We start from the raw sequence: 111,702 nt of genomic DNA, 5'->3' as shown, positions 1-111,702 counted from the left end.
TTCCCCTTGGGCCGATGACGGCGAATGCGTAGCCAGAGAATTAACCGGATTTGGTAGCCAACCGGTTACCAGACGCGCGTCAGGCGCTGATAAATTTCACCGCGTGGATTTTAGCGGCTAAAATTCCAGGGCCCTGAAAGTTCAGCGCAGATAATCGAACAGCGACAGCGCCGACAGTTTCGAGAAGCTGGCCTGCGTCGCCGACAATACCGTCATCGTCTTCTGCAACTCGACCACCGCGCTGGTGATGTCGGTATCCTCGAGCCCCGACCGGGTCGCCTCGCGGTCCGTGCCGACATCCTTCAGCCGAAACGTCTCGAGATCGACTCGCGCCGCACGCGCGCCGAGCGACGCCTGCACGGTCGACAGCTGGTCGGACGCGGCAGTGATGTCGGTCAGCGACGTATCGAGCGCGCTCGGCGTGAAATCGTCCGACTGCAGCGCGGTCGCGATCGCCGCGAGCATCGCCAAGGTATTGGTGCCGCCATCGATGCTGCCATCGGACTTGGTCGTGCCGCCGACGGTGAAGATGCGCGCGGCGGTCTCGTTGGCCTGGATGCTCTGCCCGTCGCCGATCGGGATGCCCGACACCGGCTTCGACGCAAGCGCATAGCTGCCGTCGGTGGCGACCGCAGTCGCTCCGTCGCCGCCGCCGAACAAAGGCTGGCCGCGCGCGTCCTTCGCGTTGGCGAGGTTGGTCATCGTCGCGACGATCCCGGCGATCTGTTCGCCGATCGCCTTGCGGTTCGCCGCGTTCAACGTGCCGTTCTTGGCCTGCGTCACGAGCCCGACCGCGGTCTGCAGCTGGTCGGCGATCGCGGTCAGGCTGGTGTCGGCCTGAGTCAGCACCGAGTCGGCGGTGCCGAGATTGGCGGCATAGATCTTGTCGTTGGCGGTATCGCGCGCGAGCCCGGCGAGCCGCTGGTACGCGACGCTGTCCTGCGACGGCGCCGAAAAGCGCTTGGTGGTGGCGATCTGCGTCTGGAGCGAATCCGCCTTCGCCGACAGCGACGTCAGCGTGCTCGCCGAGCGATCGTAGAACAGGCTGGTCGCGATCTGCATGGGTGTTACCGGATCTCGAGGATGGACTGGAAGGTGTCGCGCGCGGCCTGGATCACCCGGCTCGACGCCTGATAGGCCTGCTGGAACCGCAGCAGATCGACCGCCTCGCTGTCGAGATCGACCCCGGACGCGGATGCAAGCGCGCTGACCGCACCGTCGCGGATCGCCCCTTGCGCCTCGGCGACGGTCTTGCGCTGTTCGAGCGCTGCGGCGTTGCCTGCGATCAGGCCGGTGGTGCGCGTCTCGAACCCGCCACTGGTACGGACCGCCTGCAAGGCGGCGAGGTTGGATGCGTCGCGCGCCCCGCCGGTCGCACCCGCCGCAGCGATCCCGCGCGGGTCGGTCATCGCGACGGAGATATCGGTCGGCGTGGCGCCGGTTGCGAACAACGCCGCCCCCGGATTGCCGTTCAGATCGCGACCTTGCGCCTGGACGGCGTTGACCTGGCTGGTGAAGTCCGCGGCGATACCGTTCAGCGACTGGCGCGCGACCGCAAGCCGTTGCGCGCCTTCCGCCATGCCAGCAAGCGCGCCGCTCAATGCCGGCAGCTCCGACGTGACGCCTGCGCGCGTGACCGAGAACTGCATCGCACCTTCGTCGTTGCGGGCGAACGAGGCTTGCCCGGTCTCGTTGCCGACCACGAATACCGGACCGCTCGTCCCGCCGAGCCGCACCGTGGCGCGCCCGAGCTGGTCGAACGACGCGTTCACGTCGGTCAGCGTGCTCATCTGGTCGAGCAGCTGGTCGCGCTGATCGGCGAGCTGCGCCGCGCTCGACGATCCCGGCGGTGTCCGCGCGAGCCCGTCATTGACCTTGGCCAGCGCGGTGCCGAGCGAATTGAGCGAATCGACCGCCTGCGAGGCGGACAGATCGAGTTCGGCGGTCGCGGTATCGAGCGCCTTGCCGGTCGCGGCAAACGACGCGGCAGCGGTGCTGGCCGCCTCGAGCATCACCGCCCGCGTCGGCTCGGATGTCGGATCGGCGGACAGCGCCTGTGCCGCGGTGAAGAAACTGGTGAGGCGATCGCTAAGCTTGTTGTCGGTCAGCGACGATTCGATCCGGCTCATCCAGGCGATGCCGGTCTCGGTCTTGCCGAGATCGGTGCTGGCCGAGCGGACCGCCTGCGAGCGATACGCGTCGGCGCTGCGACCGATGCCGACGATCGTCACACCGCTGCCCGACGAGGAGGTCCGCGCGTTGATCCCGCCGCTGATCGACGACACCTCGGCCAGCGTCGTCGTCCGCCGCGTATAGCCCGCCGTGCCGGTGTTCGCGATGTTCTCCGACACCGTGGACAAAGCGGTCTGGTACGCGCGGACGCCCGAGGCGCCGATCGAGAGGAGATCGCTCATGGCGGTGAGTCTGCCGCGGGATCGTTAAGATCGGATTGAGACCTTGCCAGGAAATCGGTCATCGCCTTGCCGATGCCGAGCGGCGTGTGCTCGGCCATCGACTTCGCGACCAGCCCGTCCTGCATGTCGGTGAAGGTGTCGATCGCCTTCGAATCGAACAGCGGGTTGGCGAGTTTCGCCTGCCGCATGCTCTTCAGCATCATGCCGGTAAAGACCGCCTCGAACTGCTGGCCTGCCTTGTCGAGATTGTCCTTCGACTTGAGGCGGCTCGTATCCGTCGAGATGCCGGTCGTGGGCGCGGCCGGCGTGATGGGTGTGGTGATCGCGCTCACAGGACGATCAACTCGGCCTTGAGCGCGCCGGCTTCCTTCAGCGCCTCGAGGATCGCGACCAGATCGGCCGGCGATGCGCCGATCGCGTTGACCGCCTTGACGATGTCGGCGAGCTTGGGGCCGGGGTTGAGCAGGAACATCGGGCGACGCTCCTCCTCGACCGCGACCGCGCTGTTCGGGGTGACGACGGTCTGGCCGCCGCTGAACGGGGCCGGCTGGCTGACCTGCGGCTTCTCGTCGATCCGCACCGTCATCTTGCCGTGCGTGATCGCCGCCGGGCCGACGCGGACCGCCGAGTTGATGACGACGGTGCCGGTGCGTGCGTTGACGATCACCTTGGCGGAGGGTTCGGCGGAGACGACGTCGAGATTCTCGATCGTCGACATGAGCGTGGCGCGGACGTCGGCACCGAACGGTGCGCGGACCGCGACCGAGACCGCGTCGATCGCCTGCGCGCTGCCGAAGCCCAGTTTCGAATTGATCGCGCCGGCGACGTTCTGCGCGGTGGTGAAATCGGCGCGCGCGAGGTTGAAGGTGAGCGTCGGTGCGCTGTCGAACCCGGTCGCGACCGCACGTTCGACGGTGGCGCCTTCGGGGATACGACCGGTCGAGGGCACGTTGACGACGATCTTCGATCCGTCCGCGCCTTCCGCGCCGAGGCCGCCGACGGCGAGGTTGCCCTGTGCCATCGCGTAGATCTGGTTATCGGCGCCTAGCAGCGGGGTCATGATCAGGCTGCCACCGCGGAGCGACTTGGCCTTGCCCATCGAGGCGACGGTGATGTCGAGGCGCTGCCCGGGCTTGGCGAACGGCGGCAGTTCGGCGGTGATCATGACGACCGCCGCGTTCTTCATGCCGGGGTTCGCGGTCGGCGGCAGCTGGAGGCCGAAGCGCGACGCGACCGCCTTCAGCGACTGCACGGTGTATTCGAGATTGTCGTCGCCGGTGCCTGGCAGGCCGACAACGATGCCGTAGCCGGTCAGCTGGTTCGAACGGATCCCCTGGAACCCGCCCAGGTCCTTGATCCGGTCGGCCGAGGCCGGCGCGGCGATGAGGAGCGATGCCATGAGAGTGGCGAGGAGACCTGCGAACAAACGAAACACGGTCTTTAGTCCTTTACCGTTCGTGCTGAGTAGCGACCGAGTAGTCGCGCAGCGGCGTATCGAGGGTGCGTATCGAAGCATGGGTTCCGCGCCCCAACCTGTCCTTCGATACGAGCCCTCGATACGCGCCTTCGGCACTACTCGGTCTCTACTCAGGACGAACGGCTGGGTGTTGCGCATCAAAACGGGCTGACGACGGAGAAGAAGCGGCCGAGCCACCCCTGGCGGCCGGCGCGGGCGACGTCGCCCTTGCCGGTGTACGAGATCTGCGCATCGGCCACGCGGGTCGACAGCACGCGGTTGTTCGCGTCGACGTCGGCGGTGCGCACCAGGCCCTTGATCTTGAGGAACTCGTCGCCGCGGTTGAGCGTGACGCGCTTCTGGCCCTGCACGAGCATCGTGCCGTTGGGATAGACCTCGGCGACCGTCACGCTGACTTCGCCCGATAGCGAGTTGGCCTGGTCGGCGGCCCCTGCCCCGTTGAAATTGCGTCCGCCGCTGATCGACGCATCGGTCTTGTTGAACAGGTTGAGCGCACCGGTGGTTGGCGGCGTGATGCTCGCCCCGCCATTGCTGTCGAGCTTGGAGCCCGACGACTTCGATGCGGCGGTGCGCTCGACCAGCACGATCGTCAGCGGATCGCCGACCTTCCGCGCACGCCAGCCTTCGTACAGCGCCGCGTAACCGTCCTGCGCCTGGAAGATCGAGCCGGTCGCGACGACCGGCACCGGCTGGACCGGCAAGGGCCGTACGACCGAGAAATCCTCAGGCGGCGCCTTCTTGCCGAAGAGGCCGGCGTCCGCCGCCTGCGGGCTCAGGCCCGCGACGACAAGCGCACCGGCGATCGCGGCGAGCGTGATCTCGATCCAGTGCGCGCTAAAGCGGAAGGGAGTGGGTGCCTTGGATGCCATGGTCCGGATCAGATGTTCTGGTTGACGTATTTGAGCATGTCGTCGGTCGCCGAGATCATCTTCGAATTGACCTCGTACGCGCGCTGCGTCTCGATCATGTCGACGAGTTCCTCGACGACGTTGACGTTCGACGCCTCGAGCATGCCCTGCTTGATGTTGCCGCGACCGTCCTGCCCGGCGATGCCGACATTGGCGGCGCCGCTGGCGGCGGTCTCGACGAGGTAGTTGTCGCCGGTCGCCTGCAGGCCTGCACCGTTCGGGAAGCTGGCGACCTGGATCTGGCCGATCTGGCTCGCCTCGGTCTGGCCGGGCACGGTCGCCGACACGGTACCGTCCGAGCCGATCGTGATCGCGGTCGTGCCCTCGGGCACGGTGATGCCGGGCTGCAGCTGATAGCCTTCGCTGGTGACCAGCAGGCCTTCCGCCGAGCGCGAGAAATTGCCGGCGCGGGTATAGCCGAGCGTGCCGCCGGGCATCTGCACCTGGAAATAACCGTCGCCGTCGAGCGCGAGATCGAGGCTGTTGCCGGTCGTCTGCATCGCGCCCTGCGTGTCGATCCGCGCCGTGCCCTGGAGCCGGACGCCGGTGCCGAGGTTGAGCCCGGTCGCGTATTTCGTCTCGGCGGTGCTCTGCGTACCGGGGGTCGTGACGACCTGGTAGGCGAGCGCCTCGAACGCCGCACGGTCCTTCTTGAAGCCCGTGGTGTTCACGTTGGCGAGGTTGTTCGAGATGATACGCATGCGGGTATCCTGGGCGTCGAGCCCGGTACGCGCGATATGCATGGCTGCGGATGACATTCGTCGGTTCCTTCTAGCTCGGCAGGCGCATCAAAGATGCACCGCTTTCATCCATGTCCTTGGCGGACTTCAACATGTTGGCCTGGACTTCGTAGCTGCGCTGGTTCTCGATCATGTCGACCAACGCCTGCGTCATGTTGACGTTCGATCCCTCGATCGCACCGCCCTGCACCTTCGCATCGAGATCCTCGGGCAGCGTGCCGCCGCCCTTGACGCGCAACAGGTTGTCGAGGCCCTTGACGGTGTCCGACCCCTTGGTGTCGGCAAGCTTGAGCTTGTCGATCACCTGCGGGTTCTGCGCGTCGCCGCCCTGCGGGATGATCGAGATCGTCCCGTCGGCAGCGATCGACAGCGACTGGTAGGGCGGCAGGGTGATCGGCCCCCCCGAGCCGATCACCGGATGCCCATCTCCGGTCTGCAAGACGCCGGAGGGAGCAACTTCGAGGTCACCACGACGCGTGTACGCCTCCGAGCCGTCCGATGCCTGCACCGCCAGCCACGCGGTGGTGCCGGTGATCGCGACGTCGAGCGGACGCCCGGTCTGCTGGATCGCGCCGGGTGCGCGGTCTGCATCCGTGACTTCTTCCGAGGTCGGCGCGCGCGCCTCCAGCGTGGCGCCGTCGCCCTTCAGGTTGAGCCGGTCGAACACCACGCGATCGGCGCGGAACCCGGTGGTCGACGCGTTCGCCATGTTGTTGGCGATCGCCGCCTGCGCCGCCATGTGCGCGCGCAGGCCCGTCGCCGCGGTGTAGACCAGCTTGTCCATTCAGGGTCCCCTGCGCGCTACCGGTTAGGCGCGGATGTTGAAGATGGTCTGCGAGATCTGGCTGGCGGTATCCAGGGCCTTCGAATTCGCCTGGAAGTTACGCTGTGCCGCGATCAAATTGACCAGCTCCTCGGTGATGTCGACGTTCGAGCGCTCGATCGTCCCGGACATCAGGTTGCCGAGGCCCTTCTGCCCGGCCGACCCTGCGATCGGGGTGCCCGAGACACCGGTCGACGCCCAGCCGCTGTCGCCGATCTGACGCAGGCCCGACGGGTTCGAGAAGTTGACCAGGGCGACCTGGCCCAGCGCCTTGATGTCGCCGTTCGAGAAGCTTGCCTTGACGATGCCGGCGTCGTCGACGGTCACGCCCTGCAGCTGGCCGACCGCGAGGCCGTCCTGCGTCTGCGCAGCGAGCTTGAACGGCGCCGAGGTCTGCGTGCTTGCGGCAAGGTCGAGGCTGATCGCCTGCGCGGCTCCGCTGGCGGGCGTGAACGCGTCGAACTTGGTTGCGGGCGTCGCCGGAGCCAACTGCCCGGTATTGCCGAAGGTCAGCTGTACGCTGTCGCTGCCGCCGGTGGTGCCGCTGCCGCCGCCCACGGTCATCTTCTGATCGCCAACGAAGCTGTAGACGGACCATGTCGACGACAGATCGTCGGCCACGCCGGCGGTGGAGGCCATCGGTGCGGTGTCGCGGACGTAATAGCTCGTCATCGTCATCGGGTTGCCCTGCGCGTCGTAGACCGACGTCGTGGTCGCCTGGCTATAGGAGGACACGTCGAACCGGTTGAACGGCGTGGTCGCCGGCACTGCGGTCTTGGCGTTCAGGTTGACGCCGAGCGAGACCGTCTCGGTCGCCTTGACGGTGCCGCTGGTCGCCGGCAGCACCAGGTTCTGCAGCGTGTCCATGCTCGACTGGATGAGGTTGCCCGACCCGTCGACCGGATAGACCTGGAGGAAGTTGCCGTTCGCGTCGGTCACGTTGTTGTTGGCGTCGACCAGGAACGAGCCGTTGCGGGTGTAGTTGACCGTCGCCGACGCGGCGTCGGGCTTGACCGCGAAGAAGCCGTCGCCCGACACGGCGAGATCGAGCGCGTTCGCCGACTGGATCAGGTTGCCCTGGCCGAACTGCTGGCGGTTGCCCTTGACCATGACACCCGAACCGACCTGCTGCGCGGGCGCGAGCGAGACGCTCGAGGCGATCACGTCGGCGAAATCGGTGCGGCTCTTCTTGAAGCCGTTGGTCGAGACGTTGGCGAGGTTGTGCGAGATCGTGGCCATCTCAGACTGCGAGGCCTGGAGACCGGAAAGCGAAGTGTAGAAGGACATGCGTTTGACTCCTTTGAATTAGAAACGGGGTGCGATCAGCCGATCTGGCGGACGCTGCTGACCGGCACTTCGCCGATCCCGGGAAGGGTGAGGATGGCGGTTCCGGTGGTGGTCGAAACCGATTGGACGGGCGCCCAGACCAGGCTGGTCGCAGCGACCGCGGTGCCGGCGTTCTGCGCCGCGATGCTGACCTTGAACGGGCCGTTGCCGGCGTCGGCGCCGGTCGAATCCTTGCCGTCCCAGTCGTAGCCGACGGTGCCCTTGGCCTGCGCCCCTAGCTGCATCGTCGTGAGCGCCACGCCGTTCGCGTCGCTGATCGTGACGTTGACGTCGCTCGCCGCGCCGGCCAGCTCGACCGAGCCGGCGATGCCGCCCGACGACCGCCCATACGCGGTGGTCCCTTCGGTCAGGACGGTCTTGCCGACGTACGACAGCGCGTCGCTCGCACTGGTAGTGTTGAGCTTGTCGGCGATCGACTTCATCGTCGTGCTCATCTCGGTGATCCCGGCGAGGCTCGAGAACTGCGCCATCTGCGCGACCATCTGGGTGTTGTCGACCGGGTTGAACGGGTCCTGGTTCTGCATCTGCGCGGTCATCAGCTTCAGGAAATCGTTCTGGTTGAGCGTTCCCGCCTCGGCCGCGGTGGTCGTCTTGGGCGCGGTGGTCGCCGACGTGCGCGTGATGCCGAGGGTGGCCAGCGTGGTATCGAAGGAAGTTGCCATGATCAGCGGCCTAGCTTGAGGGTATCGATGATGAGCGACTTGGCCGTGTTCATCACTTCGATGTTGTTCTGGTAGCTGCGGGCGGTCTCCATCATGTCGACCATCTCGCGGGTTTCATCGACCGCCGCCTCGAAGATGTTGCCATCCTTGTCGGCCATCGGATTGTCGGGGTCGTAGCGCTTGGTCGGCGCTTCGCCGGCGGTGACGACACGCTCGACGTCGACCGTCGACATGCCGCTGGCCGCGTCGAAGCTGGTGCGGAACACCGGCTTCATCGTCTTGTAGGCGGCCTCCGCGGACCCGGCGGTGCCGCCGGCATTGGCGAGGTTCGACGCGGTGGTGTTCATCCGGACGAGCTGCGCGGACATCGCGCGGCCGGCGACCTGGAAGATCGTCATGGGCTGGCTGGACATCTTATTCCCCCTTCAGCGCGCGGGTGATCTGGCCGATCCGCCCGTTCAGGAACGACAGGGTCGTCTGATACTGGACGGCGTTCTCGGCGAACGCGGTCTGCTCCTGGCTCAGCTCGACGGTGTTGCCGTCCATCGAGGTCTGCGTCGGAATGCGGTATTTGGTGGCCGCATCGGTGCCGCCGTCGTGCTCGACCGACGCGAGCGCCGACTGGAAATCGATGTCGCGCGCCTTGAAGCCGGGCGTCGACGCGTTGGCGATGTTCGACGCCAGCACACCCATGCGCTGCGAGCGCACCTCGAGTGCCGCCCCGTGAACTCCGAAAAGCGTGTCGCCTGACACAAGCCCGTCTCCTGGCGCAACCATTGCGCAATCGGACATAAGCAATGGCCGTGCCAGTTTTGGCGATCAGGGTGGCGGGGGTGCGTTTGCCGGGTGGCGGCAGGCGGGCGGCAAGGCGAACGGCAAGCGGTTGCCGGTGTTGCAGGGGTGGGCGGCAAGTGCGTTGCCGCCTCGTCGCCCCGCTCGGATACCGACCCCCGACCGCATAATGTTTCCCCGCGAAGGCGGGGATCCAGACTGGGCTCCCGCCTTCGCGGGAGAACAAGAAGGGGAGTGCTGTCGCTCACCCATTTCCACCACCCCGGCGAAGGCCGGGGCCCAATTGGAGAGGTCGCAGTAATGCAGCGCAGCCTTAGTTAGCGACGTCCCCCAATTGGGCCCCGGCCTTCGCCGGGGTGGTGCTTGTGGGGGATGGCTCATGCGCCAAACGATTGCCCGCCCGCTCCGCAGCCCCGAAACTAGCCCGGCATGACGAAGGAGCCCCACAACCCAATCCGGCACACCCCTTGCATATCCCCACACACATGATCACGCTCGCTCAACTCCTCGACCCAGCAGCGCTCGCCATCGTCGTTGGCGGTACGGTGCTGGCGGTCGTCCTCCGCACCCCGTTCCGCGATCTCGGCCGGGCGCTCGCCGCGGTCACGACGCTGGGCCGCAGTCGGTTCGATGCCGACCCACTGCTCCAGCAGATCACCGCGCTCGCGCGGATCGCCAAGCGTCACGGCGTGATGGCGCTCGATCGTTCGGTCATCACCGACGCCGACGTCGCCGCAGGGATCGCCGCGATCGTCGATGGCGGCTCGGCAGGCGACGTCGCGACGCTCGTCCAGCACCGCCGTCGCGCCCGTATAGAACGCCATGTCGCCGCCGCCGACGTCTGGGCGGGCGCCGCCGAAGTCGCGCCGGCGATGGGCATGGTCGGCACCCTGATCGGCCTCGCGCAGATGTTCGCGACGATGAGCGATCCCGGCGCGATCGGCGGCGCGATGGCGGTCGCCTTGCTCGCGACGCTGTACGGCGCGCTGTTCGCCAACCTCGTCTTCATGCCGATCGCCAACCGCCTGCGCGCGCAAGGCCGCAACGAGGCGTTCGAACGCGCCCGGATCGAGGCGCCGCTGGTAGCGCTCGCCGAACGCGAGACGCCGCGCGGGTATGTCGCGCCCCATCCTGCCCCAAGCCTGGCCACCGTCGCGTGAACGCCAGCGACTATCCCGACGTCCCGACCGGCAAACCGCTCTGGCTGATCACGCTCGCCGACCTCGCGCTTCTGCTGGTCGGCTTCCTCGTGCTCCTCCAGGCGACGCAGCACATCGGCGGAAAGGACTTCGCACGGGGTATCCGCGAAGGCTTTGGCGCCAACGATGCCGAGCCCGCGCCGATGCCCGTCGCCGCCGCCGGAATCCTCGATTTCGCTCCCGGTTCGGCGATCCTGCCGACCACGCCCGGCGCGCTCGTCGCCTGGGCGCGCGAGGCGGCGCGTGACCCCCGCGTGATGCTCACCGTCACCGGATCGACCGACGGCACGCCCGCCGACATCGACCGGGTCACCGGCAGCGCCGCGATCCTCGCCGCCGACCGTGCGCGCACCGTCGCCGCTGCGCTCGCCGCGGTCGCGCCGTCCCGGGTCGCGATCGTGACCGCCACCAAGCCCGGCCGTCGTGCCGCCATCGTCTCCGTCGCCTTTGTCGGCGAACCGCTTAGGACAACCCCATGATCCTCCCGCTCCTGCTCGCCGCCGCAAGCTTCCAGGATACCGCCGCGCTCGATCGCTCGGTCGCGGCCTTTACCGGTCGCCCGACGGGTGCCGAGGGCGGCGCGCGTACGCCGGTCGACGCGCGGCTGCGGCTGGCGACCTGTCCGACGGTGTCGCTGTCGTGGCGCACCGAGCAGCATGACGCGGTCGTGGTGTCCTGCGCGGGGCCGGCGTGGCGGATCTTCGTGCCCGTGATCCGGCCGGCCAGCGCCCCCGCCGCGATCGCCGCGTCGTTCGTGCCCGCGGCCAAGGTGGCGCCGGTCATCAAGCGCGGCGATCCGATCGTGATCGAGGCCGGCACCGAGGGCTTCTCGATCAGCCGCGAGGGCGTCGCGATGGGCGATGCCGCGCCCGGCGGCCGCTTCATGGTCAAGGTGGACGCGACGCGGACGCCGGTCCAGGCGATCGCCGTCGAGGCGGGGCGCGCGACGCTGCCCGGTTGGTCGAACTAAGCCGGGTCGAGCTGGCAAACCTGACCGAATAGTAAATTTCCGACATTTTAATTTTGCTAAAGCTTTTCGCGATGCGGCCGTTTCTCCTGATGTCAGCGCAAACCAAAGGATGCGTACATGGTGGACTCGATCGGTGCGAAGCCGTCAGTAGCAGGAGATCGCTCCGTCGCGCGCGTCGCCGCCGCGACGCCGGCGACGGTCGTACAGACCCCGGTGCAGACGTCCCCGCAAGCTGCGGCTCCGCTGCAGAACGCGGTGGTGTCGGACTCGATCGCGCTCGCCAAGACGATGGCCTCGTCGCCGCCGATCAACGCGACGCGCGTCGCCGAGATCAAGAAGGCGATCGCCGCGGGCAATTTTCCCATCCTTCCCGCGACCATCGCCGATCGGCTGATGGCGCTGAGCCTGGCCTGGAATTCCAATGACAAGGCGTGATGCCCTGATCCGCGTGATCGACGCGCTGCACGCCGAGATCGACGCGCTGAAGTCGAACGACGTCGCCAGCTTGGAGCGCGCGACCGCCGACAAGCTCGCCGGGATCGAACAGGTCGCGCTGCTGGGCACGGGGCCCGCGGGCACCGAGATCCGCGAGCTGGCCGACGAGGCGAACCGGCTCAACGAGACGTGCCGGATCTACACGAATTTGATGGCGGCAAATGTCCGCCGCCGCCTGCAAACCCTGACCGGCGACGGCGCCGTTGCCGGGTATCGGCCGGGACTTAGGGCGGCGTACGCGTAATAGTCCGGCCTGTATTCCTCCCCTGCAAGGGGAGGTGGCAGCGCCTGCGCTGACGGAGGGGTGACCCGCTTTCGATAGGGCGACACCCCTCCGTCGCTACGCGACACCTCCCCTGCCAGGGGAGGATAAGACGAACCATTACAAAACTGGCACGCCCCTTGCTGAGTACCCCCTGAATCAGGGGCACCGCACACGGGCATGACCGTCAATCCTATCACTACCAGCCGGATCCAGTCCGCGATCGCGCTTGCGAGCAGCAAGACGGGCGTGGATTTCGACTATCTACTGGGCCAGGCGAAGCTCGAAAGCGGGCTCAACGCCAACGCCAAGGCCGGCACGTCGAGCGCATCCGGCCTCTATCAGTTCATCGAACAGAGCTGGCTCTCCGTCGTCAAGAAGCACGGCGCCGAGCACGGCATGGCGTGGGCCGCGAACAGCATCGGCACATCGTCGAGCGGGCGCCTCTCGGTCGGCGATGCCGGCACCAAGGCGGCGATCCTCGCGCTGCGCAACGATCCCAACGCCGCCTCGCTGATGGCCGCCGAATATGCCTCGGACAACAAGGCCTCGCTAGAAAACACGCTGAACCGCCCGGCGTCGGGCACCGACCTCTATATGGCGCATTTCATGGGTCTCGGCGGCGCGACCAAGTTCCTGAAAACGATGCAGACCAACCCGCAGGCGAGCGGCGCCGCGCTGTTCCCCGCCGCCGCGCGCGCCAACCACAACGTCTTCTACGATTCGAACAACCAGCCGCGCACCCTGTCGGCGATCTACGACCGCTTCGCCGACAAGCTCGGTGGCGCCGCAGCCGGTGCGAGCGCGACCGCGACGCCCACCAACTTCGCGTCGCAGGCGCTCGACATGGACGGCAGCACGGTCATCACCGGCAGCAACGAAAGCGCCGACGACGCGCTCGCCTGGGCAACGACCGCGATGAACAAGTTCACCGGTCGGACGACGCAGGCCGCCGCCAATATCCTGCGCCCAACGCCCGATACCGCGCGGCTCGCGTACATGATGCTCGCACGGTTGGGCGCCTAAGCCATGAACCGCATTCTCTCCAACGCCAGGGCGTCGGTCCTGCCGCTCGCGATCCTGCTGCTCGTGCTCGTCATGGTCGTGCCGATCCCGGCGTTCATGCTCGACATCTTCTTCGTGGCGAACATCGCGATCAGCCTCGCGGTGCTGATGGTCGCCTTGAACGCGCAGAAGCCGCTCGACTTCTCCGCCTTCCCGACCGTGCTGCTGTTCGCCACCCTTTTCCGTCTCGGCCTCAACGTCGCCTCCACCCGCATCGTGCTGGTCCACGGCCACGAGGGCGAAAGCGCGGCGGGCCACGTCATCGAGGCGTTCGGGACGTTCCTGATCGGCGGCGATTACGTCGTCGGCATCTTCGTTTTCGCGATCCTGATGATCATCAACATGATCGTCGTCACCAAGGGCGCCGGCCGCGTGTCGGAAGTCAGCGCGCGCTTCACGCTCGACGCGCTGCCCGGCAAGCAGATGGCGATCGACGCCGATCTGAACGCGGGCCTCATCACCCCCGACGAAGCCAAGGCACGCCGCGTCGAAGTCTCGACCGAAGCCGATTTCTACGGCTCGATGGACGGCTCGTCGAAGTTCGTGAAGGGCGATGCGGTCGCCGCCATGCTGATCCTCGCGGCCAACATCATCGGTGGCCTGATCCTCGGTCCCGTCAGCCACGGCATGACGATCGCCGATGCGGCGCACAATTACATCCTGCTCGCGATCGGCGATGCGCTGGTCGCGCAGCTGCCGAGCCTGATGCTGTCGATCGCCGCCGCGTCGATCGTCACGCGCGTCACCTCCGACAAGGACCTTGCCGGCCAGATCGGCGGCCAGTTCGGTAGCCCACGCACCTGGACGCCGGTCGCGGTGATCCTCGCGCTGCTCGGCATCCTGCCCGGCATGCCGCACATGGTGATCCTGCCCGCCGCGGCGATCGCCGGGTTCGCCGCGTGGAAGCTGCGCCAGATCGAGCGCCGTCCTGCCCCCGTCGTGGTCGTCCCCGTCGAGACGATCGACCAGTCGAAGATCGGCTGGGAGGAAGTCACCGACGGCATGCAGGTCAATCTCGACATCGGCTACGGACTGGTCCCCCTTGCCGACGAGCGTCGCGGGTCGCCGCTGATGGGGCGGATCACCGGCGTCCGCCGCCAATTGTCGAAGGAACTGGGCTTCGTCGTGCCGCAGGTCCGCGTCCGCGACGACATCAACCTCGCGCCGTACGTGTACCGGATCCTCGTCAACGGCGTCGTCGTCGGCGAGGACACGGTCTCGCCCGACGAGATGCTCGCGCTCGACACGGGGCAGGCGTTCGGCGACCTGTTCGGCAAGAAGGTCAAGGACCCGACGTTTGGGCTCGACGCGACCTGGGTCGACGCCAGCGATGCCGATGCCGCGACCGGCGCGGGCTATCTGGTGGTCGATCCCGGCACCGTGATGGCGACGCACCTCAACCACCTCCTCGGCCAGAACGCGTCCGAGCTGCTCGGCCAGGACGAAGTGCAGGCGCTGCTCGACGGTCTCAAGGAGCGCGCCGCGCAACTGGTCGCCGCACTCGCGCCGCTGCCGATCACGACGTTGACGCAGGTCCTGAAAGGCCTGCTCGCGGAGAACGTGCCGCTCAAGGAATTCCGTCGCATCGCCGGCGCGATCGCGGTCGCCGCGCAGCGCACGCAGGACGCCGAGGAGATCATCGAGACGATCCGCCCCGAGCTCGGCGCGCTCATCATCCAGAAACTGTGCGGCGTGCGCGAACCGCTGCGCGTCATGACGTTGGAGGGTCAATTGGAAGGTCTGCTCGGCCAGGCGATGCGCGCCGATCAATCGCGCCGCCACGTCATCGAACCCGATCTCGGCCGCCGCATCGTCGAGGCGCTGCAACGCGCCGCCGAACCGCTGATCGCCGAAGCGAAACCGTTCGCGCTGGTCGTCCAGCCGACCATCCGCATCGCGATCCGCAAGCTGGTGCGGACGTGCCTACCCGACACGCCGGTCATGTCGTTCTTCGAAGTGCCCGAGGAGAAGGCGGTCGAAGTCGTCGCTGTCATCGGTGCCTCGCAACAGGCGCTGGCGGCATGAGCGCGCTCCCGATGCGCGGCGCGTTCGCCGATGCCCAGCCCTTCACGGGCCAGCCTCTCACCTACCGCCCGCACCAGCGCCCCGGCGGCGACGCGGACCAGTTGGTGAAACAGCATCTGCCGCTGGTCCGCCGGATCGCCTGGCACGTCCACGGCAGCATGAGCAGCAGCGTCGAGGTCGAGGATTTGATCCAGGTCGGCTTGGTCGCACTGGTCGAAGCCGCGGCGAATTTCGACGAGCGCGGCATGCCGTTCAAGACCTACCTCATCACCCGCCTGCGTGGCAGCATGATCGACGAACTCCGCCGCCAGGCCACGAGCACGCGCGGCGCGATGCGTCGCCGCCGCCAGTACGCCGAGGCGATCTCGACGCTCACCGCCCGCACCGGCAAGGCTCCCGGAGAAGACATGATCGCAGAGCATATCGGCGTGACGATCGAGAAACTCCGCACCGACTACGTCACCGCCGACGCGATTCGCTTCGACTCGATCGACGACATGTATTCGGACGACTTGCCGTGGTTCGCCGACGACACGCCCGATGCGTTCGAGCAGCTCGCCGACAGCGACATGCGCGAGGCCCTAATCAAGGCAATCACTGCGCTCCCCGAACGCGAGGCGCAGGTGATCCAGCTTTATTACGTCGAAGAACTCAACCTCGAGGAGATCGGCGAAGTCTTCGGCGTCGGCTCGGCGCGCGTGTGCCAGATCAAGGCGTCCGCGCACGCAAAGTTGAAGAAAGCGCTTGCGCGGCAGGTCTGACGGCCAGGACCGATAATCTTACGAAAGTGTTGCCTCCGATACGGAGCCACCTTCTATAGACCGCGACCGCACCGAACCGCATCTTGTTCACCGAGCTATTCGGGGGAGCGAGCATGCTACGCATATCGACGATATTGATCTCCGTGCTCGCAATGGCTGCGGCCATTCCCGAACGGGCAATCGCGCAGAAGCGAACATCCGATCAGATCGCCGCCGAATGGCGCGAAGCGAAATATCAGGAGCTGATCGCTCAGCGTGATGCCATCGAGGCGCAGATCTCGTCCTTGGATGACGACGAGGTGACGCCCGATACGCGTCAACCGCCCCCCGCGGTAGCGGGCGCGGCGGCAGCAGGCGCCCATACGAAAGATGGCCGCAGTTCCACTGCCGCCGCATCAAAGCTCCGTGAAGCACCGCCGACCGCAGCCGACATCGCAAAAGCGATCAAGGCGCTGGACAAGAAACCGGGTGGGACGTTCGGGGGAATTGATTTCGGCGGCGGCATCTCGTTCACGCTTGATGTCGGCACCAGTGACCGGATCAGCGATGCAGCGCTGGTCAACGGCATCGTGCGCGTGAACGACGAAAATAACGGTCGCGCTCGGATCATGCTGGAGTCGCACTATTTCTTCACCCCGCGCGCGAACATCGACTTCCTCGATCTCAGAAATACGCGAGACGAAAAACAATGGGGCTGGGGCCCGTTCATCGCGCTCCAGCCCGGCACCGACGACGTCATCGAGGCGGTCGGCATGGGCGTGATGTTCGGTGCGCGGCGCGGCGCAGGAGACGACAGCTTCAACCTCGGCTTTGGCGTCGTCGTCGATCCGAACACCCGTATCCTCGGCGAGGGGCTTAGGGCCAACAAGCCTCTTCCTGCTGGGGAGAGCGCGATCCGCTACAAGGAGGAGATGCAGACGGGTATCCTGATCCTGTCGTCCTTCTCGTTCTAGGACGGGTCTACCTTTACCGGTTCGGCACGAGCTGGTTCGTTATTTGCGGCCTCATAAGAGGGCCGCGGTCGTACCCGAACGACAGTCTGCTCGCTCTTGTCCTCCCGCGAAGGCGGGAGCCCAGACTGGGTCCCCGCCTTCGCGGGGAAACACACTCCACCTGCCCCGATGCTACGGTACTGGCCTGGGCCGGAAGGTCGATGCGGCGAGCCGCGTGCCGTCGGCTGCGGGCCACATAGGCGAAAACCCCGGGGGCTTGCGCCACCGAGGTTTTCTCCGCCCCTGCTTCTGTGAAGCAAGGCGGGTCCGAGCGGCACCGACACCCTTTGGGGGGCGGTGCCGGTGCCGTTCCGGATTACTGGAGCAGCTTCAGGACGCTCTGCTGGCTCTGATTGGCCTGGCTGAGCATCGCGGTCGATGCCTGGCTCAGGATCTGGGCCTTGGCGAGCGCGGTCGTTTCTGCCGAGAAATCGGTGTCTTCGATGCGGCTCTTGGCGTCCGACAGGTTGGTCGCGTTGGAGGTCAGGTTGTTGACCGCCGACTGGAGGCGATTCTGATCTGCACCCAGGCCGGCGCGCGTCGTCGCGATCGACGCGATCGCATCGTCATACTGCTCGAGCGTGCCAGTCGTCTTGAGCACAGTCGCGTCAGTTGCCGTTACATCGACAATGTTCGAGAGCGCAAATCCCGCGCCATCCGGTGTGGGATCCGTACCATCCGTAACATCGGTCAGATTGCCTACCGACAGCGTGATCTGGTCGAGGTCGGTGGCACCCGCCTGGATGACGACCGCGGACGAGTCGCCGTTGAACAGCTTGGTACCGTTGAACTCGGTGTTGTTGACGACCGATGCGATCTGCTTGGCGAGCGCGACGCGCTCCTTGTCGATGTTCGCCCGGTCATCGACCGAATAGGTGTCGTTCTGGCTCTGCACGGTCAGTTCGCGCATACGCTGCAGGTTGTTGCTGACCTCGTCGAGCGCGCCCTCTGCGGTCTGCGCCAGCGAGATGCCGTCGTTGGCGTTGCGGATGCCCTGGTTCATGCCGCGGATCTGCGAGGTCATCGACGACGCGATCGCGAGGCCGGCGGCATCGTCCTTGGCCGAATTGATGCGCTTGCCGGTCGACAGGCGCTCCATCGAGGTCGAGAGCATGCTCGAAGCCTGGGTCGAAGCGTTGGTGGCGCGCATCGCCGAGGTGTTGGTACCGATGACAGTCATTGCGAAATCTCCGTGAATGTTCCGACGATCCGCGCCGCCCCCATGGCGAAAACCCCGTGCCGTCGAAGTGAGTAACGGCCGCCCGCGAACGAGCTTTAGGAAATAAATTCGGCCCTCGCGGTGGGCCGGTGGGCGCTCGCATGCAGGCCCGGACACGCCCCCCGTGCAGGGTCGCGCGCGCGAACGTGTCCGCATGTGCGCGCTCGTCTGCGCGTGTGACCGCGCGGACACGCCCGGATAAAACTTGCCGGCCGGCGGCAGCGTTTAACCACGTGTTTACCAACCTTGGCGCATTCCCGAATCGTCCAGGGGGAACACCATGCGTTCGATCTTTCCATCAGCCGCGGTCACTTCGCGAAAATACGCGCTCGTCTCGTCACTGCGCGCGCAGGGGTTTGGCATAGGCTCGTTCGAAACGAGCCAGCCGGGCCCGAACGACCTGTTCCTGGTCGCGGACGGCGAAGGCATCACCGCCCCAGCCCGCACCGTGGTGATTGGCTGCGACGGTCGCCAGGTGACGCCGTCGCGCGATGGTTCGCCGGCCCGGATCAGCTTCCCGCCCGAAGACACCGCCGTCGGCAACGGCTTTGCGCGCGCGCTGATCGGCGGGCCCGAGATGCCGACCGCCGCCGACCCCGAATCCCTCGCGCTGCTGGCGCTGGCTGAGCGCGTTGCCGCCGCCGACATCACCGTGCTGATCAACGGGCCGACCGGGACCGGCAAGGAAGTGCTCGCCCGCGCGATCCACAATGGCTCGGCGCGCAAGGACAAGCCGTTCATCGCGATCAACTGCGCCGCGCTCCCCGAATCGATGCTCGAGGCGCTGCTGTTCGGTCACCAGAAGGGTGCGTTCACCGGCGCATCCAGCGGCGGCGACGGGTTTTTCCGCGCAGCCAATGGCGGCACGATCCTGCTGGACGAAATCGCCGAGATGCCGCTGCAATTGCAGGCGAAACTGCTCCGCGTGCTGCAGGAGCGCGAGGTCGTGCCGCTTGGCGCCTCGGTGCCGCAGCCGATCGACGTGCGCGTGATCGCGTGTGCCAACCGCGATCTCCACGCCGAAGTCGCCGCCGGCCGGTTCCGCGCCGATCTCTATTACCGCCTCGCCGTGTTCCCGCTCGCGACCAAGTCGCTGGCCGAGCGCCCGCAGGACATCCCCGCGCTCGCCGCGACGCTGATCCTGCGTCATGCCGGCGCCCGCAACGTCATTCCCTGGCCAAGCCACGCCGCGATCGAGCAGCTGATGGCGCACGACTGGCCGGGCAACGTTCGCGAGTTGGAGAACGTGATCCAGCGCGCGCTGCTGTTCTGCGGCGGCGACACGATCGAGGCGAGCCACATCCTGTTCGACCGCCCGGTTTCGATGACGTTTCAACGGACCGCGACCGTGACGCCGATCACGCCGATGGCAGCGCCGGCAGAACCCGAAACCCTGGGCAACATTGTGCAGATGAGCGAGTTCGCGGCGATTCGCGAGACGCTGAAGGCGTGCAACGGCAGCCGGATCGAGACTGCGAAACGCCTGGGCATCTCGGAACGCACGCTGCGCTATCGCCTCGCCAAGGCACGCGAGCAGGGTGACGATATCGGCAGCGTCCATAACTGGGCGGCCTCGGCATGAGCGGCGTCAGTGGAGTCGGCGGCGGCGCGATGAGCGTCGACCGCGTCATGGCGCTGCGCTCGCAGATTCTCGAACGCAACCAGGCGCTGTCGCGTGCTGGGGCGGCGGGGAGCGTGGCGCCGACGGAGACGGTCAAGCCGACCAGCTTTGCCGATACGATGGAAACCGCGCTGAAGAGCGTCAACGACGGCCAGACCCAGGCCGCCAAGCTCAGCGAAAGCTATGAGCGCGGCGAGACGGTCGACATCGCGAAGGTGATGCTCGCCCGCCAGCAGGCGTCGGTCGGGTTCGAGGCGACGTTGCAGGTCCGCAACAAGCTGCTGTCCGCCTACAAGGATATCATGAGCATGCCGGTCTGACATGAGCACCGCACTCATCCCCACATCCGGTGCGACCGAACGGTTCGCGAACCCCCTCCAGCAGATCAAGGGCGTCATGGCGCAGCCGGCCGTGCGCCGGTCGCTGCCGATGGCGCTGATGGTCGGCCTGATCGCCGCCGCCGCGCTTGCGTGGATGAGCCTGTCGACGCCGACGCAGAAGACGCTGTTCAGCGGGCTGCCCGATTCGGACAAGGCTGCGGTCACGTCCGCGCTGACCACGGCGAACATCAAGAGCCATATCGACGAGGGCACCGGCGCACTGACCGTTGGCGAGGACGATTACAGTCGCGCCAAGATGCTGCTGGCGGGCCAGGGCCTGCCGAAAGCAGCGCCCGGCGGGTATGCGATCCTTGACCAGTTGCCGATGGGCGTTTCGCGCGCCGTGGAAGGCGAGCGCCTCCGCCAGGCACGCGAATCCGAGATGGCGAAGTCGATCGAGGAGATCGACGCGGTCGCCGAGGCTCGCGTGCACCTCGCGATGCCCGAAGCTTCCGTGTTCGTCCGCGACAACGCTGCGCCATCGGCTTCGGTCATCCTGAAGTTGCAGGGTGGCCGTTCGCTGAGCGACGCGCAGGTCAGCTCGATCATCAACCTCGTCGCCTCGTCGGTGCCGGGGATGAAGCCCGAGGCCGTGACGATCGTCGACCAGATGGGCGCTTTGCTCACCAAGGCCGGCGGCAATGACGGTGCGGGTGCGGCAAGCGACGCGCGGATCGATATCCAGCGTCGGATCGAGGACAAGTATCGCACCCAGCTGATCGCGCTGCTGACGCCCCTCGTGGGCGCAGGTAATTTCACCGCCGAGGTGCAGGCCGACGTCAATCTCGACGAGAGCCAGGCGACGCGGGAAAGCTATGAAAAGCAGGGCGTGCTGCGCGCCGAGACGGGTAACTGGACCGGCAACCAGAAGGACGGTGCCGCCGGTGCTCCGGGCGGAATCCCGGGTGCGCTGAGCAACACGCCGCCTGCCGCCAGCACCTTGTCGACGCCGCAGCCCGCGACGGGCAATCCGGGTGCGGCCGCGCAGCCGGTCGCCGGTGGCGCTGCGCCGGACGCGATGAAGCAGTCCGACCAGTATCAGCGCGCCTATGACCTCGGCCGCGAAGTGTCGGTTACGCGGGCGACGCCGGGTGGCGTGAAGCGTTTGTCGGTCGCCGTCCTCCTGCGCGATCCGGACAAGACTCGCCGGACCGCGATGGAGATCAACCAGATCACCGATCTGGTGAAGAGCGCGGTCGGCTTCGACCAGGCACGCAACGACAACGTCACCGTCATCAGCCGCAAGTTCGCCGGCGCCGATGCGACCGCGACGAGCGGCCCGGCCTGGTACGACAATGCGTGGCTGCCGGTGCTCGCACGCAACGGCACGGCGATCCTGATCGCATTGCTGGTGCTGCTGCTCGGGGTGCGCCCGATCGCCAAGGCATTGATGAAGAAGCGCGAGGATGCGACCACGCGTCCCGCGTTCGGCCAGCCGATCGGCGAGGCGGGTGGCGAAGGCGCACCAGCCGGGATCGGCGTCGCCGCGCCTGTCAGCCTCGACCAGCTCGAGAACACGCGCGGCTATGACGACCGGATCGGCGCGGTCCGCGGCTTCACGCGCGACAATCCCACGCGCGCAGCTCTGGCGGTGCGCGACATGATCAAGGCGGACGCGAAGTGAGCGACGTCGCTATTCGCACTTACACCGGCGTCGAGCGCGCCGCGGTGCTGATGATGCTCGTCGGCGAGGAGGAGGCCGCGGCCATCCTCCAGAAGCTGGAGCCCGAAGAGGTGCGACAGCTTGGCGCGGCGATGTTCAAGGTCGCCGATGTCTCGGAGCAGGAAGTCGAGGACGTGCTCGACGATTTCGTCGACCGCGCGCGCGAGCGGACCGCGATCGGGTTCGATCCGCGGCCCAAGATCGAGGCGGTGATGAACCGCGCGCTTGGCCGTGAAAAGGCCGAGAGCGTGCTTGCGCGGATCACGCCGGCCGAGGCCGCGTGCGAACTCGAATTGCTCGACTGGCTCGACGCGCCGGAGATCGCTGCGATGATCGAGAAGGAGCATCCGCAGATCGCCGCGGTGCTGATCGCCAATCTCGACGCATCGGTCGGCGGCCAGGTGCTCGAACTGCTGCCCGACGCGGTCCAGCCCGACATCCTCCACCGCATCGCGCGGCTTGGGCCGATCACGCCCGAGGCGGTCGATACGCTGCGCACCTTGCTCGCCAACCGGACCAGCACGTCGTCGGCCGGTGCCGGCGTCACGCTGGGCGGCACGCGCGAGGCGGCCAAGATCCTGTCCGGCGCGCGCAAAGCGACCGAGCAGCGGGTGATGCCGAAGCTGTTCAAGATCGATCGCGACGTGGCCAAGGCGATCGAGGAGGCGATGTTCGTCTTCGACAATCTGCTGGAACTCGACGACAAGAATCTGGGCACGCTGATCCGCAACGTCGACAGCGAAATCCTGACCAAGTCGCTCAAGGGCGTCGACGAGACGATCCGCAACCGCTTCCTCGGCTGCATGTCGGCGCGCGCCGCCGACGCCATCCGCGACGAGATGGAGGCCCGCGGGCCGATGAAGCTTGCCGAAGTGCTCGAAGCGCAGAAGGCGATGATCGCGATCGCGCGCGGGCTGGCGAAGGACGGCACGATCCAGATGGGCGGGGGCGAAGACGATTATGTCTAATGGGTTCACCGCGGGTTTCGCGTCGCGTCACACGACCACCGCGCATATTCTGGCGAGCGCGTTCGCACCGCCATCCGGGTTCGCCGCGGCGGATATCCGCGAGCGTGTGACCGCGCGACCGACGAGCAATTTCGGTTCGCCGAGCTTCACGTCGCAGCCGGTGACCGAGCCGAGCGCGCCGAAACACTTCAGCCCGGCCGACAAGGACGTGAACCCGACCGCCGGGTGGGATCCGCTCGATCCGGTCAGCGAATCGTCGTTCATCGATCCGCTCGCCGACGCGCATGCTGCTGGTTACGCCGAGGGCCTCGCCGCCGCTGCCGCCGCCGCGCAGGATAGCGCGAACCGGGACGGCGCGCTGCTCGGTGATCTTGCGGCGGCACTTGGCGGGGATCGGATCGACCGCGAGCGCGTCGCGGCGCAGCTTCGCCAGACGGTGTTGTTCCTCGTCTCCAAACTCGTCGGCGACGTCGGCATCGCGCCCGACGTGCTCGCCGGCCGGATCGAGACTGCCGCCGAACTCCTGTCCGACTCCGCGGAATCCGCCTTGCTCCGCGTTCACCCGGACGACGTCGCGCTGCTCGAAGGTCGCCTGCCAAAATCGATCTTCGCAGCGGGCGATCCCGGCGTCGCACGCGGCAGTTTCGTGCTCGAAAGCGCGTCGACGATCGTCGAGGACGGTCCGGAATTGTGGCTCGACCAATTGGCGCAGGCGATCGACCGGGTGCCGGTGCCCAAATGCTGAACCGCTTTACCGCCGACTATCTCGAAACCCTTTCCAACGCCGATTTCGTCGCGAAGCCCAAGGTCTCCGGCCGCCTCGCCTCGTTCGACGGCCTCCTGATGGAAGCCGTCGGCCTGACCCTCCCGGTCGGCACCGTCTGCCAGGTCGGCGAAGGCGCGGCGAGCGTCGAGGCGGAAGTCATCGGCTTCCGCAACGGCAGGACGTTGATGATGAACCTAGGCGGCCCCGCCGCCCTCCTCCCTCGCGCGCCGGTCAAGCCGATCGGCCCTCCGGGTGAGGCGGAAGTCGGCGCCGCGCTGCTCGGGCGCGTCGTCGATGGCGCCGGCAAGCCGATCGATGGCCTCGGTCCGATCCGCGGCGCCGGTCGCTGGCCGCTCGCCGGCAAGCTCCAGTCGCCGCTCGATCGCGGCCGCGTGCTCGAACCGCTCGACGTCGGCGTGCGTGCGATCAACGGCCTGCTGACGATCGGCCAGGGCCAGCGCGTCGGCATTATGGCCGGCTCGGGCGTCGGCAAGTCGGTGCTGCTCGGCATGATCGTGCGCGCGGCGCAGGCCGACGTGATCGTCATCGGGCTGATCGGCGAGCGCAGCCGCGAAGTCGCCGACTTCCTCGAGACCAAGGTCGCCGGCGAAGCGCGCAAGCGGTCGGTCGTGGTCGCGGTGCCGGCCAACCATTCGCCGGTCCTGCGTATCCGCGGCGCACTTCGGGCGCATGCGATCGCCGAATCCTTCCGCGACGAGGGCAAGAAAGTCCTGCTGATCATGGATTCGCTGACCCGTGTCGCGCATGCGGGTCGCGAGATCGGCCTAGCGCTAGGCGAGCCAGCGTCGGCAAGAGGCTATCCACCCAGCGCCATCGCGATGCTGCCCAACCTGATCGAGCGCGCGGGCGTCGACGTCCACACCGGCGGCTCGATCACCGCGATCTACACGGTGCTGGCGGACGGCGACGACGGCAACGATCCCGTCGTCGACTCCGCCCGCTCGATCCTTGACGGCCACATCGTCCTCAACCGCCACCTTGCCGAGCGCGGCGTGTATCCGGCGATCGACATCGGCCCGTCGGTCAGCCGCGTGATGACCGATATCGTCAACGCACCGCACGCCAAGGCCGCGCGGACGCTCCGCCGTCACCTCGCGACCTACGAGGAAAACCGCGATCTCGTGCTGATGGGCGCCTATCGCCACGGTGCCGATCCGGCGATCGACGCGGCGATCGCATGCCATCCGGCGGTGATGGAATATATCCGCCAGGACGCCGACGAAAACGTCTCGCTCGCCGATGCGGTCGCCGAGCTGACCGGCGTGTTCGGCAGCTGACATGACGCGCGGCAAGACTCTCGCGCGTATCCACCGCGTGCGCACGCTCCAGCTCGGCCTGACCCGCGCCGACGAAGCGCGCGCGCACGACAAGTTCGCCAGCGAACAGACGATGTCCGGCCGCATCGCGGTGCTCGCCGAAGCGGTCGCGCCGGTCCACGAAACGCGCGTTGCGGTGTCGCTGGGCGCGTCGGCGCACTACCGCGAGCGGCTCCACCAGTCGGCCACGGCCGCAGTCGAGCGGGTCCGCGCGGCAGAACAGCACGTCGAACGCGCCGCCGAAGCGACCCGTGCCGCCAAGCGCGACCAGAGCGCGGTCGAAAAGCTGTTGGCGCGCGCCGACGCCGATGCGGTGCTGAAAGCGATCCGCGCGATGGAAGAATCTCCCGTGTTCCGAAAGGTTCGGCACGATCCTTGCTGAGTAATGGGCAGACGCCCGAACTCGAGTGACCGCATGATCCAGACCGCGACCCTTTCTCCCGCCATTACAGTGTCTCGCGGACCGGCCCTGCTTCAGGCGGGCGCGCAGATTGCCGTCGCGGCAAACGATTTCGCGGGCTCGTTTGCCAAGGCCAGCGACGATGCGGTTCCAGTCGCGGGCCTGGTCCCACATCCTGTCCCGAGCCCTGCCGCGGTTACCTCGACGATCGGAGATGCTCTCCCGGTGATGCCGATGCCGGAGACTGCCCGGCAGGAGTGGGCCGCGACCGGCAATGCCTTGCCGATTCCGATCCTCGATGCCGCCACCGCTGCCGATGCCGCCGTTACCGCCTGGCAGCCGATGCGTACGCCGAACCCTCACTCGACGGACTCCGAACCGTTGCCGACACTCCCGGTCGACCCGGCGGCGATCGCTGCCGCGGCGGTGGCGGCTCAGACCCCGGCGATCCGACCGGGCGCACGCCCAGCCACGACGATCGGGCGGCAGGGACCTGCCACATCGCCGCGCCCTGCCCTGGCCTCCGGTCAGGATGGCGAGGCGGACGACACCGCCCAGGACGGTGACGCGGGCGATGCCAGCGCGCCGACGAGCGCGAGCGCAGCGGCCCCTTCGCAGACAGTCGCCGGCCAGACGCCACCAGCCGGTGCCGACAGCCTAACGCCAAGGGCCAATCCGTCGGCGGCCGCCACGGACGTTCACGTCGATGCCGAAATGCCCGAAGCCGCCGGCGCGGACACTGCGCGACCTGCGTCGCAAGTTCCGCCGCGATCGCGAGCCGCCCGCCGGACCAAGCCGGCCGCTCCAACTGTGACTGCCGCCCAGCCGATCGTGACGCAAGGCAAGGCCACCGGGCCGAAAGTCCCACAGGCCGAAGTGCCGTTGGTCGCATCGACAACCACTCTGGCCATGCCGACAGGCTCAGCTGCCCCGACCCTGCTGGTCCCCTCAAGCGCGACGTCGGGTTTGCCGATTAGCTTGGCCTCCGAGATGCCCATAGTCGGATCGCGTGCGGTGCCCTTGACGACGATCCCGTCGGACAGCGTCCTATCGCCGCCCGCAAACCGTTTCGCGCGGCAGGGTCCGGCGGGGCTTCGGACCAGGTCGGAAACCGAAACGCTGGTAGCGCAGACGTCCATGCCGGGACCCTTGCCGTCGTCGCTGGCCACCAGCATCTTGCCGATACCGGTCGCGGGCAGCGCGCCAACGACGCCCGCCTCGCGCGCAACCGCGACCAGCGCACCGGCTATGCCGGGCGGAGATCCCGTACGCATTGCCGAGCCCGCCGTGCCGTCGCCCAATCGCAGAGCGCCCCTCCACGCTGGCGCTCCCGCGCCCATTTCGTTGACGGGCGTGTCGAATAGTCCCAGTTCGGGCGGGTCGGAGCCGGTTCTGGCCAATCCGGCGCAGACGGATGCGACCTATCCGGCGATGATCCTGTCAGACATGCCACTGGCGACCGTGGATGGCCTGAAACCCATGCCGGTGCGGAACGGCGGTGCCAAGGAGGCTGCGCCGACCACGTATATCGCACCCGATGCGCCGACGGGCGATGGCGTACCTACCCGGTCGCCCCCTGCCGCGACTTTGGCTTCGGCATCCTCCGAGCCGCTCCCGCCGATAGCCGGCAAACCTGAGACCGCGTTTGCATCGCCGACGCTGGCGACGGCATCCGCCGGTACGCTGGCGCACGAGCCGCAGGACCCTTCCCTCTTTCCGGTAGTGGCGCCAGCGGTGACTGCGCCCGCCACTGACGTGGTGCGCGTGCCGGGTATCACCGTGCCGACGGCAAGCGTGCCAGCCAAGAACGCAGCACCCCTCGGGACGGATGCTGCGCGCCGGACTGCGAACCGCGCAACGGTTTCGGTCGCGGATGCTCTCCTGCCGCCACGTGCAGCGATCGCGCCGTCGATCCCGACGACCACCATCCAGGGTGCGTCGGTCGCTGGATCGCAGGGGCTTCCGATCGTTACGACAAATCCGCTGGTACCGCTCGCGGCCAAGGGCGTGTCGGCCGCGACTCCGGTAGAATCATCGGCGAGCCCGTCGCTCGTGGCGAGCACGCCCCCGCTGACAGGCACGCTGCGCTGGACCGCGACCGAGGCAACGACGCCGGTCGCGCTTGCCGTGGCACAGCCCGACTCGTTCCAGCCGCAGGCCGGCACGGTCGCGTCGGCCGCCCAGGTTTTCGGTGCGGCGATCCAGGCGGCGACCAAGGCGCGCGATACGGAGACGACGGGATCGATCGATGCCGCATCGGTGTCGGCTGCGCTCGCCCCGGCACCGCAGGTCGTGGCGGCGGCGGCACAGCAGGCGCCGCTCGACATGCGGCAGGAGCGCTGGCCGCACGCGATGATCGAACACATCGAGATGATCCGCGACGCTGCCGATGCGACCGACACGCGCATCCGCCTGATCCCCGATGCGCTCGGTGCGATCGACGTGTCGGTGAAGACCGATGGCGACACGGTGCACGTCCACTTCAATGCCGAACAGGCCGCGACGCGCACGTTGCTGGCCGACGCACAGCCGCGGCTGGCCGAACTGGCCGAAGCGCGCGGGCTGAAGCTGGGGCAAGGCGCGCTTGGGGACGGGAATACCGGCTCCAGCCAGCAGCGTGCACCCACCCCATCACAGATTCCGAATCGTACGGCGACGGCTACCGCCGTGATCGCGGACGCAGCCGAAGACACCCGAATCGCTTGACCCGAAGGACCCTGACATGAGCGACAAAAAAGAAACTTCAGATGCCGCCCCGAAGAAGAAGGGCAAGATGAAGACGATCCTGATCGGCGGCGTCGCGCTGCTGGTGCTGGTCGGCGGGGGCGTCGGCGCGGGCGTCTATGCGTCGAACGCCGGGCTGCTCGGCGGTGGCCATGCCGAAGTCGACGACGGCAAGCCCAAGCTGGTTCCCAAGAGCGAGCAGAAGCATGCCGGCGAGGGTGGCGAAGAAGGCGGTGGCCATGGCGGCGGCGAGGAGGCCGCCCCCGAAAACCACGGGATGAAGCCGCCCGCGGGCGAAGGCGGCGACAAATATGCCTCGACCTACTACCCGATGGAGAAGGAGTTCACCTCCAACCTTCAGGACTCGGTGCACTTCGTCCAGGTCGGCATCGCGGTCGCCACGCCGTATGACGATACGGTCATCACCAACCTCAAGACCAACGATATCGCGGTCCGCTCGGCGATCCTCATGGCGCTCGGCGACACCACCGAGGAGCAGGTCATGAGCAGCGACGGCAAGCGTCAATTGCAGGTCAGATTGGCGAAAGCGATCAACGATACGCTCAAGCAAAAGGAAGGCTTTGGCGGGATCGGTAACGTTTACTTTACCAGTTTCGTTGTTCAGTGAGGCATGGTTAACGAGGCCCCAGCAAAGACACGCGAGCGACGCGACCGGGATCGCTCCGGCGCACCCCAGGGCGGCGTGCTGCACCAGGGCGTGCTCGGCGGGGCCAAGCTCAATCCGTTCGGCGACCTGCATTCGTTGCAGCATCTCTCCGCCCGGTTCGCGCGCGGTCTGCGCGGCGTGTTCGAGCCGTTACTCCGCCAGGAGGTCCGCTGCTGGGCCGAGCCGCTGGTGGTCCAGCGCTTCACCGATTACCGGGCCGAACGCAGCGATGCGCTGACCGCGTGGCTGCCGCTGATCATGACGCCGGGCATGGCGCAGGCATTGTGCATCATGGACGGCAAGTTCGTGCTCGAGATGCTCGACATGTTCTTCGGCGGCACCGGTGCTGCGCCGCACACGCTGCCGACCGAGTTCTCGCCCGCCGCCGAGGCGATGGTCGCGCGGATCGGCCAGATGATCGCCGCGCCGCTCAAGACCGCGTGGGAGCCGATGGCGCGGTTCGATTTCCTGCCGACGCGGGTCGAGGTGAACCCGGCGATGATCGCCGATCTCGACGGCGAGGACGCGATGATCGTCACGCGCTTTGGCATCGCCGCGGGCGCCGCCAAGCCGGTATTCCTCGATCTCGTCTACCCCGTCTCTGCGCTGAAGCCGCATGCGCCGTCGCTGACCGCGAAGGTCGTCGGCAAGTCGGCCGAGCCCGATCCGGCATGGCGCAACGAGCTGACGCGCGCGGCGATGAACGTGCGCTTCCCGATCCGCTCGGTGCTCGCCGAGCCGGTCGTCAAGCTGACGATGCTGATGGACCTGAAGCCCGGCGACGTGATCCCGATCATCATCTCCGGCGACGTGCCGGTGATGGTCGGCAACAACCGGCTCGGCTGCGGCACGGTCGGCACGTCCAACGGCTTCGCCGCCATCCAGCTCACCTCGATTACCCGTTTCGACGAAGGATTTGCAGCATGAACGACATGACCGGAGGCTTCCCCGTCGACGCCGCCGTGGCCGCCAATTTTCGGCTGCTGCAGGATGTCGACGTCAAGCTGACCGTCGAGATCGGCTCGACCAGCCTGACGCTGCGCGAACTGCTCGCGCTCGGCGAATCCAGCGTGATCGAGCTCGATCGTCAGGCCAACGAACTGCTCGATGTATTCGTCAACGGCACGCTGATCGGGCGCGGCGAAGTGGTGACGGTCGGCGAACGCTTCGGTGTCCGGATGACCGAACTCGTCAGCCCCGACAAGCGCGGCTGATCCGATGCTCTGGACCTACATCCTCAAGCTCGTCATCCTGCTGCCGCTGGTGTGCGGCCTGATGTTCGGCTGCCTGTATCTGTGGCGCAAGTTCGAGAGCCGGATGCCGGGCAAGCCTTCGACGCGGCTGATCGGCGTCAAGGAAACGATGATGATCTCCCCGGGGCTTCGTCTCGCGGTGATCGATTTCGAGGGCCGCCGGCTGCTCGTCTCGGTCGGTCGTGGTGGCGTGCACCTGATCGACAAGGTCGACGCATGAGCGCGATCGCCCGTCCGACAGTAACGCGTAAGGGCTCGGGTCCTGCCCTGTTCGCAGCGCCGAAGCGCTCTTCGTATTCCCGCGAACGCGGGAATCCAGGAGCCAAGACCGTCGCACTCCATAACCCTGGATCCCCGCGTTCGCGGGGAAACAGCTTGGTGTGGATAGCGCTCGCCCTTCTTCTCGCCCTGTTCCTTGCAATGCCGGCGTTCGCGCAAGGCGTCCCCGCCCCGACCAACCCCGCCGTCGGCGACGCGGTCGATCGCGCGCTCGGCCAGCTCGGCGGTCAGGCCGCGGGCAATACCGGACAGAGCGGCTCGCTGTCGCTGAGCCTGCAAGTCCTCATCATCATGGGGCTGCTGACGGTCCTGCCCGGCATCCTGCTGATGATGACCAGCTTCACGCGGATCATCATCGTGCTCGCGATCCTGCGCCAGGCGCTGGGCCTGCAGCAGACGCCGCCGAACCAGGTGCTGCTCGGGCTGTCGCTGTTTCTGAGCTTCTTCATCATGGCGCCGACGATCAGCCAGATCAACACGACCGCGATCCAGCCCTATGCCGCGGGTCAGCTCGCCGGCACGCAGATGATCACGACGGCGGGCGTGCCGCTGCACGCGTTCATGGTGAAGCAGACGCGGATCAAGGACGTCACGATGTTCGCGCAGATCGCGAAATCCGGACCCTATGCGACGCCGACCGACATCCCGTTCTCGGTGCTGCTCCCGGCGTTCGTCACGTCCGAGCTCAAGACCGCGTTCCAGATCGGCTTCCTGATCTTCCTCCCGTTCATCGTCATCGATCTGGTCGTTGCGACCGTGCTGATGTCGCTTGGTATGGCGATGCTCTCACCGACGATCATCTCGATGCCGTTCAAGCTGTTGCTCTTCGTGCTGGTCGATGGCTGGGCGCTGACGATGGGCAGCCTCGCCAACTCGTTCGCGACCTGACGCAATGGACGCGCAATATTTCCTGACCGTCGCGAACCAGACGATGTGGGTGCTGGCGCTCGCCAGCGCGCCGATCCTGATCCCGGCGCTGCTCGCGGGGCTGATCCTGGGGATGATCCAGGCGGCGACGTCGATCAACGAGCAGACGCTGTCGTTCGTGCCGAAGCTGGTCGTGGTCGCCGTGTCGATCCTGATCTTCGGGAGCTTGATCCTGGGGCTGCTGAGCGATTTCACGATCGGGATTTTCGAGCGCATCCCGGATCTTGTTAAGTGAGCCAAAATTTCCGTTCGTCCCGAGTAGACTTCGAGCTCGTCGAGAAGGCGTATCGAGGGACAGGCACCTCGATACGGGCCCTCGACTTCGCTCGGTCCCTACTCGGCACGAACGGCAACTGAGATGTTGGGTTTTGGGCTCAGCATCGAGCCGCAGCTCTGGGCGCTCGTGTTCGTGATGATCCGCATCGGGGCGACGTTCATCGCCGCGCCGGTGTTCGGCTCGGTGTCGGTACCGCTCACCGTGCGCGTCACGCTGTCGGGCGCGATCGGGTTTCTGGTGCTCGCCGCTCATCCGATCGTGCCGCCGCAGAACATCTTCGCGGTCACCACGATCCTTTCCGCCGCCGCCGAAGCGCTGGTTGGCCTCGCGCTCGGCTTCGTCCTGCAGATCGCGTTTGCCGCGCCCGTCATTGCCGCCGAGATCATCGGCGGCGCGATGGGCCTCGGCTTCGCCTCCTCGATCGACCCGCAGAACGGCAAGTCCTCCCCTGCCCTCGGCCAGTTCTTCTCGATCATGCTGACGTTGCTGTTCCTCTCGGTCGACGGCCACCTGATCCTGATCGACCTGCTCGTGAAGAGCTATGACGTGCTCCCCCCCGGCGCCGCGTGGATCGGCGTCGAGCGGTTGAAGGCAATCGCGTTCTTTGGCGGCTATGCGTTTCTCGCCGGGCTGCTGCTCGCGCTGCCGGTCGGGTTCCTGCTGCTGTGCCTCAACATCGTCGTCGGCATGCTGAGCCGCGCCGCGCCCTCGCTTAACCTCTTCGCGGTCGGGCTGCCCGCCAGCCTCGCGGTCGGTGTCGTCACGCTGGCGATCGCGTTCCCGACGATGGGCGACTACATGCTCGTCATCGTCCGCGAAGGCCTTGCCGCCACCGAAAATCTGGTGCTCGGCTGATGTCTGAGGATTCGGGTGAAAAGACCGAAGCCCCAACCGCCAAGCGCAAGAAGGATGCGGTCGAGAAGGGCGACATCCTCAAGTCGCGCGACTTTGCGACCGCGCTGAGCATGCTCGCCGGCGTCGCGTGGCTGATCTACGCGGGCCCGACGCTGATCACGGCGTGCAAGGCGATCATGAGCTCGAGCTTCCAGTTCACGCATGCGGACGTCGAGGATTTCTCTCCCTGGCGCCCGCTGATGGAGGCGGGCGGCAAGCTCGCGCCCTCGCTGATCACATTGTTCATCGTCAGCGTCGGTGCGGCGATCCTGAGCCAGGCGGGGCTCGGCTCGCTCGGCTTCAACGGCGGCCTGCTCGCGCCCAAATACAGCCGCGTCGATCCCGCCGCAGGGCTGAAGCGCATCTTCGGGTCGAACGGCTGGATCGAGCTCGGCAAGTCGCTGCTGAAGGTGATCCTGCTCGGCACGATCGGCGGCTGGATGCTGTGGAACGCCGCGCATTCGACGATGGGGCTCGCCTCGTCCGCCGATCTCAACCAGGCGCTGTCGACGCTCGGCGGGATCTTCAAGGGCATCCTGATCGCGATGGCGTTCGGGCTTTGCGCGATCGCCGGCGTCGACCTGCCGATCCAGATCATCCGCCGTCTTAGCAAGATGCGGATGTCGAAGCAGGAGGTGAAGGACGAGCACAAGCAGACCGAGGGCAATGGCGAGGCGAAGGGCCAGATGCGCGCGAAGATGCGGGCGATGGCGAGGGGGGGCCTGCGCAAGTCGGTTGCGGAGGCGCATGTCGTGCTGACCAACCCGACGCACTTTGCGGTCGCGCTGCGCTACGATCGCGGCAAGGACCAGGTGCCGGTGGTGGTCGCCAAGGGGCGCGGCGCCACCGCGCTGGCGATCCGCGAACTGGCTGGCGAAGGCCGCGTGCCGGTGCTCGAATATCCGATGCTGGCGCGTGCGATCTACTACACCAGCAAGGAGGGCCAGGAGGTCCGCGACGACCTGTACATGGCGATCGCGACGGTGCTCGCCTTCGTGTTCGGACTCAACGTCGCGGCCGGGGGCGCTGCGCCACCGATCCAGCCGTTCGTCACGGTGCCGAAGGACGCGCGCTTCGACGAAAACGGGATGAAACAGGCCTAAACATCCGCGTCGCGCGGCCGTTACTGATCGTAAGCGCGCACGTGCAGGGATTTCGCCATGGTAACATCGACCACCAGCACGACGGCCACGCCGACTCCCACGCCTGCGCCGACCGCGCAAAGTGCGGTCAACACCGCGACGCAGGCGCTGCTGGAGGGGCTGAGCGCGGGCTCGGGCGTCGATACCGGCACGCTGGTCACGTCGCTGGTCGCCGCACAGTTCGCGGCACGTACCGCAGCGCTCAAGGCCAAGTCGGAAACGCTCACCGCGCAGATTTCGGGCGTCGCCACGCTCAAGAGCATGATGAACGGCTTTTCCGCCGCGCTTGCCACGCTGGTGAAGGGCGGCACGCTGCAGACGCAGCCGAGCAGCTCGAACAGCGCGGTCCTGAGCGCCACGGCGATCTCGAGCGCGAAACTGTCGAACCTGTCGGCGAGCGTGACGGTCACGCGCCTGGCGACCGCGCAGGTCGCACGCACGACGACGGCGGTGCCGGCTGCGGATCGCGCGACGTCGCTCGACACTGGTGCGCTGACGCTGAGCATCGGCGGTGGCGAAGGAATTCCCATTGCCATCGGCAATGGCAGCATCGATGCGATCGCCGCCGGCATCAACGCGGCGAAAAGCGGCGTCACCGCGTCCGTCGTCACCGATGCGAACGGCGGCGCCTATCTGTCGGTCAAGGGCGGCACCGGCGATGCGCAGGCCTTTACCCTCAAGGGCGACGCCACTGGCAGCGGCAAGGTCGACATCAGCGACGGCGCGACCAACACCAGCCTGGTTTCGACCGCGCAGAACGCCCAGCTGACGGTCGACGGAATCGCGGTCGAGCGGGCGAGCAACACGATCAGCGATCTGGTCGATGGCGTGAAATTGCAGCTCAATGCGGTATCCACCGTCCCGATCACGCTCGGCAGCACCACGCCGACCGATGCGCTGACGCAAGCGGTCAACGACGTCGTCACGACTTATAACGAAGTGCTGGCGGCGATCACCGAACAGACCGATCCGATCACCGGCAACCTGCGGTCCGACCCCGCCGCAACATCGCTGCTGCGATCGCTGAAAGCGCTCAGTTCGAAGGCACTGGTCGGCGGTGCCGTATCGGGTGTTCCACGGTCGTTGTCCGAGATCGGCGTCGCGACCAACACCGACGGTACGCTGCGGGTCGATGCCGACCTGCTCGCGCGGCAGATCGCGGCGAACCCCGACACGATCGAGGCGATGTTCGCACCGTCGAGCAGCAACGTATTCAGCCTGTCCGCGTCGCTCACCGCGCTGACCACTAGCGCGACCAGCATGGTGACCGGGCTTGGCGCCTCGACGACGCGCTACACCGCTGCCGTCGGCGACGTCACCGAACAGCAGGACAAGGTGACCGACCAGTCCGCGCAGCTGACCACGCGGCTGACGCAGCAATATGCCAGCATGAACGCGCGCGTGTCGGCGTATAAATCGACGCAGACCTTCCTCACCAACCAGATCGCAGCCTGGAACAAGAGTTCGTGACCTACGCCAGCACGCTGATGCGCGACCCGTTTGCGACCTATCGCCAGATCGACGCGGTCGGCCACACCGCCACCGCGGACGGCCCGGCGCTGGTGCAGCTGCTGTACAAGGAGCTGGTGGCGGCCTTGCGCGCGGCCGCCTGGGCCTGCGAAAAGCGCAAGTTCGCGATCAAGAGCGAGCGTATCACGCGCGCCACCGCGATCCTGTTCGCGCTGGAGGCAGGGCTCGATTTCGAGAAGGGCGGGCAGGTGTCGGAGACGCTCGCGCGGCTGTACGGCGGTGCGCGAAAGACCGTGATCAACGCTTCGCTGGGCCATGACCCGCAGCCGTTTCGCGACTCCGCGGACATGCTCGACGAGATCGCCCAGGCTTGGCGGACCGCCAGCGCGGCGTAACCTCAATCCTCCCCCGCCAGGGCGAGGACCGCTACCTACCGCCGAAACCAGTGGCGCTGGACGAAGTAGATCACGATTCCCGCCGACAACGCCGCACAGGCACCGGCGATCGCGTCAAACGCCCAGGGCTCGTCGGCATAGGGCAGCCCCTTCACGTTCATCCCGTACAGGCCGGTGAGGAACGTGAGCGGCAGGAATACCATCGCCGCGATCGAGATGATCAGCGAGCGATTGTCGATCTGCTCTGCGCGTAGATCGGTGAGCGATTCGTGGATCAGCGCCGAGCGTTCGCGGATCGACTCCAGTTCCTCCGCCATCCGCGCGGCGCGATCGGCGGCGGTGGCGAGGTGGAGGCGATCGTCGTCCGCGAGCCAGTCTCCCGGCAATGCCGCGAGTTTCTCCAGTGCGGAACGTTGCGGGCTGAGGAAACGCTTGTAGCCGATCGCCGCGACACGCACTTTGCTGACCGTGCGGCGCAGTTCGAACACGCGGTTGGCGTCGAGCTGTTCCTCGCAATCGTCGAGCTGGTCGCCAAGCGAGGCGACGTCGGGATCGAGATCGGCGGTGATCGCTGTGGCGAAGGCGGCGATCAGGTCGCCGGGATCGCGGACTTCGCCGTGCTCGACCATCTTTTCGACATGGGTGACCGCGATCAACGGCTTTCGCGTCACCGAGAACACCCTGCCCTTCACGACCCAGATGCGGAGCGAGGCCAGCAGGTCGGAGGTGTCGAGTTCTTCCTTCGATCGCCCGCGCAGGTTGAGGAACGCACCGTCGCCGATCGCCTCGCAGCGTGGGCGCGTCTCGGTGGCGGTCAGTGCGTCGACGACGTAATCGTCGAGCTTGCCTTCATCGCGCAGCCAGGTTTGCGCGTGTTCGGCGTTGGTCGACAGATGCACCCAGACGAGGTCGGCGGTGCAGTCGAGGGCTTCCTTCACGTCGACCCGGGTCGCCTTGCCGTCGGTAATCCGGAACCCGAAGCCGCTCACCGCGCCATCTCGACCGCGACGGTGAGGCCCGTACCCGGGTCCGCCGGCACCACCGCACACAGCCGCGCGGCATCGGCGCGCGCGCGGTCGAGGATCGCCGGGGGCACGTCGGGGCGGTGATAGACACGGTCGGCGCTGGCCAGCGCGCGCGCCTGGCGCAACGTCAGGTCTTCGGGATCGTCGGAGAGCAGGACGAGGGTCACGACCACATCTCGCACCGCGGCAGGCGTGCCGGTCGGCGCCAGCCACGCGTCGACGTAATGCGTCGGCGACAGCGGATCGAGCATGCCGCCTGCCCCCATCGCGGTCGCCAGCGCACGGCGACGTTCGCCCATGTCGGGCCAGCGCTTCCGCAACGCGCCTCGCGCGGCCTGCAACGCCAGTGCGAGCCTGCCGAGATCGGCGGGGACGATTGCTTCCAGGCGTTGTCGCAATGCCGCCGCCAGCCCCGCCGACACGCCGCTCGTGCCGATCGCGATCAGCACCGGTGCGCGGTCGACGATCGCGGGCAGCGTGAAGTCGCACAGCGCCGAGCGGTCGACGGCGTTGACGAGAATGCCGCGCGCCTTCAGCCGCGCGACCGCCGCCAGCGCTTCGTCCTCGTCGTCGATCGCGACGATCGCCAGCACCGCGGCCGCATCCTCACCGACCACGTCCGCGCCTGCACGATCGAGCAACCGGCGTTTCGCATCGGCCGCCTCGCCCTCGCCCAGCAGGATCACCGGGCGCCCCGCCAGCCTGACGAACAGCGGCAGGCTCTGTAGCGAGGGAGGAAGCGTCACCGCTTGAGCCATTCCGGTACGCGCTCGGCGGCCAGGATCGTCTCGGGATGGATGCGGTCGGCGACCACCGCGAATTGGTCGCCATCGACCAGCACTTCGGGCACCAAGGCGCGGCTGTTGTAGGTCGAGGCCATCGTCGCCCCGTACGCGCCCGCGGTGCGGAAGATGCCGAGATCGCCCGACTTCACGACGTCGATATCGCGGCCCATCGCGAAGGTGTCGCCGGTTTCGCAGACGGGGCCGGCGATGTTGGCGGTCATCCGTTCGCCGGTCGGTTCGACCGCGACGAAATCATGATACGCGTCGTACATCGCGACGCGCGCGAGGTCGTTCATCGCGGCATCGACGATGACGTACGGATTGACCACGCCCGGCTTCACCCAGATCACCTCGGTCAGCAGCACGCCGGCATTGCCGGCAATCACGCGACCGGGCTCGAACATGAGTTCGACGTCCCAGCCCGCAGTCGCGCTCGCGACCATCGCGCCGTATTCGGCAGGGCTCGGCAGCACGTCGTCGGGCTTGTACGGCACGCCGAGCCCGCCGCCGAGATCGACGCGGCTGATGGTGTGACCGGCGGCGCGCAGTTCGGCGACGAGTTCGCCGATCCGCGCATAGGCAGCCTCGAGCGGCGCGAGGTCGGCGAGCTGGCTGCCGATGTGGATCGCGACCCCGCGCAGGTCGAGACCGTCATGCTTCGACAGGCGATCGAACATCGCGACGGCCTGGTCGATCGGCACCCCGAACTTGTTCTCCTTGCGCCCCGTCGAAATCTTCGCGTGCGTGCCGGCGTCCACGTCGGGGTTCACGCGCAGCACCGCCGGTGCGCGTTCGCCGCGGGCATGCGCCAGCGCGGCGAGCACTTCGCCCTCTTCCTCCAGCTCCAGGTTGAACTGGCCGATGCCGGCGTCGAGCGCCTGCGCCAGCTCGCGCCGCGTCTTGCCAACGCCCGAGAACACGATGTCCGAGGCCGGGATGCCTGCCGCCAGTGCTCGGGCCATTTCGCCGGCCGAGACGACATCGGCGCCGTAGCCCTCGTCGGCGAGCACGCGCAGCACCGCGACGTTGGGATTGGCCTTGATCGCGTATGCCAGATGGACGCGGCCGGCGGGCTTCAGCGCGTCGCGGAACACCTGCGCGTGGCGGCGGAAGGTAGCGGTCGAATAGACGTAGACGGGGGTGCCGACGGCCTCGGCGATCGCCGGCAGGGCGACGTCCTCGGCGTGCAGCACGCCGTCACGATAGGCGAAATGGTCCATGGTTCGGCTCGATCAATTGGGCGGCGGCAGGTCGAACTCGTCGCTGCGCCGCGGCTGGGACGTGGTGAGCAGCTCGTCGCTGCGTTGCGGGCGTTGCTGCGTGGTGGGCGCGAGCAGCTGCGCGGCGGTCGGCTGGGTCTTCGCACCATAGGGCGCGACCGGGAGCGTCTTGCCCTCCGCCGGCACCAGGCCGTCCGCCGCACCGCAGCCCGACAGGGCCAGCACCAGTCCCGCCAATCCCAGAAGCCGTTTCATGCCGTCCCTCACCCTGCAGTCGCTCGCGCCACGCGGATCGCGGCACGCACATTGTCGGGCGCAGTGCCGCCGAAACTGGTCCGGCTGGCGACCGACGCGTCGACCGAGAGCACGCCGTACACGCGTTCGTCGATCCGCGCATCGATTGCCTTCAGGTCGTCGATCGGCAGCGCATCGAGCGCGACCTTGCGCTCCTCTGCCAGCTTCACCGCGCGCCCGGTGACATGGTGCGCCTCGCGGAACGGCAGCCCCGCCTCACGCACCAGCCAGTCGGCGAGATCGGTCGCGGTCGCAAAGCCGCTTTCCGCCAGCCCGCGCATCCGATCGGTGCGGAACGTCGCGCTCTCGACCATCCCGGTCATCGCCGCGATCGACAGCGCGAGCAGGTCGTGCGCTTCGAACACCGGCGGCTTGTCGTCCTGCATGTCCTTCGAATAGGCGAGCGGCAGGCCCTTCATCGTCACCATCAGCGCGGTCATGCAGCCGAGGATCCGCCCGGCATGCCCGCGCACCAGTTCGGCCGCGTCGGGGTTGCGCTTCTGCGGCATGATCGAGCTGCCGGTCGACCATTGATCGCTGAGCGCGACGAACCCGAACGGCTGCGACGCCCACAGCACGAACTCTTCCGCCAGCCGCGACAGATGCAGCGAGGTCTGCGTCGCGGCGGTCAGATACTCGATCGCGAAGTCGCGGTCGCTGACGCCGTCGAGCGAATTGGTCATCGGCCCGTCGAAGCCGAGCGCCTCAGCGGTCATCTCGCGGTCGATCGGAAAGCCGGTGCCCGCGAGTGCCGCGGAGCCGAGTGGCGAACGATTCATCCGCGCCCGCGCATCAACGAACCGCCCGACGTCGCGCGAAATCATCGCGTGATACGCCATCAGATGATGGCCCAGCGTCACCGGCTGCGCGGACTGCAAATGCGTAAAGCCCGGCATGACGCTAGCCGCATGCTCTTCCGCCCGCGCGAGAAGCGCCGCCTGGAACCCCGCCAGCGCCGCCAGCGCCTGGTCGATCGCATCGCGCACCCAGAGCCGGAAGTCGGTCGCGACCTGATCGTTGCGCGAGCGCGCGGTGTGCAGGCGCCCCGCAACAGGCCCGATCGCATCGGCCAGCCGCGCCTCGGTCTGCATATGAATGTCTTCGAGGACCAAATCTTCCTCGACGCCGTGCTCGGCATAATGCGCCGCCACCGTGTCGAGCCCGGCGGAGATCGTCGCCGCATCCTCGGCCGAGACGATACCCTGTTTGCCGAGCATTGCGACATGCGCCTTCGAGCCGGCAATATCCTGCTGCCAGAGGCGCTTGTCGAAGGGAATGGAGGCGTTTATCTCGCGCATGACCGCTGCCGGCCCCTCGGCGAACCGCCCACCCCACATCGAATTGGAACCGTCCATGTTCTCGAATCCTGTATTCAAAGCGCGGCCGACCCTCTGTTTCGTGGGACTGGGCCTGCTGGTCGCCGGCTGCGATAGGAAATCGCCCGCGCCGGAGCAAGCAAACGTCGTCGCCGCGAACACCGCCTCCGCCGACGAAGTGCCCGCCGGCCCCGCTCCCGACGAAGCGACCGGACCGACGGCAAGCGCCGAAAAGCTCGACCGCAGCCACAAGGGCGAGACCGGCCCGACGGTCGCCTTCACCGCGCCCGACGGCAAGCCGGTCACGCTGGCCACGTTCAAGGGCAAGCCGTTGCTGCTCAACCTGTGGGCGACCTGGTGCGCGCCATGCGTCGCCGAGATGCCGACGCTCGATGCCGCCGCCAAGTCGCTCGCCGGCAAGGTGCAGGTGATCGCGGTCAGCCAGGACATGCAGGGCGCGGAGAAGGTGACGCCGTTCTTTGCCGCCAAGTCATTCTCGACGCTGAAGCCGTATCTCGATCCGAAGCTTGGCCTCAGCCTCGCTTACCAAGCGAACCTGCCGACCACGATCCTGTACGATTCGGCCGGCAAGGAAGTGTGGCGGATGACCGGCGGCTACGAATGGAACACGCCCGAAGCCGCCAAGCTGATCGCGGAGGCGTCGTGATCGGGTGATGTGCGGATCGGTGTGACGGGACTGCCATCTGATGTGGTGCCATCCACCTGCCCCAATGCTGGCTGGCGGGGATATTGGGAAGTTTGCCGGCCCGCCTTGGTGACGAGCCAAAGGTTGATGGCGAGCCGACGCGCTGCCTTAACCTACGATGTGACGATCGGCGGCATCAATAACGTCGAGATTCGGCCTAACGACATGGGCCGTGCGATGGTGGGTCCGCCGGGGCTCGAACCCGGGACCTCTCGATTAAAAGTCGCTTGCTCTACCAACTGAGCTACGGACCCCCGCCATCGTGGACCGCGCACCTAATCGCGTGGCCGCTTTCGGTCAACCACATGTGCCAATTGACGTATCGTCCGCCCGGTCAGCGGATCGCGCCAGGTCGGGACGAGGCTTGCGAGAGGGCCGAGCACGAAGCCGCGGGTGCGGAACGCCGCGTGCGGTACGGTGAGGCCGGGCGACGACCAGGCGCCGCCCGACCAGAGCACGATGTCGAGATCGAGTACGCGGCTGCCCCAGCGGCGCCCGGCGCGGCGGCCGGCTTCGCGTTCGATGCGCTTGAGGCGGACCAGCAGCGCGCTCGGATCCTCGGCCGACTCGATCAGCGCGACCGCATTGGCATAGCGGCGATTCGACGGCCCGAGCGGCGCGCTGGCAATGATCGGCGACTGCGCGACGACCCGGCCGACCGCGTTTAGCGCGGCGACGATCTCGCGCTCGGGCGCACCGTGCCGACCGCGTCGATTGGAGCCGAGCGCGATGGCGTAGGTGGTTGCGACCTGCGCGATCGGCGGGAGCGGGGTTGCAGGCGACATTTGGTCCGCCTAGCGCAATCCCATGGATTCCACACCTTACCCCACCGAACTTCCCGACGCCGCGATCGACTCGACAGGCGAGGTCGACGTCACGACCGTCTTCGTGCCCGTGTCCGCCCTGCCCGACACCGAGCCGCCGCATGATTGCCCGCTCTGCCCGCGTCTGGTCGGGTTGCGCGAGACGTTGCGGACCGAGTTCCCGACATGGTGGAACGCCCCCGTCCCCGCGTTCGGCGATCCCGCCGCGTGGCTGGGCATCATCGGCCTCGCGCCCGGCAAGCATGGTGCGAACCGTACCGGGCGCGCGTTCACCGGCGACTTCTCGGGCCAGTTCCTGTTCGAGACGCTCGAGCGGTTCGGGCTCGCGACGGGCACCTACGCGGCCAAGGCGGACGACAAAGTCGCGCTCGACGGCGCGATCATCCTCAATGCGGTGAAGTGCCTGCCGCCCGAGAACAAGCCGACGCCCGAGGAAATCCGCACCTGCCGCCCGTTCCTCGAGACGCAGGCCGATGCGGTGCCGAGCGCGCGCGTGTTCGTGGCGCTGGGGCATATCGCGCATCAGTCTGCGGTGAAGATGCTCGGCGGACGGCTGCCCAAGGCGCGGTTCGCGCATGGCGCCGAGCACCGCATGCCCGACGGCCGCATCCTGATCGATAGCTTCCATTGCTCGCGGTATAACGTGAACACCGGCGTGCTGACCGCCGAGATGTTCGACGCGGTGTTCGCGCGGGCGCTGGAGTTGCGCGGTCAGATGTCCTGAACGAGGCGGCCGTACAGGTCGGGGCGGCGATCGCGGAAGAAGCCGAACGCGGCGCGGTGGCGCTTGACGATGTCGAGGTCGATCGTCGCGGTGATCACGCCTTCGTCGTCGCGGCCTAGCTCGGCGAGGATGTCGCCGCGCTCGTCGGCGATGAAGCTGGTGCCGTAGAAGGTCTGGCCGTGCTCGACGCCGACGCGGTTGGCGGCGACTATGGGCACGACGTTGCTGACCGCGTGGCCGACCATCGCGCGACGCCAGAGCCGGGCGGTGTCGAGCGAGGTGTCGTGCGGCTCGCTGCCGATCGCGGTCGGGTAGAACAGGATCTCGGCGCCCATCAGCATCATCGCGCGGGCGGTTTCCGGGTACCATTGGTCCCAGCAGACGCCGACGCCTAGCTTCCCCGCAGGATGTGGCCAGACCTTGAAGCCGGTGTTGCCGGGGCGGAAGTAGAACTTCTCTTCGTAGCCGGGGCCGTCGGGGATGTGGCTTTTGCGGTAAACGCCCTGGATGTTGCCGTCGGGGCCGATCATCGCCAGGCTGTTGTAATGATGCGGGCCGTCCGCCTCGAAGAAGCTGGTCGGGATGGTGACCTTGAGCGCTTCGGCGAGCGCCTGCATCGCGAGCACCGCCTTGTGTTCGCCGACGGGGGCGGCGTTGGCGAAGAGGCCCTCGTCCTCGACGCGGCAGAAATACTCGCCTTCGAACAGCTCGGGCGGCAGGATGACCTGCGCGCCGTTTGCGGCGGCCTCGTGGACGAGGCGCGAGACGTTGGCGATGTTGCGGTCGATGTTGGGCGTGAAGCCCAGCTGCAGCGCGGCGACGGTGATTGCGGTCATGACGGCGCATATAATGGGGCAAGGCGCGGAGTGCGAGCCTTTCGCGCCAAGACCCAGAAGGTCGCCGTTCCACCGCGGAGGCGGGGGTCCAGGGTTGCGGACGGTATCGCTTGTGATCCTGGGCCCCCGCCTTCGCGGGGGAACTAGCGCGGTAATTGACACCACCCTGCCCTGTCCGACATGCGCCGGGGATGATTGATCATAAGCTGCCCCCAAGCTGGCAGGCACTCACTGCCGAGTTCGAGGCGCCGTACATGCAGGCGCTCGATGCATTCCTGGAGGCCGAGCGCGCGGGGGGCGCTCGCGTCTTTCCGGAGGATGCGGACCGGTTTCGGGCGCTGGAGCTGACCCCGCTCGATCAGGTGCGGGTCGTGATCCTGGGGCAGGATCCGTACCACGGCGAGGGGCAGGCGCACGGGCTGAGCTTCTCGGTGCGGAAGGGCGTGCGGACGCCGCCTAGCCTGGTGAATATCTATAAGGAGCTGGAGGCGGATCTCGGGATCCCGCGGGCACGCCACGGCATGCTCGATCATTGGGCGGCGCAGGGCGTGCTGTTGCTCAACGCGGTGCTGAGCGTGCGGATGGGGGAGGCTGCGTCGCACCAGAAGCGCGGGTGGGAGCGGTTTACCGATGCGGTCATTGCCGCCGTGAACGCGCAGGACAAACCGGTCGTGTTCCTGCTGTGGGGGGCGTATGCGCAGAAGAAGGCGGCGTTCGTCGATGACGTGACGAAGGGCGGGCGGCACCTGGTGATCCAGTCCGCGCATCCTTCGCCGCTGGCGGCGCGGACCGGGTTCTTCGGATCGCGACCGTTCAGCCGGGCCAACGCCTTTCTCGAAACCCATGGGCGCACCCCGATCGATTGGGCGCTGCCGGAGACCGACCGATGAGCGACGAATACATCTATGACGAAGCGACCGGCGAGTGGGTCGCCGGCGGTGCTACGACGGCTGAAGCAGCGGATGACGGCGCGGTCGTGGTGCGGGATTCGGTCGGCAATGTGCTCGCGGATGGCGACCAGGTGACGCTGATCAAGGACCTGACCGTGAAGGGCGCTGGCCAGACGCTCAAGCGTGGCACGGTGATCAAGTCGATCCGGTTGACCGGCGACGCGCAGGAGATCGACTGCCGGTACGAAGGGATCAAGGGGCTAGTGCTGCGCGCGGAGTTCGTCCGGAAGCGGTAGGTCTGAGGAATGGCCGGCGTCAAAGGTTACGATAAAGTCACGCTCGGGAACGGCGCTGCCCGCACCGGCAAACCCGAACCGCTCGGCGGCAACCTGTCGGGCTGGTGGTCGCGCCGGATCAGCCACGAACACCGGCTGGTGTACCGCGTGATGGGTAGCGCCGATGCGCAGACGGTGCAGGTCGCGCAGTGCCGGTATCATTATTGATGTGCTTGTCGCGTACCCGGCGAAGGCATAGGATCGGAACATGGCACAGATCAGTGTATCTCTTCCTAACGACCTGATGGCTTGGGCCGATCGGCAAGTTGCTGAGGGTCGCTATGAAAGTGTCGGTGCCTATATCATCGATCTCATTGCGCGCGATTTGGATCATGCCAAGAAACTGGCGGCGTTAAAGGCTGCCATCGAGGAGGGTCTTGCTTCGGGGGTGAGCGAGCGCGATCCGTTCGATTACCTTGACGATCTGCGCACCGGCGACAGTGGTTCGCTCGATGCACTTCGGCGGTCCTGGGCTCAAGGCATTGACAGCGGCGCTCCCGTCGACGGCAATTTCGATGCCGAAGATATCGCCCGCCGCGGTGGCCAATCCCGTGAGGCGATCCGCAAGCACGGATGAAGATCCGTCGCCTTCCGCAGGCGATACGCGATGTCGACGACATATGGCTGTATATCGCGCGGTACGATCCCGATGCGGCAACGCGACTGGTCGAGCAACTTGTATCGAGTGTGGCTCGGTTAGCGGACTATCCCGAAAGTGGTCCGGCCCGGCCTGAGATCGGGGGTGGAGCAAGAAGCATCACAGTTGGCAACTATCTCGTGCTGTATCGAGTCGAGCGCGATAGCGTCGATATCGTACGGGTCGTGCATGGTACCCGGGTACTGGATGTGCTGGCGCAGTAATTACACCTTATAAGATTTGAGTTGCCACGCTGATCGTGTGCGCAACGCATCGAAGGAAGGTTTAGGGACGGCCAACATCTTTCATGTACAAAGCCAGCATTAATTTCGAGCAAAATTTCTGTCTTGACTGAAATTTATCATAAAATTCCTAAGCTCTTACAAAGTATAGCTTTTCGTTATGTTGCGCAGTCGACATAATGCAGATCATTTCGCCATATCTTAGTAATGGTAAAAATGAACAATACTCAATTTTCTCATTCGGGATAATGCTTGTTGGGCTCGATTGTCGGCGACCTAAGAAAACGAGATATTGGACTAGGTAACAACCGATACATTACCAGATGGGAGATATGACTTTGGCCAATAACGCGCAAATTCAATGCATCAATAAAACTGATCGCAGCAGTGCACACGATCGAATCACGAATGTCGGGGGTGCTACTCCTTCACGCTGGAAAATGACGCAAACTGAGGCAATTGCTGCAATTGAAGGGGGAAGTTGGCAGTTTTACGTCAGCGTAGCTGGATCGAGCGTGTGGGTCATCGTAGCGGTTTCGGCGAGTGGTAACAAATACCTCAAAACGCAGAATGACGGTGAGCAACCGAATAACTTACTAAGCTTACCCGAATGTCCCTGAGGCAAGATGGACCGATAATCGACTTTTGATTACCGGTCGATTTTCTTACTCCGCTGGCAGGTAGATCTCGCTGCCTTTTTCACGGAATTTTTCGCTCATGTCGGCCATGCCCTTTTCCGCATCGGCATGGCTGCCCTTGGCGAAGATCGCTCGGTCGGTGTCGGTTTGATCGACGTCTGCGGCCAGGAACGTGTCAGCCGGGCTGTTCTGCTTGGCCGCGAAATTTCGCACCTCCTGCGTGATCTTCATCGAGCAGAATTTTGGGCCGCACATCGAGCAGAAGTGGGCGGTCTTGGCACCCTCCGCTGGCAACGTCTGGTCGTGGTATTGTTCGGCCGTGTCCGGGTCGAGGGAGAGGTTGAACTGGTCTCTCCAGCGGAACTCGAACCTTGCGCGGGACAGGGCGTCGTCGCGCATCTGGGCGGCGGGGTGGCCTTTGGCGAGGTCGGCGGCGTGGGCGGCTAGTTTGTAGGTTACGACGCCGACCTTTACGTCGTCGCGGTCGGGGAGGCCTAGATGCTCTTTCGGCGTGACGTAGCAGAGCATTGCGGTGCCGTACCAGCCGATCATCGCGGCGCCGATGCCGCTGGTGATGTGGTCGTAGCCGGGGGCTATGTCGGTGGTGAGCGGCCCTAGCGTGTAGAAAGGTGCCTCTCCACACACTTCGAGTTGCTTGTCCATGTTCTCCTTGATCTTGTGCATGGGCACGTGGCCGGGGCCTTCGATCATGACCTGGACGTCGCTCTTCCATGCTCGATGCGTAAGTTCGCCTAGCGTGTAGAGTTCGCTGAACTGGGCTTCGTCGTTGGCGTCGGCGATGCTGCCGGGGCGCAGGCCGTCGCCGAGGCTGTAGGCGATGTCGTACGCCTTCATGATCTCGGTGATCTCGTCGAAGCGCTCGTAGAGGAAGCTCTCCTTGTGGTGGCTGAGGCACCATTTCGCCATGATCGAGCCGCCGCGCGAGACGATGCCGGTGACGCGTTTCGCGGTCATCGGGATGTAGGCGAGGCGGACGCCGGCGTGGATCGTAAAGTAATCGACGCCCTGCTCGGCCTGTTCGATCAGCGTGTCGCGGAAGATCTCCCAGGTGAGGTCTTCGGCGACGCCGCCGACCTTTTCGAGCGCCTGGTAGATGGGGACGGTGCCGATCGGGACCGGCGAGTTGCGGAGGATCCATTCGCGGGTGTCGTGGATGTTGCGGCCGGTGCTGAGGTCCATCACCGTGTCGGCGCCCCAGCGGATCGACCAGACGAGCTTGTCGACTTCGGCGGCGACGTTACTGGCGACCGCGCTGTTGCCGATGTTGGCGTTGATCTTGACCAGGAAGTTGCGGCCGATCGCCATCGGTTCGGATTCGGGGTGGTTGATGTTGTTGGGGATGATCGCGCGGCCGCGGGCGATCTCGTCGCGGACGAATTCCGGGGTTACGAAGTCGGGGATCTGGGCACCGAAGCTTTCGCCATCGCGCTTGTAGTCTTTGAGCATGGCGCGGCCGAGGTTTTCTCGGGTGGCGACGTATTCCATTTCGGGGGTGATGATGCCGCGGCGGGCGTAGTGCATCTGGCTGACGTTGTGGCCGGGTTTGGCGCGGAGGGGGCGCTTGATGGTGGCGGGGAACTGGGGGACGCCGCCGGAGCGGTCCGGGCCGAGCTGGCCGTTGTCTTCGGGGCGGAGTTCTCGGGCTTCGTAGGATTCTACGTCGCCTCTTGCTTCGATCCAGGCGCGGCGGAGTTGGGGGAGGCCGGCGTTGATGTCGATCGTCGCGCGTGGGTCGGTGTAGGGGCCGCTGGTGTCGTAGACGCGCAGGGGGGGCTCGCTGCACGACGGGTCGAGGACGATCTCTCGCATGGCGACGCGGACGTCGGGGCTGGAGGGGACCGCTACGTGGATTTTCCGGGAGCCTCGGATCGGGCCGGTGGTTACGCCGATATCTGCTGTCGGGGTGCGTGCTTCGATGTCGGCCATGCGCTTGCTCCTAAAGGTCTCGGAGCAAGGATTGCGGTTCTGTGGCGACCGCTCCCTCCCTCCGCCGGTATCAACCGGATCAGGTTCAGCGGGTCGAAGGCTCCTGCCTTCCTCTCAAGCGCGGATAAGCGCTCCCCCGGGGTGGGGTGAGCATAGGCGGCTTGGGGTCGGGTGCAATGGGAAATTTGGCGGTCGTTGAGAGCGAGGGCAGTGATTATTGCACGCTCGATAAGGCTTCACCCCGGCGAAGGCCGGGGCCCAATTGGGGGACGGCGATAACGACGCGATGTGCTTCGTTATATCCACCTTGCCAATTGGGCCCCGGCCTTCGCCGGGGTGGTGGTAGCGCGGGTGGTGGGTTTCTGACGGTGAGCGCACGCTTTCGGAAGCTAAAAAGGCCGCTGCCCCCGGTTTGGGGCAGCGGCCTTTTCGACGTGTATAAGTGATCGCATCCCCTCGCCCGTTCGTGCTGAGCGTAGTCGAAGCACCTGGGTTTGGGACTTACCCTTCGACTTCGCTCGGGGCGAACGGGAGGTGGAAGGCGCTTCTACCTCAGAATCTAAACGACACCGTCCCGCGCAGGCTGTGCCAGCGCAGATAGTCGTCGCTGCGGCGGAAGCTGGTGCCGCTGGTGTTGGGGGCGATCAGGAAGGGGTTGTTGGCGAGCAATACCGGGCTGCCCGCGAGCGTCTGCCCGGCGGTGACGCGGACGCGGGCGTCGTTGTCCTGATATTGGTGGAACATGTATTCCATGCCGATCGAGATGTTCTTGGTCAGCTTCTGTTCGATGCCGCCGCCGCCGAGGATGCCCCACTGGTTCTTCGAGCCGGTCGCCGCGAACGCGTTGGCGGTGTTGGTGGTGAAGAACAGATTGTCGATCTTGGCATAGCCGGCGCCGAACGTGCCGTAGAACAGCGTCGTGTTGACCGCATAGCCGGCGCGGCCGCGGACCGAGGCTTCCCAGTCGACCTTGCGCGCCATCGTGTAGCTGGCGGGGGTGGTCGAGAAGCCGGAGGTGCTGTCGGTGATGTCGGTCTTGCCGAATTCGCCGACGACGCCGACGACGATGTTGCCGCGCTGTGCGTCGAAGCCGGCGCGGCCGTAATAGGCCCAGCCGTCATCGTCGTTGCGGCAGCCATAGGCCGCGGCGCCGGTGCGCGCGGAGCCGTTGCAGAAGCCCGGCGAGAAGGCGTTGGCGCCGGTGATCGTGTTGACGTTCTCGTTGAAATTGCCATCGCCGTTGCGATCGAACAGGATCGACGAGCCGACGTCGTTGGGCTGCACGTCGTAGCCGCCGGCCGCACCGATGTAGACGCCCGAGAACGGACGATCCTCGGTCACTTCCTGCGCGGCGGCGGGAACGGCAAAAATGCCCGCGGTGGCGAGGCCGGCGAGCATGGTGAGCGTCGTGAAGTTTTTCATGGTCGTTCCCCAAACGAGGATCGCGGCGCTCCTGAATGCGCCGCGATCCGAGGTTTCTGATTTAGTCGGTGGCTGCGATCACGCGTTGGCGCCGCTGGTCCGCAGTGAATCGAGGCGGTTGTTGGTCCCGTTAGGGAAGAAGCCCCCGCCGATCTTTGCGGTGTTGGTCAGGTAGACGATGTTGTGCACCTGAGCGACCGAGCGGCTGTACGCCAGGCCGTTGGCATCGGTGGGCACGATGTTCGAGATCGTCGGATCCGACCCGGTGATGCCCTGATCGTCGTCGCCGATCACACCCGTCGTCGCATTGTCGACGGTGCCGTCGAGGCTGTCGCGTGCGTTGCTGATCTGGTTGGCGGCGGTAATCAGCGACGGGATCGGGTTCGGCGTCTGCAGCCCCTTGCGGTACAGGATCGTGCGGATGAGCCCTGCGTGATACGCCTCTGCCGCGAGGATGCCGGCGGCCGCCTCGAGATAGGTCTTGTTGGCGATCAGCGGTGCTGCGCCCTTGTAGGCCGAGACGCCGACGTCCTCGAAGATGTACGCGCCGAGCAGGAAGCTGTTGTCGTCGGCATAGGGGTTGAACACACCCGTTGCACCGATGACACCGGCTGCGCGGGCGGCCGCGGTGAACGCACCCGGCGCGGCTGCCGTGCCGACCGAGATGTCGATCGCGGGCTGGGCGACGGCGGCGGTGCCGAGGGCCGAGCGCAGAAAGGCGACGTGTGCGATTTCGTCGATCGCGATTTCGCGCGCATATTCACGGACGACGGTGTCCTGGAACGGCACCTGTGCACCGCCGGTGACCGCACCCTGCGTACCGATGCCGGTCAACAGGCTGGCGTTCAGGCCGACGCCGAATGCCGCGAACGCGTAGAACTGCGCCTCGAGATATTCGAGGTTCAGTGCGACGTTGAGCACATCGGCATCGTTGAGCGCCGCTGCCGGGGTCGGCGTAGGAGTCGGTGCGGGCGCGAGATCGGAATCGTCGTTGCCGCATGCCGCAAGCAGGCTTGCACCACCGATAGCGAGAGCCGAGCCGCCGGCGAAGCGGAGGAAGCCGCGGCGCTCGTTACGGCGGGCGGCGATCGCATCAAATATCTCGAGCTTGGTATTGAGATCGGTCATTGGGTTAATCCCCTGAATATCGAAGAAGGCGCGCGGTCGGTCTGAGCGATCAGACCGCTGCGTTGCTCGTCTTGACGTTGCCGTTCATGCCGGCCGGGAAGAACCCGCCTGCGGAGGCTGCACCACTGTTGAGGTACACGATGTTGAGCACCTGGCTCGGCGAACGGCTGTACGCGACGCCGTTGCTGTCGAGCGGGACGATGTTCGACACGGTCACCGCGGCCTGCGTGGTGGCCAGGTTGATCGGCGTCGCGCTGTACGACGAGATGCCCTGATCGATATCGTTGGTGCCGAAGATCGTCGTGTTGGCGCCACCGCCGTCGAGGCTGTCGCGCGCCTTCGAGATCGCATCGGCCGAGGTGCGCAGCGACGGCGTCGCGATGCCCTTGCCGTATAGCGTCGTGCGGACGATCGCGGCATGATACGCCTCGACCGCGAGCAGGCCTGCGGCGGCCTCGAGATATGCCTTGCTGGTCAGCAGCGGCGCGGCGCCCTTGTACGCGGTCACGCCGACGTCCTCGAAGATGAACGCGCCGAGCAGGAAAGCCTCGTCGGTCGCGTAGGGATCGAACGCGGTGCCGGCTGGGACGAGCCCGGCGGCCTGTGCTGCGAGCGAGAAGGCGCTGGTCGGCGAGACGCTGACGTCGATCACCGGCTGCGCGACGGCGGCGGTGCCGAGCGCGGTGCGGAGGAACTTGACGTGGGCGATCTCGTCCTGCGCGATCTCACGCGCATATTGCGAGACGATCGGATCGGTGAAATTGACCTGGCGGCCACCGCGGACCGCACCCTGCGTACCGGTACCGCCGAGCAGGCTGTTGTCGAGCCCGGTGCCATAGGCGGCGTAGGAGTAGAATTGCGCCTCGAGATATTCGAGGTTGAGCGCGAAGTTCAGGACGTCCGCATCGGTGACGGACTGGGCCGACGCCGCACTGGAGAAGGAGAGCGCGGTCGCACCAGCTGCGGTGATCGCGGCGGCGCCCAGCGCGTTCTTGAAGAATTCACGTCGCTCGCTGCGCCGTTCCACTCGCGCATCGAGGGCTTCGATCAGGTGCACGCTCTCGGTCATATCAGGGTCCTCCCCTTGTTGTTGCGGACGTCGAAATGCTCTGCGGCAGCCGCGCAACAAACTATGTTTCACCTGGCCCCGTTCTACCGGAACTCAGGCGCAACACGCTCTGTTACGGACATAAAAAAGCCGTCCGCGTCGAGTAACGACTGCGGAAGACGTTTGGATGCGGGTTTCAAGACCCGGGTCGAAATAATTCTATTTTGGAAGGGATTGGCGCCTGAACCGACGGGTGAACCGAAGGGCGAGGCCGCCATCATCGAGTGGCTGAACGGATTCAGGGCTCGAGCAGTTTTACCGCGCAACCGTCATCCCCGCGGAGGCGGGAATGACGGCTATCAGGGGTCAGATAGCGTCGGTCGGGCGGTGCAGGTCGCACCGGGCGGTCATCGCTTTTTAGGCCATCGCTTTTTAGAAGGTGTACGTCAGGCCGACTGCGCCGAGCCACTGGTCGGCATCGCCGACGTCGGCGACGATCGGGCTGTCCTTGTACCTGCCGACCATGCGGCCGTAGAGCACGCCGGCACCGACGCCGAAGCCGTGGCGCAGATCGCCCGAGAGGCTCTGCACGACGAACAGCGATGCGTTCACGCGGCGGAAACCGCTGTCGTTGACGTCGTAGGTGCGCAGGCCGCTGGCGAGCGTGCCGATCGGCGTCACCGCCGCATAGGTGCGACCGAAGCCCTTGCCGGCATAGTCCGCGGCGACGCCGAGCGAGACGAGCGTGCGGACCGACAGCGGCGTGGTGTAGTTCACCTGTGGGGTGATGACATAGCTGTCATAGGTGCCCGACACGTCGTGGACATAGGCGACGCGCGCGGTGAGCGTGTCATAGTCGCTGGTGATGACGCCGGTGCGGGCGATGCCGACATAGCCGCCGAGTTCATAGGCGGTGTCGATCTTGCCGAGCGCGCGGACCTGGCGGTTGTCGATATCGCCGGTGCGATCGCGACGGACGCCACCGATGACGCCGACTTCGTAGTTGATGCCGACCTCACCCGTGTTCGGGATCAGGTTGAAATAGAGCTGCGTGCCGCGGAGGAAGAAGTCATGACCGCGCACCGTGCCGACGAACGCACCGGCAGGGGTGAAGGAATTGCTGTCCGCACCCTCGTAATCGGGCATCGACACCACGCCGAGCGCGACCGTGACGCGGTTGTTGTCCGCAGGGTCGGTGATCGTCGGCGACGGGTTGGGGTCGGTCTGGGCGAAGGCAGGTGTGGCGACGCCAAGCACCGCGATTGCGGCAGACGTGAAGAGAGAGAATGCGCGCAAGGAAATGCTCCGGAGAAGAAGGTTCCATCGCGGAACGCCGTGGGAGTGGTTTTGGTCCGTCATGATTCGTCAGAAGATGTAACGCATCTTCACCTGTTGCATTTCAGCATCACCGGCGACCATGAACCGGGCTGCGGAAAAGCGTGGCGGACCGAACCGGACCGCGGCGTTGCGCGAGAAGCCATAGCCTTCGCGCGGGATGCCCGCGATCGTATCAAGCTTCGCGTTGCTGTTCTCGTCATGAATGACCGCGAGCGCATAGCCGCGCTGCGGAAGCCCCGGGAAACTGGTGGTATGAACACTTGCGGGCAGCGACCGGGTCAGCGCGTTGGCATCGTCGACGCAGGCCGGGAAATTATCGGGATCGGCGGTGAGGCAGATCCGGATTATACCCTTTGCCGAACGGAGATTGTCGATCTCGACGTCAAGCCGCGTGACGGGGGCCGCCGCTGCCAGCGTCAGCCATGCCAACGTGCCCGCCACCACGAGCGGCAGCTTTCGCATGCGCCTTGGTGAAGTCGCCGAGTCCCTTATCGGTGCCGCAGAGCCGATCCCAAAAGCGGAAATATAGGCCATAGTTGCACCCGTATTGTTCATGATGGCGCTGATGGTGACTCGCCGTGATCAGCCAGCCGCCCAGTGCGCCCCGCCACATGAACCGGGGGAAAACCTCCCACCCCATGTGATTGGTCACTCCCATAACGGTCATGATCGTCAGTACCAGACCCAGCGCGCCGACATTGATCGGAATTAAGAACACCAGTAGCGGAATTATCACAGCGCCGGTGATCGCCTCGATCGGGTGAAACGCCATCGCCGCCCATGCAGTCGGCGGGCGGCTGGCGTGATGCACCGCGTGCGCGAGCTTGAACGGTTTCGGCCGGTGCATCCAGCGATGCGTCCAGTAGAACCAAGTGTCGTGCGCGAACAGGAAGGCAAGCACGGAGACCGGCAGATACCAGAGCGGGTAGGCGTGGACGTCGGTGTAAATCTGCGTCCAGCCGCGATTCTGCCAGCCCCAGGCGACTATTCCGGCGGGCACGCCGTAGATCGCGGCCGAGGCGATGCTCCACCAGATTTCGCGCCGCATCTGCGCATCGAGCCCGCGGTAGAGGCCGGGATGGCGCGCGCGGGTTGCCGCAGCGAACGCGCCTGAGACGATGAAATAGCGGACACCGACGATGGCGGTCATCGCAATCGCGGAGAGGAGGATGGCGAGCCACATGAGGCGCTTATAGGGGATTTCCGAGTGTGGGGTAATGGGGTTGCGCAGGCCGGAGACGCCGCGCGCCGTACCCGCTGCGAAAACGACCACGGGCGACGGCGGCGACGACGCGGATTTTCACGTAGCGGCGGTGATCGGCAGGCGCCTTTACGCCGCGCCTCCAGCAACCGGCACATTCCGGAAGCTTAAATCGCTGCGAGTCGGAGCGCGTACGGCAATACTCTTAACTATAGTCGCTCCCGAAAAAGGTGATCCACTACAACGGGATAGCGTATCTTCGCCTGTATTCTTCGCACCGCTTGAAAATATCGTCGCGGTGCCCCGAAATTTGGCCGATACAGTTTGCGGAGAAATTCGGGGGAGGGACTATCGTGCCTGTGAAGACGATGACGATCGCCATGCTTTCGAGGGCCATGCTTGCGGGGGCAGCGCTTGCGGGGACGACGACGATCCTGGCGGTGCAGCCCTCCGCCGCGCAACGCCTCGCCAAGCCGTCGGGCACGCAGAAGACGCAGGAGACGACGATGAACGACGTGCCCCGCTGCGCGCGGAAGCTGGGCACGGTGTCGGTGATGGATGGCGACGACCCGTCGGCGTGGACGCAGTTCCAGCTGTCGGGTCCGCAGAAACTGATCAAGGTGCTGGTCCAGCGATCGGGGTGCTTCAACCTGGTCGATCGCGGATCGGGCCTGAGTGCGGCGCAGCGCGAGCGCGACATCGGCGGCAACCTCGGGCTGCAACGCCAGTCCAATGTCGGGCAGGGCCAGATCAAGGCCGCCGACTATGTCCTGATCGCCGAAGTGCAGGCGTCGAACCGCAATTCGGGCGGCAGCGGGATCGCCGGCGGGATCGGCGGGCTGCTCGGCGGTCGCGCGATCGGCGGGCTGATCGGCGGGGTCGGCAGCAAGAAGATGGAGGCGAACACCGTGCTGTCGCTGACCAACGTGCGCACCACCGAGACGATCTCGACGGTCGACGGCTATGCGGCGAAGAACAGCCTGAGCTTCGGCGCGGGCGGCGGCGGATTCTTCGGCGGTGGTGCGGCGGGCGCGGTCGGTGGCGGCTATGACAATACCGATATCGGCCGGATCGTGACGCTCGCCTTCATCCAGGCGTACAGCAAAATGGTGACCGAGCTGGGGCTGGTGCAGCCCGGCGACGCCGGCACCGCGCAGGCCGCGCCGAAGAAGACGTTTACGGCACAAGGACCCGTCGCGATGCGCGCGGCGGCGTCGGCGACGGGCAAGATCGTCCGCACGCTGCCGCCCGGCGCGATTGTCTTCCCGACCGGACCGCAGAGCGGGCTTTGGTGGGAAGTCGCCGACGAGAACGACAATGTCGGCTGGGTGCTGAATACCAAGCTGGCGCCGTCGCAATAGGGCGCGGTCGGCTGGATCCTAGGGATACCCGCCGAATCCCCGGGGTGCGATAGGCTCTATGCAGGGGGCGGGAAAATGATAGCCTCCCCCTCCAGAGCAGGATGACCTGCCAATCGGAGAGTGATGCATGGCAGACCACGGCGCCGCGCGCGGGGATATCGGTGGGGAGACTGGCCGGGATATTCGCCAGGATACCGGCAAGGACCATAAGGGGCTGATCTATGTGATCGCCGGCAGCATCCTGGCGCTGGGGCTGGTGTTGATGGCGTTCTACGACCGGGCGGGCGATCCGATGCCGATCGCGTCGGTACAGAAGCCGGTTCTCACCGCACAGAAATAATCGCGGGATCCGCCGCGGACGCCGTGCGGTCGAAGATCAGGATCGGTGCGTCTCGGTACGTCCCTTCCGTGCGCAGGCGGTAGCCCAGGCGCTCGGCGAGGCGGATCGAGGGGGCGTTGGCGGGATCGATGATGCAGGTCGTCGCGGGGATACGCGCGTCGGTCCAGGCGAGGATCGCGGCGAGCGCTTCGGACGCGTACCCCCGGCCTTGCGCGTCGCCGGTGAGCGTCCAGCCGACCTCCGGTGTGGCGTCGATCGCGGGCTCGATCGCGCGGCGTGCCTCGATCAGGCCGAGTTCGCCGATCAGGCGGCCGGTGGTCGTGTCGCACGCGATCCAGCTGCCATAGCCGAACAGCGTCCATTGGCCGATCGAGCGGAGCAGGCGGATCCACACGTCCTCGCGCGACCGGGGCTGTCCGCCGATCATCGTATAGACGCGGGGGTCGGTCCACATCGCTGCACAGTCTTCGAGGTCGGTGGCGGCGTGGCCGGTGAGGGTCAGGCGGGCTGTGGTCAGCGTGGGGGCGGATGCTGGGACGGACATGGGGCGCAGCTTAGTCATGCAGAATGGCGGATGAAACCGCCCTCACCTCTCCGACGCCTGAAGGACACGGCGTTCATCCTCACGATCCTCCCCCGCAAGGGGGAGGTGGCGCCGTAGGCGACGGAGGGGGAGGACGACGCAACGAGGATTATCGCTTACCGCCCCCTCCGTCTGGCAAGCGCCAGCCACCTCCCCCTTGCGGGGGAGGATCGTGGGCCCTGCCCTCAGGCGATCCCGGCAACGCAGGTTGTCTTCGGCGGTGATTGCCTTGCAAAGGTTGTTTTCGGGGCTCTCGCTTTGCGCTAGTCGGAGGCATGGCATCGACGATCTCCTGCGACGTCGCGATCGTTGGCGCGGGTTTGGCCGGCGGGATGATCGCGCTGGCGCTGAAAGCAAAACACCCGGCCTTGGACGTGCGGCTGATCGACTCGGCGCAAGACGTCGGCGGCAATCATCTGTGGTCGTTCTTCGGCAGCGACGTGGCGCAGGCGGATCGCTGGATCGTCGCGCCGCTCGTGGTGCATGCATGGCGTGGGTATGACGTCCGCTTTCCGGCGCACGCGCGGACGATCGACGCGACCTATTATTCGATCGAGAGCAGCAAGCTCGACCGCGAAGTGCGGCGTGTCCTGCCTGTGGACGCATTGATGCTCGGGCGGAAGGTGTCGGGGGCAAGTGCGACCGCGGTGGTGCTGGCGGATGGCGACCGGATCGAGGCGACCGGCGTGATCGATGCGCGCGGGCCGGGCGACCTGTCGCTGCTCGATCTCGCGTGGCAGAAGTTTCTCGGGCGCGAACTGGCGTTGAGCGTGCCGCACGCAAGCCCGCGGCCGATGGTGATGGACGCGACGATCCCGCAGATCGACGGGTATCGGTTCGTGTATTGCCTGCCGTTCAGCGCCGACCGGATGTTCGTCGAGGACACCTATTATAGCGATACGCCCGATCTGGACGTGCCGGTGATCGGCGCGAGGATCGATGACTATGTCGCGGCACGCGGCTGGGACGTCGAACGCGTCGTTCGCGAAGAGTCCGGCGTGCTACCGGTCGCGATGGGCGGCGATTTCGAGGCGTATTGGCGCTCGGGCGGTGCGAAGGTCGCCAAGGCCGGGATGCGCGCGGGGATGTTTCATCCGACCACTGGGTACTCGCTGCCAGACGCCGTTCGAACCGCTTCGATGCTGGCCGGGCTCAACGATTTCTCGGGCCCCAAGCTGCACGACGCAACGCATGCGATGGCGCGGGCGACGTGGAAGTCGCGCGGCTTCTACCGGATGCTCGACACGATGTTGTTTCGCGCGGCGGAACCGGAGGAACGCTACCGTATCCTCGAACGCTTCTACCGCCTCTCACCTTCGCTTATCGGCCGTTTCTATGCCGGACGCTCGACCCTGACCGACAAGGCGCGCGTTCTGACCGGCAAGCCCCCCGTCCCCATCGTGCGCGCCGTCCGCGCCATCGCAGGCAGTATGTAATCATGAAGACCGCAATAGTCATCGGCGCAGGTTTCGGCGGGCTGGCGCTCGCGATCCGGCTGCAATCCGCGGGCGTGCAGACGACGATCGTCGAAAGCCGCGACAAGCCGGGTGGGCGCGGGTATTTCTGGGAGCGCGACGGGTTCACGTTCGATGCGGGGCCGACCGTCATCACCGATCCGGATTGCCTGCGCGAACTGTGGGCGCTGACCGGGCGCGACATGAGTGAGGACGTGACGCTCGATCCGGTGCTGCCGTTCTACCGGCTGAACTGGCCCGACGGGACGAATTTCGATTACACCAACGACGACGTGCAGATGCGCGCCGAGATCGAGAAGCTGCATCCCGGCGACTGGGCTGGGTATGAGAAGTTTCTGCAATATTCGGCGGGGGTGTTCCACGAGGGCTATGAGAAGCTCGGCCATGTCGCGTTCCTCGACTTCGGGTCGATGATCAAGGCGGCGCCGGCGCTGGCGAAATATCAGGCGTGGCGGTCGGTCTATTCGATCGTGTCGAGCTTCGTGAAGTCGGAGAAGCTGCGCGAGGCGTTGAGCTTCCATACGTTGCTGGTCGGCGGCAATCCGATGACGACGAGCGCGATCTATGCGCTGATCCACAAGCTGGAGCGTGACGGCGGGGTGTGGTTCGCGCGGGGCGGGACCAATCGGCTGGTGGCGGCTTTGGTGACTCAGTTCGAGCGCTTAGGCGGCGTGTTGCGGCTCGACGATCCGGTGACGTCGATCGAGACTCTGGGCGACCGCGCGACCGGCGTGACGACCGCGAGCGGCTGGTCGGGTCAGGCGGATGCGGTGGCCGCGAACAGCGACATCATGCATACCTATCGCGACCTGCTGGCGACCTCGCGTAGTGCGAAGCGCAAGACGGGCTCGCTCGAGCGGAAGAAATATTCGCCGTCGCTGTTCGTGGTGCATTTCGGGATCAAGGGCACGTGGCCGGGCATCCCGCACCACATGATCCTGTTCGGGCCGCGCTATAAGGGGCTGCTCGAGGACATTTACGACCACGGCGTGCTGAGCGAGGATTTCTCGCTGTATTTGCACCATCCGACCGTGACCGATCCGTCGCTGGCGCCGGAGGGGCATTCGACGTTCTATGCGTTGGCGCCGGTGCCGCACATGGGGAAGTTCCCGGTCGACTGGGACGAGATCGCGCCGATCCTGGAGAAGCGCATCCTCGACGAGATCGGGCGGCGGTTGATCCCGGACATCCACGAGCGGATCGTGACGAAGTTCTCGTACGCGCCGAAGGATTTCGCGCAGGATCTGAATGCGCATCTGGGGTCGGCATTCTCGCTGGAGCCGGTGCTGACGCAGAGCGCGTATTTCCGCGTGCACAACCGCGACGAGCATATTCCGAATTTGTACTTCGTGGGGGCTGGGACTCATCCGGGGGCGGGCATTCCGGGGGTTGTGGGGAGTGCGAAGGCTACGGCTCGGCTGATGCTGGAAGGCGAGAAGTAAGGTTTGTTCGCGCAGAGGCGCAGAGGACGCTGATGTGTTGCGCTTGTCGCGGAGCGACCTTCCGCCAATCGGAACTGGGCGTTGATGCCCGTTCCGGGCGATTCTCCTCCGCGCTCTCTGCGCCTCTGCGCGAACAAAATCTTCCCTTGCGGCACCCCGCGCGCATCCCGTAGCGGTGCGGAATGAAGAGACTTGCTGTGTATTGCGGGTCGGCTACGCCGGCTGATCCCACCTATATCGAGGGCGCTCGCGCGCTGGGGCTGGCCTTTGCCGAGCGGGGGATTGGCCTCGTTTATGGCGGTGGGCGGACCGGGCTGATGGGCGCGATTGCCGATGGCGCGCTTGAGGGCGGCGGCGAGGTGATCGGGGTTATTCCGCAGGCGCTGGTAGATGCGGAGGTTGCGCATCGCGGGCTTACCGAGTTGCACGTCGTCAGCGGCATGCATCAGCGGAAGCAGATGTTCACCGATCTCTCGGACGGGTTCGTCACGATTCCGGGCGGGACGGGGACGATGGACGAGTTGTGGGAGGCGCTGAGTTGGGCGCAGCTTGGCTATCATGCGGATCCAGTCGGGTTGCTGAATACCGCGGGCTATTACGATCACCTGATCGCGTTCTGGGAGAAGATGGGCGAGGTCGGGTTCCTGCGGCCGCAGCACCGGGACCTGCTGATCGTGGCGGATACGCTGGACGCGCTGCTCGACCGGATGGCCGCCCACGTGCCGACGCAGCCGATCGTGCGGATGAACGCGTCGGATTTGTGAGGTTGACGGCTCACTCCCTCACCTGCCGCCACCCCAAAGCTCGCCGCCACCCCGGCGGAGGCCGGGGCCCAGTTTGGAAGGCTGGGGTAACGGTGCGCAGCGCCAGCCAAATCTTGTCCCCCAACTGGGCCCCGGCCTTCGCCGGGGTGGTAGAAGAGGTGGGAGCATGACCTCCCCCCTCCCCTCGCGCGAAGCGATCGTCACTACCGCGCATGAGTCGATCTCGCGCGGGTCGAAGAGTTTTGCGGCGGCCAGCCTGTTGTTCGACAAGCCGACGCGGGAACGCGCGTGGCTGTTGTATGCGTGGTGCCGGCGGTGTGATGACATCGCGGATGGGCAGGATCATGGCCACGGCATGACCGTGGTCGACGATGCTCCAGCGCGGTTGGTGGCTTTGTCGGCGATGACCGAGCAGGCGCTGGCCGGCGAAGTCGTCGGTGAGCCGGCATTCGATGCGCTGCGCATCTTCGCGGCCGAGACCCGGCTGCCGAAGCGGTTCGCGCGCGATCTGGTCGAAGGGTTTGCGCTGGATGCGCGCGAGTGGCGGCCGCGGTCGGAGAACGACCTGTACAAATATTGCTACCATGTCGCGGGCGTCGTCGGGTGCATGATGGCCGTGGCGATGGGCGTCGATCCCGAGGACGAGGACACGCTCGACCGTGCGTGCGACCTGGGGATGGCGTTCCAGCTCGCCAATATCGCGCGTGACGTCGAGGAAGATGACCGGGTCGGGCGGTGTTACCTGCCCGAGGACTGGCTGGTCGAGATGGACTTCCCGCCGGGGCAGCACATGAAGCCGCCGTTTCGCTCGCGGCTCGCGGTGCTGACGCGGCGGATGGCGGATCGGGCGGCGGCGTTCGAGGCCAGCGCACGCGAGGGGACGCCGGCGCTGTCGTTTCGTTCGGCCTGGGCGGTGTTGTCTGCGGCGGGGATCTATGGGGCGATCGGGCGTACCGTTGCGGCTCGGGGGGAGCATGCGTGGGATCACCGCGTGACGACGTCGGGGATGCAGAAGCTGGGGTTTATCGTGACGGCGGCGCGCGAGGCTGCGCGGCGGGATACGCTGTATCCGCGGACTGCGCGGGATGCACGGTTGTGGACGCGGCCTCGGTGATGGACGCCTGAGCAAGCTTGTTCTCCCGCGAAGGCGGGAGTCGAGTCTGGATCCCCGCCTTCGCGGGGAAACAGTTCAGCCCTGCGGCTTGGCCTTGCCGACCTTCGCCATGGCCATGCCGCTCGCACGGCAGTTCGCGCCGATCATCGGGTAGGGAACGTCGGTATTCTGCGCCAGCTGGTCGGGCAACGCGGCGCGGCACTGCGCCATCGTCTCGTAGCGCGCCGGGATCACGCGAGCCTCGGTGCAGTTCACATTGCCGTCCCCGCAACCCATGATCGCCATGACGTAGAACAGCGGTTCCATTTCACTCTCCGGTTGCGACGCGCCGTTGCGGCAGGACGTGTCGATAAAAGCGACGAAGTGGCAGGATTGTTCCCCCAAATGCTTTTACCGGGGCTTGACTGCGCCTACATCGCGTCGATCCATGCCCCCTGATACCTACACCTCCACCCGCGCGGACCAGCCCCTGCTGCCGACGCTCCGCCGCTTCCTGCCGTTCCTGTGGCCGGCGGGGCAGCCCAAGCTGAAGGCGCGGATCGTCGTCGCGATGCTGCTCGTCATCGCGTCGAAGCTGATCCAGGTTTTCGGCGCCGCGTTTACGCTCAAATACGCGGTCGACCGGATGGCGGGGAACGATCGCACCGCGCTGACCTTGGTTGTGCTGCTGGTGGTCGGGTATGCTGCGTCGCGGTTCGGGACGACGTTGTTCGACAATCTGCGCAACGCGGTGTTCGAGCGGGTCGGGCAGGATGCGTCGCGGCGGCTGGCGGCGCAGGTGTTTCGTCATCTGCATGCGCTGAGCCTCGATTTTCATCTGTCCAGACGGACGGGTGCAGTTACCAAGGTGGTCGAGCGCGGCACCAAGAGCATCGACACGATGCTGTATTTCCTGCTGTTCAACATCGCCCCCACCGTATTCGAGCTCGTGCTGGTGCTCGGGCTGTTCTGGACCAAGTTCGGCTGGCCGCTGGTCGTCGCCACGGTGGTGATGGTGGTCGGCTATATCGCGTTCACGCGGATGGTGACCGACTGGCGCAATGCCCTCCGAGCACGCATGAACGACCTCGATACCGGCGCGGTCGCGCATGCGGTGGATTCGCTGCTCAACTTCGAGACGGTGAAGTATTTCGGCGCGGAGGAGCGCGAGGCACGGCGCTACGACAGCGCGATCACGGCGTATTCCGAGGCGGCAGTGAAAAGCGAGAATTCGCTGGCTTGGCTGAACCTCGGGCAGGCGCTGATCACCAATCTGATGCTGGCGGGCGGCATGGGCTTCGTCGTGTGGCGGTGGAGTCGTGGGCTCGCGTCGGCGGGCGACGTGGTGTTCGTGTCGACATTGCTGGCGCAGCTGTTCCGGCCGCTCGACTTGCTGGGGATGGTGTATCGCACGATCCGGCAGGGCGCGCTCGACATGGCGGCGATGTTCGACCTGATCGATACGCCCGCGACCGTGGTGGATGCGCCGGGCGCGCCTGCGCTGGCGGTGAGCGCGGGGCATGTCCGGTTCGAGAACGTGTCGTTCGGGTACGACGCGGGGCGGCCGATCTTGCGCGACCTGGAGTTGGACGTGCCGGCGGGATCGACGCTGGCAGTGGTCGGGCCGTCGGGTGCGGGCAAGTCGACGCTCGCGCGGTTGCTGTACCGGTTCTACGACCTGACAGGTGGGCGGATCACCGTCGATGGGCAGGATATTTCCGAGGTTCGGCAGGCTTCGTTGCGCGCGGCGATAGGCATCGTGCCGCAGGATACGGTGCTGTTCAACGACACGATCGGGTATAATATCGCGTATGGCCGCGAGGGGGCAGAGATGCCCGAGGTCGAGGCGGCGGCGAAGGGTGCGGCGATTGCTGGCTTCGTCGAGCGCCAGCCGCTTGAGTATGAGACACGGGTCGGCGAGCGTGGGTTGAAGCTATCGGGCGGCGAGAAACAGCGCGTGGCGATCGCGCGGACGCTGCTGAAGAACCCGCCGATCCTGATCCTGGACGAGGCTACGTCGGCGCTGGATAGCCGGACCGAGGCGGAGATCCTCGATACACTAGAGGCGATCGAGCGCGGCCGCACGACGATCGTGATCGCGCACCGGCTGTCGACCGTGGTGCATGCGGACCAGATCGTCGTGCTGGAGGCGGGACGGATCGTCGAGAAGGGCACGCATGGCGACTTACTGCGGCAGGACGGCGTGTATGCGGAGATGTGGAACCGGCAGGCGCAGGAGCGGGCTGGCGATGATGATGGAGCGTTGGCGGCGGAGTAGCGGCGTGGGCAGCCGCGCGTAGCCATCGGTCATGAGCGCGCGCGCCGCCGCGTCGGAGGTGTTCGGTGCTCTTCCCGTAAAGGAAGTGCGACGGCCGCATTCGAACGGCGACGTCCTCCTCCTTGTTCTCCCGCGAAGGCGGGAGCCCAGTCTGGGTCCCCGCCTTCGCGGGGAAACATGGAAGCGCAGAGCGTGGGTCTGCGCAATTCCCCACCCCGGCGGAGGCCGGGGCCCAATTGGGGGACGTTGCTAACGAACGGCAGCGCGTCGTTATTGCCACCTTTCCACTTGGGCCCCGGCCTTCGCCGGGGTGGTTGTGGGATGGGTGCCGGGGTGCAACCTAAAGGGAAGCGTCGCGATGTACGCAACCTCCTCTGTTCCCTCGCGAACGCGGAGGCTAGGAATTACAAGCGATGGCACTGCTTGGTCCTGGGCCCCCACTTTCGCGGGGGAACGGAAGAAGAGCGAGGACTGGTTGGCGCCCGCTACGCCGGGATCGAAGGGTCCAGCTCCCGTAACCGCGCCTCGATCGCTCCCGAATATTGATAGATGTGCGTCAGGTCGGACAGCAGATGGCGGGTCTCGTCCTTGCCGGCGAACATGCCGAGATACTTGGTGGTGATACCGTTGAAGTGCATCCGCGCGACCGTCTTGCGATTGTTGTCGTCGAGCAGGATCGCGCAATACGACTTCGCATCGCGGACGATTACACGCTTCGGGTCGACCAGCCGCGACGCGATCGCCTGGACGATGTGGAAGCCCGAAATCTCCTCCTGCGTGGTGACGATGCCGTCGCCGTCGGACGGGTCGTCGGACGCGCCCACGGGGAGGTCCTCGACCGGGCTCGATGCCTTGAGCGCGGACGACAGCCGTTCGTTGACGAAATCGCGGATCAGCGCGGCGATCGCGGGCGCGAGGAGCTTGGCGAACCCGTCCTTGATCGCGGGCGTCAGGCGCCCGCCATGGACCCGCTGCGCCATCATCCGGACGAACTCGTCGGAGGGCTCGGCGAACTCCTTTTCGAGTTCGAGGCGGATCAGCGACTGCGTCTTGAGATTGCCCGCCTCCTGGACGATCTTGTCGATGTCGAACGCGGCCTTGGTGAACTTCTCAAGCGTGCGGATGTCGGCGGGCTTGATCGCGTCCATCGTGAAGGTGAAGAACGGCTTGTCGTCCATCTTGTTCGGGCGCTCGATGTCCGAATAGAAGTGGTAGACGACGCCGTTGGTGAGCACCGCGAGGCGCGCGTCGGTGACGCTGAAATAGCGGAACAGCTGGCCGGCGTGGTTGACGTTGAGCTGGACCGAGGACGGCTTGCACTCGATCAGGATCGACACTTTCCCGCCCGCGCAGATCGCGTAGTCGACCTTCTCGCCCTTCTTCGTGCCGACGTCCGCGGTGAATTCGGGGACGACTTCGGACGGGTTGAACACGTCGTAGCCGAGCGACTGGAGGAACGGCATGACGAGCGCGGTCTTCGCGGCCTCCTCGGTCAACAGCACCTCTCGGTGTTCGATCGTGCGCTTCTGTAGTTCGGCCAGCCTGATACTCAGTTCCATGCGATTTCCCCCGTGAACATCGAAGGATGCGCAGGGAACAGACGCCGGTCCATGACGGTACCGAACAACCTGCGCCGATTTCGATCTAGTCGTCGCAGCGGCGTGACAGCAACGATCGTGGATCACGCATTGCGGCGAGGGCGATCGAACCCTAGGTCCGGGGCAATGGCACTCGACCCCCTTCCCGATCTCCAGCGCATCTTTGGCTTTCCTGATTTTCGTGGCGTGCAGCGCGATGTCGTCGACCGGGTGCTCGCGGGGCAGCGGACTCTGGCGGTGATGCCGACGGGGGCGGGGAAGTCGCTGTGTTACCAGCTGCCGGCGACGATGCTGGAGGGGACGTGCGTGGTCGTGTCGCCGCTGATCGCGTTGATGCATGACCAGTTGCGCGCGGCGACGGCGGTCGGGATCAAGGCGGCGACTCTCACTAGCGTGGATACCAATCGCGAGGAGACTATCGCGCGGTTTCGGGCGGGCGACCTAGACCTGCTGTATGTCGCGCCGGAGCGGGCTTCGAACGAGAGCTTTCGGAACCTCTTGTCGCAGGCCAAGCTCAGCCTCTTCGCGATCGACGAGGCGCACTGCGTCAGCGAGTGGGGGCATGATTTCCGGCCCGACTACCGGTTGCTGCGGCCGTTGCTCGACAGTTTTCCGGACGTGCCGCGGCTCGCGCTGACCGCAACCGCGGATGCCCATACGCGGGCGGATATCCTTGAGCAGTTGGGGATTTCGCAAGACGGCCTGATCGTGTCGGGGTTCGACCGGCCGAACATCCGCTATGCGATCTCGGGGCGCGACAACGTCAATCGGCAGATCGCGGATATCCTGGAGAAGATCCCGGGGCCGGGGATCGTCTACGCCCAGACGCGCGCGGCGACCGAGAAGCTGGCGGAGGCACTGGGGCGGAGCGGGCGGCCGACGCGGGCGTATCATGCCGGGCTCGACCCTCAGGTGCGCGCGAAGAACCAGGCGGATTTCGTCGCGAGCGAGGACATGGTGATCTGCGCGACGGTCGCGTTCGGGATGGGGATCGACAAGCCCGACGTGCGGTTCGTGTGCCATGCCGGGCTGCCGAAATCGATCGAGGCTTATTATCAGGAAACCGGGCGCGCGGGGCGTGATGGCGATCCGGCGATCGCGCACCTGTTCTGGGGGGCGGAGGATTTCGCGCGCGCCCGGCAGCGGATCGGCGAGGTCGAGCCCGAGCGGCAGGCGGGCGAGCGGCAGCGGCTGACCGCGATGGGTGGGCTGGTCGAGACCGCCGGGTGTCGGCGGCGGATCCTGCTCAAGCATTTCGGCGAGGAGCGGCTCGAGGATTGCGGGAATTGCGACAATTGCCTCGGCAATGTCGATGCGGTCGACGCGACCGAGACCGCGCGGAAATTCCTGTCGGCGGTGTTCCGGACCGGGCAGATGTTTGGCGTGGGGTATATCGAGGGGATCCTGACGGGGGTGTCGTCGGAGCGGAGCCTCATGAACGGGCATGAGGCGCTGTCGGTGTACGGGATCGTCGATGGCGACGAGGTGGCGTTGCTGAAGCCTGTGTCGCGCGCGCTGATGCTGAAGGATGCGTTGCGCACCAATCCGCATGGCGGGTTGGAGTTCGGGCCTGCCGCGAAGGCTATCTTGAAGGGCGAGGCGGCGGTTTCGATCGTCGTGCCGCCGAAGCGCGAGCGGCGGCGCAAAAGCGCGGCTGGCGCTGTGCCGAACCCCGTGGACGATCCGCTGTTCGAGGCGCTGCGCGTGCGGCGGCGCGATCTGGCGAAGGAAGCGGGCGTCCCACCGTATGTGATCTTTCACGATTCGGTGTTGCGTGACATGGCGGCGCAGCGGCCGGCGTCGCGGGCGGCCCTCGCGGTGCTTTCAGGCATTGGCGCGCGAAAACTCGACGCCTATGGGGATGCCTTCCTCCAGGTGATCCGCGAGTCCGCATGATACGGCAAATCAACGAAAGTATTTCGGTCGCGCCGCAGATTGCGGTCGACGACGTGGCGGCGATTGCCGCAGCGGGGTTCAAGTCAATCGTCAACAACCGGCCCGACGACGAAGATGCGGGGCAGCCTTCGGGTGAGGCTATCCGTGCCGCGGCGGAGGCGGCGGGCCTCAACTACGTCGCGATTCCGGTGACGCATGCGGGGTTTTCGCATCCGCAGATCGACGCGATGACGCAGGCGCTGGTCGAGGCGGACGGGCCGGTCCTGGCCTATTGCCGGTCGGGGACGCGGAGCTGTAATTTGTGGGCGCTGGCGGCGGCCAAGGCGGGGCGGAACCCGAACCTGCTGCTCGCTCAGGCTGAGGACGCCGGGTATGACCTGCGCGGAATCCGACCGATGCTGGACGCGCTCGCAGGGCCGCGATGACACCGGCGATCGTCGGCGGCATCGTGGCCGTCGTGGTGGTTCTGCTCGGGGCCCTGGGCTGGGTTTTCGTGCGGATGCGGCGAGTCGTGAAGATCGAGACGCCTGAGGAAGCCGCAGAGGCGGCGCAGGCGCAGCTTGCCGGATTTGCTGTAGCGGGCGCTGTGGTCGGGGCGGATGGCCGGGGGGCGCTAGCGATTGCGGACGATGGGCGCGTGGCGGCGGTCAAGCGGATCGGCAAGCGGTTGGCTGTGCGCGAGGTTTCCTGGCGGCGCGTGCGCGCTACGCGGGAGGGGATTCTAGTGGAAACCGGCGACCGGGCGCTGGGGGCTGTGATGCTCGCGCAGGTCGACGTGCTGGATATCCGGCGGTTGACGCCCAAGGGCGTTCGGGTTTAGCGACGCACGCGGTCGCTGGGGTTGCGGGCTGCGCGCACTTGCGTTGACCTCCGCTGCTCCGCCCCCTTTCCTCGCCCGTTCGTTCCGCCCCCCCCGTTCGTCCTGAGTAGCTGCTGAGCTTGTCGAAGCGGCGTATCGAAGGACAGGTTGGCGTGCGGAACCTATGCTTCGATACACGCCCTCGATACGCTCCTGACGGAGCTACTCGGTCGCTACTCAGCACGAACGGATGGGGGTGTTCGCGCTGGTAGTATTGGGTTTCCGTACCGCCAGAGGCCGGGATCCGATTTGCGAGGTCGATGTAACAAGGGACAGTCCTTCGTTATCGCCGTCCCCTAATTGGGCCCGGGCCTTCGCCGGGGTGGTGCCGGCGCTTAGGACTTGAGTGCCGATCGATGCCGGCGAACGGCAATCTTCTGCTCCCCTCCCGCAGGCGGGAGAGGGATCTAACCATCGTCGCTTTGCTTGGTTCTGAGCTCCTGCTTTCGCGGGCGAACAGGAGCGCCGTTACCCTTCCTCCACGAACTCGATCGAAGTCCCACTTCGGTCGACATAAAAAAAGGCCCGGTGTGTTGCCACACCGAGCTAAGGTTGTCCGCAGGAGGAACGTCGTGGGTGCGGGCTCGACTGGCCCGCTACCGATCAGTTGTAGGCGCGCTCGCCATGTTCGCCGATGTCGAGACCCTCGTGCTCGACTTCCGGCGAGACCCGCAGGCCGGTGACGGCCTTGGCTACGTAGATCGCGATCGTGGTGCCGATCGTGGCCCAGATGATCGTCACGATCACCGCCTGGAACTGCACGAAGAGCTTGGCGCCCATCGCATAGTCCGCAGCCCCGGGCCCGCCGAGCGACGGGGCGTAGACCACCGCGGTGCCGATCGCGCCGATCATGCCGCCGATGCCGTGGATCCCGAAGGCGTCAAGCGAGTCGTCGTAACCGAGCATCGGCTTGAGCTTCGACACCGCCATGAAGCAGACGATCGAGGCGATCGCGCCGAGGACGATGGCGCCGAACGGGCCCGAGTTGCCCGCAGCCGGCGTGACCGCGACGAGGCCGGCGACGATGCCCGAGCAGAAGCCCAAAGCCGAACCCTTGTGACCCGAGAGCTTCTCGGCAAGCATCCAGAACAGGCCGGCAGAGGCCGTGGCGACGAAGGTGTTGAGCATTGCGAGGGCGGCCGAGCCGTTCGCCTCGAGTGCCGAGCCGGCGTTGAAGCCGAACCAGCCGACCCAGAGCAGCCCGGTGCCGATCCCGGTCATGACCAGCGAGTGCGGTGCCATCGGCTCCTTGGGGTAGCCGATACGCTTGCCGAGGATCAGCGCCGCGACCAGCGCAGAGACGCCGGCGTTGATGTGGACGACGGTGCCGCCGGCGAAATCGAGTGCGCCTGCCTTGAAGAAATAGCCGCTCGATGCCCACACCATGTGCGCGATCGGGAAGTATACGATGGTGAGCCAGACGAGGCCGAACACCATCACCGCCGAGAACTTCATGCGCTCGACGACCGAGCCCAGGACCAGCGCGATGGTGATCGCGGCGAAGGTCATCTGGAAACAGATGAAGACATATTCGGGGATCTCGACGCCGGCGGTGAAGGTCGCCGCCTGCGAGGCGGGCGTGACGCCCTTCAGGAACGCCTTGTCGAAGCTGCCGATGAAGTTGCTGAGCAGCGGGTTGGTAACGTCCGGACCGAACGCCAGCGTATAGCCCCACATCACCCAGATAAGCATCGCGAGTGCCGCGACGGCGCCGATCTGAGTCATGGTCGACAGCATGTTCTTCGACCGCGTGAGGCCGCCGTAGAACAGCGCGAGGCCGGGCAGGATCATCATCAGGACGAGGACCGTCGAGGTCATCATCCAGGCGGTGTCGCCCTTGTTCACGGTCGCGACAACCGGTGCGACTGCAGGAGCTGCAACCTCCTGTGCCCAGGCTGGTACGGCGGCGATCATCGCAGCACCGAACCCCATAACCGCCGCAGCGGCTGTCTTCATATCATGCTTCATCGTGTCCCCCCTCGCGTCGTTCGTCATTACAGGGCTGAATCGTCGGTTTCGCCGGTGCGGATGCGTACCGCCTGGCCGACGTCGAGCACGAAGATCTTGCCATCGCCGATCGCGCCGGTGTTCGCCGAGGCCTGGATCGCCTCGACCACGCGGTCGGACAGGCTGGCGGCGCAGACCACCTCGATCTTGATCTTCGGCACCATGTTGGTGCTGTATTCGGCCCCGCGATAGATCTCGGTCTGGCCCTTCTGACGGCCGAACCCCTTGACCTCGGTGACCGTCATGCCCGCCACGCCGATCGTGGTGAGCGCTTCGCGCACCTCGTCGAGCTTGAACGGCTTGATGATGGCAATGACGAGTTTCATCGCGCCCCTTCCCCTTGTTACGGCAGGCGCCTCGCAATGTGCGTGCCAGTCGGGTTGTGGAGGGGTGGGGTGTGCTCGGAGAGCGGACAGCGGGGGTTTTGCGGTTAAAACTTGTGCAGTGCGGCGTGGGTGCCTCTTTTATGGGCAGCCTTGCCGCAGCCCCTGTTCTCCCGCGAAGGCGGGAGCCCAGGGTTACGAACGATGGCGTTTGTGGTCCTGGGCCCCCGCTTTCGCGGGGGAACAGTTAGAGCATGCGGTCTTCGAACTCAGTGGCGGAAGTGGCGCATGCCGGTGAAGACCATGGCGAGGCCGGCTTCGTCCGCGGCGGCGATGACGTCGGCGTCGCGGATCGAGCCGCCGGGCTGGATCACCGCCGTCGCGCCGGCCTCGACCGCCGCCAGCAGGCCGTCGGCGAACGGGAAGAACGCGTCGGAGGCGACTGCCGAGCCGATCGTACGCGGGGCGGGCCAGCCGGCTTTTTCGGCGGCGTCCTTGGCTTTCCATGCGGCGATGCGCGCGGATTCGAGGCGGTTCATCTGGCCGGCGCCGATGCCGGCGGTGCTGCCGTCCTTGGCGTAGACGATCGCGTTGGACTTGGTGTGCTTGGCGACGGTCCAGGCGAAGCGGCAGTCGAGGAGTTCCTGCTCGGTCGGCTGGCGCTTGGTGACGACCTTCAGCTCTCCGGGCGTGCCGTTGTCGCGGCCCTGGACGAGCCAGCCGCCGGCGATCGACTTTGCCGTCAGACCTGCGCGGGCGGGATCGGGAAGGTCGCCGGTGAGCAGCAAGCGGAGGTTCTTCTTGGCGGCGAACAGCGCGATCGCTTCTTCATCCGCGTCGGGGGCGACGACGACTTCGGTGAAGATGCCGGTGATTGCGCGCGCGGTTTCGGCGTCGAGCTTGCGGTTGACGGCGATGATGCCACCGAATGCGGAGACCGTGTCGCAGGCGAACGCCGCGGCATAGGCTTCGGCGAGCGTGGCGCCGGTGGCGACGCCGCAGGGGTTGGCGTGCTTGACGATCACGACCGAGGGGGCTGCGTCGCGAAATTCTGCGATGAGTTCGAGCGCGGCGTCGGCGTCGTTGAGGTTGTTGTAGCTGAGTGCCTTGCCCTGAAGCTGGCGGGCCTGGCCGATGCCGCGGACGTTTCCTGACGCTGTATAGAACGCGGCGGACTGGTGGGGGTTCTCGCCGTAACGGAGCGTGTCGCCGCGCTTGAGCGTGATCGGCAGGGTGGTGGGGAATTGCTCGGCCTGGTCGACGGTGCCGAACCAGGTGGCGATGGCAGAGTCATACGCGGCGGTGGTCGCAAAGGCCTTTGCGGCGAGCTTCTTGCGGTCGTCGAGCGTGGTGGTGCCGCCGGAGACGAGCGCATAGTCGGCGGGGTCGGTGACGATCGCGACATAGGCGTGGTTCTTGGCCGCCGAACGCACCATGCTGGGGCCGCCGATGTCGATGTTCTCGATGATGGTGTCGCGGTCGGCGCCCTTCGCGACGGTGGCCTCGAACGGGTAGAGGTTGACGATGACGAGGTCGATCGCGCCGATCTTGTGCTCGGCCATCGAGGCGGCGTGGCCGGCGTCGTCGCGGACCGCGAGGAGGCCCCCGTGGACCATCGGGTGCAGCGTCTTGACGCGCCCGTCCATCATTTCGGGGAAGCCGGTGAGTTCGCTGACGTCGCGCACCGTGAGGCCGGCGGCGCGGAGGGCGGTGGCGGTGCCGCCGGTGGAGACGAGCTCGACACCGTGGCTCGCGAGCGCCTTGCCGAGATCGACGATCCCGGTCTTGTCGGAGACGGACAGGAGGGCGCGCTTGATCGGGATGCTGGTCATGGGAGTCTTTCGTCGGGGGTCGCCGTGCGGCGGTGCCTTAGCGTCGGTTGAGGTTTGGGAACAGGGGGCGGGTTGCTCCAACAACCGCGTGCGTCGCCCCAACCTCGTCATCCCCGCGCAGGCGGGGATCCATATACTCTGGAGTCGGCGCATCTATCGCGAGGTTAGCCAGTATGGGTTCCCGCCTCCGCGGGAATGACGAGTCTAGCTGTCAGGCCTTCTTCAGGGCCCAGCTTACGCTCGCGCCACCCGCCGCCGCCTCACCGGTGATCATCAGCTGCTGCGTTGCGACCGGGCGGCCATCGGCGTCGATCCAGACGCTGTCCTCGACCACCAGCGCGCCGCCGCGGCAGCGGAATTGCCACAAGGGGCCGCCGGGGAGGCGGAGGATCGCGCCCAGGCTGTCCGCGGTCGGGGAAACCTGCACGCCCGCGCCGAGGTGGAAGCGGATTGCGAACAACGACAAACCTGTGCGGCGTTTGCGGCCTTGCGGCAACAGCGCGTCCTCGCCGCGGAGTTCGCGGCCGTCGCCGGTCAGCATCAGCTGGCGGCGGTGGAGGAAGCCCCAGCGGCGGACATAACCGTCGTGACTCGCCTCGATCCGGCTGGCGGCATCCGATTCCTGGCGGCTCAGTTCGACTTCGCCGACGCCGCGGCCGAGCGTGCCATCGGCTAGGATCGCGGTCGAATTGCTGTCGGCGATCGTCAGCGTCGAGTGCGCCGCGGTCGAGCGCAGGCCCTCGACCATCGCGGGCGGGAGTTGGGCGATGCCCCCGCGCGCGCCGCCGCAATTGACGACGATCCGCGCCGGGCCGTCCGAGAATTCGAAGGCCAGCGTCGAGGCGCAGCCGCCTTCGACGAGGCGTGCGATCGGGGGCGGTGCGGCATCCACGATCAGCACCGCGGTGCCGGCGGCGAGGCGTTGATAACCCCAGTCGCGCGCCTGGCGCAGGGGGCGGGTGCGGACGCCGCTGGCTTCGATGACGGCGGCGACCTGCGTTTCGCTGGCCGGGCCGCCGCCCTGCCAGCTCGAAAGGCCGCGATCGGCGTGCGCTACGCCTAGCAATGCCGCGACCATCCGGGTGAGCGTGACCGCGACCGTCTCGGGGAGTTCGGCGCTGCGGGCGGCGTAGCTTTCCTGGAGCAGGGTGAGCAGCTGGATCGAGTCGAGCAGCATCGCCGGGCTGCGCGAGACCGAGCCGCCGTCGTCGAACAGACCGGTGCCTAGCGCGCGGAGGAGGCCGGCTTCACCGAACGCCTGGCGAGGCTCGCCGCCGGGGATCAGCAGGCCGGCGGCGACGACTCCGCACCAGGCGGCGATGCGGGGGGCGCCCGCCGGGGCCTTATCGGCGGTACGATCGAGGTGGAGCGCGCCCTTCGCGAGCGCGTTGAGCACCTTCGAGCGGTAGATCTGGTCGGAGGAGGACAGGATCAGCGGCGCGTGCGCGGTCCAGGCGAGGATGCGGCGGCCCCACATGTCCGGGCGCCACGCGATCCCACCCTGGGTGTCGGCGTGCGCGGTCAGCCAGAGGCCCATGAGGTATTCGGCGATCGGCGCACCCCGCGCGCGGGTCGCGACGGTCGACAGGTCGCGCAGCCAGGCGAAACTGTGAAGGTACTCGGCGAACGGCTTGGGGAGCGGCTTGGCGAGATCGAGCGTCTCGATATCGCGCGCTTCGCCGCGGAACGAGAGCACGCCTTCCAGCAAGAGCGTGCCGCGCGCAATGTCGCCCAGGATGGGGTCTTCGGGGACCGCGATCAGTTTGAGCGGATAGCGACCCTTGAGGCGGAGCGTGTGGAGCGGGGTGCGCCAGGTCAGCCGGTGGAAGCGCTCGGCAAGGCGATCGGCGAGCGACAGCCCCTTGTCGCCGCCGAGACGGATCAGGCGGCGGCCTTCGTCGATCCCGTCTGGCGCGGGCTCGGTCACGGGATCAGAGGTGTCGTTCACCCCCGCAACGCGGCGATGTTGGCGGCGTATTGTGACGGACCGCCGCGGAACACCGAGGTGCCGGCGACCAGCGCGTCGGCGCCCGCCTCGATGCAGCGTTTCGCCCATTCCGCGTCGACGCCGCCATCGACTTCGAGATCGATCGCACGGCCGCTTTTTTCGATCATCGTGCGGATCGCCGAGATCTTCTTGAGTTGGCTGGGGATGAAGCTCTGGCCGCCGAAGCCCGGGTTGACGCTCATCACGAGGACGAGGTCGACCATGTCCATGAGGTAGTCGAGCATCTTCGCCGGGGTGCCGGGGCAGATCACGACGCCGGCGCGCTTGCCGAGGCCCTTGATGTGCTGGAGCGAGCGGTGGATGTGCGGGCCGGCTTCGTAATGCACGGTGATGCAGTCGGCGCCGGCCTCCGCGAAAGCGTCGAGATACGCGTCGACGGGGGAGATCATCAGGTGGACGTCGAACGGCTTGGTGGTGACGCCGCGGACCGACTTCATGACCGCGGGGCCGAACGAGATGTTGGGGACGAAATGGCCGTCCATGACGTCGATGTGGATCCAGTCGGCACCGGCCGCGTCGATGGCGCGGACTTCCTCGCCGAGTTTCGAGAAATCGGCGGAAAGGATCGAGGGGGCGATGCGGACGGATTGCATGATTTTGTCCTAGCGCGGGATTGAGGTGGTGCGAAGTCGTGAAAATTACAGGCGTGCCCTCACCCTTCCCACGGCCAAGAGGCCGCGGGCCCCTTCCCTCTCCCCCGAGGGGAGAGGGGTATTGAGTTAGCTGCGCTTCAGGCGAGCGATGAAGAAGCCGTCGCAGCCGCCCTGGTCGGCGAGCATGCCGGGGAGCGTGCGGATGGTGCCGGTTTCCGTGGGTGTGATGCCGGCGGGGAGTTCGGACTGGTCGACCGGGGCGATCGTGTAGTCGCTGCGCGCGGACAGGAAGGCGTCGAGTTGCGCTTCGCCTTCGGAGGGTTCTAGCGAGCAGGTGGCGTACACCAACGTGCCACCGGGCTTCACCCAGTCGGCCGCCCTTGCGAAGATCCGCGCTTGCAACGCCGCGGTTTCGGCGATGATCGAGGGGCGGACGCGGTGGAGAACGTCGGGGTGGCGGCGGAAGATGCCCGTGGCGCTGCACGGCGCGTCGATCAGGATCGCGTCGGCGGGCTCGCTCGGCGCCCATTCGAGGATGTCGGCGTTGACGACCTCGGCCTTCAGATGCGTGCGATAGAGGTTCTCGCGGAGGCGCTTGATGCGGCTCTGCGAATTGTCGACCGAGGTGACGGTCCAGCCGGCCGCGGCGAGTTGGAGCGTCTTGCCGCCGGGGGCCGCGCAGAGATCGAGGACGTGGCCCTCCCCCTTCCCCAGCAACCGCGCGGGGAGCGAGGCGGCGATGTCCTGCACCCACCAGGCGCCGTCGCCGAACCCTGCCATGTCGGGGACCGGGTCGTGGTCACCCAGGCGCAGGTGGCCGGGCATGAAGCTCTCGCCGCCGAGCTTCTCGCGCCAGCCTTCGGTCTCGGACGGATCGGCGATCGTCAGGTCGAGCGGCGGCACCTGGGCGATCGCGCGGCCGGCGGCGTCGACCATCTCCTCGCCCCATGCGGCTTCCCAGCGCAGTTCGACCGGCGCCGGCAGCGTCGGCACTTCGGGGAGCAGCATGTTGGCGCGGAACAGCGTGCCGAACACGCCGTGCACCAGCTTGCGCGGACCGCCGTCGACCAAGGGCAGCACGGTCGAGATCGCGGCGTGCGAGGGGGTGCCGAGGATCAGCACCTGGACGAGCGCGATGCGCAGCGCCATTCGCGCCTTCGCATCGTCGGGCAGGTTGGTCTTGGTGACCGAATCGATCATCGCGTCGAGATCGGGGAGGCGACGCAGCGTCTCGGCGGCGATCGCGTGCGCGAGGCCGCGATCGGGACCGTGGATCGCGCGGGTCGCGGCGGGCAAGGCGGATTCGAGCGACTCGCCGCGACGCAGGACGGCGTCGAGCAGGCGGAGCGCGGCGCGGCGGGTCGGGACGCCGAGCGGCTCGGGGGCGTGGGTATAGTCGGGCATATGAAGGTCCTTCGCGTTCGGTTTGCCGCGTGGCTGTTATGGCAAAGTCGCGCGACAGCGCCCATGTGGCGGTTACGACGCCAACACGCAAATCCGGAGAGCGACGATGGGCCAGCGCCCCGATCATGTGAAGCCACCCGAATATCTGGCGAAGATGACGCCGGTACCGAAACCCGAGCCGATCGTGCCGGACAAGGACCCCGAACCGCGCGATCCTACGCGCTATGGGGATTGGGAGCTGAAGGGCATGGCGATCGATTTCTGATCGCGTTTTACCTTCTTCCACCCCGGCGGAGGCCGGGGCCCAATTGGAGAGGTGGTCGTAACGTAGCGCCGCCCTTGGTTAGCGACGTTTCCCAATTGGGCCCCGGCCTTCGCCGGGGTGGTGTATCGTTGAGAGCGTACGGTATTAAATCTACGCCAGCGATCCTGACGCAGGCGGAACGAATGCCCGTTCGGCGCGTCGCGGTAAGATGAGGGGATTCTTCGAGAAACGCTGGGTCAAGGTTACCGGCATCGTCGTCGCGAGCGTGCTCGTGCTGGGGCTGGTGGGGCTTGCCGCGTTTCCGTGGGGATCGCTGAAGGGCGTGATCGAGCGGCAGCTGACCGCAAGGTTCGGGCGGCCGGTAACGATCGGCGGGATCGAGCGAGTCGACACGTTCGGGTTCAATCCGACGATCCGGATCACTGATGTGCGCATTCCGCAAGCGGCATGGGCGGGCAAGGACGACTTCGTTCAGCTGCGAGAGGCCGAGGCGACGTTCTCTGGAATGGGCTTGATCAAAGGCGCGTTCGGGCCACGGGACGTGAAGGCGCGCGGGCTGCATCTCGTGCTGGTGCGCGACAAGAACGGGCGCACGAATTGGGAGCGGCCGGGCAAGCCCAAGGGCGGTGGGAGTTCGACCGATCTCGACGGGCTGACGATCAGCGACAGCGTGATCGAGTATCGCGACGACAAGCAGGACCGCTTCGTCAAGGCGCGGTTCGCCTCCGATCCGGTGCATGGGATTCGCGCCAACGGTAGTGGGACCATTCGCGGTGCGGCCGTTCGGATCGCGGTCGCGGGGCCATCGGTGGAGAAATTCCAGGGCAAGCCGTGGCCGTTTACCGCGTCGATCGATGGCGATGCTCTTTCGATTTCTGCCAAGGGGCTGATGGACAAGCCGCTTGATACCGATGCGATGAGCCTCGACGTGACTGCACGCGCGACCGACCTGAAGCTGATCGACGCGGTGATCGAGGCGGGGCTGTTCCGGACGCAGCCGGTATCGTTCAGCGCGCATGTCCGCCACGACCAGCCGAAATGGACGATCACGCAGCTGAAGGGCGTTGTCGGGCGCTCCGATTTCGCGGGGCACGTAACGGTCGACAAGCAGGCGGGGCGCAGCAAGGTCGATGGCGACATCGTCTCGCGCCAGTTCGACTTCGGCGATCTGGCGTCGGACGAGGGCAAGGCCGAGGGCGCCGCGCTGGAACGTCGGATCGGGCCGCGGCTGGTGCCCAATACGCGGATCGACATCGGCAAGATCGATACGACGGACGCGCGGATGGGGTTTCGGATCGGGCGGATCGTCAGCGGCAAGGGCAAGTCGCCGATCCTGTCCGCGAAGGGCACGCTGGCGATCGATCACCAGTTGCTGACGCTCAGCGATCTGGTCGCGCGGCTGCCGCATGGCAATGTCACGGGCAAGGTGACGGTCGACCAGCGCGGCGACCGGACGGTGCCGACGGTCGATATCGACCTCAGGCTGCGCGGCAGCAGCGTGCAGGATATCGCGGGCGGCGGCGGCGATTTCAGCGGCAACGTCAGTGCGCGGGTGCGGTTGAAGGGGCCGGGCGCGACGATCCGTGCGGCGGTCGGGCGGTCGAACGGCTCGATCGGGTTCGTCGCGCGCGATGGGCACCTGCCGCAGGGGATCGCGGCGGCGCTGGGGTTCGATGCGGCGCGGGCGCTGCTGGCTAAGGATGGCGAGCGCGCGGGTCTGCGCTGCGTGGTGTTGAAGCTCGACGTGACGCGCGGGCGCGGGCAGGTCGATCCGATGATCGTCGATACGACGGCCAGTCAGTTGCGCGGGGCTGGGAGCGTGGTGTTTCCGGGCGAGACGCTGGATATCCGGCTGACCGGGACGCCGAAGGAGCGGGCGCTGCTGCGGTTGCCGGGGTCGGCGTACATGACCGGGACGATCGAGCGGCCGACCGTGACGATCCCTCCGGAAGTGAAGTCGGTGGGGAATATCTTCAAGGCGATCGGGCGGGCGATTTCGGGGAAGCAGGGGCCGACGGCGAACGACGCGGATTGCTCGGGGCTGGCGGCACGCGTGTTGCGGTGACCTCTAATCCTCCCCCGCCAGGGGGAGGTGTCGCGAAGCGACGTAGGGTGAGGACATGATGCAGAGGTTACCTCTTACCTCCCCCTCCGTCTGGCAAGCGCCAGCCAACTCCCCCTGGCGGGGGAGGATCGCAAGGTCAGCGCCCTTGTTCTCCCGCGAAGGCGGGAGCCCAGTCTGGGTCCCCGCCTTCGCGGGGAAACAGTCTTGGGGTTAGCCCGCCTCGCCCTTTAACGGCCGCGCCAAGAGGTCGCCGATTACGTCGCCTACGGGGGCGCCTTCCAACAGGCGGCAGACGGCTTCGGTGATGGGCATGTCGACACGCGCGTCGCGCGCGGCTTCGCGGAGGACGGGGGCGGTGAAGGCGCCTTCTGCTACCGTGCGGCGATCGGACAGGAGGGTGGCGGCGGAGTCGCCTCGCCCCAGACCGACACCGAGCGAGAAGTTGCGGGAGCTGGTCGAGGAGCAGGTCAGGACGAGGTCGCCCAGCCCCGACAGCCCGGCGAGGGTTTCCGCGCGCGCGCCCCTGGCGAGGCCGAAGCGGGTCATTTCGGCGAAGCCGCGCGCGATCAGGGCGGCGCGGGCGTTCTGGCCGAGGCCTGCGCCCTCGACGACGCCGCAGCCGATTGCGAGGACGTTCTTCACCGCGCCGCCGATCTCCGCGCCGGCGACGTCGGTCGAGGCGTAGGTGCGGAAATGGCGCGCTGCCAAGCGCGCCGCGAGGCGTTCGCCGAGGTCGGCGTCCTCGCAGGCCAGCGTGACCGCCGTGGGAAGTCCGGCGGCGACTTCGTGCGCGAACGTGGGCCCGGAGAGCACGGCGATCGGCGCATTCGGGTGGACGGCGCGCGCGACTTCGCCGACGAGACGCTTGCTGCCGGCTTCGATGCCCTTGGCGCAGAGGACGAGCGGGATGCGGCCGATCGGCGCGGCGGCGAGGACGCTTCCGACATGCTGTGCGGGAGCGACGACGAGGATCGCGTCCATGTCGGCGAGTGCGGCGAGATCTTCGGTGGCGCGGATCGTTGGGGAGAGCGCTACGCCGGCTAGGAACAGCGCGTTCTCGTGGTGCGCGTTGATCGACTCGACGACCGCGGTTTCTCGCGCCCAGAGGATCACGTCGCGGCCTTCATGCGCGGCGACCTGTGCGAGTGCGGTGCCCCAGGCGCCACCGCCGATGACGCCGATTTTCATGCCTTCACTCCTGCACCGCGGACCGCTTCGGCGGTCAGATCGAGCGGCCAGCGCGGGCGCGCGGCGACGTCGAGTGGGTCGGTGAGACCGGCGGCAAAGCGCTCGGCACCCGCCCAGGCGATCATCGCCGCGTTGTCGGTGCAGAGCCACAAAGGCGGCGCGACGAAGCGGAGGCCGTGGACGCTCGCAAGGGACTGCAATGCTGAGCGGACCGCGGTGTTGGCCGCGACCCCGCCGGCGACCACCAGCGCGGTGGCTCCGTGCGAGGTCCGCAACGCCTTGGTCGTGCGGTCGATCAGGCAATCCACCACGGCGGCCTGGAACGAAGCAGCGAGGTCCTCGGGCGAATATTGGCCGACGACGCGCGCGACCGCGCTCTTGAGGCCGGCGAACGAGAAATGCGGTTCGGCCGAGCCTTTCAGCGGACGTGGCAGCGGGACCGCCTTCGGATTGCCGAGCGCGGCGGCGCGTTCGACCGCGGGGCCGCCGGGAAAGCCGAGGCCGAGCAGCTTGGCGGTCTTGTCGAAGGCTTCGCCTGCCGCGTCGTCGATCGTCGTCGCCAACCGCCGATACGCGCCGACGCCTTCGACGAGCAGCAGCTGGCAATGCCCGCCAGAGACCAGCAGCAGCAGATACGGAAATTCGAGATCGGGGTCGGACAGTCGCGGTGAGAGCGCGTGGCCTTCGAGGTGGTTGACCGCGATCAGGGGCTTACCCGCAGCGTGCGCGAGCGCCTTGCCGGTGACCAGCCCGACCATGACGCCGCCGATCAGCCCCGGCCCAGCGGTCGCGGCGATCGCGTCGACGTCGGCTAGCGTCAGCTTCGCGTCGGCGAGGGCCGCGACGATCAGCGGTTCGAGTGCCTCGACATGCGCGCGCGCGGCGATTTCGGGGACGACGCCGCCGAACGGGGCGTGCGCCGCCTCCTGTCCGAGCAGCCGGTGCGCGAGGACCTGGCGGTCGCCGGTGACGAGCGCGGCGGCGGTTTCGTCGCAGGAGGATTCTATGCCGAGGATGATCATCGCGGCTTTCTATAGTGCCTGCCGGTGCTTGTCGAAGGCCTGCCGTTTATGCATGGCGCACGGGATGACTCGTTTTCGGCTCGGTACGCGCGGTTCGCCGCTGGCGCTCACCCAGGCGGGCATGGTGCGCGATGCACTGTGCGCGGCGCATGGCTGGTCGCCCGACGCGATCGAGATCGTCGTGATCCGCACCACCGGCGACCGCGTGCAGGATCGCGCGCTGGCCGAGATCGGTGGCAAGGCGCTGTGGACCAAAGAGCTTGATCGCGCGCTGCACGATGGCGATATCGACTGCGCGGTGCATTCGATGAAGGACGTCGAGACGATCCGTCCCCAGACGCTGCGGATAGCGGCGATGCTTCCGCGTGCCGACGTCCGCGACCGGCTGATCGGGGCGGAGACGCTTGCCGATTTGCGGCAGGGCGCGGTGGTGGGGACGAGTTCGCCGCGACGGCGCGCGCAGATGCTGCGGCTGCGGCCCGACCTGGAGATCGTGCTGATCCGCGGCAACGTCGACACGCGGCTCGGCCGGGTGGCGAGCGGCGAGATGGATGCGACGTTGCTCGCCGCCGCTGGGCTCGACCGCCTCGGGCGCGATGATGGCCACGCAATTCCGACCGACGTGATGTTGCCGGCACCCGCTCAAGGTGCGGTCGGCGTCGAGGTGCTCGCCGGGAGTGCGGCGGGCGAGATCGTCGCGGCGATCGACCACCGCGACACGAGCCTGTGCGTGCTGACCGAACGCGCGCTGCTCGCGCGGCTGGGGGCGGATTGCCATTCGCCGGTCGCGGCACTGGCATCGCTCGCGGGTGAGACGCTGACGTTGCGCGCGGAACTGATCGCCGAGGATGGATCTTGCGACGTCGCGGGATCGATCGAGGGCACGGTCGACGACGATCTCGGGACGGCACTGGCGGAGGATCTGCTCGCGCGGGCGCCGGCGAGCGTCAGGCGGTTGTTTTCCGCATGAGGCCGGTCGTGGTGCTGCGGCCGGAACCGGGCAACACGCGCACCGCTGACGCCTTGCGCGCGCTAGGGCTGGAGGTGCGGCAGGTTCCGCTGTTCGCGGTGGCGCCGGTCGTCTGGACCGCGCCCGATCCTGCCGGGTTCGACGGACTGTTGCTGACGAGCGCGAACGCGGTGCGGCATGGCGGCGGGGGGCTGGACCTATTCAAGCGGCTGCCGGTCGTCGCGGTCGGCGCAGCGACGGCGGCGGCGGCGAGCGAGGCCGGGTTTGCGGTCGCGGTGACGGGCAGCGAGGATGCGCGCGCGGTGGTGGCCGAGGCGCGGGACCGGGGATTCGCGCGGTTGCTCCATCTCGCCGGGCGCGATCGGGCGCAGAGCGATGCTACCATTGATGGGATTGGTGACGGGATTGGTGACGGGGCCGGCGTCGAGACGGTCACGGTCTATGCGAGCGATGCCGTGCCGCTCGATGCCGATATCGGGCGATCGTTCGAGAATGCCCTTGTGCTCGTACATTCCGCGCGGGCGGCTGCCCGGCTGGGGGACATCGTCGCTGGGCGCGCGGATCGGGCGCGGATCGAGATCGTCGCGATCAGTCGCGCGGTGGGTGACGCCGCCGGACAAGACTGGGCCGCGGTCTCGATCGCGCCGCAGCCGAGCGATCCCGCGCTCGTCTCGCTCGCTGCTGCGCGGGCGGCGCGCCCTGTGGCTCGCGGCCCGGCCGAACACGCGGTGCAGCCCCCCGCCCCGCCACCCGCCCCGCCTCATGCCGCACCTGCGAACACGCGCGCGATTGACCATCCGGTGCGTGGCGGGGATAAGCACGCCATGAGCGACTACGTGCCGACCGATCGCCCACGGGCACGCGGGCCCAAAATGAGTGTAATCATCGTCCTGACGGCGCTCGCGTTCGTCGCCGGGCTTGGGCTGATGGCCTATGCGGCGAGAACGCTGCCCTGGTTTGGCGACAAGCAGGCGGCGAGCGCAAGTTCGACCGCGGCGGCGCAGAAGCTCGCGGCGGGCAACGCGGCCTATATTCCGTCGCAACCGCTTGGCGTGAACGGCGAGCCACAGGCCACGCCGCCGGTCGATACCGCAGTTCTGGCGACGCGCGAGGCGACGCTGGCAGGCCAGTTGTCGGTACTGGAGGCGCGCACCGCGGCGGTCACCACCGATGCCGCTGCCGCCGCGGGCCAGGCGACCCGCGCCGAAGGGCTGCTGGTGGCGTTCGCCGCGCGCCGTGCGCTGGATCGCGGGGTCGGGCTTGGTTATCTCGAGGAACAGCTGCGGCTGCGGTTCGGCCAGGCTCAGCCGCGTGCGACGACGCTGCTGATCCAGGCGGCGCGCCAGCCGGTGACGCTGGAGGACCTGCGCCAGGGGCTCGACGCGATCGCGCCCGATATCACTGCGTCGACCGGCGAGGGCTGGCTGGACACGATCCAGCACCAGATCGACACGTTGATCGTGCTGCGCAAGGCGGGCACGCCGTCGCCGATGCCCGCCGACCGCCTTGCGCGAGCGCGGCGGTTGCTGGCGGCGGGCCAGGTCGAGGCGGCCCGTGCGGAAGTCGCGCGGCTGCCGGGCGCTGACCAGGCGAGCAACTGGATGGATGCGGCGCGACACTATGTGGTTGCCCGCCAGGCACTCGACGTGATCGAGAACACCGCGCTGATCGGCCAGGCGGGCCAGCCTCAGCCGGCCCCGGTGGTGATCCCGGCGCCGGTCGTGGAGGTGCCCGAAGTCGAGACGCCGCCGGTGGCGACCGGGCTGTAACGGCCGGGTTGTAACGACCGGTCTTGGACCGGAAAAACGCGGTCAGTGGCGTCGACGGCCTGCGAAACGGCTCATTCCGCGGGGTGGCGATATTCAGGCGGGACAGGCTTGAAGATCGCCGCCAACGCGCACCCTATGACCAGGCCTGCAAGCACCAAGGGGCTGGGGCGGGCATCGCCGCGGATCACCTCGATCGCGCCGGTCACCGCGAGCCACGTGACAACCAGCAGGGACAATCTGGACACGAACATGCGCAGTCGAGGGGGTATCCGGTTTTTCAGTTGCGCGGTCCAACCCGTCATCGATATCTTCCTGTTTTGCAAAATACTGCCCAAACCACGGCCACGGGCTAGCGGCCGACCTCGGCTGGAAGCGTTGCCAGTGGCTTCCTCCTGCCCTTCAGGCCCGCTGCAAGCACGATGACCGCGCTGGACAGCAGGATACCGGAAACCAGCACGCCGACCGACAGCAGGCCGACGGTCGTGATCGAGGCGTCGAATGTCGTATGCGTCCCGATCCTGACCAAGACCTTGGCGGCGGGGTCGGTATCGATTTCGGTTCGGTCGAGGCGATCCAGTTTCGTCATGCACGGAAGGCTGAACCTTCGTCGGCCTGCGGGCAAGCCCCGTCCCGCTCGATCAAACCCGTTCGATCACATCCGCTCGATCAAACCCGTTCGATCAAACCCGTTCGATCAGGGCCATCGCGGCGTGTGGTGCACGTACCTTCGCGCCGTTGATGAAGAAGACGAAGGTGTCGCGGAGCTTCTTCGCCGGCGCCGCTTGCTCGACATAGGGCAGGCCGTCGGGTCGGCCGCCTGCCGCCCAGGTCTTGGCCTTCGCCGCCCACTCGTCGAGCGCGGTCGGGGCGTAGCCTGCGACGAAGCGCTCCTCGGCATCCTCGAGCCGCGCGTAGACGAAGTCGCCGGTGAGGTCGGCGATCGCGGGATATTCGGCGGACTGCGCGAACACGATCGCGACGCCCGCGTCGCGGCACATCGCGACGAATTCGGGTACCGCGAAACTCTCGTGCCGAACCTGGATCGCGTGGCGCAGCGCAAGGCCGTCCTGGCTGGCAGGCAACAGCTTGAGGAATGCGGCGAAATCGTCGGCGTCGAATTTCTTGGTGGCCATGAACTGCCACAGGATCGGTCCGAGCCGGTCGCCGAGCTCGACGATGCCCTGGCCGGTGAACTTCGCGATCGACTCGCCTGCGTCCGCGAGGACTTTCCGGTTGGTGCAGTAGCGCGAGGCCTTCAGCGCGAAGACGAAGCCGTCGGGCACTGCCTTGGCCCAGGAGGCGAAGGTCGCGGGCTTTTGGCTGCCGTAATAGGTGCCGTTGATCTCGATCGCGGTGACGCGTTCGGCGGCATAGTCGAGCTCGCGCTTCTGCGGCCATTTGTCGGGATAGAAGGTCCCGCGCCATGGCTCGTAGGTCCAGCCGCCGATTCCGATTCTTATGGTCATCGCGACAGTGTAGCGTGATCTCGACCGACTTGGCGATTGCGTCTTTCGGGTGATGGCGACCGCGTTGCTGGTCGAGGCAGAAGTCATGCTAATCTCGATCAGTCACTTTGCGACACGGCAACGGGCCCACGGCCGCAACCTTCGACCTGAACCGTACGTTAATGGCGGTCGGATCCGAGAGATCCCGTTTTACAAGGTTTAGGGATTTTGCCTGTTGTTCATCCTGTCGATCGCGCTTGGCGGATGTCTTAAGGGACCACCGATCGAATTCGGGATTACCGAGGATACCGGGGGTCACATCACCTATGCGCTCGGCGCGGCGCAGGCGCTGGCGGCGCGCGACGATGTCGACAGGGTGGAGATCGTCACCCGCCTGATCGACGATCCGGTGCTCGGCCCCGCCTATGCCGTGCCGTTCGAACCGGTCGCGGCGAAACTGGCGATCCGCCGGATCGACACCGGCAATCGCGGCTATCTCGGCAAGGGAACCGGCGCGGCCGACCGGCCCGCGTTCGCGCGGGCCCTGATCGCGCACATCGCGACGCTCACGCATCGTCCCGACGTCATCCATGCGCATTTTGCGGATGCGGCGGAGGTTGCGGCGCTGGTTCGCGACCGGTTCGACATCCCATTCGTCTACACCGCGCATTCGCTCGCGATCGACAAGGCAGGATGCTTCGCGGATCCGCATGCCGCGCTGGCGCCGCGTATCGCGGAAGAAGATCGTGCGATCGCCACCGCCGACGCGATCATCGCCTCCTCGCGCGACGAGGCGGAGCGGCAGTTGATGCTGTATCCGTCGGCCTGCCCGGCGAAGATTCACTGCGTGCCGCCGGGTGCCGGCCTTGCGGACACCGCGCCCGTGGACCTGGACCGCGCCCGCGCCCGCGCGCTGATCGCCCCGTTCCTGCGCGATCCCGACCGGCCGATCATCCTCGCCATCGCGCGACCGGTCGCCAAGAAGAACCTTGCCGGCCTGATCGACCTGTTCGCCGCCGACACGCGGCTGCGCGACCGGGCCAATCTGGTCATCGTGGCGGGATTGCGCGACGGACCCGATACCGGCGAGGACGAGCAACGGACGGTCATCGGCGCGCTGCTGGCCGGACTGGACCGCCACGACCTGTACGGAACGCTCGCCTTGCCCAAGCGGCACAGCGCGGGCGACGTCGCCTCGCTCTATGCGCTGGCCCGCGAGACCGGCGGCGTGTTCGTCAATCCCGCGCTGACCGAACCTTACGGACTGACGCTGACGGAGGCTGCGCTGCACGGCGTGCCGGTGGTCGCGACGAACCATGGCGGCCCCGCCGACATCGTCGCACGGCTGCGCCATGGCCGGGTCGCCGATCCGCGCGATCCCGGCAGTTTCGCCGACGCGATCAATGCGCTGCTCGACGACCGCGCCGAATGGGCGCGCGCCTCGCGGGCAGGGTCGATCAATGCGCGCATGCTCGACTGGAAGAGCTATGCCGCACGCTTCGTCGGCATCGTGAACGGCCTGCGCGCGGTCATGCCCGTGCGGCCGTCGCCCGCGCGGCTGTTGCTGTGCGACATCGACAATACGCTGACCGGCTGCACGGTCGGGGCGATCGGGATGGCGGCGTATCTGAAAAGCGAGCCGCGGCTCGCCTTCGGGGTCGCGACCGGGCGGTCGTTGCAGGAAGCGGAGCGGCTGCTGGTGGAATGGGGACAACCCGCGCCCGACGTGCTGATCACCTCGGTCGGCGCCGAAATCTACTGGCGCACGGGTGCCCGCCTGATCGCGGACGCCGAATACGCTGCACATATCGACGCGGGCTGGAACGCCGATACGATCGACGCGCGGGTCGCACGGCTGGTGGGGGTGGAACGGCAGCCGGCGGTGGAACAGCGGCGCCACAAAAGGAGCTATTTCGTCGAGGAACCCGCGGTGATCGCCGCGATCCGGATGGTCGTGGCCGACTTGCCCGTGCGCGTCATCCACAGTCACGGCCGACTGCTCGACATCGTGCCCGAACGCGCCGGCAAGGGCGCGGCAATGACCTGGGTGGCGCGCGTGCTGGGTATCGCGCGCGATCATGTCTATGCCGCAGGCGACAGCGGCAACGACCTCGACATGCTGACGCTGTGCCGCAACGGCATTCTCGTCGCCAACCACAGCGCCGAGCTGGCCGGACTGGTCGGCCGGCCGACGATCTATCTCGCGCGCGCGCCGCATGCCGCCGGGATCGTCGAAGGCATGCGCGCGCTTGCCACGGAGCGCGCCGCATGACGCGGCCGATCGGGTATTTCGTGCATCACCAGGGGCGCGGCCATGCCGAGCGCGCCGCCGCGATCGTCAACGCGCTGCCCGCGGACCGGCCGGTGACGCTGTTCTCGGCGCGGGCGGACATCTTTCCGCCCCTCGCGCCCCATGTCGCGGTCCAGACGATCCCGTCGCTGTTCGAGGCGACAGGCGATGCGCCGCCCGCCTTGGCGAACGCACGGACACCCGCGACGATGCACTGCGCGCCGCTCGGCTGGCACAGCATCACGCACGCGGTGGCGACGATCGCGACGTGGTTCGACAGCGCGCAGCCGGCGCTGTTCGTCACCGACGTGTCGGCCGAGCTCGCGCAGCTGGCGCGGATCGCGTCGATCCCGTGCGTCAGCGTGCTGCAGCACGGCGACCGCAGCGACGCCGGGCACATGGCGGCATATGAGTCCGCGCTCGGCATCCTGGCACCCTATGCGCCTTCGCTGGAGCAGCCGGGTCGGCCCGACTGGATGCTGGCCAAGACGCACTATGCGCCGGGCGTCGGTGTCGAGGTGGCATCGACCAGCCGCCACGATGCGAGGCTGGCGCTCGGATTGCCGATCGACGGCGAGATTGTCGTCGTCGTCGCAGGGGGTGGCGGCACCGGCACGCCGGCGACGCCGCTGACGCTCGGCGCGCGGGCGGAACCGAACGTGCTGTGGCTGACGATCGGCGCGGTCGAGCAGGAATGGCACGCCACCGCGCCCGGCAATCTGCGGCATCTCGGCTGGGTCGATACGCCCGCTTTGTATATCGCGGCGGCGGACCGGATCGTGTCGTCGGCGGGCAATACGACGGTGCACATGATCGCCGCGATCGGTCGCCCGTGGATCGTCGTGCCCGAATGGCGCTATTTCGACGAGCAGCTTTGGAAGGCGCGGATGCTCGACCGGGCCGGGGCGGCGATCATGCTCGACCATTGGCCGTCGCATGCCGGCGCGTGGACGCAGGCCTGGACGCGCGCGGCGGCGATCGATCTGGCACGTCAGCAGGCGCTGTTCGATACCAACGCCGCCGCCGATGTCGCATCATGGCTTTCGACGCTGGCCGACGATGCCTGGGCATTGCCGGTCGCCGCGCCTTCCCCCGATCCTATCCCCCTGCCCCTCCGTTCGCCCGTGAAAGCCTGACATGACCGTCTCGATCTGTACCCTTGCGCATGGCCGTGCCACGCATCTCGCCAATGTCGTCCGTGCGCTCGACGCGCAGACGACGATGCCCGACGAACTGGTGATCGCGGTGATGCAGGCCGCGCCGTACGACCTTCCCGAGACGCGGTTCCCGGTGCGGCAGATCATGGTGGGCGCCGACGGCATCCCCTTGGCGGCGGCGCGCAATGCGGCTGCCTGCGCGGCGCATGGCGAGCACCTGATCTTTCTCGACGTCGACTGCATTCCGGCGCCGTCGCTGGTCGCCGACTATCTGGCGCAGCTGGACACGGTCGACGCGGTCCTGATGGGCGAAGTGCTGTACCTGCCGTCGGGTGCCACCGCCGACGGGCTCGACTTCGACCGGTTCGCGGCGATCGGAGTCAAGCATTCGGAGCGCGCCGGGCCACCGGTCGCGGCGTTGGGCGACTGCTCCGACTATCGTTGCTTCTGGTCGCTCAACTTCGCGATGCGGCGCGCGACGTTCCTGTCGATCGGCGGGTTCGACGAACGCTATGTCGGCTATGGCGGCGAGGATACCGATTTCGGGCGGGTCGCGATGACGGCGGGGATCCCGATCCTGTGGGTGCGCGGCGCGCGCGTGTATCACCAATATCATCCGCACCACATGCCGCCGGTCCACCATGTCGACAGCGTGATCGCGAATGCCGCGCGGTTTCGCGACAAATGGGGGCATTTCACGATGGAGCATTGGTTGCGCGCGTTCACGCTGATGGGGCTGATCACGTTGCGCGACGGCGAGCATGTGCGGTTGCGCGACGTGTCCGAGGACGATCTGGCGCTGACGCGGCAGCAGGTCGACCAGCCTTATGCCAGCACGTCGGTCGTGCTGGCGCAGCTGGAAATGCGCGAGCCGGCGATCGCCGACGCATAGGCGCGTTCGTAGCCGGCGACCATCGAGGCCAGCGAGAACAGTCGTTCCACCCGCTCGCGACAAGCCTCGCGGGGGATCGTGACGGCCACCGCGATCGCCGTGGCGAGCGATGCGGCATCGCTCGCGAGCGCGCCGCACGCGCCGATGACCTCACGCATCGCACCGCGATCGAGGGCCGCCACCGGCACCCCGCAGGCGAGCGCCTCCGCGGCGATCAGCCCGAACGGCTCGTCCCACATCGGGGTCGACAGCAGGACGGAGGCGCCGCCGATCGCGTCGACCAATACCGCGCCGCCGAGATGGCCGTGATAGACTCGCGTCTGGTCCAGCCGCGGTGCGACGTGGTCGGTGAAATAGTCCATGCAGTCGATCGGTCCGATCACGTCGAGCGCGATCCCGGCGAGCCTCGCCGCGTCGAGCGCGACCGCGGTTCCCTTGTTGGGCGTGATCCGCCCCGCCCAGACCGCGCGGCCATTGCCCGTCGCGTGGAACCGCCACAGGGCGGTATCGATGCCGTTGTGCACGACCGAGGCAGTCGGGGGCGGCGTGGTCCACCAGGTCGCGAGGTGCGCGTACGACGTCGCGGTCTGATGCAACCAGGCCGCGCTGGTGCCCGCGACCGCGTTCGCCAGCCCGGCAAAGGGCGGGACATGCAGCGACGTCACCATCGGCGTGCGATCGCGCTGCGCCAGGACATGGAGCACCGGATGCATCGTGTTGTTGTGGACGATATCGAAGCCGCCGGTCGCGATCGCGTCCCAGGTGCGACCGAACGCGGCGTCCTGGAAGGCGGTGAGTTCGGGCGTGCCATGCCATTGCGCCCAGGGCAGGACGGCCTCGTAATGCCGTTCGGCGATCGCGTGCAGCGGCAGGGCGGGATCGCTGTCGCCGCTGGCGAACAGCGTGACGTCGTGGCCGCGTTCGACCAGCGCGCCGACGAGCTGATGGCAATGCGCCTCCATGCCGCCCATGAACGGCATCGCGATCGGATGCCGGAGATGCGCGACGACGGCGATCCGCAACGGTGCGGCCCCATCGCGCGATCGGGTCGGGTCGGGCCGCGTGTCTGCATCGTCGCCGGGAAAATCTCGTATCGTCATGAGGCGTGAACCATCGGGCTCGGCGATAGTGCCAAGCGCGCGCCCTGCCCGATCAGTGGCCACCGACGAACCAGTGCTCGGCGGCGACGCGGAGTTTTCCATCGAGGTCGGCCTGGCGCAGATAGAGGCGCAGATCGCGCGCGAGCCTGCCGACTTCGCTGCCACGGCGATGCATCGCGGTGCCGTGGATCCGCTCGACATCAACAAGCAGGCGGGTTGCCGCCTGTTCGATCGCCTCGCGCGCGAACAACGCCGTCGCCACCGCCTCGGCCGGGGATGCCCCCGCCGCCTCTACCGCGAGACAGGCGGTGCGCGCCCACAAGGCCGCGCCGCGCGCCTCCATCGCCAGATGCCCGAGGCGATGGGCCGACAAGGAGTCGCCGCGGCCGTTCGCGCGATCGACATGCTCGGCCGTCAGGCGCGCCAGCCGTGCCATCGCGCCGGCGTAACAGGCACACAGACGCCATAGCCCGCCGTGGAAATCGGGCTCGACGAACAGCGCATCGACCGCGCCGAGCCGGTCGGACGGCCCTGCCGGCAGTCCGGTGCAGTCGAACCGGCCCGACCGGCTGCCGACCATGCCGTCGACGTCCCAATCGGACAGGTCTCCGCGGTCCGGGGCGGTCGCGTCGATCAGCACCATGCGCAGCCCGTTCTCGTCTCTCGCGGTGACGATCGCCAGCGTGACGTCGCCAAGCCCCGACGCGAACGTCTTGACGCCCGCCAGCGCGTCGCCGCCGATCGTCACCGGCCGGTCGCGTTCCGCGCCCCAGACCCCGAGGATCGCCCCGGCCTCGACCGCGGTACAGACCCGGTCGCGCTGGGACTGGTCGCCGTGCCGCAACACCAGCTTGATCGCGTTGACATGCCCTTCGTAGATTCGCGCGATCGGCAGGCTGGCACCGCCGAGTTCGGCCAGCAACGCGAGCATCGGCTCTGCACCGGCCGCGCTCGTGCCCCATCCCCTGCCGCCCCGGTCCACTGGCAGCGGCGCGGACAGCAGCGCAGCGTCGCGCAGCAGTGCGAGCGCGATTCCGGGACCGTGCGAACCGCGATCGAGCGCTTCGTCCTGCGCCCGGATCGCCACCAGAATGTCGGCCGGCAGCATCGTATCGGTCATCAAAGGCTATCCATTGGCGGAGGCTATCATCTCTCGGAGGCGGGCGATCTGGGCGGGGAGATCGGCCGGCGTCAACCGGGTGGTGACATGCGACCGCCGCGCGATCGCCCATTCGGCACCGAAGGTCGCACCTGCGACGGGACCACGCCATGCGGCGCGGGCGGCATGGCGGGCCCGCCACATCGCGACCAGGGCATCGGCGGGCGCAAGCTGATCGTCGCACCGATAGTCGGCCGCCAGCCGCAGCCGAAGGGCATCCGCCATGCCACCGCCCGCGCGCCCCACGAGCCGTGCGGACGCGGTGACGTGCGGCGCGCGATCATGCCGGATGCGTCCGTCGGCGTGCTCCACCGCCACCAGCAGCGCACGATCCTCGCCCGTCGCCAATGCGGGCACGCCGCCAACGTGGTCGAGCATCGCGCGGGTGATGCCGAGATTGGCACCGCAGCGCTGCGCATGCCGGGGCGCGGGATCATGGGGGACGGGATCGAAAAGCGGCTCGGCGTCGGCGATGAGACCCAGATATTCCCATTCGAGCTCGCCGATCCGCAGCGCCGGCCGAGGGTGCAGGCTCAACTCCGGCCAGTCCGCACTGACCCGCCCGGCGACCGCATCGACGCCGCGCGCGAAAGCCGCGCGGTGCGCCCGGACCCAGTCGCGATCGACGACGCAGTCCGCATCGGTCGTCAGCACGATTTCGCCGTAGCGTGCCGCCTGCGCCATCGCCATGCGGCGGGCGGCACCGGCACCGCGCTCATGATCGGCGAACGCATGCTCGATCACCTCGACGTCGATCGATCGCGGCGCCCGCGCGATCGCGGCGGTCGCGTCGCTGCAATTGTTGGCGACGACGACCACGACGATCTTGCCCGGCTTCTGTTGTGTGGCGAGCGAATCGAGGCATCGACCGATCCGGTCTGCCTCGTCGAAGGCGGGGATCGCGATCGCAACGACGTTTGTGATCATCGTCGCGCTCGCGACTGGCTGGTACTCAACGCCGGGCCATCACGTCGATGCGGAGGCGATCGGTCCGCTCGACATGCGTCCGCACCCAGCCCGGCAAGTGTGCGATCGCGATTTCGGCGGCCATCTCGCCGGTGACGCGGGTGTCGGTCTCGCCGAGATAGCTCGCCATGAGGATACGGCAATCCGGCGTCGCGCAGATTTCGATCGCCGCCATCAGCGCGACGATGCCGTCGAGCCCCAGATAATAGAGCATGTCGCTTGCGACGATCAGGTCGAACGTGCCGCGAGGCATATCATGTGGCATCGCGCGCCGTTCGAGCGTCACGTTTGGCAGATCGACGACGCGCGCGCGCGCGGCGCCCAGCGCGGCGTTCGAGGCGTCGGTCGCCAGCAGGCGGTCACACAAGGGCGCGAGCTGCTCGGTCAGCGCTCCGTTGGCGCATCCGAGTTCGAGCGCCGAGCGATAGCGTCGCCCAGCAAGCGCCGCGACGGTGCGCCGGAAGCGATCGCGCTCATAGGGTTCGTCGTCATAGCGCCATGGATCCGCCGACCGGGTGAACAGCGCATCGAAATGCGCGGCGGGGGTTGCGTCGTCCGCCCGATCGTCGCGGTCATAGGCGGTGCGAAGATATTCGACCGTGGCGAAGGCGTCGCACACGTCGGGCGCGAGCGAAAACCCCGCCACAGGATCAAGCTGACTCGTGTGGCAGGCCAGCGCGGCGCGCTTTCGGTCGGCGAGATCCTCGACCGCAAACGCCTCATAGCCGCGCGGATCGAACAGGCGATCGACGCGCTGGCTAACCGGCATGACGCGGAGCAGGCGACCGGTTCCGGCGCTGACCAAGCGGCTGGCGAGCCCGAACGCGGCCTTGTGATCCGGATGCCCGTCGGCCGGATCGGTGACCAGGATCGTATCGGGCGCGGCTGCCTCGACGAATGCCTCGAGCGTCGTCATCAGCTGGGGCGGGATCGCCGAACTCGACAGGCCCCCATCGGGTTGCTCGAGGAACAGCAGCGGGGGGACATATCCCAGCATCCGGGCGAGCCCGGCGCGGCATTCCTCACGCCGCATCGACACCAGCACCGCCGGGTCGCGGCCCGGATCGGACTGCGCGCCATCGGTCGCGACGACGACCGCGATCCGTGCGCCTGCGTTCGCGGCACGGGCCATGATCGCCCCCGCGCCCAGGATCTCGTCGTCCGCATGCGGCGCGATGACGAGCAGCGACGCGGTCACGCGAGCGCCGCCACGACCGTGTCCAGTCGCGCACGCGTCGCGCCGGTCATCGCGATGTCGGTCGCCACGGCCAGCGGTTGCGGCATCGCGGCGAACGCGATGGTCAGCTCCGCCAGGTCGATCGGCACCGGCGCCGGCGCGGTCCCCGGGCGCCAGTCCGCGATCGTCCGCCACAGGGCGCTGCGATCGTCGCGACGCCGCGCGCTGGAATAACCGGTCGCGCCGGCGGCGGTCAGGCTGTCGGGCTGTTCGTATTTGTCGAGCAGGACGTCGTCGATGAACCAGATATGCGCGCCCGCCATCAGCGCGCGATTGCGCAGGTCGCGGTCTTCCTCGACGCTGTCGGCATAACCGCCGATCCGCGCGAACAGATCGCGTCGGAACAGCCCGCTGTTGATCAGCACCCAGTCGCCGGGCGGCCCGGCAGAGAATTGGAGGTTGGGGAAAAAATCCTCGACCAGCGACAGCGTGCGGGCGATGCGCGCCGCACGGCCGTCCGCCGACAGGAAGCGGTGCGCCGTCAGCACCAGATCGAGCTGCGCGGGCGCGTCGGCGACTTGCGTGCCCCCCGCCAGGTGCCAAGGCGCGCAATCGGCGGCGACCAGCCCGGTTCGCGACAGCGTCCGCTGCTGGCGCAACAGCTTGTCGACGTGCGGGATATCGTCCGAATCGTGAAAGGTTATCGCGTCGAACGGCAGCAACGCGAGCGCGACGTTCTTGGCGGCCGCCGTACCGAGATTATGCCCCAGCCTCAGATAGCCGAATCGCGGATGGCCGAACCAGCGCGCACAGGCCGCCTGGGTATCGTCGGTCGAGGCATCGTCGATCACGACGACGGTGACGTCATGCTGCGATTGCGCCAGCGCGGCCTCGATCGCGCGGCCGATCTGGTGCGCGCGCTGGTAGGTCGGGATCGATATGAGGCTCTGCATGACGATTTAACGTCCGGGACGCCAAAACGGCATCGCGCGTGCAAAGTATCCCGCGCGCCATGATGATGACGAGCCGCAACGATTATTGGCTGAAAGAATGCGGGGATTGACCCGAGAATGCTGGCGCGGCGGATTTTTGAGATATCGCATCGGCCTGGGCCGCTGTCTTCCACCGGGAAAACTGGAGCGGGCGAAGGGATTCGAACCCTCGACCCCAACCTTGGCAAGGTTGTGCTCTACCCCTGAGCTACGCCCGCTCTGGCGCCGTAGTCTCCGGTCTGAAGCGACACGGTGACTGGGTGAGGCGCGCTGTTAGCCCGGTGTTTCGGGGACGGCAAGCACCTTTTCACCTTTCGCATGAAATTCGCCACGATTGTCGTGCGCCGCGTGTTGCGATTGTTGTGCACCGCACAAAGCGTCGAGCCGATGCGAGATTCCGCTTGGCGACTCCACCAATAGAACATTACAAGAACAATTGTGAACGAGTCGCTTGCCCTGATCGCCCGCCTGAAGCGGATCGCCACGACGGGCATGCCGACCCAAGGCGATGCGCGCGCGGACGATGCGTGGCTGACGCAGGGGATGGCGAAGGGGCAGCTCCACGAGGTTTTTGCGTCGGTCGACGATTCGGCGAGTGGTGCGGGGTTTGCCGTCGCCTCGGTATTGGCAGCACGCGCGGCGCCGATGATGTGGCTGCGGACCGAGGCGAGCGAGCGCCAGGGCGGGCGGCTGCATGCGACCGGGCTGGTCGAGATGGGGCTCGACGTGACGTCGCTGGTGCTGGGGCTGGTCGAGGACGAGGCGGACTTGTTGCGCGCCGCCGCGGATGCCGCGCGGTGTCACGGGCTCGGCACGTTGCTGATCGAATCCTGGGGACGCGCACCGAAGATCGACCTGACTGCGACGCGGCGGCTGATGCTGGCCGCCGAAGCCTCGGGCGTGACGATCCTCAGTCTTCGTATCGGTGCCGAGCCGGTGCCGAGTGCGGCCGCGTCGCGCTGGCAGGTGGCGGCATGCCGTTCCCGGCCCTTGGAAGCCGACGCACCGGGCAAACCTGCCTTCGACATCGAATTGCTGCGCCGACGCGGAGGCCAGGCCGGGCTTCGCTGGCGTGTGGAGTGGGACCGTGACGCGTACATCTTCGACCAAACCGCCTTCGCCTCTGGTGATTCCGCGGCGCTACCTGGCGCTGGTATTCCCGTGGCTGCCGATCGAACGGCTGCGGACGATGCGGCCGCATCTGTTCGTCGGACGGGCTGAAACGCCGATCGCGTTCGTCGAGACGGTCTCGGGCGGGGTGCGGCTCAAGGCGCTCGATCGCGAGGCGGTGCGCGCGGGGCTCCAGCCGGGGCTGACGCTGGCCGATGCACGGGCGCGGGTGCCGGAACTGGAGGTGTACGAGCATGATGCGCATGCCGATCACGAATGGCTCGAGCGGCTGGCGGACGGGTGCCAGCGGTACACGCCGTCGGTCGCGCTCGACGAACCCGATGGGCTGATCCTCGATATCGCCGGGTGCGTGCACGAGTTCGAGGGCGAGCGGCGACTGGCGGCCGATCTCGAGGAGCGCCTCGCGCGTCGTGGACTGCTGGTGCGGCATGCGTTCGGCGACACGCCCGATACGGCGCGGGCGCTCGCTCGCTATGCCGGCGCGCCTGCTCCCGACGAGAAGCGCGCGGTGAAGCGGTTGCCGGTGGCGGCGCTGGGGCTCGACGAGGATGCGATCACCGCCCTGTCGCGCGCCGGACTGAAGACGGTCGGCGACGTGATGGCGCGCCCACTTAGCGTGATCGCGGCGCGATTCGGCGAGGAGGCGGCGATGATGATCCGCCGGCTCGACGGGTCGGTGAAGGGGCCGATCGTCGCGCGCCGCACGGTGGCGAAGATCGGTGTCGAACGCCGCTTCGCCGAGCCGATCGCGCGAACCGAATACGCGCTCGAAATGCTGGCCGAACTCGCCACCGAAGCTGCGGGCCAGCTTGCCGACCGTCACGAAGGCGGCCGACGCTGGGAGGCGCGGCTGTTTCGCGCGGACGGCCTGGTCCAGCGGTTGCGGATCGAGACCGGCCAGCCGACGCGCGACGTGACGCTGTTGATGCGGCTGTTCCGCGAACGGATCGACAGCCTCGCCGACCCGCTCGATCCGGGATTCGGGTACGACTTGGTCCGGCTCGACGTCGCGTTGGCCGAGAAGCTCGACGCGTCGCAATTGAAGCTGGAGGGCGGCGAGGCGCAGAAGGGCGAGGTCGCGCAGTTGGTCGACCAGCTCGGCACGCGGCTGGGCCGGACGCGCGTGCGCCGGTTTTCCGCACGCGACAGTCATATTCCCGAACAGGCCGAGCTGATGCTGCCCGCGGCCGAAGCCCCTGCCCCGACACCGTGGACCGCGCCCGAGACGGGCGAGCCGCCGCTCCGCCCGATCTATCTGTTCGATCCGCCACAGCCGATCGAATCGATGATGGCCGAGGTCCCCGACGGCCCGCCGCACCGCTTCCGCTGGCGCCGCACCGTGCACGACGTGGCGCACAGCGAAGGTCCCGAGCGAATTGCCGGCGAATGGTGGCGCCGCCAGGATATCCCGACGCGCGATTACTACCGCATCGAGGACCGCCGCGGCCGTCGCTTCTGGATCTTCCGCCACGGCCTGTATTCCGAGATGGAGACACCCCGCTGGTACCTCCACGGCGTCTTCGCGTGACCGCGCCGGCGCCATGACCGGGTTCGCTGAACTCGTGGCGGCGACCAATTTCTCCTTCCTCGATGGGGCGAGCGATGCCGGCGCGATGGTCGGGCGGGCGGTGGAATTGGGATTAAGCGGGATCGGGATCGCCGATCGCAACACGGTTGCTGGCGTGGTCCGCGCGCATCAGGCGTTGAAGAAGGCACGCGACGGCCTGCTCGGCCTGGCGATGCCGCAGATCGATTTCCGCCTGCTGGTCGGTGCACGGCTGGTCTTCGAGGACGGTACGCCGGACATCGTTGCGTATCCTGCCACCCGGCGTGGCTGGGGGCGGCTGACCCGGCTGCTGACGGTCGGTAACCGGCGTGCCGAAAAGGGTGGCTGCATCCTCGGGCTTGGCGACCTGATCGCGCATCATGCCGACATGATGCTGGTGGTGATGCCCGAGAGCAGCGCGCGCGGCGCGACGCCGGTGTCGCCGCTGCCGGAGGGGGATGCACTTCCGCAACGGCGCGAGCGCGACTTGCCGACGATCCTCCAGTCGGTGAAGCGACTGGGCGCGGATGCGGTCTGGCTGGGCGTGACGATGCCGCGTGGTGGCCGCGATCGGCGGCGACTGGCGCGGCTTGGTCGGATCGCGGATGCGGCCGGCGTGCCCGTCCTTGCGACGACCAACGCGCTGTATGCCTATCCCAACGATCGGGACCTGCACGACGTCGTCACCTGCATCCGCGAGCGTACGACGATCCACAAGGCCGGGCGGCTGCTCGCGGCGAATGGCGAGCGGCATTTGAAGCCCGAGGTCGAGATCGCCCGGCTGTTCCGCGATCGTCCAGATGCGGTAGCGCAGAGCGCGCGGTTGCTGTCGCGGATCGCCTTCACGCTCGACGATCTGAAATACGAATACCCGCATGAGCCAGTACCGGAAGGTTGGACTGCGCAGGACTGGCTCGAACATCTTGTCCTTGAGGCGGCACGGGCGAAATACCCGGACGGCATCCCTGCAAAAATGCACACGCTGCTCGACGAGGAATTTCCGCTGATCCGCGAGCGGAATTACGCCTATTACTTTCTGACGGTGCACGACATCGTCCGGTTCGCACGCGCGCAGGACCCGCCGATCCTGTGCCAGGGTCGGGGGTCCGCGGCCAACTCCGTCGTCTGTTATCTGCTCGGCGTCACCTCGGTCGATCCGATGAAATACGACCTGTTGTTCTCGCGGTTCGTGTCGAGCGAGCGCGACGAGCCGCCGGATATCGATGTCGATTTCGAGCATGAGCGACGCGAGGAGGTGATGCAGTACATCTACCGTCGCTATGGTCGCGACCGCGCCGCGATCGCCGCGACGGTGATCCACTATCGGCCGAAGAGCACGGTGCGCGAGGTCGGCAAGGCGCTGGGCCTGACCGAGGACGTGACCCAGCGGCTGACGAGCACGGTCTGGGGCAGTTTCTCGAGCCGGTTCCAGGAACAGCGCTTTGCGGAGACCGGCTTCGACGTCGACAATCCGGAGATCGCGCGGCTGCGCGAGATGGTCGACCGGCTGCTCGAATTTCCGCGCCATCTGTCGCAGCATGTCGGCGGGTTCGTGCTGACGCAGGGGCGGCTCGACGAGATGGTGCCTATCCATAACGGCGCGATGGAGGACCGCACCTTCATCGAATGGGACAAGGACGATATCGACGCGCTCGGGTTGATGAAGGTCGATATCCTCGCGCTCGGAATGCTGACGTGTATCCGCAAGGCATTCGACCTGATGCGGACGCATGGCCACGGCGATCATCTGCTCGACACGATCGCGGTCGCCGAGGACCCGCGCGTGTACGACATGCTCTGCAAGGGCGACAGCATCGGCGTGTTCCAGGTCGAGAGTCGGGCGCAGATCAACATGCTGCCGCGTTTGCGACCCCGCGTGCTGTACGATCTGGTCGTGCAGGTCGCGATCGTCCGGCCGGGGCCGATCGAGGGCGACATGGTGCACCCGTATCTCCGGCGACGGAGCGGCAAGGAGGTGGTCGAGTTTCCCTCGCCCGATCCCAAGTTCGGGCCGCCCGACGAGCTGCAGCAACTGCTCCGCTTCACCTACGGCGTGCCGCTGTTCCAGGAACAGGCGATGAAGCTGGCGATCGTCGCGGCCGGGTTCACGCCGAACGAGGCGAACCAGTTGCGGAAAGCGATGGCGACGTTCCGCAAGGTCGGGGGGATGGACAATTTCCAGGCCAAACTGGTCGGCGGCATGGTCGCACGCGGGTATCAGGCGGAGTTCGCGGAGCGTTGTTTTAAGCAGATCGAGGGGTTTGGGTCGTACGGGTTTCCGGAGAGCCATGCGCTGTCGTTCGCACGGCTGGTGTATGTTTCGTCGTGGATCAAATGCTTTCATCCGGCGGTGTTCTGCTGCGCGCTGCTCAATTCGCAGCCGATGGGGTTCTACGCGCCGGCCCAGCTGGTGCGCGATGCGGTCGAGCATGGGGTGACGGTGCTGTCGGTCGATGTGAATGCGAGCGGGTGGGATAGTTCGCTTGAATCCTCCCCGGTACGGGGAGGGGGACCGCGCGAAGCGGGGTGGAGGGGGGCTTCCACGGACGTAGCGGTTGCAACTGGGCCTGTTCCGGGCGGCACGGATAGGCCGACCACCCTTCCGAGCCGGACGTCTGCGGCGCCCCCCCTCCACCATCCTGCGGATAGTCCCCCTCCCCGTGCCAGGGAGGATTTGCGGCTGGGGTTTCGGCAGGTGGATGGGTTTCGCAAGGACTGGGCGGAGGCGATCGTCGAGGCGCGGGCGGGCGGGCCGTTCGTCGGGATCGAGGACCTCGTGCGGCGGGCGAATTTGCCGCAGCGGGCGATGAACCTGCTGGCCGATGCGGATGCGTTCCGATCGGTGGCGAAGGAGCGGCGCGAGGCTTTGTGGGACGTGCGCCGGACGCCGCCGAAGCAGCTTGCGTTGTTTGCCGCGGCCGACGTTCCCGAGCTTGGCGTGGAGCCCGACGCGCATCTGCCGGCGATGCCGCTCTCCGAACAGGTGGCGGCGGATTACCAGACGACACGGCTGTCGTTGAAGGGGCATCCGATGGCGTTCCTGCGCGAACGCTTTGCGGCCGAGGGCATCCTGTCGAGTGCCCAGGCCAACGCCACCAAGGACGGGCGGCGCGCGAAGGTCGCGGGGGTCGTGCTGGTCCGCCAGCGGCCGGGCAAGGGCAATGCGATCTTTGTGACGATCGAGGACGAGACCGGGATCACCAATGGGCTGATGTGGGCGCGCGACTTCGAGGCGAACCGCCGCGCGGTGATGGCATCGCGGCTGATGGTGCTGGAGGGCGTGATCCAGCGCAGCGAGGAAGGGGTGACGCATCTGATGACGGCGCGGGTGCAGGACCGGACCGAGATGCTGCGGCTGTTGTCGGAGGATCATGCGCTCGAGCCGCCCTTGGCACGGGTGGACGAGGTGATCCGTCCGGTGCTGACGCGGAGTCCGGATGCTAGGGCGCATCATCCGCGGGCGACGCATCCGAGGGATGTGCGCGTGCTGCCCAAGTCGCGGGACTTTCATTGAGGACGGATCGGCGTTCGACCCCGCGATCCTCCCCCGCCAGGGGGAGGTGGCTGGCGCTTGCCAGACGAAGGGGGAGGAAAGGAAAACCTCGGGTCCGTGTCCTCCCCCTCCGTCGCCTTCGGCGCCACCTCCCCCTGGCGGGGGAGGATTGGTTCGATCGTCCGGCGACTACGGGGGTCCAGAGCCGCCAGAGGCATCGTTCGCGGTCTTGGATCATGGCTCGCGCGCATTGATGGCTGGCGCCGTGTGACCATATCACGCGTTTGTCGTGCCGGGCGTTCCAACCTAGAGGTGGCATTCGCCGCGGACGCCCCCCAAATACCGCACTAGAACCACACGGGAGTTGAACTTGGCCACGCTTGGAATGTCACCCGCGGAGAAGGACGCCGTCGAGGCGTTCCGTCGCGACGTCGTCGAACCGTCGATGACGAGCCTCGTGATCATCGATTTCTGGGCGGAATGGTGCGGGCCGTGCAAGGCGCTGACGCCGACGCTGGAGAAGGTCGCCGCGGATTATGCCGACAAGGGCGTCGTGCTGGCGAAGGTCGATACCGACAAGAACCAGTTCATCGCCGCGCAATTCCAGATCAAGTCGATCCCGACCGTCTATGCGATGTTCCAGGGCCAGCTGGTCGCCGACATGACCAGCGCCCGTACCGAAACGCAGTTGCGCGTGATCCTCGACCAATTGCTCAAGCAGCTGCCGATCGAGGCCAGCGCGACCGACGCGGCGCCCGATGTCGAGCCGTTGATCGCGGTCGGCGAAGAGGCGCTCGCGGCGGGTGACGGCGAGCGTGCGCTCGGCATCTTCCGCGAGATCGCCGAGATCGCGCCCGAGCATCCGCAGGTCCATGCCGGCTTCGTCCGTGCGCTGGTCGCGACCGGGCAGCTCGACGAGGCGGCGGACTGGCTGGCGAACCTCGATCCGGCGATCGCCAAGGACCCCGCGATCACCCGCGCGCAGGCCGCACTCGCGCTCGCGCAGTCGGCACCCCCGGTCGCGGACCTGTCGCCGCTGCTGGCTGCGGTCGAAGCGAACCCCGACGACCTGCATGCCCGGTTCGCGCTCGCCAATGGCCAGATGGCGGCGAACGACCGCGATGCCGCCGCGGACACGTTCCTCGGCATCATCGCCACCGAGCGCGACTGGAACGAGGGCGCCGCGCGGACGCAGTTGCTGAAGCTGTTCGAAGTCGTCGGGCTCGAAGACCCATGGGTGTCTGGACAGCGACGCCGTCTGTCTGCGATCCTGTTCGGATGACAACCGAGTCCGCCCCCCCTCGCGCTACCACGCGTCTGTCGATCTTCCCGCTGCCGGGGGCGCTGCTGTTCCCCGGCATGCACCTGCCGCTGCACATGTTCGAGCCGCGTTATCGGGCGATGATCAGCGATGCGATGGCGCGCGACCGGCGGATCGGCATGATCCAGCCGCGGGGCGGACCCAATGACGATGCGGACGCGCTGTACGACATCGGCTGCGTCGGCAAGATCGCCGAGGTCGAGGCGCTCGACGACGGACGGTACAACGTCGTGCTGGAGGGCATCGCGCTGTTCCGGATCGTCCGCGAACTCGATGTGACGACCGCGTTCCGCCAGGTCGAGGCGGAGCTGCTGCCGTTGATCGAGGACGACGCGCTGTCGCTGGGGCGGCGCTCGTCGCTGGAGCTGGAGTCGCGTCGGTTTGCGGATATGCAGGGCTATGCGGTCGATTGGGACGCCGTCGCGCGGCTCGACGACGAGAGTCTGGTCAACGGCATCGCCCAGATCGCGCCGTTCGATGCGGCCGCCAAACAGGCATTGCTGGAGGCGCCGGACATCGAGCAGCGCGCCGAACTGATCATCCAGCTGATGCAGTTCTTCGGGCGGCACGACGGCGACGAATCGGTGACGTTGCAGTGAGGTCGCCCAGCAAGGGTCGCGTGCACGGTGCCGTGATGATGATCGGGATGTTCTTCGCCAACCTCTTCGATCCGAAGAAGATTACCGCGATCGAACACGTCGCGACGCAACGCCGGATCGGCAGCGACGCCAGCCGCACCGCGCAGGCCGCTGCCGCGCCACCGTCCGGGGGCGAGCGGGCATGACCGCGACGCCGCTGGATCCCTGGCTGCTCGAACGGCTGGTCTGCCCGATGACGCGCACGCCGCTGCGCTATGACGAAGCCGCGCAGGAACTCGTCTCGGACGCGGCGGGCCTGGCCTATCCGATCCGCGACGGCATCCCGGTGATGCTGGTCGAAGAGGCACGCAAACTCGGTTCGCGCTGATCACCCGGCACGGCATGCCGCGGTCTTGGGCTGCGGTCATGGCCCGCGGTCATGTCATGCCGACTTACGGCCTTCATTCATTTTCAACGGCGAGCCCTGTAAGGGTCGTCGGAGACGTGAAGGGTTCGGTCGATGCGGTTGTCGGTAGTGTTGAGCGTCTATAACGACGCGCCGTTCGTGGAACGCGCCGTCGCCAGCGTGCTCGGGCAGAGCTATGCCGATTTCGAATTCATCATCGTCAACGACGGCTCGACCGACGGCTCGACCGACATCCTGCGCCGGCTGGCGGATGCCGATCGCCGCATCATCCTGGTCGAACAGGAGAATCGCGGACTGGTCGCGAGCCTGAACCGCGGCTTCGCGATGGCGCGCGGCGCGCTGGTCGCGCGAATGGACGGCGACGACGAATCGCTGCCCGACCGGTTCGCAACGCAACTCGCCTTTTTCGATACGCATCCCGATTACGGCGTCGTCGGCTGCCAGCAGATGAACGTCGACGTGCAGGGCCGTCCGATCCGCCTGATCGACGTCTATCCTCGCGATGCCGAGGCGTTCCTAGCGGCGATGGAATCGTCGGCGGTGATGAGCCATCCCGGCGCGATGATTTCGAAGGCCGCATTCGAGAAGGTCGGCGGATACCGGGCGCTGTACCGGCACTGCGAGGATTACGACCTGTGGCTGCGGCTGTCGGAGGTGACCAAGCTGTGCAGCGTCGACGAGGTGCTGCTGCGCTATTGCATCAATCCGGACCAGGTGACCGTGCAGCACCTGCTCCACACCGCGATCGGGGCCGCGGTCGCGTGGGAAGCGCATCTCCAGCGCCGCAGCGGGCATCCCGATCCGACCGACGGCCTGCCGATGCTGCCCGATGTCGATCATCTGGGTGAGCTGGACACGATCTTCGGCATACCCGGCATCGCGCGCAGGGTGCGCACGCGGGTCGCCCCCAAGCTGCTATATTCGTTGCCGGCGCTGTCCGAGGGCGGCGTCAGGCTGGTTGGCGATTATGTCGCGGAAGGGGGCGATCGCGGCCCGGCGACACGCGCGGTGGCCCGCCTGTTGCGTCACGGCAAGGTTCGCGGCGCCGGGCAGCTCGCGACTAGCCTGTGCCGGTCCTACCTCGCGCCAAGGGCCGGCTGATGGCGGTCCGCAAGGCCGCCCTGTGGTCGGTCGGCAGCCAGTGGTTCGTGTTCGCGTTCAACTTCGCGGTCAGCGTGTATCTCGCGCGCTATCTGCTGCCGCCATCGGCGTTCGGCACCTTCTCGGTCGGGTTCGCAGCCGCCGGGATCATCTCCAACCTGCAGGATTTCGGGCTCAGCCGCTACGTCGTCCGGTCCGACGATCTCTCCGACGAAATGCTCGACACCTGCACCACCATCACCGCGTGCGTGGGCGTGGCGATCTGCGCGACGATCGCCGCGCTGAGCGTGCCGATGGCGTGGTATTACGACAATGCGCAGCTCGTTCCGATCATGCTGCTGATTGCGGCGGCGTTCCTGTTCCTGCCCTTCAACACCGTCCCGATCGCGCTGCTCCAGCGCGCGGTCGATTTCAGGACGCTGTCGTTCATCAATATCGCTGCCGCCGCCGCCAACGCGGCCGTCTCCACGACGTTCGCGTTATGGGGCTATGGGCCGATAGCGCTGGCGCTCGGCTTCCTGGCGCAACAGGTCGCGCGCGCGACGATGGCGCAGCTGCTCGGGCCGCGCAGGGTCCGCCTCAAGATGAGTTTCGCCGGCGCGAGGCCGATCATCTCGTTCGGGTCGGGTACCACCGTGCTCGCGGTCAGCGGCGCGATCGGCACGCGATCGCCCGACCTGATCATCGGCAACGTCCTGGGCATGCACGCGGTCGGCCTGTTCGGGCGCGCGGCCGGCATGGTCGAGGGCCTGCGCACGTTGCTCGACGGTGGCCTGTCGTCGGTCTTCTTCAGCCATTTCGCGCAGCTGCTCCGCGAGAAGCGGACGCTGGCCCAGCCCTATATCGATCTGGTGAGCTGTTATACGAGCGTGATGTGGCCGGCGATGCTGCTGCTGTCGCTGTTGTCGACGCCGATCGTCACGCTGATCTACGGCCAGGGCTGGGGCGATGCGGCGCGGGCGCTGCGCTGGGTGGCGTTGAGCGAACTGCTGTTCTTCGCGCTGCCGCTCCATACCGAGGTGCCGCTGATATCGGGGCATCTGCGCGAGCTGCTGGTGCGCAACGTGGTCGACACGATCGTCGCGCTGGTGTGTCTCGGCGTGCTGGTCCGGTTCGGGCTGGAGGCCGCCGCCGCCGCGCGTCTGGTCTATGCGGTGATCTGGTACGCGATCTATATCGGCATGATGCAGCGGATCGTCGGCTTTTCGGGGCGCGCGCTGGCCTGGACCTATGCGAAAAGCGCGGCGAGCACTCTGGCCGCGTGCCTGCCCGCGGTCCTGCTGATCCAGCACGACCAGTTACTCTCGATCCGGACCGTCGTCGCGGTCGTCGCGGGCGCCGGCCTGTGGATCGTCGCGCTTGCCGTGATGGGGCATCCGGCGTGGCGAGAGCTGCGTCGCGCGGCGATCGACCTGCGACATTCGCTGACCCGCCGGGCGCTGACCTGACCGACGCCGTCATCCGCATGATGGCGCCCGGCCAGCCCCGGCGATCCACGCGAGCAGGCGTCGGACACGGCACCCGTTCCTCGCCGCCGTCGCGCCGTGCTGCGCCTGCCACCGCGCCCGCCTCTTCCCGAAGGATCCCTGCATGAAGATCGCCGCGCTGATCCGCGCCTATCACCGCCCGGAGCAACTGGCGCTGTTGCTCGACCGGCTCGAGGGAGACCTGTGGGCGCCCTTCGTCCATATCGATCGCAAGGCGGACATCAGCCAGTTCGACGCGTGCCGCGCGAAGGCGGTGTTCCTGACGGATCGCGTGCAGGTGAACTGGGGCGGGCTGAGCCAGGTCGAGGCGGCGATGCGGCTGTTGCGGGCGGCGATCGCGGATCCCGCGGTCACCCATTTCTATCTCATGAGCGGCGAATGCTATCCGGTCAAAAGCGATGCGCAGATCCGCGCACGGATCGAGAGCTTTCCGCCGGGCTCGGCCAACTTGATGGAGCTGACGGCGATGCCGGTGAGCCACAAGCCGATCGAGCGCTATACCAGGCGGTGGCTGCACGACGTCCGCAACCCGTTCGCGTGGCGGATCCTGCGGCGGCTGTTCCCGCGCCTGCCGGACAGGTCGTTGGCGGGTCTGCGCGGCATCCATCTGCATGGCGGCGGCGCGTGGTGGCTGTTCGAACGCCAGGCGATCGAGGCGTTCCTGCGCTTCATCGACGGCAATCGCTGGTACTGGCGCAGCTTTAGATACACGGACTGCCCGGACGAGATGATGCTGCATTCGCTGGTGGCACCACTCGGAATCCGGATCGGCGGCGATTCGCCGACGGCCGACACATGGATCCAGGGCAAGGCCCATCCCGAGACCGTGACCGCGGCGATGCACCGGGATTTCACCGAAGGCCCCGCGCTGTTCGGCCGCAAATACGTGACCTTCCACCCGGCCTTGGCGACCTAGCGCAAAGGGCGTTCCGGCGGACGATGCGGTGGGCGATGGGATGGGGATGCGGTGGGGTTTCAACCGCCTGGGCGGGAAGCGCTGGATGCCCCGTGAGGATTCGAACCTCAATAGGCGGTATCAGAAACCGCAGTCTTACCATTAGACGACGGGGCATCAGCGAGGGCGCGATCTAGGCGGGCGGTTTGCCGCTGTCAACGCCAAGATGTGGCCGATCCGCCACGTCGCTTGCGTAATCGCCACGCCGCGCTACATTCGCCTCCAAGCACCGGGCGGGTATTTTCCCGCGGCGGCAGACATAGATAGCGAGTTTTACGGCGATGGGGGATGTTTCCGCCCGAATGCCGTTCCGGCAGGGCTCTCCTGCCCGTCCGGCGGCGACCCGGCCCGGTCGAGGGCGGTGGTCCGATGCGCAGGCGTTTGCCGCGCTGGATCTTGGCACCAACAATTGCAGATTGCTGATCGCGCGACCGCAGGCAGGCGGCTTCGCGGTGATCGATGCGTTCTCGCGAATCGTCCGGCTGGGCGAGGGCCTGGCCGCGACCGGCAAGCTGAGCGATGCGGCGATCGAGCGCACCATCGCGGCGCTCCGCGTATGCTCGGACAAGCTTCAGCGGCGCAACGTGACACTGGCGCGGTCGGTTGCGACGGAGGCGTGCCGGCAGGCGTCGAACGGTCCTGCGTTCATCGCGCGGGCGCTCGCCGAGACGGGCATCCATCTCGACATCATCTCTGCCGAGGAAGAGGCGCGGCTGGCCGTGCTAGGCTGCCATGCGCTGATCGAGCCGGGCGAGGACCCCGCGCTCGTGTTCGACATCGGCGGCGGGTCGACCGAGCTCGTGCTGGTCGATACGTCGACGCCGATCCCGACCGTGCTCGACTGGCATTCGGCGCCGTGGGGCGTGGTGTCGCTGACCGAGCATGCCGGTGGCGGCGAGGGCGAGGACGGCCGTCGTGCTGCCTATGCGCGGATGCGTCAGGTGGTCGCGGACAGCTTCGCGGGGTTTGCTAGCCGCCTGCCCCGGCATATCGAGCGGCCGCGGCTGCTCGGCACCAGCGGCACCGTGACGACGCTCGGCAGCGTGCATCTCGGGCTCAGCCATTACGACCGTTCGGTGGTCGACGGGCTGATCGTCCCTGCCTCGGCGATGCGGCGGATCAGCGCCGACCTTTCCCATATGTCGATCACGGAGCGCGCCAAGCTGCCGTGCATCGGCAACGAGCGCGCCGACCTGGTGGTCGCGGGCTGTGCCATTCTGGAGACGATCATGGATTTGTGGCCCGCCGAACGGCTCGGCATCGCCGACCGCGGTATTCGCGAGGGTATCTTGCGCGGACTGATGGGTTCGCCCAAGCCCGGCAAAGCCACGGGAGTCGCGGCATGAGCCGGGGCGGTTCCGGCGGGCATGTCCGCGTCCTCACCGCGCGGAAACGCACGGCGCAGTCGACGCGCTGGCTCGAGCGGCAGCTGAACGATCCGTATGTGAAGCGCGCGAAGGCCGACGGCTATCGCAGCCGGGCGGCATACAAGCTGATCGAGCTGGACGAGCGGTTCGAGCTGATCCGGGGATCGAAGCGTGTCGTCGATCTCGGCCTTGCGCCAGGCGGCTGGGCGCAGGTGATCCGGCGGCGAATCCCGAAGGCGACGGTCGTGGGAATCGACCTGCTGCCGGTCGATCCGATCGAGGGCGTGACGATCTTCGAAATGGATTTCCTCGACGATGCCGCGCCGGGCAAGCTGATCGAGGCGCTCGGTGGCGCACCGGACCTGGTGCTGTCGGACATGGCGGCGAACACGGTCGGGCATCCGCAGACCGATGCGCTCAGGACGATGGCGCTGGTCGAGACGGCGCTGCACTTTGCCTGCGAGGTGCTGGAGCCGGGTGGCACGTTCGTCTCGAAGGTATTCGCGGGCGGCGCCGATTCGGAGCTGGTCGCGGAGATGAAGCGGAACTTCAAGACGGTGAAGCATGCCAAGCCGCCGGCGAGTCGCAAGGGGTCGGTCGAGTGGTTCGTGGTGGCGCAGGGGTTTAAAGGCCGAGACCCGAGATAGCGCAGCTATTTTCGGATGAGTCGAAAGCCCGGCCAGCGGCGCATAGCGACGACTGACGACGTGGCTTTGCCACGGCGGGGACCTGCTGGTTCTATCACAAGGCCGCCGGCAAAGCCGTCGTCGGATGGGTTCGCCGAGGCGACCCACCGGCCGAGCCAGCGATTGCGCGTTCGCGCATCGGCTCGGGCGTGGCCGAGCCTATCGCTGGCTTAGCGCTACAATATGATCGAACACCGCGGGATGCAGCGGCTTCGCAAACGCACAGCCGTATTTGAACTTGTCGCGCCACGCGACCACAGCCTCGAGCGCAGCCAGACCCGGCAAGGTCAGCCACACCACCGTGCCCGGCCACAACGTGAAACTCGTCTCCGCGCGAAATCCCGACAGCGACAGGTCGGTGACCTCGATCTCGAATCGCGTCTGGCCCCGATCGCGCAGGTGCGCGCGCATCTTTACGGCCTTGCGAAACGCCTGACGAAGCTCTTCGCCAGTCGATTCGGCGGGAGGGAGGGAGACGGGCTGTGTCATGTCGGGAACACTGCTCCCCAAAGGGTTACTTTTCTCCAAACGCACGCGTCCCGACCGGTGCGCGGACACCCACTTTACCCGCCCGCGCGCGGCGCTTGAGTTCGGCCTTCAGGTCTTCGGGCTTGGGCGCGACGAGGAAGCCGAAGCTGACATTGCCCTCCTTCGTCTCGACGACGTGATGCAGCCGGTGCGCCTGAACGATGCGCTTCATGTATTTCGATTTCGGCAGATACCGGGTCGGGATGCGCTGGTGCACGATCACGTCGTGAAACCCGAAATAAATCGCGCCATAGGCGGCGATTCCCGCGCCGATCCAGGCGAACCCCGGCCACCAGCCGAGCTGTACGCCGCCCAGCAGCAGCACGAACGACGGCACCGCGAAGATCGCCGCGTACAGGTCGTTCAGTTCCCAATTCCCATGCCGTGCCCGGTGATGGCTCTCATGCAGGAACCAGCCGAAGCCGTGCATCACCCAGCGATGCGCGGCATAGGCGAACGCCTCCATGCCGATAACAGTCAGGAAAAACAGGAGGATGCCGGTCGGAATTGACATGCGCCTTCCCTAGACCAGCCGGCAGGCCTTCGCATCCGGAAACTTTGCCCACCTCCCGCCTCGATCCAGCCTCGATCCAGTCTCGGTACTGCATCCGATTTGGCGGCTTCGTACCCGTTGCAAGTTATACTGCACCGCAAAACAGAATATTCTTGTGAATACACACCAATACATCGTGCAAATCGGTTCTATTGTTATGGATGTCATCCGATGTTATAGACTATACCGATAGTAGACAGCGAGTCGAAATGATCGAGAGCGGTGTATCCTAAGGGGAATACTGATGATCACGCGTGCCATGGATAATAAGTTTGTCGTATTGACCGAGAACGACCTTCACGCTGTATTTGATCGGTCGTCGCTTGCCGTATCCGTGGCGCATGGCAATGCCACTCTCCCCGAACTCGGCCCGCGCCACGATCCTCCGCATCGCAATGCCGAAGGCCCTGTGCTTGATCGCCGCCCCGCGCTGCTGCCGCTGATCTTCGGATCTGAGAATATCGATGTCGGTCGACCGCGACTCGGTCGCTTCACGATCAACATCAGCAATGCCTGCAACCTCGTCTGTTCCTATTGCTACGCCGATCACGGGCTATATCACGCCGCCCGGTCGCTGATGTCGGTCGAGCGTGCGCGCCAGATCGTCGACCGGGTCAGCGCGATGTACGGACGGATCGAGACCATCCATCTGTTCGGCGGCGAACCGCTGATGAACGTCAAGGCGATCGACGCGATCGGCGAGGCGTTCGAGGGCGCGGTGGCGGCGGGGCGACTCGCCAAGATGCCGCAGTTCGTCGCCACCACCAACGGCACGCTGTGCGGCGCGCGCGTGGTCGCCGCGCTGGTTCGCTGGAAGGTCGCGCTGACGGTCAGTTGGGACGGCCCCGACGCGATCCACGACGTCGTACGCCCGACCGCGAGCGGCAAGCGGAGTTCGCAACTGCTGCGCCGGTCGCTCGACGTGTTTCGTGCCGCCGGGATCCCGTTCGAGTTCGAATGCACATTCAGCCGCGCGCATATCGACGCCGGCATGACGGTGGTCGACCTGATGGGGTTCTTCGCCGACGTGACCGACGACCGGGTCATCCACATCGCGCCCGCCTTCCTGCCCGACAACGACCGCGACGAAGCCGCGCTGGGATCGGGCATCTTCGATCACCAGGCCGATTGGCAGCAATGGTCGGTCGGCATGGGCGACCTGGTGCCGCAATATCGCGCCGCCGCGCGCGCGACGATCGACAACGTCGTCGCCGGCAAGGGCCCGTTGCTGGAGTTCGCGGTGCGTATCATCGAGCAGATCGACGAACGCCGCGCCTCGACCACCTATTGCCCGGCGTTCTTCAACCAGCTGTCGATCGCTGCCGACGGATCTGTGTTCCCTTGCTTCATGTTCATCGGCGACGATCGTTTCCGGCTCGGCAACATCTTCACCGACAGTTTCCCGACCGAGGACAGCCGCCGCGTCTTCACCCGCTATTTCGACGAGTTCGGCGATGGCGGCATCGGCAGCGACGCCTGGTATGCGCCGCTCGCCAGCGGATGCATCGCGGGCGACGCGATCGTGACCGGTTCGTTTGGCCGCCGTGCGCTCGGGCCGATCTTCGAAGCGATGGCGGAGGAATGCCTGATGGGATTCGCCCGCCACGCATCACCCCATCCCGACATGGTGCCGGGATCAACCGAGGAGACCGTCGATGCCTGAGACAAACCGAGTCGCGCAAGCCGTGCTGCGCGAAGTGCCGATCGGCAAATTATCGTCGTTCATCAAGACCATCAAGCCGGGCGTCGAGGTCGCGATGGGCGACGGCTGCGGTGGCGGTTGCGGCGGCGGGGCGGGCTGTATCGATCAGTTCGGTCATTCCGGCATCGACCAGGACGTGTTTTCCAAGGCGCTGCACAACAAGACCGCGCTGACCGCCGCGTTGCAGACCGAGGTGAAGACGGCGCTCACACGCCTGTAGGGCAGACCGAGGTGAAGACGGCGCTCACACGCCTGTAGGATAGCCGTCGGCTACGCCCGTCGACAACAGGTGTGCGAACGAGGCGACCGCCCTGCCCTTATGGCTGGGCGGTCGTCCTGGTTTTGATCCATTCCAGCCATCATCGCAGCTGCTTGAAACCCTCTATTGCAAACGAGACGCATATGCAGGTGCCTTAAGGGTGGATTTGCTGGCCGCCCTGTGCTTTACGCCGACGCAATTCCCGAGTTTCCTAAAAATTGCGTGGAGCCTTCCCGATGAACATCCATGAATACCAGGCCAAGGAACTGCTGGCCAAGTTCGGCGTCCCCGTGCCTGCCGGTTTCGCGGCACTGACCGTCGAGGAGGCCGTGGAGGCCTCGAAGAAGCTTCCCGGACCGCTCTATGTCGTCAAGGCGCAGATCCA

At 66.9% G+C, this 111,702-nt stretch carries 114 protein-coding genes, 3 tRNA genes, 1 pseudogene and 1 riboswitch (1 of these 119 only partly in view); of the genes and pseudogenes, 67 read left to right on the top strand and 51 right to left on the bottom strand.

Going from position 1 to position 111,702, the window contains the following annotated elements:
• Window positions 1–141: 141 nt before the first annotated feature.
• From VH567_RS06885 to VH567_RS06835, 11 genes are all read right to left on the bottom strand, one after another.
• Window positions 142–1,062, bottom strand: a complete 921-nt coding sequence (locus tag VH567_RS06885; RefSeq protein WP_423324455.1) for a flagellin — start codon at window positions 1,060–1,062, stop codon at window positions 142–144.
• 5 nt (window positions 1,063–1,067) lie between these two features.
• Window positions 1,068–2,414: a flagellar hook-associated protein FlgK gene (gene flgK / locus VH567_RS06880; protein WP_423324453.1), complete on the bottom strand. Its 1,347-nt coding sequence runs from the start codon at window positions 2,412–2,414 to the stop codon at window positions 1,068–1,070.
• A complete protein-coding gene (locus VH567_RS06875) occupies window positions 2,411–2,746 on the bottom strand; it encodes a rod-binding protein (protein ID WP_423324451.1) in 336 nt (111 codons plus the stop codon). Before VH567_RS06875 ends, flgK begins: the two co-directional genes overlap by 4 nt.
• On the bottom strand, window positions 2,743–3,840 hold the full coding sequence (locus tag VH567_RS06870; protein WP_423325010.1) for a flagellar basal body P-ring protein FlgI: 1,098 nt from the start codon (window positions 3,838–3,840) through the stop codon (window positions 2,743–2,745). Before VH567_RS06870 ends, VH567_RS06875 begins: the two co-directional genes overlap by 4 nt.
• Before the next feature lie 188 nt (window positions 3,841–4,028).
• Window positions 4,029–4,760 carry a flagellar basal body L-ring protein FlgH gene (locus VH567_RS06865; RefSeq protein WP_423324449.1) on the bottom strand — a complete coding sequence of 244 codons (732 nt, stop codon included), beginning with the start codon at window positions 4,758–4,760 and terminating at the stop codon, window positions 4,029–4,031.
• 8 nt (window positions 4,761–4,768) lie between these two features.
• A complete protein-coding gene (flgG, locus tag VH567_RS06860) occupies window positions 4,769–5,557 on the bottom strand; it encodes a flagellar basal-body rod protein FlgG (protein WP_423324447.1) in 789 nt (262 codons plus the stop codon).
• 13 nt (window positions 5,558–5,570) lie between these two features.
• Window positions 5,571–6,323 (bottom strand): flagellar basal-body rod protein FlgF, encoded by a 753-nt coding sequence (flgF, locus tag VH567_RS06855; protein WP_423324445.1) that lies wholly within the window; start codon window positions 6,321–6,323, stop codon window positions 5,571–5,573.
• A 24-nt stretch (window positions 6,324–6,347) separates the two neighbouring features.
• Window positions 6,348–7,649, bottom strand: coding sequence for a flagellar hook protein FlgE (locus VH567_RS06850; protein ID WP_423324443.1), 1,302 nt, complete (start codon window positions 7,647–7,649; stop codon window positions 6,348–6,350).
• A 35-nt stretch (window positions 7,650–7,684) separates the two neighbouring features.
• On the bottom strand, window positions 7,685–8,371 hold the full coding sequence (locus VH567_RS06845) for a flagellar hook assembly protein FlgD (protein WP_423324441.1): 687 nt from the start codon (window positions 8,369–8,371) through the stop codon (window positions 7,685–7,687).
• A gap of 2 nt (window positions 8,372–8,373) precedes the next feature.
• The gene (gene flgC / locus VH567_RS06840; RefSeq protein ID WP_423324439.1) at window positions 8,374–8,784 is read right to left on the bottom strand and encodes a flagellar basal body rod protein FlgC; all 411 of its coding nucleotides are present in this window, start codon (window positions 8,782–8,784) and stop codon (window positions 8,374–8,376) included.
• A 1-nt stretch (window position 8,785) separates the two neighbouring features.
• Entirely contained in the window at window positions 8,786–9,148 is a 363-nt protein-coding gene (locus VH567_RS06835) for a flagellar basal body rod protein FlgB (protein ID WP_423324437.1), read from the bottom strand.
• 500 nt (window positions 9,149–9,648) lie between these two features.
• Here VH567_RS06835 and VH567_RS06830 point away from each other — a divergent pair, with 500 nt between their 5' ends.
• The 9 genes from VH567_RS06830 to VH567_RS06790 all read left to right on the top strand — a co-directional run bounded on the left by VH567_RS06830 (window position 9,649) and on the right by VH567_RS06790 (window position 16,893).
• The gene (locus VH567_RS06830; protein WP_423324435.1) at window positions 9,649–10,323 is read left to right on the top strand and encodes a motility protein A; all 675 of its coding nucleotides are present in this window, start codon (window positions 9,649–9,651) and stop codon (window positions 10,321–10,323) included.
• On the top strand, window positions 10,320–10,841 hold the full coding sequence (locus VH567_RS06825) for a hypothetical protein (protein ID WP_423324433.1): 522 nt from the start codon (window positions 10,320–10,322) through the stop codon (window positions 10,839–10,841). The genes VH567_RS06830 and VH567_RS06825 overlap by 4 nt, the downstream gene beginning before the upstream one ends.
• Window positions 10,838–11,332, top strand: a complete 495-nt coding sequence (locus VH567_RS06820) for a flagella basal body P-ring formation protein FlgA (RefSeq protein ID WP_423324431.1) — start codon at window positions 10,838–10,840, stop codon at window positions 11,330–11,332. Before VH567_RS06825 ends, VH567_RS06820 begins: the two co-directional genes overlap by 4 nt.
• Before the next feature lie 117 nt (window positions 11,333–11,449).
• Complete coding sequence (gene flgM, locus VH567_RS06815) at window positions 11,450–11,767, top strand: flagellar biosynthesis anti-sigma factor FlgM (RefSeq protein ID WP_423324429.1); 318 nt, start codon at window positions 11,450–11,452, stop codon at window positions 11,765–11,767.
• Window positions 11,754–12,071 (top strand): flagellar protein FlgN, encoded by a 318-nt coding sequence (locus VH567_RS06810; protein ID WP_423324427.1) that lies wholly within the window; start codon window positions 11,754–11,756, stop codon window positions 12,069–12,071. The genes flgM and VH567_RS06810 overlap by 14 nt, the downstream gene beginning before the upstream one ends.
• A 198-nt stretch (window positions 12,072–12,269) precedes the next feature.
• Entirely contained in the window at window positions 12,270–13,115 is an 846-nt protein-coding gene (locus VH567_RS06805) for a lytic transglycosylase domain-containing protein (RefSeq protein ID WP_423324425.1), read from the top strand.
• A gap of 3 nt (window positions 13,116–13,118) precedes the next feature.
• Window positions 13,119–15,179, top strand: a complete 2,061-nt coding sequence (gene flhA / locus VH567_RS06800; RefSeq protein ID WP_353444457.1) for a flagellar biosynthesis protein FlhA — start codon at window positions 13,119–13,121, stop codon at window positions 15,177–15,179.
• The gene (locus VH567_RS06795; protein WP_423324423.1) at window positions 15,176–15,940 is read left to right on the top strand and encodes a FliA/WhiG family RNA polymerase sigma factor; all 765 of its coding nucleotides are present in this window, start codon (window positions 15,176–15,178) and stop codon (window positions 15,938–15,940) included. Before flhA ends, VH567_RS06795 begins: the two co-directional genes overlap by 4 nt.
• A 134-nt stretch (window positions 15,941–16,074) precedes the next feature.
• Window positions 16,075–16,893 (top strand): hypothetical protein, encoded by an 819-nt coding sequence (locus VH567_RS06790; protein ID WP_423324421.1) that lies wholly within the window; start codon window positions 16,075–16,077, stop codon window positions 16,891–16,893.
• A 355-nt stretch (window positions 16,894–17,248) separates the two neighbouring features.
• On the opposite strand, the gene VH567_RS06785 is transcribed toward VH567_RS06790, so the two are convergent.
• Entirely contained in the window at window positions 17,249–18,112 is an 864-nt protein-coding gene (locus VH567_RS06785; protein ID WP_423324420.1) for a flagellin, read from the bottom strand.
• A 319-nt stretch (window positions 18,113–18,431) separates the two neighbouring features.
• Here VH567_RS06785 and VH567_RS06780 point away from each other — a divergent pair, with 319 nt between their 5' ends.
• The 7 genes from VH567_RS06780 to VH567_RS06750 are packed head-to-tail and all read left to right on the top strand — an operon-like array spanning window position 18,432 to window position 25,268.
• Window positions 18,432–19,733: a sigma-54 interaction domain-containing protein gene (locus VH567_RS06780; protein ID WP_423324418.1), complete on the top strand. Its 1,302-nt coding sequence runs from the start codon at window positions 18,432–18,434 to the stop codon at window positions 19,731–19,733.
• Window positions 19,730–20,092 (top strand): flagellar hook-basal body complex protein FliE, encoded by a 363-nt coding sequence (gene fliE, locus VH567_RS06775; RefSeq protein WP_423324416.1) that lies wholly within the window; start codon window positions 19,730–19,732, stop codon window positions 20,090–20,092. Before VH567_RS06780 ends, fliE begins: the two co-directional genes overlap by 4 nt.
• Before the next feature lies 1 nt (window position 20,093).
• Entirely contained in the window at window positions 20,094–21,776 is a 1,683-nt protein-coding gene (gene fliF / locus VH567_RS06770; RefSeq protein WP_423324414.1) for a flagellar basal-body MS-ring/collar protein FliF, read from the top strand.
• Window positions 21,773–22,783 carry a flagellar motor switch protein FliG gene (gene fliG / locus VH567_RS06765; RefSeq protein ID WP_423324412.1) on the top strand — a complete coding sequence of 337 codons (1,011 nt, stop codon included), beginning with the start codon at window positions 21,773–21,775 and terminating at the stop codon, window positions 22,781–22,783. The genes fliF and fliG overlap by 4 nt, the downstream gene beginning before the upstream one ends.
• The gene (locus VH567_RS06760; RefSeq protein ID WP_423324410.1) at window positions 22,776–23,528 is read left to right on the top strand and encodes a flagellar biosynthesis protein FliH; all 753 of its coding nucleotides are present in this window, start codon (window positions 22,776–22,778) and stop codon (window positions 23,526–23,528) included. The genes fliG and VH567_RS06760 overlap by 8 nt, the downstream gene beginning before the upstream one ends.
• On the top strand, window positions 23,522–24,847 hold the full coding sequence (locus VH567_RS06755; RefSeq protein ID WP_423324408.1) for a FliI/YscN family ATPase: 1,326 nt from the start codon (window positions 23,522–23,524) through the stop codon (window positions 24,845–24,847). Before VH567_RS06760 ends, VH567_RS06755 begins: the two co-directional genes overlap by 7 nt.
• 1 nt (window position 24,848) lies before the next feature.
• On the top strand, window positions 24,849–25,268 hold the full coding sequence (locus tag VH567_RS06750; RefSeq protein ID WP_423324406.1) for a hypothetical protein: 420 nt from the start codon (window positions 24,849–24,851) through the stop codon (window positions 25,266–25,268).
• A gap of 716 nt (window positions 25,269–25,984) precedes the next feature.
• On the opposite strand, the gene VH567_RS06745 is transcribed toward VH567_RS06750, so the two are convergent.
• The gene (locus tag VH567_RS06745) at window positions 25,985–26,560 is read right to left on the bottom strand and encodes a hypothetical protein (RefSeq protein ID WP_423324404.1); all 576 of its coding nucleotides are present in this window, start codon (window positions 26,558–26,560) and stop codon (window positions 25,985–25,987) included.
• Window positions 26,561–26,639: 79 nt separating this feature from the next.
• Here VH567_RS06745 and VH567_RS06740 point away from each other — a divergent pair, with 79 nt between their 5' ends.
• From VH567_RS06740 to VH567_RS06690, 11 genes are all read left to right on the top strand, one after another.
• A complete protein-coding gene (locus VH567_RS06740; protein WP_423324402.1) occupies window positions 26,640–27,992 on the top strand; it encodes a flagellar hook-length control protein FliK in 1,353 nt (450 codons plus the stop codon).
• Between the two features lie 16 nt (window positions 27,993–28,008).
• Window positions 28,009–28,638 carry a flagellar basal body-associated FliL family protein gene (locus tag VH567_RS06735; protein WP_423324400.1) on the top strand — a complete coding sequence of 210 codons (630 nt, stop codon included), beginning with the start codon at window positions 28,009–28,011 and terminating at the stop codon, window positions 28,636–28,638.
• Window positions 28,639–28,641: 3 nt separating this feature from the next.
• A complete protein-coding gene (locus VH567_RS06730; protein ID WP_423324398.1) occupies window positions 28,642–29,604 on the top strand; it encodes a flagellar motor switch protein FliM in 963 nt (320 codons plus the stop codon).
• A complete protein-coding gene (fliN, locus tag VH567_RS06725) occupies window positions 29,601–29,891 on the top strand; it encodes a flagellar motor switch protein FliN (protein WP_056054132.1) in 291 nt (96 codons plus the stop codon). The genes VH567_RS06730 and fliN overlap by 4 nt, the downstream gene beginning before the upstream one ends.
• A 4-nt stretch (window positions 29,892–29,895) precedes the next feature.
• On the top strand, window positions 29,896–30,150 hold the full coding sequence (locus VH567_RS06720) for a flagellar biosynthetic protein FliO (RefSeq protein ID WP_055874442.1): 255 nt from the start codon (window positions 29,896–29,898) through the stop codon (window positions 30,148–30,150).
• A gap of 200 nt (window positions 30,151–30,350) precedes the next feature.
• Complete coding sequence (fliP, locus tag VH567_RS06715; RefSeq protein ID WP_175518258.1) at window positions 30,351–31,097, top strand: flagellar type III secretion system pore protein FliP; 747 nt, start codon at window positions 30,351–30,353, stop codon at window positions 31,095–31,097.
• 4 nt (window positions 31,098–31,101) lie between these two features.
• Window positions 31,102–31,371 carry a flagellar biosynthesis protein FliQ gene (fliQ, locus tag VH567_RS06710; protein WP_055874447.1) on the top strand — a complete coding sequence of 90 codons (270 nt, stop codon included), beginning with the start codon at window positions 31,102–31,104 and terminating at the stop codon, window positions 31,369–31,371.
• 123 nt (window positions 31,372–31,494) lie between these two features.
• Window positions 31,495–32,268 carry a flagellar biosynthetic protein FliR gene (gene fliR, locus VH567_RS06705; protein WP_423324395.1) on the top strand — a complete coding sequence of 258 codons (774 nt, stop codon included), beginning with the start codon at window positions 31,495–31,497 and terminating at the stop codon, window positions 32,266–32,268.
• Window positions 32,268–33,410 (top strand): flagellar type III secretion system protein FlhB, encoded by a 1,143-nt coding sequence (flhB, locus tag VH567_RS06700; protein ID WP_423324393.1) that lies wholly within the window; start codon window positions 32,268–32,270, stop codon window positions 33,408–33,410. The genes fliR and flhB overlap by 1 nt, the downstream gene beginning before the upstream one ends.
• 57 nt (window positions 33,411–33,467) lie before the next feature.
• Complete coding sequence (gene fliD / locus VH567_RS06695; RefSeq protein ID WP_423324391.1) at window positions 33,468–34,919, top strand: flagellar filament capping protein FliD; 1,452 nt, start codon at window positions 33,468–33,470, stop codon at window positions 34,917–34,919.
• The gene (locus VH567_RS06690; protein WP_380782534.1) at window positions 34,916–35,314 is read left to right on the top strand and encodes a flagellar protein FliS; all 399 of its coding nucleotides are present in this window, start codon (window positions 34,916–34,918) and stop codon (window positions 35,312–35,314) included. Before fliD ends, VH567_RS06690 begins: the two co-directional genes overlap by 4 nt.
• Before the next feature lie 35 nt (window positions 35,315–35,349).
• Here the strand turns inward: VH567_RS06690 and VH567_RS06685 are convergent, their stop codons facing one another.
• Genes VH567_RS06685 through argH form a run of 5 tightly spaced genes read right to left on the bottom strand, consistent with a single transcriptional unit; the run spans window position 35,350 to window position 39,975 of the window.
• Complete coding sequence (locus VH567_RS06685) at window positions 35,350–36,303, bottom strand: zinc transporter ZntB (RefSeq protein WP_423324389.1); 954 nt, start codon at window positions 36,301–36,303, stop codon at window positions 35,350–35,352.
• Window positions 36,300–37,097: an NAD(P)-dependent oxidoreductase gene (locus VH567_RS06680; protein WP_423324387.1), complete on the bottom strand. Its 798-nt coding sequence runs from the start codon at window positions 37,095–37,097 to the stop codon at window positions 36,300–36,302. Before VH567_RS06680 ends, VH567_RS06685 begins: the two co-directional genes overlap by 4 nt.
• Window positions 37,082–38,344: a diaminopimelate decarboxylase gene (gene lysA, locus VH567_RS06675; RefSeq protein WP_423324385.1), complete on the bottom strand. Its 1,263-nt coding sequence runs from the start codon at window positions 38,342–38,344 to the stop codon at window positions 37,082–37,084. The genes VH567_RS06680 and lysA overlap by 16 nt, the downstream gene beginning before the upstream one ends.
• A gap of 12 nt (window positions 38,345–38,356) precedes the next feature.
• Entirely contained in the window at window positions 38,357–38,599 is a 243-nt protein-coding gene (locus VH567_RS06670) for a hypothetical protein (protein ID WP_423324383.1), read from the bottom strand.
• An 8-nt stretch (window positions 38,600–38,607) separates the two neighbouring features.
• Window positions 38,608–39,975 (bottom strand): argininosuccinate lyase, encoded by a 1,368-nt coding sequence (argH, locus tag VH567_RS06665; RefSeq protein ID WP_423325007.1) that lies wholly within the window; start codon window positions 39,973–39,975, stop codon window positions 38,608–38,610.
• A gap of 61 nt (window positions 39,976–40,036) precedes the next feature.
• Here argH and VH567_RS06660 point away from each other — a divergent pair, with 61 nt between their 5' ends.
• Entirely contained in the window at window positions 40,037–40,621 is a 585-nt protein-coding gene (locus VH567_RS06660) for a TlpA family protein disulfide reductase (protein WP_423324381.1), read from the top strand.
• A gap of 217 nt (window positions 40,622–40,838) precedes the next feature.
• Here VH567_RS06660 and VH567_RS06655 read toward each other — a convergent pair.
• Window positions 40,839–40,914, bottom strand: a tRNA-Lys gene (locus VH567_RS06655).
• A 21-nt stretch (window positions 40,915–40,935) separates the two neighbouring features.
• The gene (folK, locus tag VH567_RS06650; protein WP_423324379.1) at window positions 40,936–41,445 is read right to left on the bottom strand and encodes a 2-amino-4-hydroxy-6-hydroxymethyldihydropteridine diphosphokinase; all 510 of its coding nucleotides are present in this window, start codon (window positions 41,443–41,445) and stop codon (window positions 40,936–40,938) included.
• Between the two features lie 22 nt (window positions 41,446–41,467).
• Here folK and VH567_RS06645 point away from each other — a divergent pair, with 22 nt between their 5' ends.
• Window positions 41,468–42,208 (top strand): uracil-DNA glycosylase, encoded by a 741-nt coding sequence (locus tag VH567_RS06645; protein ID WP_423324377.1) that lies wholly within the window; start codon window positions 41,468–41,470, stop codon window positions 42,206–42,208.
• Here VH567_RS06645 and aguB read toward each other — a convergent pair.
• Window positions 42,196–43,044 (bottom strand): N-carbamoylputrescine amidase, encoded by an 849-nt coding sequence (gene aguB / locus VH567_RS06640; RefSeq protein ID WP_423324375.1) that lies wholly within the window; start codon window positions 43,042–43,044, stop codon window positions 42,196–42,198. The genes VH567_RS06645 and aguB overlap by 13 nt on opposite strands.
• Window positions 43,045–43,235: 191 nt before the next feature.
• Between aguB and ung the strand changes: the two genes are divergently transcribed.
• The 6 genes and pseudogenes from ung (at window position 43,236) to VH567_RS06610 (ending at window position 45,768) form a co-directional block, all read left to right on the top strand.
• A complete protein-coding gene (gene ung, locus VH567_RS06635) occupies window positions 43,236–43,934 on the top strand; it encodes a uracil-DNA glycosylase (RefSeq protein WP_423324373.1) in 699 nt (232 codons plus the stop codon).
• A complete protein-coding gene (locus VH567_RS06630) occupies window positions 43,931–44,230 on the top strand; it encodes an alkylphosphonate utilization protein (RefSeq protein ID WP_423324371.1) in 300 nt (99 codons plus the stop codon). Before ung ends, VH567_RS06630 begins: the two co-directional genes overlap by 4 nt.
• A 57-nt stretch (window positions 44,231–44,287) precedes the next feature.
• Window positions 44,288–44,437 (top strand): annotated as a pseudogene (locus VH567_RS06625) (Txe/YoeB family addiction module toxin); the annotation flags it as partial.
• Window positions 44,438–44,477: 40 nt separating this feature from the next.
• Window positions 44,478–44,846: a type II toxin-antitoxin system ParD family antitoxin gene (locus VH567_RS06620; RefSeq protein WP_423324369.1), complete on the top strand. Its 369-nt coding sequence runs from the start codon at window positions 44,478–44,480 to the stop codon at window positions 44,844–44,846.
• Window positions 44,843–45,130, top strand: coding sequence for a type II toxin-antitoxin system RelE/ParE family toxin (locus VH567_RS06615; RefSeq protein ID WP_423324367.1), 288 nt, complete (start codon window positions 44,843–44,845; stop codon window positions 45,128–45,130). The genes VH567_RS06620 and VH567_RS06615 overlap by 4 nt, the downstream gene beginning before the upstream one ends.
• Window positions 45,131–45,471: 341 nt before the next feature.
• Window positions 45,472–45,768, top strand: a complete 297-nt coding sequence (locus VH567_RS06610; protein WP_423324365.1) for a DUF3892 domain-containing protein — start codon at window positions 45,472–45,474, stop codon at window positions 45,766–45,768.
• A 45-nt stretch (window positions 45,769–45,813) separates the two neighbouring features.
• Here the strand turns inward: VH567_RS06610 and thiC are convergent, their stop codons facing one another.
• From thiC to VH567_RS06575, 7 genes are all read right to left on the bottom strand, one after another.
• A complete protein-coding gene (gene thiC / locus VH567_RS06605; protein ID WP_423324363.1) occupies window positions 45,814–47,733 on the bottom strand; it encodes a phosphomethylpyrimidine synthase ThiC in 1,920 nt (639 codons plus the stop codon).
• 39 nt (window positions 47,734–47,772) lie between these two features.
• Window positions 47,773–47,882: riboswitch (TPP riboswitch) on the bottom strand.
• A gap of 403 nt (window positions 47,883–48,285) precedes the next feature.
• Entirely contained in the window at window positions 48,286–49,155 is an 870-nt protein-coding gene (locus VH567_RS06600; protein WP_423324361.1) for an outer membrane protein, read from the bottom strand.
• A gap of 78 nt (window positions 49,156–49,233) precedes the next feature.
• Window positions 49,234–50,283 (bottom strand): ferritin-like domain-containing protein, encoded by a 1,050-nt coding sequence (locus tag VH567_RS06595; protein WP_423324359.1) that lies wholly within the window; start codon window positions 50,281–50,283, stop codon window positions 49,234–49,236.
• Between the two features lie 49 nt (window positions 50,284–50,332).
• A complete protein-coding gene (locus VH567_RS06590; RefSeq protein WP_423324357.1) occupies window positions 50,333–51,352 on the bottom strand; it encodes a ferritin-like domain-containing protein in 1,020 nt (339 codons plus the stop codon).
• Window positions 51,353–51,763: 411 nt separating this feature from the next.
• Window positions 51,764–52,627 (bottom strand): MipA/OmpV family protein, encoded by an 864-nt coding sequence (locus VH567_RS06585; protein ID WP_423324355.1) that lies wholly within the window; start codon window positions 52,625–52,627, stop codon window positions 51,764–51,766.
• Window positions 52,628–52,696: 69 nt separating this feature from the next.
• Window positions 52,697–53,131: a DUF2141 domain-containing protein gene (locus VH567_RS06580; protein WP_423324353.1), complete on the bottom strand. Its 435-nt coding sequence runs from the start codon at window positions 53,129–53,131 to the stop codon at window positions 52,697–52,699.
• Window positions 53,052–53,852 (bottom strand): sterol desaturase family protein, encoded by an 801-nt coding sequence (locus VH567_RS06575; RefSeq protein ID WP_423324351.1) that lies wholly within the window; start codon window positions 53,850–53,852, stop codon window positions 53,052–53,054. Before VH567_RS06575 ends, VH567_RS06580 begins: the two co-directional genes overlap by 80 nt.
• Before the next feature lie 524 nt (window positions 53,853–54,376).
• Here VH567_RS06575 and VH567_RS06570 point away from each other — a divergent pair.
• Both VH567_RS06570 and VH567_RS06565 read left to right on the top strand, forming a co-directional pair.
• Window positions 54,377–55,231, top strand: coding sequence for a CsgG/HfaB family protein (locus tag VH567_RS06570; RefSeq protein WP_423325005.1), 855 nt, complete (start codon window positions 54,377–54,379; stop codon window positions 55,229–55,231).
• 127 nt (window positions 55,232–55,358) lie between these two features.
• Window positions 55,359–55,571 (top strand): hypothetical protein, encoded by a 213-nt coding sequence (locus VH567_RS06565; RefSeq protein WP_423324349.1) that lies wholly within the window; start codon window positions 55,359–55,361, stop codon window positions 55,569–55,571.
• On the opposite strand, the gene VH567_RS06560 is transcribed toward VH567_RS06565, so the two are convergent.
• The gene (locus tag VH567_RS06560; RefSeq protein WP_423324347.1) at window positions 55,555–56,115 is read right to left on the bottom strand and encodes a GNAT family N-acetyltransferase; all 561 of its coding nucleotides are present in this window, start codon (window positions 56,113–56,115) and stop codon (window positions 55,555–55,557) included. The genes VH567_RS06565 and VH567_RS06560 overlap by 17 nt on opposite strands.
• A 314-nt stretch (window positions 56,116–56,429) precedes the next feature.
• Between VH567_RS06560 and crtY the strand changes: the two genes are divergently transcribed.
• The 4 genes from crtY (at window position 56,430) to VH567_RS06540 (ending at window position 60,949) form a co-directional block, all read left to right on the top strand.
• Window positions 56,430–57,590, top strand: coding sequence for a lycopene beta-cyclase CrtY (gene crtY / locus VH567_RS06555; protein WP_423324345.1), 1,161 nt, complete (start codon window positions 56,430–56,432; stop codon window positions 57,588–57,590).
• A 2-nt stretch (window positions 57,591–57,592) separates the two neighbouring features.
• Window positions 57,593–59,071 carry a phytoene desaturase gene (locus VH567_RS06550; RefSeq protein ID WP_423324343.1) on the top strand — a complete coding sequence of 493 codons (1,479 nt, stop codon included), beginning with the start codon at window positions 57,593–57,595 and terminating at the stop codon, window positions 59,069–59,071.
• A 182-nt stretch (window positions 59,072–59,253) separates the two neighbouring features.
• On the top strand, window positions 59,254–59,835 hold the full coding sequence (locus VH567_RS06545) for a TIGR00730 family Rossman fold protein (RefSeq protein WP_423324341.1): 582 nt from the start codon (window positions 59,254–59,256) through the stop codon (window positions 59,833–59,835).
• 166 nt (window positions 59,836–60,001) lie between these two features.
• Window positions 60,002–60,949, top strand: coding sequence for a phytoene/squalene synthase family protein (locus VH567_RS06540; protein WP_423324339.1), 948 nt, complete (start codon window positions 60,002–60,004; stop codon window positions 60,947–60,949).
• 75 nt (window positions 60,950–61,024) lie between these two features.
• Here VH567_RS06540 and VH567_RS06535 read toward each other — a convergent pair whose 3' ends face one another.
• Window positions 61,025–61,255 carry a hypothetical protein gene (locus VH567_RS06535; RefSeq protein ID WP_132734700.1) on the bottom strand — a complete coding sequence of 77 codons (231 nt, stop codon included), beginning with the start codon at window positions 61,253–61,255 and terminating at the stop codon, window positions 61,025–61,027.
• Window positions 61,256–61,376: 121 nt separating this feature from the next.
• Here VH567_RS06535 and VH567_RS06530 point away from each other — a divergent pair, with 121 nt between their 5' ends.
• Window positions 61,377–63,206 carry an ABCB family ABC transporter ATP-binding protein/permease gene (locus VH567_RS06530; protein WP_423324337.1) on the top strand — a complete coding sequence of 610 codons (1,830 nt, stop codon included), beginning with the start codon at window positions 61,377–61,379 and terminating at the stop codon, window positions 63,204–63,206.
• 485 nt (window positions 63,207–63,691) lie between these two features.
• On the opposite strand, the gene VH567_RS06525 is transcribed toward VH567_RS06530, so the two are convergent.
• Window positions 63,692–64,765 carry a type I restriction endonuclease gene (locus VH567_RS06525; protein ID WP_423324335.1) on the bottom strand — a complete coding sequence of 358 codons (1,074 nt, stop codon included), beginning with the start codon at window positions 64,763–64,765 and terminating at the stop codon, window positions 63,692–63,694.
• Between the two features lie 165 nt (window positions 64,766–64,930).
• Here VH567_RS06525 and recQ point away from each other — a divergent pair, with 165 nt between their 5' ends.
• The 3 genes from recQ to VH567_RS06510 are packed head-to-tail and all read left to right on the top strand — an operon-like array spanning window position 64,931 to window position 67,520.
• Window positions 64,931–66,700 carry a DNA helicase RecQ gene (gene recQ, locus VH567_RS06520; protein ID WP_423324333.1) on the top strand — a complete coding sequence of 590 codons (1,770 nt, stop codon included), beginning with the start codon at window positions 64,931–64,933 and terminating at the stop codon, window positions 66,698–66,700.
• Window positions 66,697–67,125 carry a TIGR01244 family sulfur transferase gene (locus VH567_RS06515; RefSeq protein WP_423324331.1) on the top strand — a complete coding sequence of 143 codons (429 nt, stop codon included), beginning with the start codon at window positions 66,697–66,699 and terminating at the stop codon, window positions 67,123–67,125. Before recQ ends, VH567_RS06515 begins: the two co-directional genes overlap by 4 nt.
• Window positions 67,122–67,520, top strand: coding sequence for a hypothetical protein (locus VH567_RS06510; protein ID WP_423324329.1), 399 nt, complete (start codon window positions 67,122–67,124; stop codon window positions 67,518–67,520). Before VH567_RS06515 ends, VH567_RS06510 begins: the two co-directional genes overlap by 4 nt.
• Window positions 67,521–68,162: 642 nt before the next feature.
• Here the strand turns inward: VH567_RS06510 and VH567_RS06505 are convergent.
• From VH567_RS06505 to VH567_RS06480, 6 genes are all read right to left on the bottom strand, one after another.
• Complete coding sequence (locus tag VH567_RS06505; RefSeq protein ID WP_423324327.1) at window positions 68,163–69,515, bottom strand: ammonium transporter; 1,353 nt, start codon at window positions 69,513–69,515, stop codon at window positions 68,163–68,165.
• Window positions 69,516–69,553: 38 nt separating this feature from the next.
• A complete protein-coding gene (locus VH567_RS06500) occupies window positions 69,554–69,892 on the bottom strand; it encodes a P-II family nitrogen regulator (RefSeq protein WP_056053652.1) in 339 nt (112 codons plus the stop codon).
• Between the two features lie 266 nt (window positions 69,893–70,158).
• The gene (gene purH / locus VH567_RS06495) at window positions 70,159–71,721 is read right to left on the bottom strand and encodes a bifunctional phosphoribosylaminoimidazolecarboxamide formyltransferase/IMP cyclohydrolase (protein ID WP_423324324.1); all 1,563 of its coding nucleotides are present in this window, start codon (window positions 71,719–71,721) and stop codon (window positions 70,159–70,161) included.
• A 211-nt stretch (window positions 71,722–71,932) separates the two neighbouring features.
• Window positions 71,933–73,669, bottom strand: coding sequence for a heparinase II/III family protein (locus tag VH567_RS06490; RefSeq protein WP_423324322.1), 1,737 nt, complete (start codon window positions 73,667–73,669; stop codon window positions 71,933–71,935).
• Window positions 73,666–74,322: a ribulose-phosphate 3-epimerase gene (gene rpe, locus VH567_RS06485; RefSeq protein WP_423324320.1), complete on the bottom strand. Its 657-nt coding sequence runs from the start codon at window positions 74,320–74,322 to the stop codon at window positions 73,666–73,668. The genes VH567_RS06490 and rpe overlap by 4 nt, the downstream gene beginning before the upstream one ends.
• Before the next feature lie 126 nt (window positions 74,323–74,448).
• On the bottom strand, window positions 74,449–75,726 hold the full coding sequence (locus tag VH567_RS06480; protein ID WP_423324318.1) for an RsmB/NOP family class I SAM-dependent RNA methyltransferase: 1,278 nt from the start codon (window positions 75,724–75,726) through the stop codon (window positions 74,449–74,451).
• 106 nt (window positions 75,727–75,832) lie between these two features.
• Between VH567_RS06480 and VH567_RS06475 the strand changes: the two genes are divergently transcribed.
• On the top strand, window positions 75,833–75,991 hold the full coding sequence (locus VH567_RS06475) for a DUF1674 domain-containing protein (RefSeq protein ID WP_423324316.1): 159 nt from the start codon (window positions 75,833–75,835) through the stop codon (window positions 75,989–75,991).
• 208 nt (window positions 75,992–76,199) lie between these two features.
• Window positions 76,200–78,056, top strand: a complete 1,857-nt coding sequence (locus VH567_RS06470) for an AsmA family protein (protein WP_423324314.1) — start codon at window positions 76,200–76,202, stop codon at window positions 78,054–78,056.
• A 210-nt stretch (window positions 78,057–78,266) separates the two neighbouring features.
• Here the strand turns inward: VH567_RS06470 and VH567_RS06465 are convergent, their stop codons facing one another.
• A complete protein-coding gene (locus tag VH567_RS06465) occupies window positions 78,267–79,244 on the bottom strand; it encodes an NAD(P)H-dependent glycerol-3-phosphate dehydrogenase (protein WP_423324312.1) in 978 nt (325 codons plus the stop codon).
• Entirely contained in the window at window positions 79,241–80,266 is a 1,026-nt protein-coding gene (tsaD, locus tag VH567_RS06460) for a tRNA (adenosine(37)-N6)-threonylcarbamoyltransferase complex transferase subunit TsaD (RefSeq protein WP_423324310.1), read from the bottom strand. The genes VH567_RS06465 and tsaD overlap by 4 nt, the downstream gene beginning before the upstream one ends.
• A gap of 64 nt (window positions 80,267–80,330) precedes the next feature.
• On the opposite strand from tsaD, the gene hemC reads away from it, so the two are divergent.
• A complete protein-coding gene (gene hemC / locus VH567_RS06455; protein ID WP_423324308.1) occupies window positions 80,331–81,236 on the top strand; it encodes a hydroxymethylbilane synthase in 906 nt (301 codons plus the stop codon).
• Window positions 81,233–83,005: a uroporphyrinogen-III synthase gene (locus VH567_RS06450; protein ID WP_423324306.1), complete on the top strand. Its 1,773-nt coding sequence runs from the start codon at window positions 81,233–81,235 to the stop codon at window positions 83,003–83,005. The genes hemC and VH567_RS06450 overlap by 4 nt, the downstream gene beginning before the upstream one ends.
• 71 nt (window positions 83,006–83,076) lie before the next feature.
• Here VH567_RS06450 and VH567_RS06445 read toward each other — a convergent pair whose 3' ends face one another.
• From VH567_RS06445 to VH567_RS06435, 3 genes are all read right to left on the bottom strand, one after another.
• On the bottom strand, window positions 83,077–83,307 hold the full coding sequence (locus tag VH567_RS06445; protein ID WP_423324304.1) for a hypothetical protein: 231 nt from the start codon (window positions 83,305–83,307) through the stop codon (window positions 83,077–83,079).
• 47 nt (window positions 83,308–83,354) lie between these two features.
• The gene (locus VH567_RS06440) at window positions 83,355–83,591 is read right to left on the bottom strand and encodes a hypothetical protein (protein WP_423324302.1); all 237 of its coding nucleotides are present in this window, start codon (window positions 83,589–83,591) and stop codon (window positions 83,355–83,357) included.
• Between the two features lie 94 nt (window positions 83,592–83,685).
• Window positions 83,686–84,471, bottom strand: coding sequence for a DUF72 domain-containing protein (locus VH567_RS06435; RefSeq protein ID WP_423324300.1), 786 nt, complete (start codon window positions 84,469–84,471; stop codon window positions 83,686–83,688).
• A gap of 214 nt (window positions 84,472–84,685) precedes the next feature.
• On the opposite strand from VH567_RS06435, the gene VH567_RS06430 reads away from it, so the two are divergent.
• From VH567_RS06430 to VH567_RS06420, 3 genes are read left to right on the top strand one after another with little or no spacing between them, the layout of a single operon-like run.
• On the top strand, window positions 84,686–86,722 hold the full coding sequence (locus VH567_RS06430; protein WP_423324298.1) for an HAD-IIB family hydrolase: 2,037 nt from the start codon (window positions 84,686–84,688) through the stop codon (window positions 86,720–86,722).
• Window positions 86,719–87,876 (top strand): glycosyltransferase, encoded by a 1,158-nt coding sequence (locus VH567_RS06425; RefSeq protein WP_423324296.1) that lies wholly within the window; start codon window positions 86,719–86,721, stop codon window positions 87,874–87,876. Before VH567_RS06430 ends, VH567_RS06425 begins: the two co-directional genes overlap by 4 nt.
• 1 nt (window position 87,877) lies before the next feature.
• Complete coding sequence (locus tag VH567_RS06420) at window positions 87,878–88,789, top strand: galactosyltransferase-related protein (RefSeq protein WP_423324294.1); 912 nt, start codon at window positions 87,878–87,880, stop codon at window positions 88,787–88,789.
• On the opposite strand, the gene VH567_RS06415 is transcribed toward VH567_RS06420, so the two are convergent.
• The 6 genes from VH567_RS06415 to VH567_RS06390 all read right to left on the bottom strand — a co-directional run bounded on the left by VH567_RS06415 (window position 88,723) and on the right by VH567_RS06390 (window position 94,401).
• Window positions 88,723–89,889 carry a glycosyltransferase gene (locus VH567_RS06415; protein WP_423324292.1) on the bottom strand — a complete coding sequence of 389 codons (1,167 nt, stop codon included), beginning with the start codon at window positions 89,887–89,889 and terminating at the stop codon, window positions 88,723–88,725. The genes VH567_RS06420 and VH567_RS06415 overlap by 67 nt on opposite strands.
• A gap of 52 nt (window positions 89,890–89,941) precedes the next feature.
• Entirely contained in the window at window positions 89,942–91,009 is a 1,068-nt protein-coding gene (locus tag VH567_RS06410; RefSeq protein ID WP_423324290.1) for an acyl-CoA dehydrogenase family protein, read from the bottom strand.
• Window positions 91,010–91,015: 6 nt separating this feature from the next.
• Entirely contained in the window at window positions 91,016–91,975 is a 960-nt protein-coding gene (locus VH567_RS06405; protein ID WP_423324288.1) for a glycosyltransferase, read from the bottom strand.
• A 25-nt stretch (window positions 91,976–92,000) separates the two neighbouring features.
• Window positions 92,001–93,212, bottom strand: a complete 1,212-nt coding sequence (locus VH567_RS06400) for a bifunctional PIG-L family deacetylase/class I SAM-dependent methyltransferase (protein ID WP_423324286.1) — start codon at window positions 93,210–93,212, stop codon at window positions 92,001–92,003.
• Window positions 93,209–94,144, bottom strand: coding sequence for a glycosyltransferase family 2 protein (locus VH567_RS06395; RefSeq protein WP_423324284.1), 936 nt, complete (start codon window positions 94,142–94,144; stop codon window positions 93,209–93,211). Before VH567_RS06395 ends, VH567_RS06400 begins: the two co-directional genes overlap by 4 nt.
• A gap of 182 nt (window positions 94,145–94,326) precedes the next feature.
• Window positions 94,327–94,401, bottom strand: a tRNA-Gly gene (locus tag VH567_RS06390).
• A 220-nt stretch (window positions 94,402–94,621) separates the two neighbouring features.
• On the opposite strand from VH567_RS06390, the gene VH567_RS06385 reads away from it, so the two are divergent.
• From VH567_RS06385 to VH567_RS06340, 10 genes are all read left to right on the top strand, one after another.
• Window positions 94,622–95,404: an ImuA family protein gene (locus VH567_RS06385; protein WP_423324282.1), complete on the top strand. Its 783-nt coding sequence runs from the start codon at window positions 94,622–94,624 to the stop codon at window positions 95,402–95,404.
• Window positions 95,373–96,842 carry a Y-family DNA polymerase gene (locus tag VH567_RS06380; RefSeq protein WP_423325003.1) on the top strand — a complete coding sequence of 490 codons (1,470 nt, stop codon included), beginning with the start codon at window positions 95,373–95,375 and terminating at the stop codon, window positions 96,840–96,842. Before VH567_RS06385 ends, VH567_RS06380 begins: the two co-directional genes overlap by 32 nt.
• 13 nt (window positions 96,843–96,855) lie before the next feature.
• Entirely contained in the window at window positions 96,856–100,374 is a 3,519-nt protein-coding gene (locus VH567_RS06375; RefSeq protein ID WP_423324280.1) for an error-prone DNA polymerase, read from the top strand.
• A gap of 364 nt (window positions 100,375–100,738) precedes the next feature.
• The gene (locus VH567_RS06370; RefSeq protein ID WP_423325001.1) at window positions 100,739–101,635 is read left to right on the top strand and encodes a tetratricopeptide repeat protein; all 897 of its coding nucleotides are present in this window, start codon (window positions 100,739–100,741) and stop codon (window positions 101,633–101,635) included.
• Window positions 101,632–102,273, top strand: coding sequence for an LON peptidase substrate-binding domain-containing protein (locus VH567_RS06365; protein WP_423324278.1), 642 nt, complete (start codon window positions 101,632–101,634; stop codon window positions 102,271–102,273). Before VH567_RS06370 ends, VH567_RS06365 begins: the two co-directional genes overlap by 4 nt.
• A gap of 35 nt (window positions 102,274–102,308) precedes the next feature.
• The gene (locus VH567_RS06360; protein WP_423324276.1) at window positions 102,309–102,458 is read left to right on the top strand and encodes a hypothetical protein; all 150 of its coding nucleotides are present in this window, start codon (window positions 102,309–102,311) and stop codon (window positions 102,456–102,458) included.
• Complete coding sequence (locus tag VH567_RS06355; RefSeq protein ID WP_423324274.1) at window positions 102,455–102,640, top strand: Trm112 family protein; 186 nt, start codon at window positions 102,455–102,457, stop codon at window positions 102,638–102,640. Before VH567_RS06360 ends, VH567_RS06355 begins: the two co-directional genes overlap by 4 nt.
• 132 nt (window positions 102,641–102,772) lie before the next feature.
• The gene (locus VH567_RS06350; protein WP_423324272.1) at window positions 102,773–103,780 is read left to right on the top strand and encodes a glycosyltransferase; all 1,008 of its coding nucleotides are present in this window, start codon (window positions 102,773–102,775) and stop codon (window positions 103,778–103,780) included.
• The gene (locus VH567_RS06345) at window positions 103,780–105,228 is read left to right on the top strand and encodes an oligosaccharide flippase family protein (RefSeq protein WP_423324270.1); all 1,449 of its coding nucleotides are present in this window, start codon (window positions 103,780–103,782) and stop codon (window positions 105,226–105,228) included. The genes VH567_RS06350 and VH567_RS06345 overlap by 1 nt, the downstream gene beginning before the upstream one ends.
• 142 nt (window positions 105,229–105,370) lie before the next feature.
• On the top strand, window positions 105,371–106,183 hold the full coding sequence (locus tag VH567_RS06340; RefSeq protein ID WP_423324268.1) for a beta-1,6-N-acetylglucosaminyltransferase: 813 nt from the start codon (window positions 105,371–105,373) through the stop codon (window positions 106,181–106,183).
• An 82-nt stretch (window positions 106,184–106,265) separates the two neighbouring features.
• On the opposite strand, the gene VH567_RS06335 is transcribed toward VH567_RS06340, so the two are convergent.
• A tRNA-Gln gene (locus tag VH567_RS06335) sits at window positions 106,266–106,339 on the bottom strand.
• 185 nt (window positions 106,340–106,524) lie between these two features.
• On the opposite strand from VH567_RS06335, the gene VH567_RS06330 reads away from it, so the two are divergent.
• Both VH567_RS06330 and VH567_RS06325 read left to right on the top strand, forming a co-directional pair.
• The gene (locus VH567_RS06330; protein WP_423324266.1) at window positions 106,525–107,568 is read left to right on the top strand and encodes a Ppx/GppA phosphatase family protein; all 1,044 of its coding nucleotides are present in this window, start codon (window positions 106,525–106,527) and stop codon (window positions 107,566–107,568) included.
• On the top strand, window positions 107,565–108,236 hold the full coding sequence (locus VH567_RS06325; protein WP_423324264.1) for an RlmE family RNA methyltransferase: 672 nt from the start codon (window positions 107,565–107,567) through the stop codon (window positions 108,234–108,236). Before VH567_RS06330 ends, VH567_RS06325 begins: the two co-directional genes overlap by 4 nt.
• Before the next feature lie 198 nt (window positions 108,237–108,434).
• On the opposite strand, the gene VH567_RS06320 is transcribed toward VH567_RS06325, so the two are convergent.
• Both VH567_RS06320 and VH567_RS06315 read right to left on the bottom strand, forming a co-directional pair.
• Entirely contained in the window at window positions 108,435–108,764 is a 330-nt protein-coding gene (locus tag VH567_RS06320) for a PilZ domain-containing protein (RefSeq protein WP_423324262.1), read from the bottom strand.
• Between the two features lie 25 nt (window positions 108,765–108,789).
• Window positions 108,790–109,317 carry a beta-carotene hydroxylase gene (locus VH567_RS06315; protein ID WP_423324260.1) on the bottom strand — a complete coding sequence of 176 codons (528 nt, stop codon included), beginning with the start codon at window positions 109,315–109,317 and terminating at the stop codon, window positions 108,790–108,792.
• A gap of 298 nt (window positions 109,318–109,615) precedes the next feature.
• Here VH567_RS06315 and VH567_RS06310 point away from each other — a divergent pair, with 298 nt between their 5' ends.
• The 3 genes from VH567_RS06310 to sucC form a co-directional block, all read left to right on the top strand.
• Window positions 109,616–111,019 carry a radical SAM protein gene (locus VH567_RS06310; RefSeq protein ID WP_423324258.1) on the top strand — a complete coding sequence of 468 codons (1,404 nt, stop codon included), beginning with the start codon at window positions 109,616–109,618 and terminating at the stop codon, window positions 111,017–111,019.
• The gene (locus tag VH567_RS06305; RefSeq protein WP_423324256.1) at window positions 111,012–111,278 is read left to right on the top strand and encodes a hypothetical protein; all 267 of its coding nucleotides are present in this window, start codon (window positions 111,012–111,014) and stop codon (window positions 111,276–111,278) included. Before VH567_RS06310 ends, VH567_RS06305 begins: the two co-directional genes overlap by 8 nt.
• A 275-nt stretch (window positions 111,279–111,553) precedes the next feature.
• Window positions 111,554–111,702 carry the 5' portion of an ADP-forming succinate--CoA ligase subunit beta gene (sucC, locus tag VH567_RS06300; protein WP_423324254.1) on the top strand. The gene runs 1,054 nt beyond the window's last position, so the window shows 149 of its 1,203 coding nt (coding positions 1–149); its start codon is at window positions 111,554–111,556; the stop codon falls past the right edge of the window.

This window comes from Sphingomonas sp. 4RDLI-65 (assembly GCF_049472435.1).
In the GTDB taxonomy this organism is placed as follows: domain Bacteria; phylum Pseudomonadota; class Alphaproteobacteria; order Sphingomonadales; family Sphingomonadaceae; genus Sphingomonas.
Note: the sequence above shows the minus strand (reverse complement) of the source record. Positions and strands in the feature narration are given on the sequence as shown.

Coding starts and splice junctions, on each gene's coding strand:
- fliD (WP_423324391.1), top strand. CDS start 33,468: ATGGTAACATCGACCACCAGCACGACGGCCACGCCGACTCCCACGCCT.
- lysA (WP_423324385.1), bottom strand. CDS start 38,344: ATGGACCATTTCGCCTATCGTGACGGCGTGCTGCACGCCGAGGACGTC.
- VH567_RS06440 (WP_423324302.1), bottom strand. CDS start 83,591: ATGACGAAACTGGATCGCCTCGACCGAACCGAAATCGATACCGACCCC.
- VH567_RS06535 (WP_132734700.1), bottom strand. CDS start 61,255: ATGGAACCGCTGTTCTACGTCATGGCGATCATGGGTTGCGGGGACGGC.
- recQ (WP_423324333.1), top strand. CDS start 64,931: ATGGCACTCGACCCCCTTCCCGATCTCCAGCGCATCTTTGGCTTTCCT.
- crtY (WP_423324345.1), top strand. CDS start 56,430: ATGGCATCGACGATCTCCTGCGACGTCGCGATCGTTGGCGCGGGTTTG.
- VH567_RS06560 (WP_423324347.1), bottom strand. CDS start 56,115: ATGTCCGTCCCAGCATCCGCCCCCACGCTGACCACAGCCCGCCTGACC.
- VH567_RS06780 (WP_423324418.1), top strand. CDS start 18,432: ATGCGTTCGATCTTTCCATCAGCCGCGGTCACTTCGCGAAAATACGCG.
- flhB (WP_423324393.1), top strand. CDS start 32,268: ATGTCTGAGGATTCGGGTGAAAAGACCGAAGCCCCAACCGCCAAGCGC.
- VH567_RS06580 (WP_423324353.1), bottom strand. CDS start 53,131: ATGCGAAAGCTGCCGCTCGTGGTGGCGGGCACGTTGGCATGGCTGACG.
- rpe (WP_423324320.1), bottom strand. CDS start 74,322: ATGCAATCCGTCCGCATCGCCCCCTCGATCCTTTCCGCCGATTTCTCG.
- VH567_RS06500 (WP_056053652.1), bottom strand. CDS start 69,892: ATGAAACTCGTCATTGCCATCATCAAGCCGTTCAAGCTCGACGAGGTG.
- VH567_RS06315 (WP_423324260.1), bottom strand. CDS start 109,317: ATGTCAATTCCGACCGGCATCCTCCTGTTTTTCCTGACTGTTATCGGC.
- purH (WP_423324324.1), bottom strand. CDS start 71,721: ATGACCAGCATCCCGATCAAGCGCGCCCTCCTGTCCGTCTCCGACAAG.
- VH567_RS06380 (WP_423325003.1), top strand. CDS start 95,373: ATGCGGCCGCATCTGTTCGTCGGACGGGCTGAAACGCCGATCGCGTTC.
- VH567_RS06645 (WP_423324377.1), top strand. CDS start 41,468: ATGGATTCCACACCTTACCCCACCGAACTTCCCGACGCCGCGATCGAC.
- VH567_RS06595 (WP_423324359.1), bottom strand. CDS start 50,283: ATGACCGATCTCAATACCAAGCTCGAGATATTTGATGCGATCGCCGCC.
- VH567_RS06620 (WP_423324369.1), top strand. CDS start 44,478: ATGGCACAGATCAGTGTATCTCTTCCTAACGACCTGATGGCTTGGGCC.
- fliP (WP_175518258.1), top strand. CDS start 30,351: ATGCCGGCGTTCGCGCAAGGCGTCCCCGCCCCGACCAACCCCGCCGTC.
- fliQ (WP_055874447.1), top strand. CDS start 31,102: ATGGACGCGCAATATTTCCTGACCGTCGCGAACCAGACGATGTGGGTG.
- VH567_RS06565 (WP_423324349.1), top strand. CDS start 55,359: ATGGCAGACCACGGCGCCGCGCGCGGGGATATCGGTGGGGAGACTGGC.
- VH567_RS06750 (WP_423324406.1), top strand. CDS start 24,849: ATGACGCGCGGCAAGACTCTCGCGCGTATCCACCGCGTGCGCACGCTC.
- aguB (WP_423324375.1), bottom strand. CDS start 43,044: ATGACCGCAATCACCGTCGCCGCGCTGCAGCTGGGCTTCACGCCCAAC.
- VH567_RS06480 (WP_423324318.1), bottom strand. CDS start 75,726: ATGCCCGACTATACCCACGCCCCCGAGCCGCTCGGCGTCCCGACCCGC.
- VH567_RS06845 (WP_423324441.1), bottom strand. CDS start 8,371: ATGGCAACTTCCTTCGATACCACGCTGGCCACCCTCGGCATCACGCGC.
- VH567_RS06320 (WP_423324262.1), bottom strand. CDS start 108,764: ATGACACAGCCCGTCTCCCTCCCTCCCGCCGAATCGACTGGCGAAGAG.
- VH567_RS06755 (WP_423324408.1), top strand. CDS start 23,522: ATGCTGAACCGCTTTACCGCCGACTATCTCGAAACCCTTTCCAACGCC.
- VH567_RS06420 (WP_423324294.1), top strand. CDS start 87,878: ATGACCGTCTCGATCTGTACCCTTGCGCATGGCCGTGCCACGCATCTC.
- VH567_RS06515 (WP_423324331.1), top strand. CDS start 66,697: ATGATACGGCAAATCAACGAAAGTATTTCGGTCGCGCCGCAGATTGCG.
- VH567_RS06405 (WP_423324288.1), bottom strand. CDS start 91,975: ATGATCACAAACGTCGTTGCGATCGCGATCCCCGCCTTCGACGAGGCA.
- VH567_RS06785 (WP_423324420.1), bottom strand. CDS start 18,112: ATGACTGTCATCGGTACCAACACCTCGGCGATGCGCGCCACCAACGCT.
- fliR (WP_423324395.1), top strand. CDS start 31,495: ATGTTGGGTTTTGGGCTCAGCATCGAGCCGCAGCTCTGGGCGCTCGTG.
- VH567_RS06630 (WP_423324371.1), top strand. CDS start 43,931: ATGAGCGACGAATACATCTATGACGAAGCGACCGGCGAGTGGGTCGCC.
- VH567_RS06375 (WP_423324280.1), top strand. CDS start 96,856: ATGACCGGGTTCGCTGAACTCGTGGCGGCGACCAATTTCTCCTTCCTC.
- fliE (WP_423324416.1), top strand. CDS start 19,730: ATGAGCGGCGTCAGTGGAGTCGGCGGCGGCGCGATGAGCGTCGACCGC.
- flgK (WP_423324453.1), bottom strand. CDS start 2,414: ATGAGCGATCTCCTCTCGATCGGCGCCTCGGGCGTCCGCGCGTACCAG.
- VH567_RS06745 (WP_423324404.1), bottom strand. CDS start 26,560: ATGCGTACGGGATCTCCGCCCGGCATAGCCGGTGCGCTGGTCGCGGTT.
- ung (WP_423324373.1), top strand. CDS start 43,236: ATGATTGATCATAAGCTGCCCCCAAGCTGGCAGGCACTCACTGCCGAG.
- VH567_RS06575 (WP_423324351.1), bottom strand. CDS start 53,852: ATGTGGCTCGCCATCCTCCTCTCCGCGATTGCGATGACCGCCATCGTC.
- VH567_RS06865 (WP_423324449.1), bottom strand. CDS start 4,760: ATGGCATCCAAGGCACCCACTCCCTTCCGCTTTAGCGCGCACTGGATC.
- VH567_RS06305 (WP_423324256.1), top strand. CDS start 111,012: ATGCCTGAGACAAACCGAGTCGCGCAAGCCGTGCTGCGCGAAGTGCCG.
- VH567_RS06680 (WP_423324387.1), bottom strand. CDS start 37,097: ATGGCTCAAGCGGTGACGCTTCCTCCCTCGCTACAGAGCCTGCCGCTG.
- VH567_RS06475 (WP_423324316.1), top strand. CDS start 75,833: ATGGGCCAGCGCCCCGATCATGTGAAGCCACCCGAATATCTGGCGAAG.
- VH567_RS06445 (WP_423324304.1), bottom strand. CDS start 83,307: ATGACGGGTTGGACCGCGCAACTGAAAAACCGGATACCCCCTCGACTG.
- VH567_RS06450 (WP_423324306.1), top strand. CDS start 81,233: ATGAGGCCGGTCGTGGTGCTGCGGCCGGAACCGGGCAACACGCGCACC.
- VH567_RS06310 (WP_423324258.1), top strand. CDS start 109,616: ATGGATAATAAGTTTGTCGTATTGACCGAGAACGACCTTCACGCTGTA.
- VH567_RS06505 (WP_423324327.1), bottom strand. CDS start 69,515: ATGAAGACAGCCGCTGCGGCGGTTATGGGGTTCGGTGCTGCGATGATC.
- VH567_RS06395 (WP_423324284.1), bottom strand. CDS start 94,144: ATGCAGAGCCTCATATCGATCCCGACCTACCAGCGCGCGCACCAGATC.
- folK (WP_423324379.1), bottom strand. CDS start 41,445: ATGTCGCCTGCAACCCCGCTCCCGCCGATCGCGCAGGTCGCAACCACC.
- VH567_RS06470 (WP_423324314.1), top strand. CDS start 76,200: ATGAGGGGATTCTTCGAGAAACGCTGGGTCAAGGTTACCGGCATCGTC.
- VH567_RS06810 (WP_423324427.1), top strand. CDS start 11,754: ATGACAAGGCGTGATGCCCTGATCCGCGTGATCGACGCGCTGCACGCC.
- VH567_RS06835 (WP_423324437.1), bottom strand. CDS start 9,148: ATGGTTGCGCCAGGAGACGGGCTTGTGTCAGGCGACACGCTTTTCGGA.
- hemC (WP_423324308.1), top strand. CDS start 80,331: ATGACTCGTTTTCGGCTCGGTACGCGCGGTTCGCCGCTGGCGCTCACC.
- VH567_RS06820 (WP_423324431.1), top strand. CDS start 10,838: ATGATCCTCCCGCTCCTGCTCGCCGCCGCAAGCTTCCAGGATACCGCC.
- VH567_RS06760 (WP_423324410.1), top strand. CDS start 22,776: ATGTCTAATGGGTTCACCGCGGGTTTCGCGTCGCGTCACACGACCACC.
- VH567_RS06610 (WP_423324365.1), top strand. CDS start 45,472: ATGGGAGATATGACTTTGGCCAATAACGCGCAAATTCAATGCATCAAT.
- VH567_RS06525 (WP_423324335.1), bottom strand. CDS start 64,765: ATGGAACTGAGTATCAGGCTGGCCGAACTACAGAAGCGCACGATCGAA.
- VH567_RS06330 (WP_423324266.1), top strand. CDS start 106,525: ATGCCGTTCCGGCAGGGCTCTCCTGCCCGTCCGGCGGCGACCCGGCCC.
- VH567_RS06370 (WP_423325001.1), top strand. CDS start 100,739: ATGTCACCCGCGGAGAAGGACGCCGTCGAGGCGTTCCGTCGCGACGTC.
- VH567_RS06360 (WP_423324276.1), top strand. CDS start 102,309: ATGATGATCGGGATGTTCTTCGCCAACCTCTTCGATCCGAAGAAGATT.
- VH567_RS06530 (WP_423324337.1), top strand. CDS start 61,377: ATGCCCCCTGATACCTACACCTCCACCCGCGCGGACCAGCCCCTGCTG.
- fliN (WP_056054132.1), top strand. CDS start 29,601: ATGAACGACATGACCGGAGGCTTCCCCGTCGACGCCGCCGTGGCCGCC.
- VH567_RS06355 (WP_423324274.1), top strand. CDS start 102,455: ATGACCGCGACGCCGCTGGATCCCTGGCTGCTCGAACGGCTGGTCTGC.
- VH567_RS06415 (WP_423324292.1), bottom strand. CDS start 89,889: ATGACGATACGAGATTTTCCCGGCGACGATGCAGACACGCGGCCCGAC.
- VH567_RS06425 (WP_423324296.1), top strand. CDS start 86,719: ATGACGCGGCCGATCGGGTATTTCGTGCATCACCAGGGGCGCGGCCAT.
- VH567_RS06805 (WP_423324425.1), top strand. CDS start 12,270: ATGACCGTCAATCCTATCACTACCAGCCGGATCCAGTCCGCGATCGCG.
- VH567_RS06735 (WP_423324400.1), top strand. CDS start 28,009: ATGAGCGACAAAAAAGAAACTTCAGATGCCGCCCCGAAGAAGAAGGGC.
- flgC (WP_423324439.1), bottom strand. CDS start 8,784: ATGTCCAGCCAGCCCATGACGATCTTCCAGGTCGCCGGCCGCGCGATG.
- VH567_RS06365 (WP_423324278.1), top strand. CDS start 101,632: ATGACAACCGAGTCCGCCCCCCCTCGCGCTACCACGCGTCTGTCGATC.
- thiC (WP_423324363.1), bottom strand. CDS start 47,733: ATGGCCGACATCGAAGCACGCACCCCGACAGCAGATATCGGCGTAACC.
- VH567_RS06550 (WP_423324343.1), top strand. CDS start 57,593: ATGAAGACCGCAATAGTCATCGGCGCAGGTTTCGGCGGGCTGGCGCTC.
- VH567_RS06435 (WP_423324300.1), bottom strand. CDS start 84,471: ATGACCATAAGAATCGGAATCGGCGGCTGGACCTACGAGCCATGGCGC.
- argH (WP_423325007.1), bottom strand. CDS start 39,975: ATGTGGGGTGGGCGGTTCGCCGAGGGGCCGGCAGCGGTCATGCGCGAG.
- fliF (WP_423324414.1), top strand. CDS start 20,094: ATGAGCACCGCACTCATCCCCACATCCGGTGCGACCGAACGGTTCGCG.
- flgG (WP_423324447.1), bottom strand. CDS start 5,557: ATGTCATCCGCAGCCATGCATATCGCGCGTACCGGGCTCGACGCCCAG.
- tsaD (WP_423324310.1), bottom strand. CDS start 80,266: ATGATCATCCTCGGCATAGAATCCTCCTGCGACGAAACCGCCGCCGCG.
- VH567_RS06795 (WP_423324423.1), top strand. CDS start 15,176: ATGAGCGCGCTCCCGATGCGCGGCGCGTTCGCCGATGCCCAGCCCTTC.
- VH567_RS06570 (WP_423325005.1), top strand. CDS start 54,377: ATGAACGACGTGCCCCGCTGCGCGCGGAAGCTGGGCACGGTGTCGGTG.
- flgF (WP_423324445.1), bottom strand. CDS start 6,323: ATGGACAAGCTGGTCTACACCGCGGCGACGGGCCTGCGCGCGCACATG.
- flhA (WP_353444457.1), top strand. CDS start 13,119: ATGAACCGCATTCTCTCCAACGCCAGGGCGTCGGTCCTGCCGCTCGCG.
- VH567_RS06850 (WP_423324443.1), bottom strand. CDS start 7,649: ATGTCCTTCTACACTTCGCTTTCCGGTCTCCAGGCCTCGCAGTCTGAG.
- VH567_RS06410 (WP_423324290.1), bottom strand. CDS start 91,009: ATGACCGATACGATGCTGCCGGCCGACATTCTGGTGGCGATCCGGGCG.
- VH567_RS06540 (WP_423324339.1), top strand. CDS start 60,002: ATGACCTCCCCCCTCCCCTCGCGCGAAGCGATCGTCACTACCGCGCAT.
- VH567_RS06345 (WP_423324270.1), top strand. CDS start 103,780: ATGGCGGTCCGCAAGGCCGCCCTGTGGTCGGTCGGCAGCCAGTGGTTC.
- VH567_RS06340 (WP_423324268.1), top strand. CDS start 105,371: ATGAAGATCGCCGCGCTGATCCGCGCCTATCACCGCCCGGAGCAACTG.
- VH567_RS06830 (WP_423324435.1), top strand. CDS start 9,649: ATGATCACGCTCGCTCAACTCCTCGACCCAGCAGCGCTCGCCATCGTC.
- flgM (WP_423324429.1), top strand. CDS start 11,450: ATGGTGGACTCGATCGGTGCGAAGCCGTCAGTAGCAGGAGATCGCTCC.
- VH567_RS06590 (WP_423324357.1), bottom strand. CDS start 51,352: ATGACCGAGAGCGTGCACCTGATCGAAGCCCTCGATGCGCGAGTGGAA.
- VH567_RS06885 (WP_423324455.1), bottom strand. CDS start 1,062: ATGCAGATCGCGACCAGCCTGTTCTACGATCGCTCGGCGAGCACGCTG.
- VH567_RS06670 (WP_423324383.1), bottom strand. CDS start 38,599: ATGAAACGGCTTCTGGGATTGGCGGGACTGGTGCTGGCCCTGTCGGGC.
- VH567_RS06465 (WP_423324312.1), bottom strand. CDS start 79,244: ATGAAAATCGGCGTCATCGGCGGTGGCGCCTGGGGCACCGCACTCGCA.
- VH567_RS06600 (WP_423324361.1), bottom strand. CDS start 49,155: ATGAAAAACTTCACGACGCTCACCATGCTCGCCGGCCTCGCCACCGCG.
- VH567_RS06325 (WP_423324264.1), top strand. CDS start 107,565: ATGAGCCGGGGCGGTTCCGGCGGGCATGTCCGCGTCCTCACCGCGCGG.
- VH567_RS06730 (WP_423324398.1), top strand. CDS start 28,642: ATGGTTAACGAGGCCCCAGCAAAGACACGCGAGCGACGCGACCGGGAT.
- VH567_RS06510 (WP_423324329.1), top strand. CDS start 67,122: ATGACACCGGCGATCGTCGGCGGCATCGTGGCCGTCGTGGTGGTTCTG.
- VH567_RS06545 (WP_423324341.1), top strand. CDS start 59,254: ATGAAGAGACTTGCTGTGTATTGCGGGTCGGCTACGCCGGCTGATCCC.
- VH567_RS06720 (WP_055874442.1), top strand. CDS start 29,896: ATGCTCTGGACCTACATCCTCAAGCTCGTCATCCTGCTGCCGCTGGTG.
- VH567_RS06350 (WP_423324272.1), top strand. CDS start 102,773: ATGCGGTTGTCGGTAGTGTTGAGCGTCTATAACGACGCGCCGTTCGTG.
- VH567_RS06615 (WP_423324367.1), top strand. CDS start 44,843: ATGAAGATCCGTCGCCTTCCGCAGGCGATACGCGATGTCGACGACATA.